103 protein-coding genes (1 of these 103 running past the window's edge) are annotated in these 115,343 nt (G+C 47.3%); 63 read left to right on the top strand and 40 right to left on the bottom strand.

What is annotated here, in order from left to right; translation table 11 throughout:
- Both AC1DYT_RS09280 and AC1DYT_RS09275 read right to left on the bottom strand, forming a co-directional pair.
- Positions 1–998, bottom strand: partial view of an autotransporter outer membrane beta-barrel domain-containing protein gene (locus tag AC1DYT_RS09280; RefSeq protein ID WP_477469342.1) — the 5' portion only. 343 nt of this gene lie to the left of the window's left edge; the window shows 998 of its 1,341 coding nt (coding positions 1–998); the start codon lies at positions 996–998; its stop codon lies beyond the left edge, outside the window.
- A gap of 656 nt (positions 999–1,654) precedes the next feature.
- Positions 1,655–2,005: a hypothetical protein gene (locus AC1DYT_RS09275; RefSeq protein ID WP_477469341.1), complete on the bottom strand. Its 351-nt coding sequence runs from the start codon at positions 2,003–2,005 to the stop codon at positions 1,655–1,657.
- Between the two features lie 746 nt (positions 2,006–2,751).
- On the opposite strand from AC1DYT_RS09275, the gene AC1DYT_RS09270 reads away from it, so the two are divergent.
- The 4 genes from AC1DYT_RS09270 to AC1DYT_RS09255 all read left to right on the top strand — a co-directional run bounded on the left by AC1DYT_RS09270 (position 2,752) and on the right by AC1DYT_RS09255 (position 6,110).
- Positions 2,752–3,654: a helix-turn-helix domain-containing protein gene (locus tag AC1DYT_RS09270; protein WP_477469340.1), complete on the top strand. Its 903-nt coding sequence runs from the start codon at positions 2,752–2,754 to the stop codon at positions 3,652–3,654.
- Between the two features lie 82 nt (positions 3,655–3,736).
- A complete protein-coding gene (locus tag AC1DYT_RS09265; RefSeq protein ID WP_477469339.1) occupies positions 3,737–4,576 on the top strand; it encodes an SDR family NAD(P)-dependent oxidoreductase in 840 nt (279 codons plus the stop codon).
- A gap of 42 nt (positions 4,577–4,618) precedes the next feature.
- Positions 4,619–5,467, top strand: coding sequence for an SDR family oxidoreductase (locus AC1DYT_RS09260; protein WP_477469338.1), 849 nt, complete (start codon positions 4,619–4,621; stop codon positions 5,465–5,467).
- 82 nt (positions 5,468–5,549) lie between these two features.
- A complete protein-coding gene (locus AC1DYT_RS09255; protein ID WP_477469337.1) occupies positions 5,550–6,110 on the top strand; it encodes a hypothetical protein in 561 nt (186 codons plus the stop codon).
- Between the two features lie 137 nt (positions 6,111–6,247).
- Here the strand turns inward: AC1DYT_RS09255 and AC1DYT_RS09250 are convergent, their stop codons facing one another.
- Positions 6,248–7,486, bottom strand: coding sequence for a PepSY-associated TM helix domain-containing protein (locus tag AC1DYT_RS09250; RefSeq protein WP_477469336.1), 1,239 nt, complete (start codon positions 7,484–7,486; stop codon positions 6,248–6,250).
- Positions 7,487–7,548: 62 nt separating this feature from the next.
- Positions 7,549–10,047: a TonB-dependent siderophore receptor gene (locus tag AC1DYT_RS09245; protein WP_477469335.1), complete on the bottom strand. Its 2,499-nt coding sequence runs from the start codon at positions 10,045–10,047 to the stop codon at positions 7,549–7,551.
- 199 nt (positions 10,048–10,246) lie between these two features.
- Between AC1DYT_RS09245 and AC1DYT_RS09240 the strand changes: the two genes are divergently transcribed.
- Complete coding sequence (locus AC1DYT_RS09240; protein ID WP_477469334.1) at positions 10,247–10,411, top strand: hypothetical protein; 165 nt, start codon at positions 10,247–10,249, stop codon at positions 10,409–10,411.
- Here AC1DYT_RS09240 and AC1DYT_RS09235 read toward each other — a convergent pair.
- A complete protein-coding gene (locus AC1DYT_RS09235; RefSeq protein WP_477469333.1) occupies positions 10,408–11,292 on the bottom strand; it encodes an alpha/beta fold hydrolase in 885 nt (294 codons plus the stop codon). The two genes, AC1DYT_RS09240 and AC1DYT_RS09235, sit on opposite strands and share 4 nt — an antisense overlap.
- Before the next feature lie 143 nt (positions 11,293–11,435).
- Here AC1DYT_RS09235 and AC1DYT_RS09230 point away from each other — a divergent pair, with 143 nt between their 5' ends.
- The 8 genes from AC1DYT_RS09230 (at position 11,436) to AC1DYT_RS09195 (ending at position 18,915) form a co-directional block, all read left to right on the top strand.
- A complete protein-coding gene (locus AC1DYT_RS09230; protein ID WP_477469332.1) occupies positions 11,436–12,647 on the top strand; it encodes an acyltransferase family protein in 1,212 nt (403 codons plus the stop codon).
- Between the two features lie 140 nt (positions 12,648–12,787).
- Positions 12,788–13,396: an alpha-ketoglutarate-dependent dioxygenase AlkB family protein gene (locus AC1DYT_RS09225; RefSeq protein ID WP_477469331.1), complete on the top strand. Its 609-nt coding sequence runs from the start codon at positions 12,788–12,790 to the stop codon at positions 13,394–13,396.
- Between the two features lie 200 nt (positions 13,397–13,596).
- Complete coding sequence (locus tag AC1DYT_RS09220) at positions 13,597–14,070, top strand: DUF4920 domain-containing protein (protein ID WP_477469330.1); 474 nt, start codon at positions 13,597–13,599, stop codon at positions 14,068–14,070.
- Between the two features lie 161 nt (positions 14,071–14,231).
- Positions 14,232–15,641, top strand: coding sequence for a glucuronate isomerase (gene uxaC, locus AC1DYT_RS09215; protein WP_477469329.1), 1,410 nt, complete (start codon positions 14,232–14,234; stop codon positions 15,639–15,641).
- Complete coding sequence (locus tag AC1DYT_RS09210) at positions 15,638–16,681, top strand: PfkB family carbohydrate kinase (protein ID WP_477469328.1); 1,044 nt, start codon at positions 15,638–15,640, stop codon at positions 16,679–16,681. The genes uxaC and AC1DYT_RS09210 overlap by 4 nt, the downstream gene beginning before the upstream one ends.
- Positions 16,674–17,333, top strand: a complete 660-nt coding sequence (locus AC1DYT_RS09205; protein WP_477469327.1) for a beta/alpha barrel domain-containing protein — start codon at positions 16,674–16,676, stop codon at positions 17,331–17,333. The genes AC1DYT_RS09210 and AC1DYT_RS09205 overlap by 8 nt, the downstream gene beginning before the upstream one ends.
- Before the next feature lie 14 nt (positions 17,334–17,347).
- Positions 17,348–18,655, top strand: coding sequence for an MFS transporter (locus tag AC1DYT_RS09200; RefSeq protein WP_477469326.1), 1,308 nt, complete (start codon positions 17,348–17,350; stop codon positions 18,653–18,655).
- A gap of 23 nt (positions 18,656–18,678) precedes the next feature.
- Positions 18,679–18,915 carry a VF530 family protein gene (locus AC1DYT_RS09195; protein WP_477469325.1) on the top strand — a complete coding sequence of 79 codons (237 nt, stop codon included), beginning with the start codon at positions 18,679–18,681 and terminating at the stop codon, positions 18,913–18,915.
- 244 nt (positions 18,916–19,159) lie between these two features.
- Here AC1DYT_RS09195 and AC1DYT_RS09190 read toward each other — a convergent pair whose 3' ends face one another.
- Positions 19,160–20,470, bottom strand: coding sequence for a DEAD/DEAH box helicase (locus AC1DYT_RS09190; RefSeq protein ID WP_477469324.1), 1,311 nt, complete (start codon positions 20,468–20,470; stop codon positions 19,160–19,162).
- Between the two features lie 170 nt (positions 20,471–20,640).
- Here AC1DYT_RS09190 and AC1DYT_RS09185 point away from each other — a divergent pair, with 170 nt between their 5' ends.
- The 4 genes from AC1DYT_RS09185 to fucP all read left to right on the top strand — a co-directional run bounded on the left by AC1DYT_RS09185 (position 20,641) and on the right by fucP (position 24,603).
- Entirely contained in the window at positions 20,641–21,105 is a 465-nt protein-coding gene (locus tag AC1DYT_RS09185) for a hypothetical protein (RefSeq protein ID WP_477469323.1), read from the top strand.
- Between the two features lie 319 nt (positions 21,106–21,424).
- On the top strand, positions 21,425–22,588 hold the full coding sequence (locus tag AC1DYT_RS09180) for a glycoside hydrolase family 172 protein (protein WP_477469322.1): 1,164 nt from the start codon (positions 21,425–21,427) through the stop codon (positions 22,586–22,588).
- 491 nt (positions 22,589–23,079) lie between these two features.
- Positions 23,080–23,223, top strand: a complete 144-nt coding sequence (locus AC1DYT_RS09175; RefSeq protein ID WP_477469321.1) for a hypothetical protein — start codon at positions 23,080–23,082, stop codon at positions 23,221–23,223.
- 84 nt (positions 23,224–23,307) lie between these two features.
- Positions 23,308–24,603 carry an L-fucose:H+ symporter permease gene (gene fucP, locus AC1DYT_RS09170; protein WP_477469320.1) on the top strand — a complete coding sequence of 432 codons (1,296 nt, stop codon included), beginning with the start codon at positions 23,308–23,310 and terminating at the stop codon, positions 24,601–24,603.
- Positions 24,604–24,728: 125 nt separating this feature from the next.
- On the opposite strand, the gene AC1DYT_RS09165 is transcribed toward fucP, so the two are convergent.
- Genes AC1DYT_RS09165 through AC1DYT_RS09155 form a run of 3 tightly spaced genes read right to left on the bottom strand, consistent with a single transcriptional unit; the run spans position 24,729 to position 28,668 of the window.
- Entirely contained in the window at positions 24,729–25,409 is a 681-nt protein-coding gene (locus tag AC1DYT_RS09165) for an arylesterase (RefSeq protein WP_477469319.1), read from the bottom strand.
- An 8-nt stretch (positions 25,410–25,417) separates the two neighbouring features.
- Positions 25,418–27,970: an ABC transporter permease gene (locus tag AC1DYT_RS09160; RefSeq protein WP_477469318.1), complete on the bottom strand. Its 2,553-nt coding sequence runs from the start codon at positions 27,968–27,970 to the stop codon at positions 25,418–25,420.
- Positions 27,971–27,978: 8 nt separating this feature from the next.
- Positions 27,979–28,668: an ABC transporter ATP-binding protein gene (locus AC1DYT_RS09155; RefSeq protein ID WP_477460344.1), complete on the bottom strand. Its 690-nt coding sequence runs from the start codon at positions 28,666–28,668 to the stop codon at positions 27,979–27,981.
- A 166-nt stretch (positions 28,669–28,834) separates the two neighbouring features.
- On the opposite strand from AC1DYT_RS09155, the gene AC1DYT_RS09150 reads away from it, so the two are divergent.
- The 4 genes from AC1DYT_RS09150 to AC1DYT_RS09135 all read left to right on the top strand — a co-directional run bounded on the left by AC1DYT_RS09150 (position 28,835) and on the right by AC1DYT_RS09135 (position 34,621).
- Positions 28,835–29,539, top strand: coding sequence for an NUDIX hydrolase (locus AC1DYT_RS09150; RefSeq protein WP_477469317.1), 705 nt, complete (start codon positions 28,835–28,837; stop codon positions 29,537–29,539).
- A gap of 124 nt (positions 29,540–29,663) precedes the next feature.
- Positions 29,664–33,176, top strand: coding sequence for a PKD domain-containing protein (locus AC1DYT_RS09145; RefSeq protein ID WP_477469316.1), 3,513 nt, complete (start codon positions 29,664–29,666; stop codon positions 33,174–33,176).
- Complete coding sequence (locus AC1DYT_RS09140; protein ID WP_477469315.1) at positions 33,173–34,189, top strand: PorP/SprF family type IX secretion system membrane protein; 1,017 nt, start codon at positions 33,173–33,175, stop codon at positions 34,187–34,189. Before AC1DYT_RS09145 ends, AC1DYT_RS09140 begins: the two co-directional genes overlap by 4 nt.
- Before the next feature lie 81 nt (positions 34,190–34,270).
- Positions 34,271–34,621 carry a four helix bundle protein gene (locus tag AC1DYT_RS09135; RefSeq protein ID WP_477469314.1) on the top strand — a complete coding sequence of 117 codons (351 nt, stop codon included), beginning with the start codon at positions 34,271–34,273 and terminating at the stop codon, positions 34,619–34,621.
- Positions 34,622–34,772: 151 nt separating this feature from the next.
- On the opposite strand, the gene rpoN is transcribed toward AC1DYT_RS09135, so the two are convergent.
- Positions 34,773–36,248 carry an RNA polymerase factor sigma-54 gene (gene rpoN / locus AC1DYT_RS09130; protein ID WP_477469313.1) on the bottom strand — a complete coding sequence of 492 codons (1,476 nt, stop codon included), beginning with the start codon at positions 36,246–36,248 and terminating at the stop codon, positions 34,773–34,775.
- A gap of 145 nt (positions 36,249–36,393) precedes the next feature.
- Between rpoN and mscL the strand changes: the two genes are divergently transcribed.
- From mscL to AC1DYT_RS09110, 4 genes are all read left to right on the top strand, one after another.
- Positions 36,394–36,816, top strand: a complete 423-nt coding sequence (mscL, locus tag AC1DYT_RS09125; RefSeq protein WP_477469312.1) for a large-conductance mechanosensitive channel protein MscL — start codon at positions 36,394–36,396, stop codon at positions 36,814–36,816.
- The gene (locus AC1DYT_RS09120) at positions 36,816–37,337 is read left to right on the top strand and encodes a hypothetical protein (RefSeq protein WP_477469311.1); all 522 of its coding nucleotides are present in this window, start codon (positions 36,816–36,818) and stop codon (positions 37,335–37,337) included. Before mscL ends, AC1DYT_RS09120 begins: the two co-directional genes overlap by 1 nt.
- Before the next feature lie 129 nt (positions 37,338–37,466).
- A complete protein-coding gene (locus AC1DYT_RS09115; protein WP_477469310.1) occupies positions 37,467–37,838 on the top strand; it encodes a hypothetical protein in 372 nt (123 codons plus the stop codon).
- Between the two features lie 13 nt (positions 37,839–37,851).
- Positions 37,852–38,196 (top strand): MmcQ/YjbR family DNA-binding protein, encoded by a 345-nt coding sequence (locus AC1DYT_RS09110; RefSeq protein WP_477469309.1) that lies wholly within the window; start codon positions 37,852–37,854, stop codon positions 38,194–38,196.
- A 157-nt stretch (positions 38,197–38,353) separates the two neighbouring features.
- On the opposite strand, the gene AC1DYT_RS09105 is transcribed toward AC1DYT_RS09110, so the two are convergent.
- The gene (locus AC1DYT_RS09105; RefSeq protein WP_477469308.1) at positions 38,354–39,226 is read right to left on the bottom strand and encodes a ChaN family lipoprotein; all 873 of its coding nucleotides are present in this window, start codon (positions 39,224–39,226) and stop codon (positions 38,354–38,356) included.
- 143 nt (positions 39,227–39,369) lie between these two features.
- On the opposite strand from AC1DYT_RS09105, the gene rpmH reads away from it, so the two are divergent.
- The 4 genes from rpmH to tsaB all read left to right on the top strand — a co-directional run bounded on the left by rpmH (position 39,370) and on the right by tsaB (position 41,010).
- Positions 39,370–39,528 (top strand): 50S ribosomal protein L34, encoded by a 159-nt coding sequence (rpmH, locus tag AC1DYT_RS09100; RefSeq protein WP_133234571.1) that lies wholly within the window; start codon positions 39,370–39,372, stop codon positions 39,526–39,528.
- A gap of 81 nt (positions 39,529–39,609) precedes the next feature.
- The gene (gene rnpA, locus AC1DYT_RS09095; protein WP_477469307.1) at positions 39,610–39,993 is read left to right on the top strand and encodes a ribonuclease P protein component; all 384 of its coding nucleotides are present in this window, start codon (positions 39,610–39,612) and stop codon (positions 39,991–39,993) included.
- A complete protein-coding gene (gene yidD / locus AC1DYT_RS09090) occupies positions 39,990–40,232 on the top strand; it encodes a membrane protein insertion efficiency factor YidD (protein ID WP_477469306.1) in 243 nt (80 codons plus the stop codon). The genes rnpA and yidD overlap by 4 nt, the downstream gene beginning before the upstream one ends.
- 100 nt (positions 40,233–40,332) lie before the next feature.
- Positions 40,333–41,010, top strand: coding sequence for a tRNA (adenosine(37)-N6)-threonylcarbamoyltransferase complex dimerization subunit type 1 TsaB (tsaB, locus tag AC1DYT_RS09085; protein ID WP_477469305.1), 678 nt, complete (start codon positions 40,333–40,335; stop codon positions 41,008–41,010).
- Here tsaB and AC1DYT_RS09080 read toward each other — a convergent pair.
- Both AC1DYT_RS09080 and AC1DYT_RS09075 read right to left on the bottom strand, forming a co-directional pair.
- Complete coding sequence (locus tag AC1DYT_RS09080; protein WP_477469304.1) at positions 41,007–42,446, bottom strand: DUF5723 family protein; 1,440 nt, start codon at positions 42,444–42,446, stop codon at positions 41,007–41,009. The genes tsaB and AC1DYT_RS09080 overlap by 4 nt on opposite strands.
- A gap of 120 nt (positions 42,447–42,566) precedes the next feature.
- The gene (locus AC1DYT_RS09075; RefSeq protein WP_477469303.1) at positions 42,567–44,177 is read right to left on the bottom strand and encodes a hypothetical protein; all 1,611 of its coding nucleotides are present in this window, start codon (positions 44,175–44,177) and stop codon (positions 42,567–42,569) included.
- A gap of 85 nt (positions 44,178–44,262) precedes the next feature.
- Between AC1DYT_RS09075 and AC1DYT_RS09070 the strand changes: the two genes are divergently transcribed.
- From AC1DYT_RS09070 to AC1DYT_RS09060, 3 genes are all read left to right on the top strand, one after another.
- Complete coding sequence (locus tag AC1DYT_RS09070) at positions 44,263–44,649, top strand: DUF423 domain-containing protein (protein WP_477460358.1); 387 nt, start codon at positions 44,263–44,265, stop codon at positions 44,647–44,649.
- 4 nt (positions 44,650–44,653) lie between these two features.
- The gene (gene priA, locus AC1DYT_RS09065) at positions 44,654–47,143 is read left to right on the top strand and encodes a replication restart helicase PriA (protein WP_477469302.1); all 2,490 of its coding nucleotides are present in this window, start codon (positions 44,654–44,656) and stop codon (positions 47,141–47,143) included.
- A gap of 98 nt (positions 47,144–47,241) precedes the next feature.
- Positions 47,242–47,898: a protein-L-isoaspartate(D-aspartate) O-methyltransferase gene (locus tag AC1DYT_RS09060; protein WP_477469301.1), complete on the top strand. Its 657-nt coding sequence runs from the start codon at positions 47,242–47,244 to the stop codon at positions 47,896–47,898.
- A 217-nt stretch (positions 47,899–48,115) separates the two neighbouring features.
- On the opposite strand, the gene AC1DYT_RS09055 is transcribed toward AC1DYT_RS09060, so the two are convergent.
- The 3 genes from AC1DYT_RS09055 to AC1DYT_RS09045 form a co-directional block, all read right to left on the bottom strand.
- Positions 48,116–48,760 carry a DUF4412 domain-containing protein gene (locus AC1DYT_RS09055; protein ID WP_477469300.1) on the bottom strand — a complete coding sequence of 215 codons (645 nt, stop codon included), beginning with the start codon at positions 48,758–48,760 and terminating at the stop codon, positions 48,116–48,118.
- A 78-nt stretch (positions 48,761–48,838) separates the two neighbouring features.
- The gene (locus AC1DYT_RS09050; protein WP_477469299.1) at positions 48,839–50,914 is read right to left on the bottom strand and encodes a ComEC/Rec2 family competence protein; all 2,076 of its coding nucleotides are present in this window, start codon (positions 50,912–50,914) and stop codon (positions 48,839–48,841) included.
- Between the two features lie 75 nt (positions 50,915–50,989).
- Complete coding sequence (locus AC1DYT_RS09045) at positions 50,990–51,325, bottom strand: MerR family transcriptional regulator (protein WP_477460366.1); 336 nt, start codon at positions 51,323–51,325, stop codon at positions 50,990–50,992.
- Positions 51,326–51,469: 144 nt separating this feature from the next.
- Here AC1DYT_RS09045 and AC1DYT_RS09040 point away from each other — a divergent pair, with 144 nt between their 5' ends.
- The 4 genes from AC1DYT_RS09040 (at position 51,470) to AC1DYT_RS09025 (ending at position 56,425) form a co-directional block, all read left to right on the top strand.
- Complete coding sequence (locus AC1DYT_RS09040; protein WP_477469298.1) at positions 51,470–53,344, top strand: transglutaminase-like domain-containing protein; 1,875 nt, start codon at positions 51,470–51,472, stop codon at positions 53,342–53,344.
- A gap of 3 nt (positions 53,345–53,347) precedes the next feature.
- Positions 53,348–55,555 (top strand): hypothetical protein, encoded by a 2,208-nt coding sequence (locus tag AC1DYT_RS09035; RefSeq protein WP_477469297.1) that lies wholly within the window; start codon positions 53,348–53,350, stop codon positions 55,553–55,555.
- A gap of 349 nt (positions 55,556–55,904) precedes the next feature.
- Positions 55,905–56,153, top strand: coding sequence for a tetratricopeptide repeat protein (locus AC1DYT_RS09030; protein WP_477469296.1), 249 nt, complete (start codon positions 55,905–55,907; stop codon positions 56,151–56,153).
- Positions 56,154–56,158: 5 nt separating this feature from the next.
- Positions 56,159–56,425, top strand: a complete 267-nt coding sequence (locus AC1DYT_RS09025) for a hypothetical protein (RefSeq protein ID WP_477469295.1) — start codon at positions 56,159–56,161, stop codon at positions 56,423–56,425.
- Between the two features lie 363 nt (positions 56,426–56,788).
- Here AC1DYT_RS09025 and tnpA read toward each other — a convergent pair whose 3' ends face one another.
- Positions 56,789–57,088: an IS200/IS605 family transposase gene (gene tnpA / locus AC1DYT_RS09020; RefSeq protein ID WP_477469294.1), complete on the bottom strand. Its 300-nt coding sequence runs from the start codon at positions 57,086–57,088 to the stop codon at positions 56,789–56,791.
- A gap of 151 nt (positions 57,089–57,239) precedes the next feature.
- Entirely contained in the window at positions 57,240–58,535 is a 1,296-nt protein-coding gene (locus AC1DYT_RS09015) for a PQQ-dependent sugar dehydrogenase (RefSeq protein WP_477469293.1), read from the bottom strand.
- 290 nt (positions 58,536–58,825) lie between these two features.
- Here AC1DYT_RS09015 and AC1DYT_RS09010 point away from each other — a divergent pair, with 290 nt between their 5' ends.
- Entirely contained in the window at positions 58,826–59,662 is an 837-nt protein-coding gene (locus AC1DYT_RS09010) for a hypothetical protein (protein WP_477469292.1), read from the top strand.
- Between the two features lie 73 nt (positions 59,663–59,735).
- Here the strand turns inward: AC1DYT_RS09010 and AC1DYT_RS09005 are convergent, their stop codons facing one another.
- The 6 genes from AC1DYT_RS09005 to AC1DYT_RS08980 all read right to left on the bottom strand — a co-directional run bounded on the left by AC1DYT_RS09005 (position 59,736) and on the right by AC1DYT_RS08980 (position 62,956).
- Positions 59,736–60,686 (bottom strand): aldo/keto reductase, encoded by a 951-nt coding sequence (locus tag AC1DYT_RS09005; protein ID WP_477469291.1) that lies wholly within the window; start codon positions 60,684–60,686, stop codon positions 59,736–59,738.
- A 5-nt stretch (positions 60,687–60,691) separates the two neighbouring features.
- Positions 60,692–60,922, bottom strand: coding sequence for a hypothetical protein (locus AC1DYT_RS09000; RefSeq protein WP_477469290.1), 231 nt, complete (start codon positions 60,920–60,922; stop codon positions 60,692–60,694).
- Between the two features lie 91 nt (positions 60,923–61,013).
- Positions 61,014–61,433 carry a c-type cytochrome gene (locus AC1DYT_RS08995; RefSeq protein ID WP_477469289.1) on the bottom strand — a complete coding sequence of 140 codons (420 nt, stop codon included), beginning with the start codon at positions 61,431–61,433 and terminating at the stop codon, positions 61,014–61,016.
- Positions 61,430–62,080: an SCO family protein gene (locus tag AC1DYT_RS08990; RefSeq protein WP_477469288.1), complete on the bottom strand. Its 651-nt coding sequence runs from the start codon at positions 62,078–62,080 to the stop codon at positions 61,430–61,432. Before AC1DYT_RS08990 ends, AC1DYT_RS08995 begins: the two co-directional genes overlap by 4 nt.
- Positions 62,077–62,487: a hypothetical protein gene (locus AC1DYT_RS08985; protein WP_477469287.1), complete on the bottom strand. Its 411-nt coding sequence runs from the start codon at positions 62,485–62,487 to the stop codon at positions 62,077–62,079. Before AC1DYT_RS08985 ends, AC1DYT_RS08990 begins: the two co-directional genes overlap by 4 nt.
- Before the next feature lies 1 nt (position 62,488).
- On the bottom strand, positions 62,489–62,956 hold the full coding sequence (locus tag AC1DYT_RS08980; protein WP_477469286.1) for a DinB family protein: 468 nt from the start codon (positions 62,954–62,956) through the stop codon (positions 62,489–62,491).
- A gap of 431 nt (positions 62,957–63,387) precedes the next feature.
- Between AC1DYT_RS08980 and AC1DYT_RS08975 the strand changes: the two genes are divergently transcribed.
- Positions 63,388–64,740, top strand: coding sequence for a GH1 family beta-glucosidase (locus AC1DYT_RS08975; protein ID WP_477469285.1), 1,353 nt, complete (start codon positions 63,388–63,390; stop codon positions 64,738–64,740).
- Here AC1DYT_RS08975 and AC1DYT_RS08970 read toward each other — a convergent pair.
- Together AC1DYT_RS08970 and AC1DYT_RS08965 are read right to left on the bottom strand one after the other, a co-directional pair.
- Positions 64,708–66,846: a tetratricopeptide repeat-containing sensor histidine kinase gene (locus AC1DYT_RS08970; protein WP_477469284.1), complete on the bottom strand. Its 2,139-nt coding sequence runs from the start codon at positions 66,844–66,846 to the stop codon at positions 64,708–64,710. The two genes, AC1DYT_RS08975 and AC1DYT_RS08970, sit on opposite strands and share 33 nt — an antisense overlap.
- An 84-nt stretch (positions 66,847–66,930) precedes the next feature.
- Positions 66,931–68,112 (bottom strand): acyl-CoA dehydrogenase family protein, encoded by a 1,182-nt coding sequence (locus tag AC1DYT_RS08965; RefSeq protein WP_477469283.1) that lies wholly within the window; start codon positions 68,110–68,112, stop codon positions 66,931–66,933.
- 399 nt (positions 68,113–68,511) lie between these two features.
- Between AC1DYT_RS08965 and folB the strand changes: the two genes are divergently transcribed.
- Positions 68,512–68,889: a dihydroneopterin aldolase gene (gene folB / locus AC1DYT_RS08960; RefSeq protein WP_477469282.1), complete on the top strand. Its 378-nt coding sequence runs from the start codon at positions 68,512–68,514 to the stop codon at positions 68,887–68,889.
- Entirely contained in the window at positions 68,879–70,276 is a 1,398-nt protein-coding gene (locus AC1DYT_RS08955) for an FAD-binding oxidoreductase (RefSeq protein WP_477469281.1), read from the top strand. The genes folB and AC1DYT_RS08955 overlap by 11 nt, the downstream gene beginning before the upstream one ends.
- Positions 70,277–70,310: 34 nt before the next feature.
- Here AC1DYT_RS08955 and AC1DYT_RS08950 read toward each other — a convergent pair whose 3' ends face one another.
- Positions 70,311–70,844, bottom strand: coding sequence for a hypothetical protein (locus AC1DYT_RS08950; protein WP_477469280.1), 534 nt, complete (start codon positions 70,842–70,844; stop codon positions 70,311–70,313).
- 5 nt (positions 70,845–70,849) lie between these two features.
- On the bottom strand, positions 70,850–71,296 hold the full coding sequence (locus tag AC1DYT_RS08945; protein WP_477460384.1) for an acyl-CoA thioesterase: 447 nt from the start codon (positions 71,294–71,296) through the stop codon (positions 70,850–70,852).
- A gap of 134 nt (positions 71,297–71,430) precedes the next feature.
- On the opposite strand from AC1DYT_RS08945, the gene AC1DYT_RS08940 reads away from it, so the two are divergent.
- Entirely contained in the window at positions 71,431–71,868 is a 438-nt protein-coding gene (locus tag AC1DYT_RS08940; RefSeq protein WP_477469279.1) for an Hsp20/alpha crystallin family protein, read from the top strand.
- Positions 71,869–72,527: 659 nt separating this feature from the next.
- Here AC1DYT_RS08940 and AC1DYT_RS08935 read toward each other — a convergent pair.
- Complete coding sequence (locus tag AC1DYT_RS08935; protein ID WP_477460387.1) at positions 72,528–73,019, bottom strand: YajQ family cyclic di-GMP-binding protein; 492 nt, start codon at positions 73,017–73,019, stop codon at positions 72,528–72,530.
- Between the two features lie 140 nt (positions 73,020–73,159).
- Here AC1DYT_RS08935 and ppk1 point away from each other — a divergent pair, with 140 nt between their 5' ends.
- The 7 genes from ppk1 to AC1DYT_RS08900 all read left to right on the top strand — a co-directional run bounded on the left by ppk1 (position 73,160) and on the right by AC1DYT_RS08900 (position 81,203).
- Positions 73,160–75,214 carry a polyphosphate kinase 1 gene (gene ppk1 / locus AC1DYT_RS08930; RefSeq protein ID WP_477469278.1) on the top strand — a complete coding sequence of 685 codons (2,055 nt, stop codon included), beginning with the start codon at positions 73,160–73,162 and terminating at the stop codon, positions 75,212–75,214.
- The gene (locus tag AC1DYT_RS08925; protein WP_477469277.1) at positions 75,211–76,098 is read left to right on the top strand and encodes a Ppx/GppA phosphatase family protein; all 888 of its coding nucleotides are present in this window, start codon (positions 75,211–75,213) and stop codon (positions 76,096–76,098) included. Before ppk1 ends, AC1DYT_RS08925 begins: the two co-directional genes overlap by 4 nt.
- A gap of 160 nt (positions 76,099–76,258) precedes the next feature.
- On the top strand, positions 76,259–76,825 hold the full coding sequence (locus tag AC1DYT_RS08920) for a UbiX family flavin prenyltransferase (protein ID WP_477469276.1): 567 nt from the start codon (positions 76,259–76,261) through the stop codon (positions 76,823–76,825).
- A 112-nt stretch (positions 76,826–76,937) separates the two neighbouring features.
- On the top strand, positions 76,938–77,699 hold the full coding sequence (locus tag AC1DYT_RS08915) for an SGNH/GDSL hydrolase family protein (protein ID WP_477469275.1): 762 nt from the start codon (positions 76,938–76,940) through the stop codon (positions 77,697–77,699).
- A 179-nt stretch (positions 77,700–77,878) separates the two neighbouring features.
- The gene (mtaB, locus tag AC1DYT_RS08910; protein WP_477469274.1) at positions 77,879–79,198 is read left to right on the top strand and encodes a tRNA (N(6)-L-threonylcarbamoyladenosine(37)-C(2))-methylthiotransferase MtaB; all 1,320 of its coding nucleotides are present in this window, start codon (positions 77,879–77,881) and stop codon (positions 79,196–79,198) included.
- Positions 79,199–79,230: 32 nt separating this feature from the next.
- A complete protein-coding gene (locus AC1DYT_RS08905; RefSeq protein WP_477469273.1) occupies positions 79,231–80,418 on the top strand; it encodes a prolipoprotein diacylglyceryl transferase in 1,188 nt (395 codons plus the stop codon).
- Entirely contained in the window at positions 80,415–81,203 is a 789-nt protein-coding gene (locus tag AC1DYT_RS08900; RefSeq protein ID WP_477469272.1) for an inositol monophosphatase family protein, read from the top strand. The genes AC1DYT_RS08905 and AC1DYT_RS08900 overlap by 4 nt, the downstream gene beginning before the upstream one ends.
- Before the next feature lie 151 nt (positions 81,204–81,354).
- Here AC1DYT_RS08900 and AC1DYT_RS08895 read toward each other — a convergent pair whose 3' ends face one another.
- The 3 genes from AC1DYT_RS08895 to AC1DYT_RS08885 all read right to left on the bottom strand — a co-directional run bounded on the left by AC1DYT_RS08895 (position 81,355) and on the right by AC1DYT_RS08885 (position 83,972).
- Positions 81,355–81,906, bottom strand: a complete 552-nt coding sequence (locus AC1DYT_RS08895; RefSeq protein WP_477469271.1) for a NifU family protein — start codon at positions 81,904–81,906, stop codon at positions 81,355–81,357.
- Positions 81,907–82,421: 515 nt separating this feature from the next.
- Positions 82,422–83,765, bottom strand: a complete 1,344-nt coding sequence (purB, locus tag AC1DYT_RS08890) for an adenylosuccinate lyase (RefSeq protein WP_477469270.1) — start codon at positions 83,763–83,765, stop codon at positions 82,422–82,424.
- A gap of 33 nt (positions 83,766–83,798) precedes the next feature.
- Positions 83,799–83,972 (bottom strand): hypothetical protein, encoded by a 174-nt coding sequence (locus tag AC1DYT_RS08885; RefSeq protein WP_477469269.1) that lies wholly within the window; start codon positions 83,970–83,972, stop codon positions 83,799–83,801.
- Positions 83,973–83,992: 20 nt separating this feature from the next.
- Between AC1DYT_RS08885 and AC1DYT_RS08880 the strand changes: the two genes are divergently transcribed.
- From AC1DYT_RS08880 to AC1DYT_RS08835, 10 genes are all read left to right on the top strand, one after another.
- A complete protein-coding gene (locus AC1DYT_RS08880) occupies positions 83,993–84,607 on the top strand; it encodes a TetR/AcrR family transcriptional regulator (protein ID WP_477469268.1) in 615 nt (204 codons plus the stop codon).
- Between the two features lie 96 nt (positions 84,608–84,703).
- Positions 84,704–86,050 carry a TolC family protein gene (locus tag AC1DYT_RS08875; protein WP_477469267.1) on the top strand — a complete coding sequence of 449 codons (1,347 nt, stop codon included), beginning with the start codon at positions 84,704–84,706 and terminating at the stop codon, positions 86,048–86,050.
- Between the two features lie 34 nt (positions 86,051–86,084).
- Positions 86,085–87,191 (top strand): efflux RND transporter periplasmic adaptor subunit, encoded by a 1,107-nt coding sequence (locus tag AC1DYT_RS08870; RefSeq protein ID WP_477469266.1) that lies wholly within the window; start codon positions 86,085–86,087, stop codon positions 87,189–87,191.
- Positions 87,192–87,215: 24 nt separating this feature from the next.
- Positions 87,216–90,650, top strand: a complete 3,435-nt coding sequence (locus AC1DYT_RS08865; protein WP_477469265.1) for an efflux RND transporter permease subunit — start codon at positions 87,216–87,218, stop codon at positions 90,648–90,650.
- Positions 90,651–90,840: 190 nt separating this feature from the next.
- Positions 90,841–91,455 (top strand): TetR/AcrR family transcriptional regulator, encoded by a 615-nt coding sequence (locus AC1DYT_RS08860; RefSeq protein ID WP_477469264.1) that lies wholly within the window; start codon positions 90,841–90,843, stop codon positions 91,453–91,455.
- A gap of 162 nt (positions 91,456–91,617) precedes the next feature.
- Complete coding sequence (locus AC1DYT_RS08855; protein WP_477469263.1) at positions 91,618–92,088, top strand: RidA family protein; 471 nt, start codon at positions 91,618–91,620, stop codon at positions 92,086–92,088.
- Positions 92,089–92,159: 71 nt separating this feature from the next.
- Positions 92,160–92,528 carry a hypothetical protein gene (locus tag AC1DYT_RS08850; RefSeq protein WP_477469262.1) on the top strand — a complete coding sequence of 123 codons (369 nt, stop codon included), beginning with the start codon at positions 92,160–92,162 and terminating at the stop codon, positions 92,526–92,528.
- Positions 92,525–93,634: a D-TA family PLP-dependent enzyme gene (locus AC1DYT_RS08845; RefSeq protein ID WP_477469261.1), complete on the top strand. Its 1,110-nt coding sequence runs from the start codon at positions 92,525–92,527 to the stop codon at positions 93,632–93,634. Before AC1DYT_RS08850 ends, AC1DYT_RS08845 begins: the two co-directional genes overlap by 4 nt.
- 88 nt (positions 93,635–93,722) lie before the next feature.
- On the top strand, positions 93,723–94,802 hold the full coding sequence (locus AC1DYT_RS08840) for a dipeptidase (RefSeq protein ID WP_477469260.1): 1,080 nt from the start codon (positions 93,723–93,725) through the stop codon (positions 94,800–94,802).
- A 9-nt stretch (positions 94,803–94,811) separates the two neighbouring features.
- The gene (locus AC1DYT_RS08835) at positions 94,812–97,406 is read left to right on the top strand and encodes an MGH1-like glycoside hydrolase domain-containing protein (protein ID WP_477469259.1); all 2,595 of its coding nucleotides are present in this window, start codon (positions 94,812–94,814) and stop codon (positions 97,404–97,406) included.
- A gap of 4 nt (positions 97,407–97,410) precedes the next feature.
- Here the strand turns inward: AC1DYT_RS08835 and AC1DYT_RS08830 are convergent, their stop codons facing one another.
- From AC1DYT_RS08830 to AC1DYT_RS08815, 4 genes are all read right to left on the bottom strand, one after another.
- Positions 97,411–98,034, bottom strand: coding sequence for a hypothetical protein (locus AC1DYT_RS08830; protein ID WP_477469258.1), 624 nt, complete (start codon positions 98,032–98,034; stop codon positions 97,411–97,413).
- A 74-nt stretch (positions 98,035–98,108) separates the two neighbouring features.
- Positions 98,109–98,558 carry an SsrA-binding protein SmpB gene (smpB, locus tag AC1DYT_RS08825; protein ID WP_477469257.1) on the bottom strand — a complete coding sequence of 150 codons (450 nt, stop codon included), beginning with the start codon at positions 98,556–98,558 and terminating at the stop codon, positions 98,109–98,111.
- Positions 98,559–98,577: 19 nt separating this feature from the next.
- The gene (locus AC1DYT_RS08820) at positions 98,578–100,458 is read right to left on the bottom strand and encodes an Nramp family divalent metal transporter (protein ID WP_477469256.1); all 1,881 of its coding nucleotides are present in this window, start codon (positions 100,456–100,458) and stop codon (positions 98,578–98,580) included.
- Positions 100,455–101,105, bottom strand: a complete 651-nt coding sequence (locus tag AC1DYT_RS08815) for a metal-dependent transcriptional regulator (RefSeq protein WP_477469255.1) — start codon at positions 101,103–101,105, stop codon at positions 100,455–100,457. Before AC1DYT_RS08815 ends, AC1DYT_RS08820 begins: the two co-directional genes overlap by 4 nt.
- A gap of 129 nt (positions 101,106–101,234) precedes the next feature.
- Here AC1DYT_RS08815 and AC1DYT_RS08810 point away from each other — a divergent pair, with 129 nt between their 5' ends.
- Positions 101,235–101,705: an Lrp/AsnC family transcriptional regulator gene (locus AC1DYT_RS08810; RefSeq protein ID WP_133232099.1), complete on the top strand. Its 471-nt coding sequence runs from the start codon at positions 101,235–101,237 to the stop codon at positions 101,703–101,705.
- 280 nt (positions 101,706–101,985) lie between these two features.
- Here AC1DYT_RS08810 and AC1DYT_RS08805 read toward each other — a convergent pair whose 3' ends face one another.
- The 3 genes from AC1DYT_RS08805 to AC1DYT_RS08795 all read right to left on the bottom strand — a co-directional run bounded on the left by AC1DYT_RS08805 (position 101,986) and on the right by AC1DYT_RS08795 (position 109,047).
- Positions 101,986–107,616, bottom strand: coding sequence for an alpha-2-macroglobulin family protein (locus AC1DYT_RS08805; protein WP_477469254.1), 5,631 nt, complete (start codon positions 107,614–107,616; stop codon positions 101,986–101,988).
- Positions 107,617–107,832: 216 nt separating this feature from the next.
- A complete protein-coding gene (locus AC1DYT_RS08800; protein WP_477469253.1) occupies positions 107,833–108,216 on the bottom strand; it encodes an SRPBCC domain-containing protein in 384 nt (127 codons plus the stop codon).
- Positions 108,217–108,453: 237 nt separating this feature from the next.
- Positions 108,454–109,047: an acetate uptake transporter gene (locus AC1DYT_RS08795; RefSeq protein WP_477460423.1), complete on the bottom strand. Its 594-nt coding sequence runs from the start codon at positions 109,045–109,047 to the stop codon at positions 108,454–108,456.
- Between the two features lie 107 nt (positions 109,048–109,154).
- On the opposite strand from AC1DYT_RS08795, the gene gpmA reads away from it, so the two are divergent.
- Complete coding sequence (gene gpmA, locus AC1DYT_RS08790) at positions 109,155–109,844, top strand: 2,3-diphosphoglycerate-dependent phosphoglycerate mutase (protein WP_477469252.1); 690 nt, start codon at positions 109,155–109,157, stop codon at positions 109,842–109,844.
- A 100-nt stretch (positions 109,845–109,944) separates the two neighbouring features.
- Here gpmA and AC1DYT_RS08785 read toward each other — a convergent pair whose 3' ends face one another.
- Complete coding sequence (locus tag AC1DYT_RS08785; protein WP_477469251.1) at positions 109,945–112,758, bottom strand: alpha/beta hydrolase family protein; 2,814 nt, start codon at positions 112,756–112,758, stop codon at positions 109,945–109,947.
- 122 nt (positions 112,759–112,880) lie between these two features.
- On the opposite strand from AC1DYT_RS08785, the gene AC1DYT_RS08780 reads away from it, so the two are divergent.
- Genes AC1DYT_RS08780 through AC1DYT_RS08770 form a run of 3 tightly spaced genes read left to right on the top strand, consistent with a single transcriptional unit; the run spans position 112,881 to position 115,191 of the window.
- On the top strand, positions 112,881–113,813 hold the full coding sequence (locus tag AC1DYT_RS08780) for a cation diffusion facilitator family transporter (RefSeq protein WP_477469250.1): 933 nt from the start codon (positions 112,881–112,883) through the stop codon (positions 113,811–113,813).
- Between the two features lie 26 nt (positions 113,814–113,839).
- Complete coding sequence (locus AC1DYT_RS08775; protein WP_477469249.1) at positions 113,840–114,724, top strand: alpha/beta fold hydrolase; 885 nt, start codon at positions 113,840–113,842, stop codon at positions 114,722–114,724.
- 32 nt (positions 114,725–114,756) lie between these two features.
- Positions 114,757–115,191 carry an AraC family transcriptional regulator gene (locus tag AC1DYT_RS08770; RefSeq protein WP_477469248.1) on the top strand — a complete coding sequence of 145 codons (435 nt, stop codon included), beginning with the start codon at positions 114,757–114,759 and terminating at the stop codon, positions 115,189–115,191.
- Positions 115,192–115,343: the final 152 nt, after the last annotated feature.

The raw sequence follows: 115,343 nt of genomic DNA, 5'->3' as shown, positions 1-115,343 counted from the left end.
GTTCCAATACCCACATTCCCTGCACCGTCAATAACTATATCGTTCCCGTAGTACCATTGTGCCCCGGTACCCAATTTATTGAAATTCCTTCTGGTACCTATTATCATTTTGCCGGTGGCATCCCCAGAATTCGTGTTTCCGGCTACTGTTAGTATCCTGCCCTGGCCCCATAAATTACTACCGTCAGTATTTGCGGGTATTACAAATTCGAGCTGCGCACCTGTTGTAGCCGATCTTGAGCCGCTGTTTGCCTGTATCGCTAATCCGTCACCATTATAGGAAAACGAGTTACCACCATCAATCGAAGAACCAATACCAACAACATGAAGTTTAGTGGCAGGTGCCGAAGTCCCAATCCCTAGGTTTCCATTTTTATCTAATACCATTTTTGAAACAATACCGGAGCCGCTTGATACACCGAAAACAAGGTTCGCGGCTGCATTGGTTGAGGCGCTGCCTTGTATTTGTGATGCGATATATGCCATCCCCTGGTTGCCGGTTGAATTCTTGGAAACCCAACTAAGTGTGCCTCCAGAGCTGCCGTCCAGTGTGGAACCTGTGCTTAAAATCACATGCGACTGGCTATTGAGGGTTGTATTGGGATTGAAAATCTCCAGCACTTTGTTTGTGCCGCCGTGAAAATAAGATGAAGGAGTTGGCGTGCTTATGCCCACATTACCGGCAGCATTTATAGTAAAAAAATCTGACGAAGCGCCTGATACAAATTTTGTAATATAAAAATTGTGATCCGTTTGCGACTTTTGTTGCAGAAACCATTCGCTGTTGCCACCTCCGTTATAAATATGAAAGCCCGCCTGCCCGTTGTTTATTGCAGAAACAACGCCCGCAATTTCTAATTTATAAGATGGCGTAGAAGTACCGACCCCCACGTTACCAGTAAGGTTGAAGTAAGCATTTGTACCGGACGTGGTCCACTGAGCATTTGCATTTGAAACGGCGCCGCCAATAAGGCACAATAAAAACAAGATTTTTTTCATGTTGTAATCAAGGTTGAGAGAGGAAAATGTTAATTATAAAACAAACACAGGTTTGACTTGACTATTAAGAATCAAACAGCGTATTGTTCGGACTTTTTGGAAGTTTTAGGGTAATGATATCTTCTGCATAATAGTGATAAAAGGTTGTTAGGACGTGTTGTAAATATAAGGATACGGTTTTGATATTTCAAAAAAAATAAATTAAAATATTTCTCCAAGATTTAAAAATCAAAAAATATATAACTAATCGGAACAAACACAATGCATTATTATATTTAACGCAATATCAGCCAAATTAATTTTCGTTTAACGCCTACCGACTAAAACGTTAAATGATTGACGTAAGGACATTCGCACGCAGGATATCCGCTCTGCATGCTACCACAGGGTTCTATCGAGAGACCCGGCGGTGACGGTGAATTTGTATGAACTTTGATTTTTCGCGGTTTGCTTATTTTATAAAGTGCTCAAGAGGGCTTCGCCGTTTTCCTGATTTAAGGATTATCTGAAATAAACTCAAGGCCATCCTTAAATCCTGTTGCGCCTTTATTGGTCTTGTGACTAACAAACCGTATGCAGCAACATCAACCGTTTAAAACCAAAGAAGGGTAAACCACAAATTAGCGGCTTACCCTTTTTTGATTTTAAGGCTGTTTTTATTTTGCCCTTTTCAGGATAACATTCATCGGCTCGCCGCCATTCATGCCGGGGAATACGAGCGTAATTACATCGTCTTTTACCTTGCCGGTAATTTTCATGTCGGTGTCCATAATGTGAATGCCGAACGAAAGGTCGTCGCCTTTAATCACGCCGTCCTGGATATTGATTACGTTGCCTTCGGGGCCTGTGGTAGAGCCGGTTAGTTTTTCACCATCTACCTTAAAATTATAGGCGATATCATACTGGTCCATAATTTTTCCGGTCCATTTTCCGGTGATGTCGGCAGCGAAACAGGCGGTTATAATAACCATTACAAGCGCGGCGGTGGTTGATAGTTTTTTGATCATTTTGTTTGGGTTTAATAATTATGTTTATGATTGTTTGTTTAATTCATTTGTAGTAACCTGCAATGTTGCGCTTTCCCGTTCTGCTTTTTTATAAGGCTCAGGTTGCCGGTAAGCCCAGGGGCAAGCGTCGTGCGGTTTACCTGTATAAAAAGTAAAAAACCGGCACACCGGATCTATGCTCACGCATGCAATCGATTGCATTTTTAGCGGTGCTTTTGATTTATAAGCAAAGCCTGAAAATCCATTGGTTTTTGGTTGTGCTAAGAAACAATTATGGGTCGATATCCTAAAACGCGATAGATGGAGGGCTATAAAACATAGATGGAATGCCAATTTTATCCGATGGGAATCTGCTTTTAATTAGTCCTGTCCCCGGCAGGGTCTCTTTGAAAAAGGACCCTGCGGAAACAGAACATTCCACGTAGCAGGTTGTTGCCTTGCACGCTGCTACCGATAATGAACAGAGAGGCAATAAAAACGACACTTTTTTGATGCATTTTTTTCGGTTTGTCGGTCTTGTGATCAAGAAACCGAAATTATGGGCCCAATAATGTACGCCCAAGCAATAAAATCGACCCTTTTTTTGATGCATTGTGGTAAAAACACGGAGATTTTGGCAGGTAAAATCCATCGAAATGCACCTTTTTGCGATGAAATAACAGGGAAAAACGCCAAAATCCTTCCGATTTCCTCGGATTTTCTCAGGTAATTTTGGGGGCTATAGTTTGAATTATGTAACTTTGTTTATGGCAACTACAGAAACACTCGAAGATTTTTACAAACAGAAGTTCAATTGGATGCCCGATAACCTGAGCCAGGATATCGGCCACTTCAATGTTTTCCGTACGGAGGATTGCTATATGCCCGGTGCCAAACCCGTGGTGTACAGCCGCCGCGATTTTTATAAGGTGAGCCTTTTCCGCGGTAAAGGGGTTATCCACTACGCCGATAAAAGCATCGAGATGGAGGGCAGCGCGCTGGCGTTCTTCAACCCCTTCGTGCCTTACACCTTCGAGAACCTTAACCAGCAGCATTCGGGCGCGTTCTGTATATATAAAGAATCTTTTTTTACCGAGATGATGCGTAGCAATATCCACGAACTGCCCATGTTTGCGCCGGGTGCCAACCCGGTGTATGCACTTACAGATGAGCAGGATAAGTATGTTTATTCGATGTTCGAAAAGATGCTGGCCGAAATCAATTCCGATTACCGCTATAAGTACGATCTGCTGCGCAACTACATCACCGAGCTGATCCACTACGCTATGAAGATACAGCCCAGCGACAGGATGTATAAGCACCCGGATGCCAACTCGCGCATCACATCCGTATTTACCGAACTGCTGGAACGTCAGTTCCCCATCGAGTCGCCTGCGCAACGTTTCGGGCTACGCTCCGCCAAAGACTTTGCAGACCAGCTCTCGGTACACGTAAACCATTTAAATCGCGCCATTCGCCAAACCACCGGCAAAACCACCACCGATCATATTATGGAACGCCTCGCCAGCGAAGCAAAGGCCCTCCTTCGCCACACCAACTGGAACGTATCTGAAATTAGCTATAGCCTCGGCTTTGAAGAGCCGGCGCATTTCAATAACTTTTTCAAAAAACAAACCCAAATAACGCCATCTGCATTTAGGATTGTTTGAATTTTGCAATAATTGGTTTGATTAACGTAAACGCTCCCCCTTTTTTGGGACCTACCTTTGTTTTATCAAAAAAAACAAGGTTATGGAAGATAAAAAAACATGGTTTATCACAGGTGCATCTAAAGGGTTTGGCCTGAGCCTGGTAAAGCAATTGCTGCGAGCGGGCCAGAACGTTGCTGCAACCTCGCGCAACGTTGCTGAGTTGGTAAAAGCCGTTGGCGTTGATACCCCAAACTTCCTGCCCCTGCAAGTTGAGCTGGGCAACGAGGATAGTGTGGGTTGCGCCATACATCAAACAAAGGCTGCCTTCAAAAGCGTAGATGTAGTCATCAACAACGCAGGCTACGGCATAGGCGGCAGCATAGAAGAACTCACCGACCGTGAAACCCGCGACAGTTTCGAAGTAAACGTATTCGGCACGCTGAACGTTATCCGCATGGCCATGCCGTATATGCGCCAGCAGCAATCGGGCCACATCATTAATATATCATCCATTGCAGGCTTTACCGGTGCAACCGGTTGGTCGGTTTATGCGGCTACTAAATTCTCGGTAGTGGGCCTTTCAGAGGTGCTGGCGCAGGATGTAGCCGAGTTCGGTGTAAAGGTAACCGTAGTGGCCCCCGGCGCGTTCCGCACCAGTTTCCTTACCGATGATTCCCTCAATATTGCAAAACACCCCATTGCAGAATACACGGCCGTGCACGAGACGCAGTCGCGCTATCTGCAAATGAATGGTGCTCAAAGCGGCGATCCCGAAAAAGCTGCCGCCGCCATCATAGAAGTGGCGCAGATGGAAAACCCTCCACTATACTTGTTGCTGGGCGAGGACGCTTACGACAGGGCGATGGCCAAGCTGCAAAAACTCGAACGGGAATTCAGGGTGAATGAGGCCATCACCAAATCAATGGCTTTCAACGGCTGACAAACAAACAAGAATCTACTCAACATAAAACAATAACACAAAATGAACACTCAAAAAACATGGTTCGTAACTGGCGCTTCAAAAGGTTTGGGGCTTAGCCTGGTAAAGCAATTATTAAACAAAGGCTACAACGTAGCCGCAACTTCGCGCAAAGCTGCCGACCTGAGCAAGGCCGTTGGCGAGCACGAGAACTTTTTGCCGCTGGCGGTTGACATCAAGGCAGAAGAAAGCGTAACCGATGCGATAACCGAAACTATCACCCGCTTCGGCAAGATAGATGTGGTGGTAAACAATGCCGGTTATGGCCTCACCGGCAGTTTGGAAGAACTGAGCGACGAGGAAGCCCGCGAAAACTTCAATGTAAACGTATTCGGTTCGCTAAATGTAATACGCGCTGTAATGCCGCACCTGAGGGCGCAGCAGTCGGGCCATATATTCAATGTGTCTTCTATCGGCGGTTTTACCGGTAACTTCCCGGGTTTCGGTATCTACTGTGCTACCAAATTTGCGGTGCAGGGCTTTACCGAATCACTCTCTGCCGAGGCAAAAGAATTTGGCATCAAGGCCACCATTGTATCACCGGGATATTTCCGTACCAACTTTTTGGAACCCGATTCATTGAGCACGCCTAAGAACGAAATACAAGCCTACAAACAGGTGCGTGCGGTGCAGGCTGCCCATCAGAACGATATCAACGGCAACCAGGCCGGCGACCCTGAGAAAGCAGCGTTGGTGATGATTGCCGCAGCCGAATCTGCAGCAGCGCCGATGCATTTGTTCCTTGGTGCCGATGCCTACGGCGTGGCCGAAAAGAAGATTGCCGATGTACAGGCCGATATGGAAGCCTGGCGCGAATTGGCCACTGCTACCGGCTTTGAGGTAGAAGCCTAAGGAATAAACAATTGTTAGCTAAAAAGCGGGCGCGATTATCGCCCGCTTTTTTTATATTTAGGGAGTTTTGCCAAATCCCCTGATGGAAACTACGATACGCCGTTACTTCGACGACCTGTATGCCAATGATGCCGTTTCGCGGTATTCATCGTTCGTGGATATTATTTCTAAAACCAACCAGTCTGTTGACTGGGTGTATGAAGTGTGGGACGAACTGGTTGCCATGCTTAGCGATAAAAACAACCACCGTCGGGCTATTGCCTCGCAAGTGCTTTGCAACCTGGCCAAGAGTGATACCGAAGGCCGCATAATGCAGGATATTGGCAAACTAATGCACCTTACGTACGATGAGAAATTCGTTACCGCCCGGCACACCTTGCAATCCCTCTGGAAAATTGCCGTAGTAAATTCCCGGTACAACCAATTGCTGGTAACGCGCCTAACTGATAGGTTCACCCACGCAATGAGCCACCACAACGGCACACTGGTGCGTTTCGATATCATAGAACTGTTCAAAAAGATATTTGATGTAACCGCCAACCCCGAAATAAAGCAGCAAGCCGCGCAGCTGATCGCCACCGAAACCGACGTTAAGTACCGCAAAAAATATGCTGCAGTTTGGAAGGCCCAAACAGGAGAGTAGTGGTTTGGTTCAAACATACTAAACCGTCATGTTGGATTTGTTTCAACACCCCATCATAAAAGTTGCCACTTTGCTAACCCGCCTTGCAACCCGTTGAGGTAGGGTGCCGAAAAGATTTAGGCATGATGCTTTGTTTTTTAAACACTCTCAGCAACCAACTCTTTTTTTGCGGCAACTGCACTTTTCCTTTTCGTTTTTTTGCCAATACGGTTCAGCCACATCATTACGCCCGTTACCGGGAATATGAGTGCCAGCAGGCAAACCACAAAACTGAGTATTTTGGTAGGGACACCATAAACCGCTCCGGTGTGCACAGGCTTTACGAACGAACGCACCCGCTGCCCCAGGCTTTTACTGCCAAACAACTCGCTGCCGATAATTCGACCGCTGTATTGATCGATAAAGTAGGCATCGGCAGTATTTTCAAATGCCCCCTTGGGTAAAATATTGACGCTGTAAGCTGCGACGGAGTCGGCCGGGAGGCGTAGATTATAGGATTCGGATGTTTTAATCTCCGGGTTTACGCTTTGTAGTGCCGCATCCATGGATATGGGCTTTTGCGCTGCAATTAATTTAGAATGCGGGGCCTCCTGTTTTTCGGCTTGCTTAGAACCGGTTAGGGCAAAAAGAGCGGTATTTGCCCATTTGAACGACATGATAAGGCCCGTTAGTACGATGACGATGAGGAAAACGGAGGTATAAAACCCGGTTACCAGGTGCAGGTCGTGTACCAGCCTCTTGGTGCTGCCATCCCATTTTACTTTAATGCGCTGGCGTAAAATAGCTTTGGTTTTTGGCCACCATAGTACTACGCCGGTAATGAGGATAAATAGAAATAATAGGGTGCATATGCCAACTATCATGTCGCCGACGCTGTCTTTGCCTGCCAGCAAAAAGCGGTGAAGCATTTCTACCGTCGTAAAAAAAGACTCCTTTTTACTGTACTGGCCCAGCACCTGCCCGGTATAAGGGTTTACAAAAACGGTGGTAAGGGGCTTGCGGCCCTCATTTGGTTTTTTATCTTTTTTGCCAGGTTCCGCGCCGGCTTTTATTCTCTCTTTAGTTTTTTCGGGCTGCCCGGTGCCTGTCCCTTTCTTTCCGGGCAAAGTTACGCTTACTTCAACGCTGCGGGCAGGGTCATTATAAACCAGTACCGATGCCGGTTTGCTTTTTGGTATTTGTCTTAACGCTGCCTTTACCAGCAAAGCAATGGGCATGCGCTCGCCTTTGGCTTCAACACGGTAATATTGCGGGTTTAACGCCTGGTTTATTTCCTTCTCGAAAACGAGGATCGTGCCCGTAAGGCAGGAACAAAAAATGACGATGCCGGCTGCGAGGCTCAGGTAAAGGTGTATGTTGCGGAAAAATACCTTCATGGCTTAATGATAAAACCGGGGCAGCTTACGCCGCCCCGGTTAGTTTTGGTTTTTAGTTTTGTTTAAAACTTATAGCTCAGCGTAGTTAGGAACTGCCTCGGCGGGATAGGGTTAACACTGTAATTTTCGTGCACGTTCCAGTTGAGTACGTTGCCAATGTTAGATACTTTAGCAATGATAGAAACCCTCTTGCAGCTGTATCCTACAGAAGCATCAACCGTTGTGAACTTTGGTACATACACCAACCTGGATGCGGTTTGCGTTTGGCCCACCGTGTTGAGGAAGCCTGCGGTGCGGTTGCCAAGGTAAAATACAGATACGCCTGCCTTAAAGCCTTTTAATTTGCCATCTAAAAAATTGTAAAACACGCTGGTGTTGGCCGTGTGTTTTGGTACGTTTAGCAAGGGCTGCCCTGCAATAGTGCTACCTAATACCGTAGAGGTTTTGGTATAGCGCGCGTTGGTATAGCTATAGCCTGCCAAAACATCTAAGCCTTTAAATGGGTGGCCGGCAATATCCACTTCAACACCATCGCTTTTGGTTTGACCGCTTAATACTTTAATGTTGGTATTTGTGTTAGGGGTTACGCCATCGGCCTGAAAAGTTGCTGTTTGGGCCAGGTTGTTGTTTAAGATGCGGTATGCAGTTACGTTTACCGATAGGTTGCCATTTAGGAAATCGTTTTTTATGCCTGCCTCATATTGATCTATCAAGGATGGATCGAGTGGGTTGTCGTTAACATCGGTACCTGGGTTCACTACAAATGAGTTGGAGTAGCTGGCATACAAGGCGGTATTTTCAACAGGCTTGTACACTACGCCAACCCTCGGCGAAAAGGCCTTGTCTTCCTTGCCCTTTGCGGGCTGCCCTAACGGCTGTTGCGTAGATGGCTGTTGGAAAAAGTTTGTTACGGAAGTAGGAGCAATATATTGGTATGACCAGCGGATGCCTGCTAGAACCTTCAGTTTTTCTGATATGCTTATCAGATCGTTGAAGTAGGCGCCAAAACGGTTGGTTTTGGTTACCACATCATAAAACGGATTCATGGTTGGCATATCAGTACGCTGGGTGTACTTGTTCAGGTCATAGATATTGATTTTATCGTATATAGCGTTTTGCACGGCATTGTTCTGATCCAGGTAACTTGATTGCACTTTGCCGTTTACGGTTACATTCGTTACATAGGTATAATTATCATTGCTGTAGCGGTCGGCATCCAGGCCTGCTAAAATATTGTGTTTTATAGGCCCGGTGTTAAATTGCCCTGTAATATTCAATTGGCCGGTAACGTAATCTTCCAGTGTTTTGGTACGGTTAAGCGGGCGCGACCAATCACCGGCTGCATCGGGCTGCACGCGCTCCGTTGTTTGGTAGCGGCGGTCGTAGTACTGGTAAGATATGCCCCCGCTAACCTGCCAGAGGCTGTTTAGCTGGTGGTTGATGGTTGCCGTAGCGGTAGATTGTTTTGTTTTACCGTTTGACCATACGGCGCCCAGGTACCTATTGCGCGGTACATTGGCAATTACGTTATCTACCTGGCCGGTACCAAAATCGGGTACGAAATCGTAATCCAATATATCGCCTTCTACTATCAGCGTGGTTTTGTCATTTACTTTGTATAATAAGGATGGGTTCACGTAAATCCGCTTGTTTTTAAGATAATCGCGATAGCTTTTAGAGTTTTCGTAGGTTGCGTTTAAGCGGTAAGCCAGTTTGGAAGTAATGGGGCCATACACATCAACCGCAGGCTTGTACAAGTCGTAGCTGCCATAAGTCATAGATACCTGGCCGCCCTGTTCAAATTTTGGTTTTTTTGTAATCATGTTTAAAACACCGCCGGGGGCAACATTGCCGTATAGCAAGGCAGCGCTGCCTTTCAGTATTTCTACACGGTCCAATGAACTGATTTCGGGCATTGCGCCGGTATTTACCCGGAAGCCATTTTTGAACATGTTGGTTGCCCCAAAGTTATAACCGCGCGCAGCAAATGTTTCCTGGGTATTGCCGCGGGCGCTGTATAAATAAACCCCGTTTACGTTTTTTATAACATCGCTTAAGCGCAAGGCTTGTTGCTGGTCAAGCACATCGCGGCCAATTATAGAAATGCTTTGCGGCAAATCAATAGGTGCCACGTTCATCTTGCCAATGTTGATGCTTTTACGATTGATTGTTTTGGTAGAAGATATGGTAACCTCGTTCAAATCTGTAGCGCTTTCTGCAAGCGTAAAATCAACTCTGGTAGTGTTGTTTGCGGTAACTGTTACGGTTTTTTCTTCGCTTTTAGCGCCGGTATAGGTAACGCGTAAAGTATAGTTTCCGGGTTTGATGTTGTTGAACAAAAACGAGCCCTCGTCGGTAGTCATTGTGGTTTTGTTGAGGCCTTTTATGGCAACTGTAACAAAGCTGGCCGGTTTGCCATCGCTGGTTTTTACAAAGCCGTTTATTTTGCCATTGTTTCCGTCGTCGTCGGGGCCATTGGCTTTAAGCGAAAAGCTACTGATGATGAGCAAAAAGAAGAGGAAGGATATTTTTCGGGAGATAGGATGTAGAGTTATTCTCATTAGTTATTTATATCAAGTCTAATTAAGCGCAAAAATAACAACACAATCCTTAATCACAAATATTATTTAGAATTAATTTAAATAAGGATTAGCCAAGCCAATAGGCTATGCTTGATATCAGATATCCAGGTTATACGTCCTCTATAGAAAATATATTTCGTATTTATAATGGCGGGCATAGCCGAAAAGACCCGAATGGATGTTCAGGAACGAAGTAACGATCACGTATTGGATAGGATCAATAAAAAAGGCACCGATGTGGGAGAAGGCGGAGGGTACTATCCGCGTAAAATCTCAGGTGGGTAGCGGCACCACCGTCGAGTTCTCGGTACGTAAGCATACGGAAGCAAGCGAAAATATTTAACGCTTTATATCTGCCAGCACCTTATCCAGTCGCTGGTTAAATTCTTCAGGTGCTTCTACCATGGGGAAGTGTCCGGTGCCATGCACTTCCAATAGCATAAAGGGCAGCTTGTTTTTTACCAGCCAGGCTGTATCGGTTGGTTGGTAATCGCTGTTTATCATATACAATTTCTTTTTCCATTTCTGCAGGGCGGGCAGTTCGTCATAAGCCTGTTGCTCCATCGAGGCAACGGCAACCACCGTATCCGCATGCGCAACATCGTTCAATATCCTGTCTTTAATGGGTTTGCTGGTGGTCTTTGAAAACAACCCTTCGTTAAACCATTGGAGCGCCACCTTCTTGAAATCTTTGCGCATGGCGGCGATGGCATCGGCAATTTCTTTTTTCTGTGCTTCGGTTTTTGGCGGCGCGCCCTGGCCCTTGAAATTATCTACGCCCACTAAACCTATCACTTTATCCGGCTCGTTGATGGCCGCCTGCAATACGATATCGCCGGACATGGAGTGCCCTATCAGTACAACATTCTTCAGCTTCAATTGATTTATCACTGCGTTAACGTCGCTCGCAAAGGCATCGGTACTCCAGTTATCGCGGTTATGGCCCGACCGGCCATAGCCTGCCAAATCCATCGTAACTACGCGGTATCGTTTGCCAAAATAAGCCACCTGTTGGGCCCAGTAGCTTTTATTGATGCACCAGCCGTGCACGAATAGCAGCGTAGTATCGCCTGCGCCGGTATCGGTATAGTCGATATGTACGCCATTATTTTTTACGGTTGCTGAGGTGTCTGTCGCAATTTGCACAGTTTTGGGCTGCGGGTTATTGCAGGCAAATAATAATGTGCTAAGGGCAAGCAGGGGCAACAGGCGGATGAGTTTCATGGGTTATTAGTTTATGTGCCGCAAATTAGTTGATAAATTGTTAACGCCCAATTTGCCAAAGATGTTTAAATTATTTAACAAGCGGCTGGTTAAGGCTTTATGCTTATATTGCTGCTTTATATCCCCGATTTAAACCTTGATTGATGACTACGAAAAAATCTGCTGAAATAGCAGCCATTGCGCCTATGCCCGGCAACCGCCTAACTTCTATAGATGCTTACCGAGGCTTCGTGATGTTGTTGATGATGGGCGAGGTGCTCTCGTTCGAGCATGTATCGAAGGCCCTGCCTGGGAACGCTTTCTGGCGCTTCCTTAACTTTAACCAAAGCCATGTGGAATGGGCGGGCTGCTCCCTACACGATCTGATACAACCCTCGTTCTCGTTTTTAGTGGGCGTTGCCCTGCCGTTTTCCATCGCGGCGCGTACTGCCAAGGGCGATAGTTTCGGCAAATTGCTGAAGCATGCCCTTATCCGCTCGGTAGTACTGATTGCCCTGGGTATCTTCCTGCGCTCGATGTGGGCCAACCAAACCTATTTCACCTTTGAGGATACCTTGAGCCAGATTGGCCTGGGATACACTTTTCTGTTCCTGCTGGGCTTTTGCAAACCGCGTACGCAGCTCATTGCCCTCGGTGTTATTTTAGTGGGCTATTGGGCCGCCTTTGCTTTTTACCCATTGCCCGGCCCGGCTTTCGATTATGCCTCCGCAGGTGTTACGGCCGATTGGGCAGGCAACTTCAAAGGCTTGGCCGCGCATTGGAACAAAAATACCAACCTGGCCTGGGCAGCAGACAAATGGTTCCTGAACCTTTTCCCGCGCGAGCATTACTTCAATTTCAACGGCGGCGGCTATTCTACCTTAAGTTTTATACCTACCCTCGGTACCATGATTATCGGTTTACTGGCCGGCAATATGCTGCGCTCGGGCGTGGCGCCTGTTGCGCTGGTGCGGCGTTTCGCCATGATAGGGGCGGGGCTGCTGGTGCTTAGTGCCGCCTTGCATTTCGGCGGAGTTGCTCCTGTGGTAAAAAGGATATGGACACCCGGCTGGGTTTTTTTTAGCGGGGGCTGTTGCTTTTTGCTGCTGGCCCTTTTCTACGGACTTACAGATGCAAGGCAAAAACAAAGGGTGTTGTTTTTGGCGGTGATAGGCACCAACTCTATAGCTGCATATGTACTGGCAGATGGTTTCGGTGCCTTCCTCAGCAAAACGCTCTATATTCATTTAGGCCCGCATTACGACCAACTTTTCGGCGATGCCTATAGCACGCTGGTAAAGGGTGCGCTTATGTTAACGATTTACTGGCTGGTGCTTTACTGGCTTTACCGGAAGAAGATATTCATTAAAGTTTGACAGGATTTAAGGATTGAACAGGGTTTTTTACACGATTTCGAGATGGAGCGATTAACACGATTAATTGTCTGAAACTCGAATTTAAATCTCTCATCAATTATGTTAATTCTAAAAATTCCCCCAAATTCGAGTTCAGACAAATGGAACAACTCAGCTTTTTCGACGGTGGCCTGCAAAGCCTCAAACTCCCCGCCGACCTAATGGATTACCGTTCCGGCTTTTTCAACAAGGCGGAAAGCGACCGGTTTATCCCGTTGCTGAAAACAAGCATACAATGGAACCAGGAAACCATACAGATGTACGGCAAGTTGCTTAACCAGCCGCGGCTTACCGCCTGGTATGGCGACAACAGTAAAACCTACGCCTTCTCGGGCAAGAAGTACGACCCATACCCATGGACGGACGAACTGCTTTTTATCAAGCATTGGGTAGATGCGGTAGCCGGCATAGCCTTCAATAGCGTTTTACTGAACCTGTATCGCAACGGTAATGATTCTGTTGCCTGGCATGCCGACGATGAGCCGGAGCTCGGGATAAACCCCATAATAGCCTCGGTGAGCTTTGGGCAAGCCCGGAGATTCGACGTTAGGCATAAAACCGACAAGCAGAGGAAACACTCGGTAGAATTGGAAAACGGTTCGCTGCTTATTATGAAAGGCGACTTGCAGCACCAATGGGAGCACCAGGTTCCCAAATCGACCAAAGCTTTACAAGAGCGGATAAATTTGACTTTTAGGGTGATTAACTGAGCTTGCGAAATTCGTAAAGGCGACCAGGGTGCAATTTACTTATAGTTAAATAGAATTGTAAATCAAATAGTAATGAATGTTAACTAAAGTAAAGCTTAGTATATTGAATAACTTATCGATAACCATTATAAATAATTATGAACTGCTCAAGTAATGTAGTAACTTTGCTTGCACATGTTCAACCATTACCATTTAACCATATGAAAGCCATAACATTATTCATAGTTTGCCTTTGCTTTTCGGCAATCACATTTGCCCAAACCAATATTACTCCCGCAGCTCCGGGCGTTACCTACGGCAAATTAGTAACCGCCGATAATTACCTCACTACCGATGCCCTTGGCACGGCATTAAGCACCGATACCGCTTACACCGGTAAAATTACCGGCACCGTAGTAGAGGTTTGCAAAAAGAAAGGCTGTTTTATGAAACTGGCCCAGGCAGATGGCAAAACCATTATGGTGCAGTTTACAGATTACGCTTACTTTATGCCGCAGAACATCGTGGGCAAAACCGTAGTGGTGGAGGGCCTTGCCCGGGTGAAAGAAGTGCCTGTTGAACGTTTGGTGCACTACGCTAAAGATGCAGGTAAAACCGATGCCGAGATTGCCGCCATTAAAGAGCCACGTAAAGATATCTCCATTATGGCCGATGGCGTATTGGTGCTGAAGTAATCCTTCCCAAAATATACTGCAAAGCCTCTGACAAGCTCAGGGGCTTTGTGCGTTTTATCAGCGCGCGCCATTTGCGATCTTCCGGCAACGTTTTCGTGAATAATTTTGGGCTTTTTGCAAGAATAACCCTATCATTACAAATTCCCGGATACGATTAACCTATGAAACCCTTTCTCGACGAGGACTTTTTGTTGCAAACCGATACGGCCAGGCGTTTATATCACGACTTCGCCGCCGACATGCCTATTATAGATTACCATTGCCATTTGCCCCCCAACGAAATTGCGGAGGATATCAACTTCGGCAACATTACGCAGGTTTGGCTCAATGGCGACCACTATAAGTGGCGGGCCATGCGCGCCAACGGGGTAGACGAAAGTTACATCACCGGCGGCCAAACCGACAGGGAAAAATTCCGCCAGTGGGCGGCCACCGTGCCCTACACGCTACGCAACCCGCTTTATCACTGGACGCACCTGGAGTTGCAACGATACTTCGGTATTCAATCGCGCCTGATGCCCGGCACCGCCGACTTTATTTTCGACGACTGCACCGCCAAGCTGCAAAGTCCGCAGTATAGCGTGCGTAAGCTCATCACCAAAATGAACGTAGAGGTGATTTGTACTACCGACGACCCCATCGATAATCTCGAATATCACAAGAAACTCAAAGCAGATAACTTCGGCACCAAGGTATTGCCCGCTTTCAGGCCCGATAAGGCCATGAACAGCGATAATATCCCCGCGCTGAACAACTATATCAATCAGCTGGAAAAAGCTGCTGACGTGGCTATAAACGACTACTATGGCTTCCTTGGTGCGCTGAAGAAGCGGCACACCTACTTCGCAGGTAACGGCTGCTGCGTATCCGACCATGGCATCGACCAGGTGTATGCCGAGGATTACACCGAGAAGGAGGTAGCCGACATATTCGCCAAGATAAGGAGCAGCCAGCCGATAAGTGTGCTGGAAAGCGTTAAATTCAAATCGGCCATGCTGTACCAGTTTGCCATTTGGGATTACGAGAAGGGCTGGGTACAGCAATACCACATCGGTGCGCTGCGCAACAACAGCACCCGCGGCCTCAAGCAAAGCGGGCCCGATACCGGACGCGATTCGATAGGCGATTTCCATCAGGGGAGAAGCCTTTCGAAATTCCTCGACAGGCTGGACAGCGAGGACAAACTGGCCAAAACCATACTTTACAACCTTAACCCTGCGGATAACGAACTGATGGCCACCATGGCGGGTAATTTCCAGGACGGTTCGGTGGCCGGCAAGATACAATGGGGTTCGGCCTGGTGGTTTCTGGATCAGAAGGATGGCATGACCAAACAAATCAACGCCCTATCCAACATGGGCCTGTTGAGTCGACTGGTGGGCATGCTTACCGATTCGCGCAGTTTCCTGTCCTTCCCCCGGCACGAATACTTCCGGCGGATACTCTGCAACCTGTTTGCAGAAGATATAGTGAACGGAGAACTACCCAATGATATAGAATGGACCGGCAAGATCATACAGGACATCTGTTATTTCAACGCCAAGAATTATTTTGATTTCGATAAGAAATGAGCGATATATTAACCAACGACTATAAGCAAGGTGCGGTACTATCATTTGGCGAGTTGCTGTTAAGGCTTAGTCCCGATGACGGCGGGCGGTGGCTGGAAGATAACGCTTTATCCGTTTTCGTAGGCGGTGCCGAGTTGAACGTAGCCTCCGCTTTATCCCTTTGGGATGTACCCTCGCAATACGTTACCGCATTGCCCAAAAACGGCCTCTCGGCGCAGGTAATCGAATACGTGGAGCGGCAGGGTATTGATACCAGCAAAGTGCATTACGGCGGCAACCGCATGGGCTTGTACTTCCTCACCAAGGGGAAGGATCTAAAGCACGATGCGCTGATATACGACCGAGCCAACTCCGCTTTTGCCGAATTGGTACCCGGCACGATAGATTGGGATAAAGTGCTCGATGGCGTTACCTGGTTTCACTTCAGCGCCATATGCCCTGCTATCAGCCAGCAAACGGCAGATGTCTGCCTCGAGGTACTACAAGCAGCATCGGCAAGGGGCATCACCATATCGCTCGACCTGAACTATCGCTCTAAGTTATGGCAATACGGCAAACAGCCACAGGAGGTTATGACGCTGCTTGCACCCTATTGCGATGTGATCATGGGCAATGTTTGGGCTGCCGAAACCATGCTGGGCATCCCGGTGCTCGGCAACATACACGAGAGCGGGCAGAAGAGCATCTACCTGAAAGAAGCGCTATCCACTTCCAAAAGGATAACGGAGCTTTTTCCCAAATGCAAGGTGGTGGCCAACACCTTCCGGTTCGATGGAGCCGGCGAGGTAAACTATTACGCTGCCTTGTATGCCGACGGCGATTTCTACAGTTCACAGGAGTACCGCGCCGAAAGCATCGTCAGCAAGGTGGGCTCCGGCGATTGTTTTATGGCGGGGCTGGTATACGGCTTCTACAACGGTCAATCCGCACAGCAGACGCTTGACTTTGCCACAGCCGCAGCCTATAGCAAACTATTCGTGCATAGCGATGCCACAACCAATACCATACAGGATATTACCAATACCATCAACCATGGATAACAGAGAGCAAGTATTAGACGCAATATTGACGCAGGGCATGCTGCCCTTATTTTTTTACGAGGATGCCGAGGTAAGCCTGCAAATCATCCGCACGTTGTACAAAGCGGGCGTGCGGGTGTTGGAATACACCAATCGTGGCAAAGAGGCCCTGGCCAACTTCCGCTACATAAAACAAGCCGTACAAAAGGACATGCCGGGCCTTTACCTGGGCATAGGGACTATCAAAACGGGCATAGAAGCAGAAAGCTTTGTAGATGCCGGGGCGGATTTCCTGGTATCGCCGATAGTGGATAACGAGGTTGCCCTGGTGGCCGCCAATTATAAATTGCTTTGGATACCCGGCTGCATGACACCAACCGAAATACACATCGCGCAGCAGTACAAGGCCATGCTCATCAAGCTGTTCCCGGCCAATATTTTGGGGCCGGCGTTCGTGTCGTCAATTCGCGACTTGTTCCCCGGGCAGCTGTTTATCCCAACCGGCGGCGTAGAGATCGAGGCCGGCAATATATCAGGCTGGTTCCGCTCGGGCGTGTGTGCGGTGGGCCTGGGGAGCAAGCTCATCAGCAAGCAGGTATTGGACGAGCGGTTGTACGCTCAGCTGTACGCTGATACTGTGAACGCACTTCAATTGGTGCAGTTAAGCAAATAACTCTCAGCAAGATAATGGCACAAACCAAAAGCGTTACTTACAGGTGGGGCGTAGTAGCCCTGTTGTTTTTCGTAACCAGCATCAACTACCTCGACCGGCAGGTATTGGGCCTTTTGAAACCGGTACTCGAAAAACAATTCCATTGGACCGAAATCGACTACGGCCACATCGTCATGGCTTTTCAGGCGGCATATGCTTTGGGTTTGCTGGCTTTTGGCGGTATTATTGATAAGTTGGGCACTAAGCTTGGGTACGCGGTATCGCTGGTGGTTTACAGCCTGGCAGCCATATTGCATGCCGTGGTAAAGACGACTACGGGATTTACTTTTATGCGCGCTGCTTTAGGTATCGGCGAAGCTGGAAATTTCCCTGCGGCCATCAAAACGGTTGCGGAGTGGTTCCCTAAGCGCGAAAGGGCCCTGGCTACAGGGATTTTTAACTCCGGTGCCAACATCGGCTCGGTAGGCGCTATGATTATCGTGCCCTGGATAGTGGGCGCATACGACTGGCAAATGGCTTTTATCATTACCGGCGCTATCGGTTTTATTTGGCTGATATTTTGGTGGATTTTTTACGAAGTACCATCGAAACATAAAAAGATAAGCAACGAAGAACTGGCTTTCATCAACAGCGATACCGCAGAAGCAACGGTGGCCAACGCGCCCGAAACGAAAATAGAATGGGTGGAGCTGTTCGGCATACGCCAAACGTGGGCGTTTTTTGCAGGCAAACTGCTGACCGACCCCATTTGGTACTTCTTTCTGTTCTGGCTGCCCTCTTATTTCGCCAGCACCTTCAACCTCGATTTAAAGAAACCTACCTTGCCATTGGTCATAATTTACAGCGCGACAACTATAGGCAGTATAGGTGGCGGGTATTTATCCTCCTGGTTCATCAAACGGGGGATGCCTATATTCAAGGCACGCAAAACGGCTATGTTGTTATTCGCACTATGCGTGTTGCCTATATTCTCGGCACGGTACGCCACTAATATTTGGCAGGCCGTAGCCTTAATAAGCCTCGCTGCTGCGGCGCATCAGGCCTGGAGCGCCAATATCTTCACCACGGCATCAGATATGTTCCCTAAGCAGGCGGTAAGCTCTGTAGTGGGTATAGGTAGCATGGCGGGTTCAGTAGGAGGCATTTTGTTCCCGATGCTGATTGCTTATATTTTAGAGGTAAATAAAGCCGCCGGGCATATCACGGCCGGCTATAACATCATCTTTTCCATATGTGCCTGCGCGTATTTGGCAGCATGGCTTATCATGCACTTGCTAACGCCTACCATGAAACCCGTGCAATTGCACGGCAAGGATGTATAATGGTAATTGATTAAATTTGCCACATGGAGCAAAAACCTAAGGACCCGCTGCACGGCATTACGCTGGAAGCTATCATTAACGCATTGGTGGCGCATTTTGGCTGGGCCGAGCTGGGCTACCGCATCCGCATCAATTGTTTTTTGGAGGACCCAAGTGTTGGCTCGAGCCTAAAGTTCCTGCGCAAAACGCCCTGGGCGCGTAAGAAAGTGGAAGACTTGTATGTGAAACACCACAAGGAGATGGCTACAAATAAAGCTTAGCACGCGGGTGTTCCATATTTAAATGCGGAACACTTGTTTTTTAATTGTTATTGATAGCCAGTACTTTACATTTTTTGCGGAACGATTTGGAACATCCCTTCTCTTTAAGTAACGGCTGTAAATAGTTGTAGGTTAAGCTATTAAATAAAATAGCTTTGTGTGCGATAAAATGCCTGGAACACCCCAGGTGAACCACCTAATGCCGCCGCATGGTGCCAACCCGGCACTGTTTTAAGATGAAATCTTAATGATTTTTCTTCTTATTCATCTTGGCCTTCTTATTTGCGCTGAGGTTGTAAGTTTTGGCGTTCTCGGGTTTCTTCTCGTGGAAAGCTTCGCCGGGTACGTATTTATTGGGATCCACCTTAGCGGGTTTTACCACCTTTTCGCTTTCCTTTTGCTTGCGGGTTTTTTGGATAACCAGTTCCTCAGGCAGCTCAACTGATTGCATTTTCTGACCCGTAACCTGTTCTATCTTCCGTATCTGGTCAAGTTCAATATCGGTAGCAAAGGCAATCGCCAGTGTTTCTTCTTCGGCTTCCGGGCTATTGTTGATGATATGGCCGATGAACTCCTCTTTTTCCAGCGGCAAATCGAAATGCAGGATGAAGGGGATGCCGCTGAGGTCAATATCCGTAACAGATTCGCCCGCTACTATCAGCACCCTCTGCGCATCGTTCGCTTTGAATTCGTTGATGTCTTTCACCTGGTTATGCTCATGAAAGGCCGGGGCCAGTAAGGCTACCGATTTACGCAGGCGATTCTCCAGATTTTTGTAAAGCGTTTCGGCAGTGGTTTTGGTGTTGGCGAAAACAACCGTTTTGGTAAAAAGCTCTTCATCGTACATAAACAGGCTCAGCAAATTAAGCTTGGTGCCAAAGTTGGGTACGTGGTACAGTATCTGTGGGTGGGTGCTTATCTTTTCTTCGGGCAGTTCATCTACCTCAATGGTGGCTGCATTCAACATAAATGGAGCTAGCATTTTCTCCAGTTTATCGTGCATCACTTCGGTAAAAACCAGGTGCTGCCCTTTATCTATGCTGTTAGCCAGCTCTACTACGGGGAGCTGTAAGCCCTGTTTTACGATGAGGTGCGCATCGTCTATCGCCATAAAATTTACCTTATTCAGGTTGAGGCCTAGCTTAAGGTAAATGGCTCGTGCACGGTCGGGCGTGGCTACCACGATGTCGGCACCATCTGCCAGGTCGTCCATTTGCTGGTCAACCGGCGTACCGTTGTGCAGGCTTACTATACGGATAGAGGTATTGCGGTTAAGGCGGTCGAACTGCGCTACTATCTCAAAAACGCGTTCCTGGTCGGGTGCCAGTATCAAAGCACGCGGCACGCCATCGGCTTTATAGCCGAAGCGGTTAAGGGTACCCAACACCAAAGTGGTGGTTTTGCCTGCACCTTCGGGACCGATACCTATCACATCCTGTCCGCCGGCAATGCGCGTCAAAGTTTTCAACTGCATTTCTTTCGGCATATCGAAACCCGCCTCGGTTACCGACTTTATCAGTTGCTTATTTAGTTTGAATTTTTCTGCCCACGCCATAGTACCAAAATTTGAGGGTGCAAAGATACTTCTTTTAGTTCGCAGTTTGCGGTGGTCAGTTTGCAGTTTTTTAAAGAGGTATTTGCCTGTAAAACACGCCCGTAATGCCAATTTTACCTTCGAAAATCTGCGTGAATTTGCTGTTTTTCGTTAAAAAAAGATACTTTTTTATGCAAAAAACGGATGAAAAGGGGCCTAAACAGCCGTTTTTTACCAGTATTTTGCAAAACGTCGCCAAATCTTCCTATTATTATATTCCGTCTGCCTTAAATTATGTCGATATGAAGCATCTAATTATTCCAACAGTATTGTTATTGTTCGCCATAAACACATCCAGGGCACAAACAACATTTACCACTAAAGAGGCGATTAACCATCGCAATAAGTACATAACCGTGTGCGATACCGTGTACGAGTCGCGGCTGCTGAACCCATATACCCGTTTGATGCGTCTGGGTTCTGCAAAAGGCAGCCATGCGCTTCATGTGGTGTTAAAATCCCGCAAAAAAATGAATGCTGCTAGCGTTTATATAGGGATCCCATTTTGCGTAGACGGCATTGTTCGCCTACAAAAAGGACGTTATACGGTATATACATCCAAAAAGATAATGTATATGGGGCCTATTGATATGTAAGTGAAATTACTGGTACGAGAACTTTGCTGTCATGGCTGCGTCGCGAGTGGACTCACCCGGCCTTTGCTTCGCTCGACCACCCTCTCTGCTCCGCAAAGAGGGTTAGCTTCAGTTTGTTTTTCACCCTCTTTGCGAAGCAGAGAGGGTCGACGCCCCGTATATACGGGGCCGTCGGGGTGAGTCAACTCTCGACGCAGACATTTGCGCCAGGTTACTAACCCCGAACTTTCACCTTCATTATTCAAAATTGGATATTCGGTGTTCGATATTTAATCGACACTTATTATTCGCTACTTTTAGTTCCCAATAAACCTGAATTATGAAGAAGCAATTATTCCTTTTCGGGATGCTGTGCATCCTGGGCCTCGGCGTGCGTGCGCAGCAAACCTACGATGGGTTGAATAACAACATGGGCAATATCTTCCGTACCTCGGATGCCGTTAGCCGCTCCATCAGTCCCGAAAATTTCCATGGTGAAAAAGGCAAAGGCGGCATGGCTACCACGGGCACAGGCGCCGGCGCCTCGCGCGATTTGGGGCAAACCTGGAAAGTGAGCCCCAGTGTAGTCATCAAAAAACACACTACCTATACCGTAGCCGAAATAGATGGCCCGGGTGCCGTGCAGCACATCTGGATGACGCCCACCGGCAACTGGCGCTACTCCATCATTCGCTTTTATTGGGACGATGAGACCACACCATCGGTAGAGGCGCCCGTTGGCGACTTCTTTTGCATGGGCTGGGGCAAATACGCACCCATCACCTCGCTGGCGGTGGTGGTAAACCCCGGCAGCGCATTCAACTGCTACTGGCCCATGCCCTTCAAAAAGAAATGCCGCATCACCATGGAAAACATCGACGATGAGGATATGGTGCTGTACTACCAGGTAGATTATACGCTGACCAAAGTGCCCGAGGATGCAGGGTACTTCCACGCGCAGTTCCGCCGTATAAACCCGCTGCCTTATAAAAAAGATTATGTTTTGGTTGATAGCATACAGGGCAAGGGCCAGTACGTGGGTACTTATTTGGCCTATGGCTCTAACAAGAACGGCTGGTGGGGCGAGGGCGAGATAAAATTCTTTATGGATGGCGATACCAAATTCCCTACCATCATAGGCACGGGTACCGAGGATTATTTTTGCGGATCGTATAATTTCGATACCCGCCGCAAAAACCCTGATGGCTCCGAAACGCATGGCTACACCGAGTTCAGCGGGCCATACACCGGCCTGGCGCAGGTGATAAAGGGCGACGGGCTTTATAACGTTGCCCAGCGTTTCGGCCTTTACCGCTGGCATATTGCCGACCCGATACGCTTCGAGAAAAACCTGAAAGTTACCCTGCAGGCACTGGGCTGGCGGGCCGGCGGCAGGTACCTGCCCCTGCAAGACGATATCGCCTCGGTAGTTTTCTGGTACCAAACGGGGGCGCATGGCGCGTTCCCCAAATTGCCCACCAAGGACGAACTGGAGGTAAATTAAAATTAGCCCGGAAACATCTTTGTGCCCTTGTGGTGAAATTTTACCGCAAAGCACACAAAGAAAAAACGCAAAGAGGCGCAAAGGCATAGTTTGGTAATTATATGGCACGCAAAGTCGCGAAGGCGCAAAGGTTTTTAAGCTTAGCTACTCTATCTTGTTTTTTTCTCCGCGACTTAGCGCCTTTGCGAGAAAAAAAATCTTTGTGATCTTTGCGCTCATCAGCATGTAAATCCTCTGCGCACTTTGCCGTAAAAAATAACGTAACGATTAATAACTTGATATAACATTTTACCGCAAAGCACGCAAAGAAAAAACGCAAAGAAGCGCAAAGCCTTGCAAGCGCAGAAAAACTTAATATTATTTTGCATTCTCTTTGCGGCCTTTGCGCTCATCAGCTTCCAAATTCTTTGCTCGCTTTGCGGTAAAATTAACCACACTGAGCTAAATTTATTTTAAAATGAAATTATACAAAACCAAAAAAGGGCAACCTGTTGCAAACCGGCTACGGATTTTTTAAAGTAAAAGGCGATTACGATACCATCGTAAACAACGATTGGCTGGAAAGCTATCTTGATACGGTTCACCATTTCACCGGAGATTATTCAGCGTTAAACGCAATTTCGTTGAAAATATGAGCAATTTCGTTAGATAACATACAAGCTGCATTTAAATAATATATCTTGTGGCCTCCAAAAAACCTGAATACATTTAAACCGACAATGCAACAAAAGAAAACAGATAGCAACCTTGTGGCTGTAGCACTTATTACGTCCTTGTTCTTTTTATGGGGATTTGCGCTCAACCTTAACCCTATACTCATCCCGCACCTCAAGAAAGCCTGCCAGCTGAGCGATTTTCAATCCTCGCTTATCGATTCGGCATCCTACATTGCTTATTTCCTGCTGCCCATACCGGCAGCCTTGTTTATGAACAAGTACGGCTACAAAGGCGGCATCGTGCTGGGCCTGTTGCTGTTTTCATTCGGGGCAGCGTTGTTCTATCCGGCAGCTGCGGCACGAAATTATAATTACTTCCTGGGCGCGTTGTTCATCGTATTCTCGGGCATGGCCTTTTTAGAAACGGCTGCCAACCCGCTCATTACCGTACTGGGCGACCCAGCCAAGGCTACCCAGCGCATCAACTTCTCGCAATCGTTCAACGGCCTTGCGGCTGTTTTAGGGCCATTGATGGGCGGGATTTTTATCCTGTCGGGCACAACGTTGACCGATGCACAGGAGAAGGGCATGTCGCCCGGGGCATTGACGCAATACCTCGATAAGGAAGCCGCATCCGTGCAGATACCTTACGTAGTGATAAGCCTGGTAGTGCTTACCGTAGCTATTTTAGTGTGGCGTACTAAATTCCCGGTTATACACGAAGAAAGCGCGAGCGAGTTGAACGAGGAAAAACGCCCTATCGGTGCCCGTATAGCCGAATTGTTGAAAGATAAACAATTGATGAGCGGCGCGCTGGCCGAATTTTTTTACGTGGGCGGCCAGGCTTGCGTAGGTAGCTTCTTTATCAAGTTCAGCGAAAAGGTTGCGGGTTTTACCGAGAAGGAGGCCTCAACCTACTATCTGCCGGCAGCATTCGCAGGCTTTATGGCAGGCAGGTTTATCGGCACATTCCTGATGCGCTATTTCAACCCCGTAAAATTGTTGGTTATTTATGCTTTTATCAATGTCGTACTTATTATAGGAGCTGTTAACCTTAAAGGGGAAGCGGCAGTGTACACGCTGATGGCAGTTTGGTTCTTCATGTCTATCATGTTCCCAACTATATTTTCGCTCAGCATCCGCGATTTAACAGCCAAAACCAAAAAACTGGGCTCATCGCTGGTCATCATGAGTATCGTGGGCGGCGCCATCATGCCGCCGATAATGGGCCGGATATCAGATAAGTTCCATAATATACAATTGGCGTACCTGGTACCGGGCATCAGTTTCGCGGTTATTTTGGTGTTTGGCCTTTTCAACCTGAAGGCGAAGAAAGTGGAGATAGTGGCAGGACATTAACTCGCATGGTATTTTACCACAAAGAACACAAAGTAAAAAACCGCAAAGGGCACTAAGATTTTTCTTGGTGCCCTTTGTGCTAAATGTGACTTGCAAGTCTTCGTGCCCTTTGTGGTTAAACAAAACTACAATATCGACTTCAACTCCGCCCAAACATTCGCCCCTACGATTTTAGCGCCTTCGGCAGTGGGATGGATGCCATCGCCCTGATTAAGCCTGCGTATGCCCGCAACATCCTGCAGCAGGAAAGGTACCAGCACCATATCATTTTTGGTAGCCAGCGTGGGGAATATGTTCTTGAAATCGTTGGCATAATTGGCACCCATGTTGGGCGGTACCTGCATGCCTGTCATTACCAGTTTTGCTTTCGGGTATTTTGCTTTTACTCTATCGATGATGGCTTGCAGGTTCTTTTCCGTATCTTCAACAGGCAGGCCGCGGAGGCCGTCGTTAGCGCCAAGTTCCAGTACGAAGATATCGAGCGACTGCTGTTTCAGCAACCAATCAATGCGGCTAAGGCCGCCGGCAGATGTTTCGCCGCTCAGGCCGCCGTTTACAACGGTATAGGGCAGTTTGGCCGAATCTATCTTAGCCTGCACCACGCCGGGGAATGCCTGCGAGGCATCTTCGAGCCCATAACCTGCAGTTAAGCTATCGCCAAAAAACAACACGATTTTTTTTCCTGCGCCCGTGCTTGCTGTGGTTGTCGATGTTGTATCGCTCTGAGCCTGTTTCTTATCGCCGCCGCAGGCGGTCAAAAGGGCAGTCAGCAGTAATACGGATGTTATTTTGAATGGATGTTTCATGTTTAAATTTAAGCGTTTGAACGTAACACCTCCAGCGGCGGTTTGTTTAATATGCCCCGGCTGTTGAGTAAGCCTATGACTACCGTTAACCCCGTGATGGCTACGAATATGTAAGCAACAGGTGCAAAATCTACGTGGTAAGGTGTTTTAAAAGTGTATTTAGCCAGTAACCAGCTGCTGCCTATGGCGATAACGATACCGGTTAAAGCCGATAGCGCGCCAAGGAACAGGTATTCTAAGGCGGTGATAGAAAATATCTGGCGGCGGCTGGCACCCAGCGTGCGCAGCAAAACGCTCTCTTGTATGCGTTGGTATTTGCTGATGCGTACAGAAGAGATAAGCACGATGATACCCGTAAGGATACTGAACCCGCTCATGAATTTGATAACATAGCCAATCTTATCCAGCAATTCATCCAGCACGGTAAGCACCAGGCCAAGATCGATGATAGATACGTTGGGGAATTGTTTCACCACCGCCTGCTGGTAAGCAGCCGAAGACTTTTGTGACGGCACATGCGTAAGCAACACATGGAACTGCGGCGCAGCCTCCAACACCCCGCTAGGGAACAGCACCTGAAAGTTGGTTTGCACCCGGTTCCAGTTCACCTTGCGTATGCTGCTGATATAGGTATTCATAATAACGCCCTGCACGTTGAATACCAGCTTATCGCCAACTTTGGCGTTTATCCTTTGCGCAAAACGTTCCTCTGCCGATACCGGGATATCCTTGCCCGGCGTGGCCTTGCCTATGAATTTGCCCGACGTGATGTCCTCCGAACTGGTGAGCGAATCGCGATAGGTAACGCGGTATTCCCAGGCGTAGGCGCGGGGCGATATGCGCAGCGTGCTGTCCTTTTTGGCATCCGCGGCGGTTTTGCCGTTCACTTTCTCCAGCCGCATGGTAATGATGGGTACTTGCGATAGCACCGGCAGGCCCTGTTTTCGGGTGAGCTCGGCAAGGGGTTTTTCCTGCGCGGTTTGGATATCGAACAAGATCATATTGCTTTGGTTGCCGCTTGATGATAGCGACACCTGCGCAATAAGCAATTGCTGTATCAGGAATAAAGTAGCGATAAAGGCCGTGCTTAGGCCGATAGATACCGTAAGGATGATGGTTTGGTTACGTGGCCGGTACAGGTTGGCGAAGCCCTGCCGCCAGATGTAGCTCCAACTGCTCATGATCAACAGGCGCGTAAAACGGATGAGCAACCAGGCAATGGCCGTCAAAATCAGGAAGGCGATGAGGATGCCGACGGTGAACGTTGCTGCGCTCGCCCAATCTTCCAGTTGCAGGTACGAGAAACTCACCACAAAACCTACCACTAACAAATACACCAGCCAGCGGAACGGGTCGCGCTTGGTGGCGGTGTCTTCGAATGATAGGCGCAGGGTGTTCAAGGGCGATATGTTGCGGATATTGATGAGCGGCAGCAGCGCGAACAGTACCGATATAATAATGCCCAGCACAATCCCCTGCCAAATGGCCATCCAGGAGATTTGTACGGATATGGTAATCGGCAAAAAATCCTTCAATACGAACGGTAGCAAATGCTGGATGGAAGTGCCCAATATAGCGCCTGCTACCGAGCCGATAAGGCCGATGCCGGTAATCTGTATCAGGTAAATCAGGAACGCTTCAGAAGCTTTTACGCCCATGCAGCGCATAATGGCGATGGAGGCAATCTTCTCGCGGATGTAGATGTTGATGGCGCTTGCCACGCCCACACAGCCCAGCAGCAGGGCTATAAAACCCACCAGCGACAAGAACCGCGACAAATCGCCAAAGGAGCGACCGGTGTTTTCTTTGCGGCCCTCTACGGTATCATAGCCATAATCAGCTTTATCCAGTGCAGGCTCAAGTTTCTTGGAAAGTTTTTCGGCATCGGTGCCGGGCTTCAGTTTATAATAGTAAGCATAATTGATGCGGCTGCCTAAGCCAATCAGTTTGGTTTCTTCCAGGTATTGGAAGGGGATATAAACGATAGGTGCAATGCCTGCCGCTATTCCGGTTTGCCCCGGTGCTTTATTCAGGATGCCTGCTATGGCGAATGAGGTGCTGCCCACTTTTATCGAATCGCCCACTTTGGCATTGAATTGCAGCATCAGCGTTTTATCAACCAAAGCGTATTTGCCTGTTTTGAAGCTTTTGCCCGCCTGCAATGGCGTGGTCTCTAAATCGCCATAGTAGGGGAACGCGCCCTGCAAAGCCTTTATGTTCACCAGTCGCGTGCCCTGCGTGCGGGTGAAGTATATCATCGAGGCAAAGCTGCGCTCCTCTGACCGATCGCCGGCGATGGAATCGAGCAGGGATTGTAGCTTTTTGTCGGGCTGTTTGTTGCCGGTGATGCTGAGGTCGGCACCGATAAGGGTTGCGGCCTGGGCATTGATGTCGTTCTGTATATTATACCTAAACGAGTAGATAGCCACCAACGCCGCTATGCCGAAGATGATGGAGGAGATAAACAGCAACAGCCGGGCGCGGTTGCGGCGGCTATCGCGCAGGGCCATCTTAAATAGCCAGGCAAAGTTTATTTTGCGATTGTAATTGATGTTGTCCATTTCAGCCGCTATTTGTTGCCTGTGGGTTCGTCGGAAACCAGCTTGCCGCCTTTTATGCGCAATATGCGCTGTGTTTTGGCAGCCAGTTCCAAATCGTGCGTTACCAGCACCAGGGTGGTACCGGCTTCAGTATTCAGGTCGAAGATGAGTTTCACTACTTTCTCGCTGGTTTCGGCATCTAAATTCCCGGTGGGTTCATCCGCAAACAATATCCGGGGCGAGTTGGAGAACGCCCTCGCCAAGGATACCCTCTGTTGCTCGCCACCCGATAGTTGGGCAGGGTAGTGGTGGCCGCGGTCGGCCAGGCCTACTTTATCCAGCAGATCTAAAGAGCGGGCTTTGATATTCTTCTCGCCGCGCAGTTCCAGCGGCACCATCACGTTCTCCAAAGCGGTAAGCGTTGGTAATAGCTGGAAATTCTGGAAAATGAAACCTACGTACTGGTTGCGCACCTGCGCACGTTTATCCTCGCCCAGCGAGCCAAGGTCTACACCGTTGAGCGCTACCAGGCCCGATGTTGCGCTATCCAGCCCGGCGCAGAGGCCAAGCAAGGTAGTTTTGCCGCTGCCCGATGGGCCTACGATGGCATTTGCCGTGCCGGCGCCTATGGCGAAGTTGATATTATCTAAAACCGTTAAGGTGCGCCCCGCGCTTTTGTAGGTTTTGTAGAGGTTGGAGATGTTCAGTATGGTTTCCAAAACGATTATATATTTTGCTGGTGCCTTGTAAATATCAATGTATTCTTAACAAAGCGATTGTATAATATTATTACTTACAAATGCATTACATTTCTATACGGTTTTTAAAATGCCAATATTATTTCTACACTTGTAATTAATACAATTGTAAATAAACTTACCGCTCATGCATGAATATCCCGGGCAGCTGCGTATGCTGGTTGCTGTTGACTGTATTATATTTGGTTTTGATGGCTTAAACGTAAAATTGTTACTGGTGAAGCGTGGTTTAATGCCCGAGAGGGGCAAATGGAGCCTGATGGGTGGCTTTATGAACCCCACGGAGAGCCCCGAAGATGCCGCAACCCGAGTGCTGGAAGAGCGCACCGGGCTAAAGGACGTATATATGGACCAATTCATGGTGTTTGGCAAACCCGGCCGCGACCCTGTGGAGCGCACCCTTTCGGTAGCGTACTTTGCTTTGATAGATATACACCAATATGAAGAGCAGCTAACCGGCGAGTATAGCCCCGAGTGGTTTTTGCTGGATAAGATGCCGCCCATGGTTTTCGACCATGCCGAGATGGTGGCCGGCGCGCTGAAGCAGCTTCGCTATAAGGCGGCGCTGCACCCGATATTGTTTCAATTGCTGCCTGGTAAGTTTACTATACCGCAGTTGCAGGCCCTATACGAGGGGGTTTATCAAACCGAGTTCGATGACCGTAACTTTAGCCGCAAACTGCTATCAACAGGCTTGCTGGTGAAACTGGCCGAAAAGGATAAGCTATCATCAAAAAAAGGCGCGTTCTATTACCGGCTGGACCAATCGCACTACGAAGAGAACTTCGAGAAATTTTTGAACCTGGTACCCAATCCTGATAAGTTTTTTTAGCGATAAAAAGCGATATATTTACGGGGATATTGCGCAAGCCGCCATTACGGGTTTGAATTTTAGTAAATATTTTAAACCTGAGCGCTTTTATGTTGCAGCCAATTAAATATAAACTATTGTTAAGTTGAATAAGGTTAAGGCGATAGGTGCGGCGGTGGCAATTATATTGGCATGTTTTAGCCATTTTTCCTTCGCGCAATCCAGCCAGGGTAAAGAGTTTTGGACGGGATGGATGTCGCACATCAAAGGTTCCGAGAATAGCCAGATGAGCCTTTACATTACCGGCGGCGCAAACACAACAGGCAAGGTAGAGATTGCCGACGGCAGCTTCTCTATCGCCTTCACCGTAACGGCCAACCAGGTTACCACGGTGGTTATCCCCGCAAGTGCATTTATAAAAGGGCAGGGGCAGTCAATGAAAGGTTTGCACATCACTGCGCAAAAGAATATTGCGGTTTATGCGCATATCTACGCCAGCAGCGTATCGGGCGCAACGCTTTTACTGCCTGTAAATGCCCTGGGCAAAAATTACTATTCCATCAACTACACCCAGGCCTCCAACTCCCAACAGGTTGAAAACGTCCCCTCGTACTCTATTTTTATGGTGGTTGCTACCGAAGATAATACTACGGTAGAAATCATCCCGAAGGGCAACCTGTTGAATGGTATTTTGGCCGGCCAAACTTTAACCATCACATTAAAAAAAGGCGAAGTTTACCAGGGGCTGTCGGCCACCGACCTCACCAACACGGTTATCCGCACCAAAAACGTAAACGGCGATTGTAAGCCCATAGCCGTATTCTCGGGCAGCAGCAAAATCGGCATCGGCTGCCCCGAAACGAATTTTACCTCTGATAACCTTTTCCAGCAGGTGTACCCTATTTCATCCTGGGGCAAAAATTACATCACCGTTCCGCTAAAGAACCGTAATTACGATATATTCAGGATAATTACCAGCGAGGATAATACCGCTATCAAAATTAACGGTAGCAGCACGTTCATCCCGGTTGCGGGGTTGATGAACTACGAATTTACCTCGCAGCAAACTAACGTGATAACGGCAGATAAGCCCATACAAGTGGTACAATACGCCATATCGCAGGGGCAAAACCTCAACGGCTGCACGCATGATAACAATGACCTTGGCGACCCCGAAATGATATACCTAACGCCTACCGAGCAAACGCTGGATCAGGTTACGTTATACTCCAGCCCATATTTCAACATCATTGCCAACTATATCAACGTAGTCATCAAAACCGACCAGGCGTCAACCTTTACGCTGGACGGCAAGCCATACACCGATTTTACCCCCGTGCCCGGCAACTCTATATATTCCTACGCGCAGATAAGCGTAAATGCGGGTACGCACAACATTAGGGCAGCAGAGGGGTTCAACGCCATTGCCTATGGTTTTGGCAACCTCGAATCGTATGGGTATGCGGCAGGTGCGAGCCTCAAGAACCTTAACCAGTTTATCGCACTGGAGGATGCCGCCGCGGGCAGCCATAGCACTGTCAAAATAAACGGTTGTAAAGATATTGAGTATAAATTGCTGCTGACGCTGCCTTATCCCACCCCCCGCATACAATGGGATTTTAAAGACGGCACAACACCGCTTATAATAAACAACCCCGCGGTAACCGGCACGGCCATTAAAGAGGGGAAGACCCTATATTACTACGAGTATTATAAACCGGTGAAATTTTCGGCCGGCGACTACAGCGTTACAGCTACGGTGAACAACCCCAACGGCGATATTTGCGGCGCTACCACCGATATTGATTTCGATTTCAACATTAGCGAATACCCCGATGCCAAATTTACGGTTGATGGCGCCTGCCCCGGCGAAGCTGCCAGCTTTACCGATGTTACGGATACCAAGGGCATAGCTATAAAAACCTGGCTATGGGATTTTGGCGACGGGCAAACAAGCGCCCTGCAAAACCCAAAGCACGTGTATGCAGCGCCAGGCAATTATAATGTTGTATTAACTACCGTGAACTTTAATGATTGCGCTGCGGTTTCGCAGCCCATGGTTGTGCATGTTGCTAAGGAGCCGCTGGCTGCTTTTAAGATCAGCGCACCACTTTGTGCGGGTAAAGAGATTACCCTTACCGATGCTTCTACAACCACAGATGGCAGCATTAAAGCCTGGATTTGGGATTTTGGCGACGGCACCAACGCCACGTTTAATGATAATAAGCCGTTTACGCACTTATACGCCAATACCGGGAGCTACAAAATAAAGCTCACTGTAGCCAACCAAAGCGGCTGTGCGGGCCTGCCTGCAGAGAGCACCATCGTAATTAACCCCATCCCCGTAGTTAATTTTACCCTGCCCGATGTTTGTATATCTGATGTTGCCCGCTTTAGCGATAAAAGCACTATTGCCGATAATACCGAAGGCGGCTTTACCTACCTGTGGGATTTTGGCGATGCCAGGGCGAATGCTGCCAACCCTAATACATCCACACTTAAAAACCCCAGCCATAGGTACACCCTTGCAGCGGTGTACACGGTTAAGCTTACGGTAACCAGCGCAAGCGGGTGCGTGTTCGAGAAGACCCAACAGTTTACGGTGAACGGCGCGCAGCCAATGGCCAAGTTTACCGTGCGCGATAAGGATGCGCTGTGCAGCAGCAGTCCCGTAGTGATGGATGAAGCCTCCACGCTGGATTTTGGCAACTTCACCAAAATTATTTGGTATTACGATTATAACGGCAATCGCCAGGATGCGGAAACCTTTTTGCGGCCCAACCTGCCTGCAGATAGGATATACAGCCACAGCTATGCCTTATTCAACACGCCTGCCACCAAAACTTACCGCCTGCGGATGGAGGCCTACTCGGGCGATGCCTGTGTAGATGTTACCGAGCAGGATATCGTTATAAAAGCTAACCCCATTGCCCAGGTTACCGCTTTAGGTAGCATTTGCCTGGAAATACCGCCGGTGCAATTAATAGCTAACAACAATGGCTATGCCGGCACGGGCGTTTTCAGCGGCAGGGGAGTGAATTCTTCGGGTTTATTTAGTCCCGCGACTGCGGGAGTGGGCGTTGCCACCATTACCTATGTTTTTACGGCTACGAACGGCTGCAGCTATACTAACATACAACAGATTACGGTTAATCCTACGCCAACGGTAAATGCCGGAGGCAATACCGGCCTGCTGGAGGGTGGTACGGTGCTTTTGAAAGCGAAGGCCAGCGGCAAGGGTTTAACTTATAAATGGACCCCGGCCACAGGGCTGGATCATGATGATGTTTTGAATCCCGTATGCGCTGCAACAGACGATATTAGTTACCGGTTAACCGTTACCAGCAGCGACGGCTGCCAGCAATCTGACGAAATTTTTGTTAAAGTGCTGAAAAAGTTGGGCGTAATAAATACCTTTACGCCTAACGGAGACGGATTTAACGACACCTGGACCATAAAATATCTCGAAAGTTACCCCGGAAACACTGTTGATGTGTACAACCGATACGGAGAAAAGGTATATTCGTCTGTTGGTTACGGCATTCCGTGGGACGGCACCTACAAAGGCGCAAATTTACCATCAGGAACATATTATTATATTATAAACCCTAAAAACGGCCGCAAAGCTGTTTCGGGAAGTGTCACAATTATCAGATGAGAAAAAACTTACTTCTAATGGTATTGCTTACTTTGTTTGTGCGAACGGCATTTGCACAACAGCGCCCGCAATACACGCAATATGTATTTAATAATTTTTTACTGAACCCGGCCGTGGCTGGTATTGAAAACTATACCGATGCCAAACTGGGCTACCGCAGCCAGTGGACCGGCTTGCAAGGCGCACCGGTAACCAGTTACTTCAGCATAAACGCACCGCTTGGGGAGGATTTTTTGCAGGGCGATGCAACCGCCTTCCCGGCATCGGGAGGGGAGAACCCATCCAGCAGGTTGTTTACGCAGTATTACCGCGCCGCCGAACCGCATCATGGTATAGGTTTTGCCATAGTATCTGATAAAGCAGGCCCCATTACCCAAACCAATATCGATGCCAGCTATGCTTACCACCTGGGCCTTACCGACCAGCTTAACCTGGCCGTAGGCGTACAAGCAGGGGTGAACCACATTAACCTGAATACGGATATGATAACGCTGGAGACGCAAAACGACCCGGCCCTCAACAATATCAACAACAACCAATGGAAACCCGATTTGGGCGTGGGCTTATGGGCCTATTCATCCAGGTTTTACTTCGGCGTATCGGTGCAGCAGATTTTGCCGCAGAACCTGTATATAACTACCGGCAATACTGCTAACCAAAGCAAAACCGTGCCGCACTACTTCGCAACAGGCGGCTACAAAATATTCCTTTCAGATGATGTTACATTGCTGCCATCGGCCCTGTTAAAGTTCATCGATCCGGCACCGGTAACTTTCGATATCAACATGAAGTTATCCTTCCGCGATAGGTTCTGGTTCGGCGGCTCGTTCCGTAAAGGCGATTCGTACTCGGTACTGGCCGGTTTTAACCTCAGCTCGGTAATAAACGTAGGCTATTCGTACGATGTTACCACATCTGCCCTGCGCACCGTAAGCAACGGCTCGCACGAGGTGGTGCTGGGTATATTATTGAATAATCGTTACAACGTAAGAAGCCCACAACACGGGTTTTAATTAGTTCATAGCTGATGGTTCATAGTTCATAGTAGAAGAAAGGGTTCGTTAATTGATAGCTTATTAGCACAAAGTGAAAATATGGCATTCAGGTTCGAAAGTTTGCAGGTTTGGCAGCGGGCACTCGATTTAGATGAGCGTATCAATCAACTAACGAAATCATTTCCGAAAGACGAAGTTTATACGCTAACCTCGCAAATGAAACGGGCCGCGGATTCTGTTGTGCTCAATATAGCAGAGGGTTCTACCGGGCAAACTAAAGCCGTTTTTAAGGTTTTCCTCACTTATTCTTTTCGTTCGGGTATTGAAGTTGTAAGTGCTTTATTTATTGCGCAAAAACGTGGGTACATAAACGACGAGCTGTTCGCCGACTTATATTCGGAATACGAAATCTTAGTTAAAATGATTACCGCACTAAAGAACAGTTTATAAATTTAGTTCATGGTTTATGGTTGATAGTTCATGGCTAATAGTTCATGGATGATAACAGAAGAAGTAGTTGATAGGGGATTAGACCCTTACTATGAACCATGAACCTTTTCCCGCAGCTGCTATGAACCATGAACCATCAGCTATGAACTAACTACAGTTCCTTCCTCAGCCTTGCAACCGGGATGTTCATCTGTTCGCGGTATTTGGCTACGGTGCGGCGGGCTATGTTGTAGCCGGCATCTTTTAATATGTCGGTCAGTTTTTCGTCGGCAAGGGGGTGGCGTTTGTCTTCCTGGCCAATGTGCTCTTCCAGTATCTTCTTAACCTCCTTGTTTGATACCTCTTCGCCGCTTTCGGTTTGGATAGCTTCCGAGAAGAACGATTTCAGCAGGAAAGTGCCATGCTCGGTTTGTACGTATTTGGAGTTGGCCACGCGCGATACGGTGGAGATATCCATGCCAATGCGGTCGGCAATATCTTTCAAAATCATCGGCTTCAGGTTTTTGTCGTCGCCGGTTAAAAAGAAATCGTACTGGTACTGCATTATGGCGTTCATGGTTTTCAGCAGCGTTTGCTGGCGCTGCTTAATAGCATCTATAAACCATTTGGCCGAATCGAGCTTCTGCTTCACAAATTGCACTGCTTCTTTCAGCTTCTTGTCCTTCTGCGAAGCCTTATCGTAATGCTGGAACATCTCCTGGTAAGAGCGGCTCACCTTCAGTTCGGGCGCATTCTTACTGTTTAGTGTTAGTATCAGCATGCCATCGTTGTTACTGATATGGAAATCGGGTATCACCTGCATTTGCTTGGTGCTTACCTCGTTGCTGTCGCCCGGTTTGGGGTTTAGCTTCAGTATCTCGGCAACAACGCCGCGTAACTCTATGGAATTCATATTCAGCACGCGTTCCAGTTTATCGTAATGCTTACGGGTAAACTCGTCCAGGTAATCTTCAACAATTATAATTGCTTTTTTTACAATAGGGTCGTTAGCATCTTTTTTGCGGAGTTGTATCAGCAGGCATTCCTGCAGGCTACGCGCGCCAACGCCGGCCGGATCAAAGCTTTGAATTACTTTCAGCATATCCTCCACTTCCTCATCTTCGGCCATCACGTTCTGCGAAAAGGCCAGGTCGTCGGTAATGTTCATGATGGGGCGGCGCAGGTAGCCATCGTCATCAAGGCTGCCGATGATCTGCTTGCCTATAGCAAAATCTTTGTCTGATACGGGGAGCAGATCCAGTTGCGATTGCAGGCTCTCGAAGAACGAGCTTTGCACGGCAATGGGTATTTCCTTGCGTTCGTCTTCGTCTTCGCCGTTTTGGTCGTAACGAGAGCCATAATCGTTCACGTTATCTTCCTGCAGGTAGTCGTCTATATTAAACTCGTCCATCTCTCCACGCTCTTCGTCGGCGTTGAACTTATCTTCGTCGGGGTCGCGGTCGGGGTATTGTTCCTCGGGTTCGTTTATATTGGCCAGGCTTATATCTTCAAGCGCGGGATTTTCTTCCAGTTCTTCTTTTATACGGGTATCTAACGATACCGTAGGCACCTGCAACAGCTTGATGAATTGTATTTGCTGCGGCGAAAGTTTTTGTAAAAGCTTTTGTTGAAGGTTCTGTTTAAGCATAATTAAGACAAAGGCAAAAGTACATCAATTACCTTAACTTATAAAATAAACAAAAGGCATTGGTGTAATGTTGTAAAGGCGTATCGGCGTATTTTGTTTGAAAGCATGATACAATGTTTAAAATTTAACCTTTAAATATATCGTTATGGCTTTTTTAAAAGAGTTTAAGGAGTTTGCCATGCGTGGCAATGTGGTTGATTTGGCGGTGGGTGTGATTATCGGGGCCGCGTTTGGCAAAATAGTTGATGCCCTGGTGAAGGATATTATTATGCCGCCATTAGGGTATCTGCTAGGCGGAGTAGACCTGTCTAAATGGAAATTGGTGTTAAAGCCGGGCGATGCAGCAGCTAAAGTGGAAGAAGTTGCTATAAGTTACGGAAGCTTTTTAAGCGCTGTTGGTGAATTTTTGATTATTGCTTTATGTATATTTATGGTGGTTAAAATAATGAATAAACTTAAACGAAATGAAGCAGAAGTGGTGGCTGCAACACCTGCCGCGCCGCCTGCACCGTCAACAGAAGAAGTATTGCTTACCGAGATAAGGGATATTTTGGCTGCGAAGAAATAATGACAGCCAAAAGGATATTTACCGGAAGCGTAAAGGCCGTGATCTTTGTAAGTGTTTGCGTATTTATATGTTATTCACATCGTTACAATTCGCCTTATGGAGCATGGTCTTTGGTTGGTATTTGTGGGGGATTTTTAATTTTAACTGCCGTTAGGTTACATGGCCAGACATCAAATGACCTGCGCAATTCGATTATCTTTAATTACACAGGGCTAATAGTTGGTTGCGTTTTAGCAGCGTATGTATTGAGATGGGTTTATCAAAAATACGAACTTGCAGCGCACGGGCTGATTACTAAGGGAATAGTTGTGGGATTTAACCAGGTAATTGTAAAGCACACTGTTGCTAATTACGCTGTTGTTTATTATCGGTTTAACAACCGATTTTACACCCAAGAGTTTAGGGACGCGGATAACATGCTACAAACCTCAGATACAGTTACAATGTCGTGTTCATCAACCGATCCGGAACTTTGTGATATAACAGCTTATCAACGAAATGGCGTTCAAATAAAATGGTGAGTGTAGATTTTTTAAGGCGTGAAGCATTATCGCTATTTGGATTATTGAAGTTTGCCGTTTTGTGTTCCCCCAAAGAGTTCGATATAACTGAGGTAATTGTAGAATAAATACACCTTGTACTGATAAGTTGTGAGCGATTATAGTAAAGAGGACTTGAAAGTGATGTGGTACATGTATCCCGCTATCGCAGTCTTTATATTGGTTGCGTGCTATTTTTGTACGCAATATAACGACAAGCAGGTTGAAAGCAGGCTAGCTAAAGAGGGTGTAACGGTGTATTGTCGCATTGATTCCGTTTATGAATGGAGTAATTCTAAACGGACCGAATACCATGTTATGGTGGATTATACCCGTTCAGGAAAAAATCAGCGGCTTGATTTGGAAGTTGACTACAAGGATTTTATATCGAGCAAATACAGCGACACACTAATTTTAAAGCGCCTGCCTAATAATGATGCCCCAAGCTATATGAAGGTGTCGGGTTTTAGAGGTTATAGGTAGACTATTAAAGCAAATGATAACGACTGAAACGTTGCGCCAAACCGCGCTTTCTTTGCCGGAAGCGACCGAAGAGCCGCACTTCGAGAAAACCGCCTTTAAAATAGCCGGGAAAATATTTGCCACCATGGTACCCGAAAACGCACGGGCTACAGTAAAGCTATCGCCGGCCGACCAGGACATCTTTTGCCTTGCCGAAGGCAACGGCGTTTACCCCGTACCTAATAAGTGGGGTAAACTTGGCTGGACACATATCGACCTGAATGCTGCAAAACCCGAGATGTGTACCGAACTATTAAAGGTAGCCTACTGCGAAGTGGCGCCAAAGAAATATGCGGCGCTGGTTAGTTTTGAGGAGTGAGTGCAACTATCCACTACGTCGTTGCGAGTCGCTGCGCTGGGAAACGCGTGGTTGGGCGACGTGGCAATCCTCGGCAAGCAGAGCGGATTTGCGAAGTTCCTATTCTTGCCGATGGTTGCCACGCTATCGCTCGCAATGACGAGGTGGTAAAACGCTTTTAAAAAGTCTTCGCTAGCTTAGGGTCCGTCAAAATAATATAATCTCCGAATTTGGCATATTTGCTCCAATCGGGCTTGTCGAAGTTATCATCGGCGTAGGCCTGTACGTTGATTACCTTTATTTTAGGCGCGTACTTCTTTAGCTGCGCAACGGTACCCAGTTTTTCTTCACTATGGAAGCCACCGTTTACCTGCATTATTTTAAAGTCTTTATGCGCCTTGTAAAATTTGGCTATGGAGTAGCCCATTGTGGCATCCCACAGATTTTGCGATTGATACACGTGCATGGGGCCACCGTGCCCACCCATCACCTCGCCGAATTTATCGTAATATCGGCCGGTTGCGGTATCTATCGGTAAGGGCGGCAGCCAGGTTTTGGCGGTGGCATCCAGTTTTTGCAGGTCGCCAAGCCCAACGCGGGTGGTCATATTGGTGTAGCGGGTAGGGGCATTGGCAGCAATAACGGGCAGGTTATTGTCTTTGGCGGCATCAACCATTGGGCGGTAATCTTTATAGTTTTTCCAGGCGCGGCCCTCGGTAATCAGGTTCTTCTCGCGGATAAAGCCGGCCAGGTACTCGTTCAATACTGTTTGGCAATCGGTTTGGAACATCTCCATTGATAGCGCTGTTTTAACAGGGTATTTCGCTGCCAGCATCTTAAATAGCACGGCTTCCAGGTAATGGCCCGTGCTATCATTATGCTCCTCGCCGAAGAAAAGTACATCGTTCTTTTCCATATCATTAATTACATCATCCAGCGTAGCCGGGGCATTTTTGGCTGTATTGTATATTTTATAGTGGGCGGCCATAGGGTCCTGGCAAAAGGCGGCGAGAGGAAGCAAAATAAGCAGCAGGCAGGCGGTAAATTTCATGAGATAAGCGGCTATGTTAATATGTTAATAAATACGCGTTATCAAATAACAACATTTCTATTTGAAAAAACTAAAAAATACGCTACATTTGCACTCTTGTTTTTTAGGACGAAGATTAAGCATAATAAGAATAAAATATAGCCATGAAAAGAACGTTTCAGCCCTCACAAAGGAAAAGAAGGAATAAACACGGTTTCCGTGAGCGCATGTCAACTGCTAACGGCAGGAGGATATTAGCAGCAAGAAGAGCCAAAGGCCGCAAAAGATTGTCAGTTTCTGACGAGCGCACCCACAAAGCTTAATATACTGGTTGTTTTTCCTTATTAAAATAAATAAGGGGCCGAACCGGTTACAAGCTTAATTTAGGTTCAGCACTAACAACTATGCATACTTTTAAAAAAGAAGAACGGTTATGTAATAAGAAGCTTATAGACGGGCTTTTTCATAACGGTTCTTCTTTTTTGTGTTACCCCTTCCGGGCCTCCTGGATGCCTGTAGATAACGCGCAGCAATTCCCTGTGCAGGTAGTGTTCTCGGTGGCAAAAAAGCGCTACAAACGCGCTGTGGACCGTAACGTGATCAAGCGCCGCATGCGCGAGGCTTATCGCCTCAACAAACAAGCCTTGTTATATGATGTACTGGCCGATGCCGATAAACGCATCATTTTGTCTATTGGCTTCATTGGCAAAGAACTGGCCGATTACGCCCTTATCGAAAAAAAAATGCTTAAGCTTTTGGCGCAGCTTGGGGGGCAGGTAATCAAATGAAGTTTTTGTGGGATATATTTGCCCGCCTTATTGGCAGTATTTTTTTGCTGCTGATAAAGTTTTACCAGTACTTTATATCACCTATAACCGGGGCATCGTGCCGTTATACGCCCACCTGCTCGCAATACGGGGCAGAGGCTATTAAAAAATATGGGCCATTTAAAGGCGGTTGGTTTACCATAAAACGCATAGCCAGCTGCAACCCCTGGGGCGGCCACGGGCATGATCCGGTACCATAACAGTTGGTTCATAGTTCATGGGAGATGGTTCATAGCAGCATCTGAAGACGCACCTTCTCCCTTCAAACTATCAACCATGAACTATCATCCATGAACTAAAATGACCATACTACAAATAGAAACAGCAACAACCTCCTGCTCGGTAGCATTAGCCCGGGATGGGCAGGTATTGGGCCTTAAAGAGATAGACCAACGTAATATACACGCCGAGGTAATAACGCTGTATATAGATGGTTTGCTAAAGTATGCGGGTATAGGTTACGATGCCTTGGATGCTGTTGCGGTAAGCTGTGGGCCCGGCTCATACACGGGCTTGCGTATTGGTGTTTCTACTGCAAAAGGCTTATGTTTTGCGTTGGATAAACCGCTGATATCGGTTGATACCCTGGCGGCTATGGCTAAAGGTATTGCAGATGCTGAAGGCGATATGCTATTATGCCCTATGATTGATGCCCGCCGCATGGAAGTGTTTACGGCTATATTCGATCAGCAGGGTGATGTGGTTAAGCCTACCGCAGCCGAAATAGTAAATGGAGATAGCTTTGCGGATTTATTGGCCGATAATAAGATATTATTTTTTGGCGATGGTGCAGATAAATGCCGCGTGGCTTTAAGCGGTAACTCTAATGCCAATTTCCGCACCGGCTTTGCCAATTCTGCGGCACACCTCACGGCTATAGCTGCCGAAAAATACCTCGCTCAGGATTTTGTAGATGTGGCTTACTTCGAGCCTTATTACCTTAAAGATTTTATCGCCGGCAAAAAGGCGAACGCCTAATAATCGTCGCCACTACCAAACAGGCGGTTCCATATCCTGCGGAAGAAACCCGGTTTATTATCCGTAGGCACGTAGCTCGCATTAAGCGGGTGCTCTATCAGCGGGCCGAATTTAAAGGTTGCGCCAATGAATATGTCTTCGCCGGTATAAGCCGCGCTCCGGTTTATCTGGCCGGTATTTTTTGTTGATGCCAATGCCAGCCTTGCGGTTGGTATCAACCTTTCGCTCCCGGCAAAAAACTCCACATTGGGCGTTTTTATCATAAACTGGCCGCCCACGCTTAATATTTTGTAGTTATTGTAGCTGGTGGTAAGCGTTACCGTGTAGTTTTTATATTGCACGGGGTTTACAAGCGCCGCCGTTACGCCATCAAAAAACACCTCTTTAGAAATGATGAACGTTGGCGAATATTTATACAGGTTGTTATAATCGAGCCAGTAGGTTTTGTTTGCGCTTATCTCAATCTTGCTGTTAGTGGGTGTTATGAAACCGCCGATTTTGTCGTTGGTTTTGGTGATGTGCCTGGCCGCTTCGTAGATGTTGTGCTCGCGCTGGCTCGACGAAAACTGTGTTATGGTATCAGTAGCGGCAAAATTATACACGCTGGATCGGTTGCTCCAGTGGATAAAGCCCATATCCTTAAGGTTGAATTGCAGGTTGAATGCATCCCTTGTGCGGTACGATACCCCAAAGCCCGCGGATATACCCGGGTTGCGGAAGGTTGGCAAATAATCGCGCCCGGTAAACGGCCCGGGGTTATAATTAAGGTGGTACCTGCCAGTCATAGCAACAATTGCCTGGTCGCCCGGCCGGTCTATATCCAGCGACGAAGTTTTTGTTTCTAATTTTTGGTAACGGATACCCATCAATGCGCTAAGCTTTATGCCCAGGGCCAGCTTGCGGTCTATTTTTTCGCGATAGGTAAAACTAAGCTGGTGGTAGGCCTGGTAAGTACCCTGGTTGTTGAAGATGTTGTCGTAATGGTCGTCGGCAAAGGCATTTGGGCCGTTGTACAAGGCTATAGTTTCGTCGCTGAAAAGGCCGCGGGCCTCTATTTTGCTTTGTGCCGATATACCAATCTCGGCATTACCCTCCAGGTTGGTGAACATCTTGAACATCAGCGAGTAGTAGTTGATGTTGCCATTTACCCGGTTCATGCGCCCCTGGTTAAATGTTAGGTTGGTGGTGGTATAATAACCTAAAAATGCCCTTGATTTTAATGGGATTTGCGAATTGCCCGTTAAGAAAGTATTGGTAGACAAATTGGGTAGCAGGAAGTTGAAAGCAAACTTGCGGCTGGAATCGGGGATGAAGGTGCCGCGCGACGGGTTTTCGAAAGAATCATACAAAGTGCCGGTATTGTATTGCGAAAATTGTTGGCCAAAGGAGTGTACAGTAATTAACAGCAGGGGAAATGCTAATAAAAATTTCTTCATAAATCGCTTCGTATTCTTTGCTCGCGTTAAGGCTCTTAAATATATCATTCCAATTTCACTTAGCGCTAAACTACGCCAATATTATGCTCTTTTAACGGAATACAGCGGCAAGGGTTGTATTTATTGTTGGTTTTGGCCGTTTTTTGCGCTGAGCGTAGTGTCGCGCTGGTTTCGTAGCATGCAAAAGTTGGTGTAGAAATTGCCATCGGTGGCGGTGAGCTGGTACGATGCCGATTGGAAATCCTGCAAGGACAGCTTGTTGTTTTCGTAAGCATCGAAAACATTATCCTTCAGGTCGTTTTTCAATATCATGCGGGCGTTTTTGAAATTGATGTAGAATGTTACGTTGCTGCGCTCGGCCATCAGGTTATCAAAACGCTGGTACGAATCGGTCTTGCTCATGAATTTACGGTTAAGATAGCTATCGGCAAAGCTATCCAACTCCTTAACGCTGTTGGCGAGCACAAGGTAATTATCGAATATCCTGAAATAAGGCCGGCGGAACATGTTGAAGGCATCGCCGAATAGGAAATAAGGCAGCTTGTTGTAATTTAACTCGCCGGTATCATCATTTATCATTGTGCTGATGTTTACCATAAAGGGGCGTAGTTTTGAGCCGTCTTTTACGGTTATCAAGGCAAATTTCTCACGGTAACGAGTAGTAACTACGGCAAACTCTTTGCCTAGCAGTTTGGTAAGTTCTGATTTTAGGTTGATGCCGGTCTCGGCTTTTACCCTTTTCATAAGCGTATCCCGGTCGGTTTTCAGCCCCGCCTTATCCTGGAAGGTGCTCAGATCGTGCATAAATTTCTCAGGGTCGGATGCCGCCATATTTATGGCATACGCCGTAGTGGAAGGGAAAATCTCTTTCAGCTGGTTTTCTACCGGTGCCTGGGCAATAAACAGGTTGAGGTAGCTGGTCGGTTTGTTGGCATCTGCTTTGGTATAGCCGTTAAACATCAGCGCATCTGCTTTGTAATTGAGATTGAGCGCAGCTGAAGCAGGCAGCAACCGGAAGTTTTTGAAGATATCGTTGTTTTTGGTTTTGAACAACTTATCAAAAAGCGGCGATAGCTGGCTGTAATTGATGTAAAGATTGGCCAGCGAATTTGAGTTTTGCTGATCGGGCAAGAGCAGGAAGGCCGAGGTTTCCTTATCGTTCTGAGGGGAGGCCACCTGGGCTATGAGTTCTTTAGAAAAACTTGCCGAGTAAATGTTTTCTTCGGTATTGAGGAGATAGAAGCGTTTTTTGAGCGAAGCTAAGTAGATAACAAAGCCCCTTTTTTCATTCATGGTAAACGAAGTGATGAGCATCCCCGTTTTTTTTTGCTTAGCCAGGGCATCGATGATACTTATTTCGAAATCTTTCCCGGCGGCCGCGGTAAGCAGCAGTTGGGGCTCCGAACCGGTATTGGGGTGCAGTGAAAGGAATACGTTGCTACCCTCGAAGAATTGCCTCAGCGCCGCATTGCCAAAGAGCGTTTGGCGCACGGTATCCAGCTCGCTTATCGCTTGTTCGCCTATCAGGCTGCCCAGCAGGGTGTTGTCGGTAAAGATTTCGTAAAAGCCCTTATCGTTGCTGAATTCGAAAACGGCTACAGCGCTATCGGGTATGGTGCGCATAATGTTGCCCGCGTGTACGCCAGACGAGTTTAAGCTTTTGAAATACTTAATCGTAAGGTACCCGGTGCCCACAACAAGAATTAGCGTAAATAGGATGAATCTTTTCATGTGGCTTTGCGCCCGCAATTTAGAATTTTACCGTACCACAATAAAGTAATACTTTCATTTGGTTAACTTAGCCTTTTATATCTGCATGAACAAACAAATTATAAGTACCGCTGCACTCCTGGGTGCTATTGCCGTTATTTGCGGCGCGTTCGGCGCGCATGCGTTGGGGGCAAAACTACAGCCCCGGCAGCTGGAAGTTTGGCATACTGCGGTTCAGTACCAGTTTTACCATGTTTTCGCTTTGCTGTTCCTCTCTACCTTTGCCAGGTTCAAAAATAATCTTATCGTAGCTTCTTACTGGTGTTTCACGTTAGGGATATTGCTTTTCTCGGGCTCGTTGTATTTACTGGCCTGCCGCGATTTATTGAAAATGCCTGGTTTGGTAGCCATAGGCCCGGTTACGCCCCTGGGTGGTTTATTGTTTATAATTGGCTGGATAACGCTTGCGCTGGCTGCGTTCCGCAATAAATAAGCCCATGTTAGAGTTTGCCGAGGTACAGCAGCCTAACCGTAAAACGCTTTTTGTTGAGGTGATATTGCCTTTGGCCATCAGCCTTAACTATACCTACCGCATACCTTTCGATATGAACAGTGCTGTTGCTGTAGGCAAACGCGTGGTGGTGCAGTTTGGCAAAAGCAAGCTTTACACAGCCGTTATAGCCGCCATTGGCGAGCATGCGCCCGAAAAATACGAGGCGAAGTACATCATTGAGGTATTGGACGATGCTCCCGTGGTTACCCAAAGGCAGCTTGCTTTTTGGCATTGGGTGGCCGAATATTATATGTGTAATGCAGGCGAGGTGATGAACGCCGCCCTGCCATCGGCACTTAAACTGGCCAGCGAAACCAGGATAATGCTGAACCGGGAACATGAGTACGATAAAACCCAGCTAAACGATAAAGAGTACCTGATTACCGAAGCGCTTGACATACAGCCGGAGTTGACGGTGAGCGATATCGTAAAACTCCTTGGCCAAAAAACGGTGATGCCGATACTGCGCTCGCTGTTCGAGAAGAACATCATCATCCTATCTGAAGAAGTAAGCGAGCGATACAAGCCGCGCCGCAAAACCTATATCACTTTAAACCCGGTTTACCTTAACCCCGATAACCGCCGCGAACTATTCGAGATACTGGAAAAACGCGCGCCAAAGCAGGCTGATGCTTTGCTGGCCTATATGAAGCTATCGCGGCAGCAAAAAACCGTCGCCAAAAACGAATTGATAGAGGAAAGCGGCGCGGGCGAAGCCAGCATAAAATCGTTGATAGAAAAGGAAGTGTTTTTTGCCGAGCAGAAGGTGATTAGCCGCCTTGGGTATGAAGAAGATGCCGAAGAAAGCAGCTTGTTTGAACTGAGCCCGGCGCAGCAAAATGCTTTGACAGAAGTCCGCGAACATTTCGCGAAGAAGGACGTGGTATTGCTGCATGGCGTAACAGCCTCAGGCAAAACGCAGTTGTATATCAGGCTGATAGAGGAGATGATTGCCACCGGCAGGCAGGTGCTTTATTTGTTGCCCGAGATTGCTTTAACTACCCACATTATAGAGCGGCTGCGTATTTATTTCGGGGGTACCATTGGTGTTTACCATTCGCGGTTTAATGATAACGAACGGGTAGAGGTATGGCAAAAAGTGCTGCGCGGCGAATACAAAGTGGTGCTGGGCGCACGCTCATCGGTGTTTTTGCCGTTCCACGATTTAGGGCTCATCATCGTAGACGAGGAGCACGAAACCTCTTACAAGCAATACGATCCTGCGCCACGCTACAATGCCCGCGATGCGGCCATTTACCTGGCCAATATGCACAGTGCCAAAGTGCTGCTGGGCTCGGCAACGCCTTCTTTCGAAACGTATTACAACGCCCGCACAAGTAAATACGGCCTGGTAGAGCTTGTCGAACGCTACGGAGGCGTACAGTTACCCGCCATAGAGGTAGTAAGCATATCTAAGGAGCTGAAACAGAAAACCATGCAATCGCATTTCAGCAGCGTGCTGATGGCCGATATGCAACTGGCCCTGGAAAACAAGGAGCAGGTGATACTGTTCCAAAACCGGAGGGGCTATGCGCCGGTGCTAATGTGCCGGGTTTGCGCCCATACGCCAAAATGCATCAATTGCGATGTGAGCCTTACTTACCATAAGCATACCACCAAGCTGCATTGCCATTACTGCGGCTATAAGGAAGATACGCCCGCCGTTTGCCCTGCCTGCGGCTCAACCCATCTCGAATATAAAGGCTTCGGTACCGAAAAGGTGGAGGATGAACTCTCCGTTTTGATGCCGGATGTGCGGCTGGCCAGGATGGATCTGGATACCACCCGCTCGCGCAATTCGCTGCAAACCATCCTCAATAACCTCGAAGAAAAAAAGATTGATATACTCATCGGCACCCAAATGGTTGCCAAAGGACTCGATTTTGCCGATGTTACCGTTATAGGTATCATCAACGCCGACAGCCTTTTGAAATATCCGGATTATCGTGCCAACGAGCGCAGCTACCAGATGCTATCCCAGGTGAGTGGCAGGGCAGGGCGGAGGGGCAAGCAGGGCAAGGTGGTTATCCAAACTTACGACCCAAGCCATCGCGTAATAAAACAGGTGATAGAAAACGATTACCTCGACCTGTACCTCACCGAAATGGAGGAACGCAAAAGCTTCCACTATCCGCCGTTCTACCGTATCATCAGCATTGATGTAAAGCACATGAACCCCGAGATACTCTACAACCAGGCCGAATACCTGGCAACCGAACTCCGCAAGCATTTCGGCGACCGTGTGATTGGCCCCGAGCCGCCCCTCGTCAACCGCATCCGTAATTTCTACATCAAAACCATTATGCTGAAGTTTGAGCGGGATGGCATTTCCATCGTAAAAGCCAAAGCGCTGTTAAGGGAGGTAATCACACAATTCCACACGACGAAGTTGAGTAAGGGGAGCGTGGTGCAGCCTGACGTGGATCCATACTAAAATAATTAGCCTCTAAATCAATCCAATAAAAGAGGTGTTAGCTAAATCAATCTGGTTAATGGCTAAATCCATAATTCCTGTACTATATTCGTGATGAAATGGCCTACAAGTTTATTGATAATTATCGCGAGCAAGGTGCCCGCAAAAGGTTGGTTGAACTTTTAAGAAAAAAAGGGATAGAAGACGAGCGCGTTTTAACAGCCATTGGCAAAGTACCCCGCCATTACTTTTTCGACGAAACCTTCTGGAACCAGGCTTACAAGGATATTGCCTTCCCGATAGGGGCCGGGCAAACCATTTCGCAGCCTTATACCGTTGCTTACCAAACGGAACTGCTCCACATTAAAAAAGGCGATAAGGTGCTGGAGATAGGTACCGGCTGCGGTTACCAAACCTGTGTATTGATGGAGGTTGGCGCTAAAGTATTCACCATCGAACGACAGGAAAAGCTCTACCAACGCACCATACAAGTGCTGCCTTATATGGGCTACCAGCCCAAATTCTTTTTAGGGGATGGCTCAATAGGCGTAGCCAGCGATGCCCCCTACGATAAGATAATCGTAACCGCCGGCGCACCCACCGTGCCCGACTTGTTGCTGAAGCAACTAAACATAGGCGGCATATTAGTTATCCCGGTAGGGGACGAAAAATCGCAAAAAATGGTTACCGTATTAAAAACCGGCGAAAATAATTACGAAAAAATTGTGCTGGATACCTTTAGGTTCGTGCCGCTGGTGGGGGATAGAGCGTGGTAGAGGATTTCGGAATTGGAATTAACCCCGTCGAGGGCTTCGCCGTTTTCAATTTAGAATTTTGAATGGTAGGACGGTCGATATAAGCATTCAACTAATTTTCCCGGTTCTTTATCGCAAATTGTTTCTTTTTCAACTTAATCGTAAATCAAGCCCTTAAAAACAATAAACCCCGGTAACGTTATCCATTACCGGGGTTTGATGTTATATAGCGAGGGTATTACATACCGCCGCCGAGAGATTTTAGGTCATCCATAGTAATCCTTTCGAAATCGCCGGGGATGCCGAATGTGCCTGGAGCAGATTTAGCTTCGGTAACGCTTTTTACGGTAACTTCAGAAGTTTGCCCATCCTGAAAACTAGCGAACTGTACCGGGAAACCACCTGCACCTGCATAATATTTAGAGAATGCTGTAGCAGGTACCGATATATCGTTGGTTACCCAAACGTCGTAGGTTTTGCTGGTCTTGGTATCGGTTGCCACCACTTTTTTGCAGTTGAAGCCGTTGATAACCTTAGTTTCGGTACCTGGTGCAAATGTTAATGTAGGCATTTTCGAAAGAGCTTCTTCAATCTCAGCAGGCGACATAACAGCTGCCTTTTTCATGGAAGCAATAGAAACATCTACTAAAATGGCCATAAAAGTCTGCTTAGCGTCAGACAGTACTTTGATATTTGCCGGGCCTGCAGAAAAAGCGAGAGCGCTGGAATCTGCCCTGAAATAATGTTTGGCTTCTACGGCCTGGCCGCGCATATCCATATTGTAGGTAACATAACCTTCGGTGTATGCTTTTTGGGCACTTGCTTTAAAAGCTGTTGCGGTAAGCACAATGCCCATGGCAACCGTAAATAATTTAATTTTCATGTTTTTAGTTTGATAATTCAATTTGGTGTTTTGTTAAGTAAGTGTGTGCTGTTTCAATAAAGTTATTAAACTTATTTGCTATTTAGATGCGATTATGATGGATTTGTTACGCTTTATTATTTTACAAGTTACAGTAATATTTTTTAGTTTGTCAATATAAATATCCGAATTGCTCCCATCGGCGATAACCACCAGCCCATCAATCGCTTTCTTATTAATTAAAACATTGCTGCTCAGGTACAAATATTGAACATTTAATTGCCGGGGGATAGACTGCAATTGCCACCGTTGGTTTAAAAGCAATATGCGGGTATCATTAGACTGCACCAGGTTTTGCTGTTTGATGAAATAGGGCAGCCACAGGTTGCTGTCGGGCTTAAGTAGCGTATAGTTGCTGATCTGCATGCTATCCAGCCCGGGTTGTACGGCATAAAGGAATGTTTTGTCTGTATCGGCCAAATCGGTAAGCACCACGCCGCTACTACCGTTCTTGAAAACGATGCCCACATGCTTGCGCAGGTTAAGGAAGCTGATGGAATGGGTTTGGTCGGCATCGTGTTTTTTCAGGCTGATGCTGATGCAGAACAACAGCATCGTTGCTAAGCCAAGTTTTAGATAGATTTTGTTGCCCTTATAAAAGAAGCAAAAGGCGGCAACGATGAGTAGGTAAAGCAGTAAATGCTCCGGCCCGGTCAACCATATTTTGCCAATACTGGCGTATGGCACTTGTTCTATCCAGATAAGTGCTTTATTCATCAGCAGGATGCTATGCTCTAATACATAACCCAATATACCCGACACCCAGGGAAGTTGCGGCAACAACAGTAAGAGCAGGCCGCTATACATAATCAGCATTACAGGGATGATAATCAGCAAATTGCTGAGTAAAAAGTAAACCGGCACCTGGTGGAAATAAAACGCGCTGAGCGGGAAAGTAATAACCTGCGCGGCGATGGATACCGAGCACGCGCCCCAAAGATAATTGGTAACCTTATTTTTAAAAACCAGCCATCCGTAGACTACCGGCTGTATTATTACTAATCCGGCTACTGCAAGGTACGATAGCTGGAAGCCCACATCGGTAAGTAAAAAGGGATCGTACAACAATAATACAAACGCCGAAGCAGCCAGGATATTCAGGCTATTGATGTACCGTGCAAAGGTTCGGCCGCAGATTACAAGACTGATCATCAAGGCGGCACGGTTCACAGCCGGGGAGAAGCCTGTAAGCAAAGCATAGGCCCATATCAACACGATGATGCAAAGCACCTTGATCAACTTACCTTGCCCGTACCCATCTAAAAAGCCCAGCACAAGGGCCAGCAAGGCATAAATAATAGCTACGTGCCCGCCCGAAACGGATAAGATATGGATGGTGCCGGTTTTGGAGTAAGCCTGTATAACATCATTACTTAAATCGGCTTTGTAACCCAATATCAGGGTAGATGCTACGGCTATGGCCGTGGTATCGCGCATATTCGCCTTTAGCTTTTCTACTAAATGGCGGCGGGTTTGCAGGGCGAAAGATATGACGGGGTTACCCCGGCCGGCCCGTAGCACTCGATATTGCCGCGGGTACAAATATGCCTGATGGTAAACGTTTTTATTGGCCAGGTAACGCTTATAATTAAACTCGCCGGGGTTATAAGGCGGCGCTACCTCATCAAATTTTGCCGGGATAAGCAACTCCTCGCCATAGGATAAATGGAGAGCCCGCTCATCTTTAATGGCAACCAGCAAGGTGCCGCTGCAAGGGCTGCTGCCGCCGCTGTTGATGGCCTGCACTACATCCGCAGTAAAGCGCACTACATCGCCCTTAACAACGGGTTCTGTATTGATGCGTACTGCCAGATAACGGGCAGGTATTTTAGAGAAATGGTCGGCATTATTCGGCTCCCGGTGCTGTAGCGTAAGCAGCCATCCTGACAAAAACAGGATAGGATAAAGCAATAGCCCGCCGAGCCAGCGCATTTTATAGACGCTCAGTTTGCTGTAGGTGAGGTTGAGTGCAATGAATACGATGATAAGAACAGCAGCCGCTATATAAAGCAGCAGGAGGTTGGCCTGCAGCCAATAAAGCCCGGCAACAATACCGGCAATAAAGGGGAGTAATAAAATTACGACTGGGATTTCGCCTTTGTGCTTTGCTATCATACCAAAATCAGGCACCCGCAAAAGGCAGGGCAATAAGGTTTATGGGGAATAAAAATAGCGTATCTGCGGCAGATATTATAGTTCGTCGCGCACTTCCAGCAGGAATTTTTTCAGGTTCTCCAAAGAATCTATCACGCGTTGGTTATCGCGGCTGTCGCCCATATTGGTTTTCAGGTAATCTTTGGCACCTTGCAGGGTGTAGCCTTTCTCGCGTATGAGGTGGAAGATAATCTTGAAATTCTCGATATCCTCCAGGGTGAAGTAGCGGTTGCCCTTTTTATTCTTCTTGGGCTGCAGCACATCGAATTCCTTTTCATAGAAACGTATCAGCGACTGGTTCACATCAAACATGGCCGATACCTCGCCCATGGTATAGTACACTTTGCTAATCTCTCGTTCTTTGTAAGGCATACGCAAAGGTAGTTTTTTAGATATTAGCGCGAAAGTAGGGGCAGCAAAAAAACTGCATTAAATTAAACGGAGGTAACATAATATTAATAGCCTATTATTTCCGCAGGCAAAATAAAAACCTTATGTTAGGATTCTAATTAATTTATGATTAAATATATTGTTTCGGGCTTTTTATGCCTGTTTTGCACCCACATAGTTTATGGCCAGTCGGCCGATTCTACCATTTCCATCAAGTCTGCTGTAGAAAATTACCAGTTTGTTTACAATGCAAAAACGGCAGCGGTAGAAATCAAAGAAAAGCAAACCGTTAGCTATACGTCAACCCGTTTCCAGGCAACCGTACCGGTGGCCCTCAATTACAACAACCAGGTTACGTTAACTTCGGTAAACTGCGAGGTAGACGGCCGCAAGCCGCGCGATTTTAAACCCGTTTATACCTATTACGGCAGCGACGATATCTTTTATTCCGACGAAAAGATTTGCTATTTCCCCATGGCAATCCCCCGGAAAGGCGCGCTGGGGGTAGTCACCTTCGAGCAAACCGTAAACGATCCGCGCTATTTCACCAGCATTTATTTTACCGAACCCTATGCCCTTGAGCAAAAAACGGTTGCTATAAAAATACCCCGCTGGATGAAGGTTGAGCTGAAGGAACTCAACTTCGGCACTTTTAACATCAAAAAGAACAGCCAGTACATCAGCAGCGAAGATGCCGACCTGATAACCTATAGCATACAAAACCTGCCTGCCACTAAAAAAGAGGGCAACAGCCCCGGCCCAAGCTACCTTTATCCGCATTTGTTGGTCATGTGCAAATCGGCGACTCCGCCGGGCGGCAGCTTTACCTATTTCAACACGTTGGACGATCAGTATAAATGGTACCACAGCCTAACCAAAAACAACCCGGCTGCAGATCAGGCCGCGGTTGTTGCCAAGGCAAAAGAACTTACCGCCGGGCTTACAAGCGATATACAAAAGATAAAGGCCATTTATTATTATGTGCAGGATAATATCCGCTACATTGCCTTTGAAGATGGCATGGCCGGCTTTAAGCCCGAAAGCCCCGACGAGGTGCTGCGCAAAAAATACGGCGATTGCAAGGGCATGGCCAACCTAACCAAGGCGCTGCTTACCGCAAGCGGCTACGATGCGCGCCTGTGTTGGCTGGGCACCAACCACATTGCTTACGATTACCAAACCCCTTCGCTATCGGTAGATAACCACATGATATGCGCCCTGGATATCAAGGGGAAAACTTATTTTTTGGATGCCACCGAAAGCTATATCGGCTTTGATGAATATGCCGAGCGCATACAGGGCAGGCAGGTGTTGATGGAGGATGGCGAAAAATACAGGCTTACCCGTGTACCCGTTGCCGCTATGGGCCAAAACGCCAACACCGCTATCGCCAGGTACGAAATTGTAGACGGAGCCCTAAAAGGGACGGTAAATTACATTTGGAAAGGGGAGGACAAGGAAGAGGTGCTTACCGGCCTCAATAGCATCCGCAGGGAAAAAGCTGCTGATGCCATGATCAATTACCTGTCTGGTGCTAATAACGATTACACCATCACAAACCTTAACATGTCGCAAATGGAAAAGCCTGATGGTAATTTGACTGTAAGCTACCAGGTGAGTACCAAAAACGGGATTTCATCGTTCGGCAAGGCCTATTATGTGGACCTCGATCATACGCGCGAGTTTACTGAGGGTGCCATCAAGACCGACGAACGTAAGCACGATTACTGGTTCGGCCATAAAATGGATATCAAACGCGATGCCGAACTGTTGATACCTGCGGGGCTTAAGGTAGATTTCCTGCCGGCCGCGCTGAACATCATCACTTCCGATTATGAGTTCCACATCCAATACACCGCCACGCCAACTAAAGTTATTTATAAAAAGAATATCCTTATCAAAAACACGCACCTGGCCAAAGCCAAATTTGTGCAATGGAACCAGGATATAGAGCAATTGGTTAAGGCCTATAACGACACCGTAACACTTAAACCTTTATAACGAATGAAAAAACAAGTACTATTTATTTTGTTTTTGTGCGCCACGCTTAGCCTCTCGGCACAAACATACAACGAGAAGGCTGCCGAGATACAGAAACTGGTATGGGGCGCGCCTCCGCCCGAATTCTTAGTTAAAGAAGTACCCGCCAAATATGCAGGCGAGGGTGCGGTCATCCTGGCTCAATCATACTCTATGCAGCGCACATCAAACGTAAAGGTGCATTTCATGATTATTACTGCCGCCGTTACCAATAAGGTAAGCCGCATATCCACTTTCCACGAGCGGGTTAAGATAAACGATAAATCGGCCCTGGAAAGGTACTCTACACTCGAGTATCAAAAGCTATTGGATAAAAGCATATCGCTGCTGATAAGCAAGATAAAAGATTTGCACGAAACCTATATAGGTGCCAAAATCCTCAAACCCAACGGACAAGAGGTGGTAATCAATACCGGCGAAGAGGTGCTGCTGAAGAACACCGGCAAAGATCAGCAAGGCAAGCTGGCTATCCCCGGCCTGCAGGTAGGCGACATATTGGACTATTACATCAGCAACAATGATTTGTCGGAAAAGGTAGGCGATGATAACTACTCCAATAACGACCAGGTATTCGTGCTGGCCGATGAGTACCCCATCCTCAATTATTCGCTCAATTTCCAGGTGAACAAAAAATCGGCGGTGCTGTACATCAACGCCAACGGCGCCCCGGCGTTCCAGGAAAGCACGCTGGACAACGGCGATAAGGTTTATAACTTAAAACTGAAGGACCTCCCTAAGCTTGAGGGCCAGAAATGGACATCCACTTTCCGCCAGTTGCCTTATATAGAAATAAGCAACCGGAGTTCGCTCAAGATGCTCAACAACTACTACCTCAACAGCAAAACCGGCGGCATGGATGCCAACAAGGCCTTGTTCGAGAGCGCGTTTAACGAGCAGACTAACCCGATAGATGAAGAGCCGGCCAAGATGCTGAAAGACTACTTCGGTGGCAAAAAGAAGATGCAGGCAGTATCGCTTGATAGCTCCATGAAAGTGTTTTACGATACCTGGAAATTGCATGTCTTCGGCAATTTCGTGAAAAGCGACCTGGACGATATGAGCCAAATCAACTACCGCACCGCCCGCAGCAAAACCGCCGTGATTGATATGAGCCGCCTGCTTACCGATATGGATATACCGCATGATATTTTACTGGTAGCATCGCGTGAGGGGAGTTCGCTCGATAACGTATTCACCATGAGTGATTTTGATGCCATTATCAGGATAGCCAACGGCAACAGTCCGCTTTATATGAGTTTTTACGATGCCGTTACCCACTTTAACGAAATCCCCGCCAAATTTCAGGGCGAAAAGGCCATTGCACTTACGCCCGAGCGTAAAAATGCACGCAAGTACGAGTTTAACGAATATCAGGCTACCTTGCCGGTAACTCCTGCCGATAAAAACAAGCTAGAGGAGAAACTCAATGTTTGGCTGATGGCAGATTATCAGCATATTAAAATACAACGCACGGTAAAACAAACCGGCTTCCTGCGCCATAGTGGCCAAAAAGAGCTATTGAGCGCCATGGACATAGATGCCGGCCTTACCGAACTGGTTAACGGCGACCCGCTGGAGAAACGCCTTTCTAAAAACCCAGAGACCAAAAAATCGGCTGATGCTTTTTTAGCGGGCATGGGTAAAACATCTGCACAGATACGCCAGGATTTTATGGAAGAAGCAAAGAGCCAGTTCGACCAGGAACCTTCGCAACTACTCGATTTTAAGGTGATAAACAAAGGCCTCGAGATAAACCAGGCGCCCTTTGAATACACCTCTACCATGATACTGAATAACTTCGTGAAAAAAGCGGGCAACAACTACATCGTAAACGTGGGCAAGCTTGCAGGTTCGTTTGTACAGTTAGACGATAAAGACCGCAAACGTACCATTGATGTTTATATGCCGGGCGCGCGCACCTTTAAATATATCATCGCCCTTAATATTCCACCGGGCTATAAAGCTACCGGGGTAGAGGATTTGAACAAGCAAAAAAGCAATAAAACCGGGTCGTTCTCCTGCACTGCAGCCGTGGTGGGCAATATGCTCAACATCACCGTAACGCGCACATATGCCAACAACTTCGAGAAAGCTGCCGACTGGCCACTGGTTGCTGAGCTGGTTGATGCTGCCTTTGCTTTTAACAACCAAAAAATATTGCTGGAAAAATAACAACGATTCGACACTGCGACGATATTAGAAGCGATGGGCCCGTGCCTGTCGCTTCTTTTTTTCACAGGCCTGCCCGGTAAGGTGTCCTGCTGACCCAAATCCCGACAATCTTAAAATCCTGTTTGCATTTCTCGCCTGCGCCAATTACCTTTGCAGCAAATAATTATACGATGCTATTAAATAACTTATCCTTCAAAACCAATATGCGGCCCCTGGGCAAGCAGTGGGGGAGTTATGCATCAAGGATTCATTTCTCTTCATAGTACACCGGATAACCACCGGAAAACAATTTTAATTTTTTATCAACACAGCCCTTTTGGCTTTGCCCTTTGGGATATTTTTAATTTTTATGGACACTTATTATACTATCGAAGAGAAGTATTTGCAGGCTGTTGATGAGCTATCATTCGGCGAAACGCCAAAAGCACTCAACTTGCTCAATGCCATTATTGCCGATGATGCCACTTACGCGCGTGCGCACCACCAGTTGGGCAAGCTATATTATTATGATTTACAAGACTACCAAACCGCAGGCTTTCACTTTAAAACCTGCATGGAATTGGAACCCTTGTTCCCGGATAATTATTCCATTACCTAAGCCTGGTGGTATTCCTGAAAATGGACAGGCAGGTGACGGCTGTTTCGGCCAAAGCCTTGGCAACGCCGGGGGTAGATGTAGCTTCTACATACGCGCTGCTTGGCCTTTACGCCGAACAGAACAGGCAATGGGCCCCGGCACTCCAGGCTTACCAAAACGCCTACATGGAAGCAACCGACAAAACCGAGCGTGATGAAAGCGAGGAGGCTATTGACCGCGTTAAGGAGAAAATGCAGCAAAGCCTAAACTACCGTTACACGCTCAGCGGCTAACAAAAAACGGGGTGAGCCAAAATGGTTCACCCCGTTTTTATGATGGATGATTTTTACAGGAGCAATATGTGGGTAGCCACTTGGTAGGCTAACCTTTGGACGTAGCTTGCCCCATGGGGGCAATATGTCGGTAGCCACGCAAAAGACCCAACCCTTTGCCCCATAGGGGCAATACTTCATAAAGCGATTCATCTTCAATTATTCTAATGGGTGAAAAATGTATCGCTCGTCATATTCAACTTCAAACTTCTCGAGCAGTATTTTATATTCTTCTAAAAACGTTCGTTTCTTATGATGCTCCTCTTGGTTTTCAATGTATTCAGCAACGATTTTTATCTGCGAACGGCCATATGAAAAAGCCCCTTAACCTTCTTGCCATCTAAACTTTCCCGCACATAGCCCCTCATTATTTATCCATTCCGACGAGTCTCCTTTTACCATCCGCATTAAATCGGATAACGCCTGATTTGGCCTAAAACCGAAAAACAAATGTAGATGATCCGGCATGCTGTTGATAGCGATAATTTTGTGTCCGTTGTTTTGAACGATGCCGGTTATGTATTTGTGGAGATGTTCTTTCCATACCGGTGCGATGACCGCTTGCCTGTATTTTACAGCACACACGCATTGGATGTGTATTTGGGTGAATGTATTCGGATGCATGATTTAGGTATCGCCCCTATGGGGCAAAAAAGGTGTGGGAATTCGTTCTACCGACATTTTGCCCCCATGGGGCAGGGAAGATGGTATGATGGCAAAATATGCAATATCCGTCGGTTTGCAGGTGAGGCAAACCGACGGATATTGCGTATCCTTACTTCTTATAACTTATCTTATAAATATCGCCTTTCACATCGTCGGTTACGTAGAGGGAACCATCCGGCCCTTGTGCAAGGCCGCAGGGGCGACGCAGGGCATTGCCTTTAGCGGTATTTTCTGCAGAACCTGAGAAGCCATCTGCAAATACTTCCATCGGGCCATCGGCTTTGCCATTCTTTAAGGGTTGGAACACCACAAAATAACCCGCCTGTGGCTCAGGCGCACGGTTCCACGATCCATGGAAGGCTATGAATGCACCATTTTTATAACGCTCGGGAAATTGGTTGCCGGTGTAAAACAATAAACCATTAGGCGCAAGGTGACCGGGGAAAGCAGCGGCAGGGTCAAGGTATTTGCTGTCACCCTCTTTTTTGCCATCTCCGCCGTACTCAGGCATCACTATTTTCTTTTTCTGCACCTGGTCGTAATAAACGTAGGGCCAGCCGGCGTTGTCGCCTTTGTTCATGGCAAACATGCACTCGGCAGGTAAAATGGCCGATTGCTGTTGCGTGTACAGTGCGGGCCAGTTATCGTGCAGTTGGTCGCGGCCGTGCTGCATTACATAAAGCTGGTTAGCGGTTTTATTCCAGTCCATACCCACTACGTTGCGCAGGCCGGTTGCATAACGCACGCCGTCTTTATAAGTTTGGTTAAGCTTATCGGCCTTAAATTGCCAAATGCCCGCTGCCGAATCCAGGACAGGGCAGCCCGGCTGTCCCGGAGATTCTTTGGTGCGGTCTTTCACCTGGCAGGAGTTGGAGTAAGCTCCTATGTTTACGTAGAGGTTGCCGTCATCGTCCAGTAGAATAGCTTTCGCTTCGTGCTGATGGCGGGCTATAAGGCCGGTAACTACCTTTTCGGGTTTATCAGGGCTTTCTACTTCGTTATTGGCATTCAGTTTAAATCGAAACACCTCCTCGTCAGACGAGGCGTATAAGTAGCCATTCTTTACATAAATACCCGTGCCATCAAAGGTACCGAAAGAGGTTTTTACAGTAGCCGCGCCATTAGCTTCGGTTAGATACAAAATGCCTGCATTGCCGCCTGCGCTTTTATGTTTTACATATATGCCCCCTTGTGGTGTAATAGAGATATGCCGCACGCTGCCGAGGTTTTTGGCGATGGTGGCAGCACTAAAGCCCGCAGGCAAGGTTAGGGTTACTGCCGATGTATCGGTAGCAGAGGTATCTGTTTTGGCTGTTTTGCCTTTATCGCCGTTGCATGCCGTAAGCAACAGGGCGAAACAAGCAGCAGCAACCGGCAAAATTCGAAGGTGTTTGATAGTCTTCATAGTAAGTTCGTGTTTATGCTCAAATTAACCTATAAAACGTTGTAAACCGAAATCTGTTTAGGAGGGCGCATCAATAATTTTGTTATCAGGCAGGGCATATTTTTGATGGCATGCTGCGATATTTACAATTGCTAAACCGTTACTATGTTTTATGTTTCATAATTTAATTTCAATAAAGTATATAAATAAAGAATTATATTTTGTTATGTTAATGCGTCATGATATTATTGCCACGTGTTATTAAACTTTCGTTTACAGAAGCCGTCATAGATGTATAAAATTTAAACGAAATGAAAAAGATATATTTATTATCGGCCATGGTTTTAGCCGGTTTGTTCGCAAACAAGGCACAAGCGCAGATATCCGTTCACATTGGTTTCAACGTACCCGTTAGGCCGGTATATGCAGCACAACCTCAGGTTATTTATAATGATGACTTTGACGATAGCGACGATTACTATTACTTACCCGAAGTAGAGGCCTATTACAGCGTACCGCTACAATGCTATTTTTATAACGATGGCAACCGTTGGGTGAGGGCACAATATTTACCAGGCGCTTACCGTAATTACGATTGGCGCAGCGCACGCAGGTTCGAGATACGTGGCCGCAGGCCATACATGAACCACGATGCTTACCGTGGCCGCTGGGGCGGTAACCCTAACCGTGGCGACTGGAACCGCAGGGATAATAATTATGCCAGCCGTGGCAACAATGGCTGGGGCGGCAGGGACGACAACCGCGGCAACAATGGCGGGGGCAGGAGAAATGATAACCGCGGTGGCTATGGCCAACCCGGCAGGGGCAACCAGGGCGGCGGACAACCACAGCGACCTTCAAACGGCGGCCAGCATGGTAGCTGGGGCGGACAACAAGGTGGCGGACAACCACAACAGCCTTCGAACGGTGGCCAACAAGGTGGCGGCTGGGGCGGCCAACAGGGCGGTGGCCAGCAAGGCAATGGTGGCCAACACAACGGTGGCCAACAGGGTGGCGGTAACCAAAATGGTGGCGGTCAACACAATGGTGGTCAACAAGGCGGCGGACAAGGTAATGGCGGCGGCCAACAAGGCGGTGGCGGCCATAATGCAAGGCAGAGTGGCTTTATGCGCCCTGCAAGGTTCTAAGCTGTTTTATCCCAATATAGATAATGATGAGAGGCCTGCCGATATCCGACAGGCCTCTCTTTTTTAATCGAAATTAATAGCCACTGGCTAAGGTGAGCAGCTCTATAGCTTCGGGACTGAGCTTGAGTTCTGCAGCTTTGCCAAGCTCTTCTAATTGCTGCACGCTGGTGGCGCTGGCAATTGGCCCGGTAATGCCCGGCCTTGCCATTAGCCAGGCGAGAGCTACGGCGGCGGGTGTACTGTTGTACTCTGTCGACACTTTATCAAGCGCGGCTAATATTTTATAGCCCCGTCCGTTTAAATATTTTTTAATTCCACCGCCGCGTTTGCTTTTGTTCAGGTCGGCTTCTGAGCGGTATTTGCCGGTAAGGAAACCGCTTGCCAGCGAAAAGTAGGGGATAACGCCCAGGCTATTCTCCCGGCAGAGCGATTCGTAATGGTGTTCGTAATCTTCGCGGGCGTATAGGTTGTATTCGGGTTGCAAACTTTCGTAACGGGCGAAACCGTTTGCTTTGCTTACCTCTAAAGCTTCGCGCAGGCGGGGGGCGCTGTAGTTGGATGCGCCGATGGCCCGCACTTTCCCTTGTTTTATCAAATCGGTAAAGGTGGCCAGGGTTTCTTCCAGCGGGGTGTTGGCATCATCCTCGTGCGATTGATAAAGATCGATATAATCTGTTTGCAGGCGTTTCAACGAATCTTCTAACGCCTTGGTGATGTAAGCTTTGGATAAGCCTGTCATTCCTTCGCCCATCGGTTTGCCTACCTTGGTGGCCAGGATAATTTTATCGCGCTTGCCGCCTTGTTTAAGCCAGTTGCCGATGATGGTTTCAGATTCGCCGCCGGTATGGCCAGGTGCCCATTTGGAGTACACATCGGCAGTATCTACAAAGTTAAAGCCGGCATCCACAAAGGCATCCAGCAAGCCGAAGGAGGTTTTTTCGTCAGCCGTCCAGCCGAAAACATTCCCGCCAAAAACAAAGGGGTGTACTATAAGTCCCGATTTTCCTAACTCTCTTTTTTCCATCGATATTAAATATTTACCGCGTTGGGTATTTGCTCCGCAAGTTCGTCAATCCATCCCGAAAAATAGGGCTCCGAGCCTGCAATCCGTTCCCATTTGCCATCAGCATTGCGGGCTATTATCAAATTCAGGCTGCCATCCAGCGAGTTGAATTCATAAGCACCGTTATCAAGCCCCGTTGCAATACCGTTTACTTCGCTATCCGAGCCGGTAAGCACTGCATCAAATTGTTGTTCCATAATCTCCGTTTTATATTGCAACAACGGGTAGGGGTTTGTGTTTGGATAATACGGAATGATGGCCTTAAGGTGTTGTTAAAGAGCATAGTATTTACTTACACCCCTGCAAATCGCGCGATACATCGTCTGAAGTTACCGTGCCCGTTTTATTGCCGAAGGAATTGGTAACGTAGGTGAGCACCTTTGCTATATCTACCGGGGCCATATCGTTGGCCGGCATATCGCCCACGAAACTTTTACCGCCAACACGCAGCAACTGGCCTTTGGTGCCATTGTTTACAATGCAGGCCAGCAACTTCTTGTTCGCCTTCAGAAAAACGCTATCGGTAAGCGGGGGGATAAGGTTAGACAGGCCCTCGCCGTTTTTGCCATGGCAGTTTTGGCAGCGTTCGCGGTAAAGCTGCTCTCCGCCAATGTAGTAGCGCTTAAACTCCATATCCGTTTCGCTGCCGCAGGATGCTGCTATGATGCCCAACAGCAGCACGATGCCGGCAATTACCTTGAATTTCATTGAGCGATTTGGGTGTTCGATTCTGCCCGCAGGGTTTTGATATCGGCTATCAGGCGGTCCACTTCTTTTTCCAGGGTGCCATCGTAAGTGCCGCGTACGCGCTTCTGCTTATCTACCAAAATAAAATAGCCATCGTGTATGAACCTCTCTTTGGCACTTTCATGCGGCGGGCTTACCAGGTAACTGGCCGATAGGACATAGGTGTCGTCCTTTGTGCCTTGCAGCAGCCACCAGCTGTTGCCACTGATGCCAAGGTTATCGGCATATTTTTTTAGCACGGGCACGCTATCATGCCTTGGGTCGATGGTGTGCGAGAGTATCTTGAAATCGCTTACGTTCTTGAACTCGTTGTAAACCTTCAGCATATTGCGGTGCATAATGGGGCATATGGAAGGGCAGGTGGTGAAAAAGAAATCAGCTACGTAAATGTCGCCTTTCAGGCTTTTTTCGGTAATACTGTCGCCATATTGGTTAACAAATTTGAACGCAGGGATGGTGTGATAAATGGTATCTACCACCGCTTTGCCGTTAACCGTGTCGGTTTTAGTATCGCGATTGCCATAAATAGGCAGGGTAGCTTTATTGCCGTCGCTTTTGCAGGCTGCGTAAAGCAGCACAATGCCGATGATAATTGCCAGTTTCCTCATTTTTTTATCAGCGATTTTTTATAGGTGTTTGTTGCTGCGATAGCCGCATCGAATTGTTTGTCGATATCCTTTATCTGCTTTTTCTGGTCGGCCAGGTAGGTCATAATTTGCTCGTGCGATTTGCCTTTGTTCTCGGCATCAAACTTATTCATCCAGTCATCCATCGTGGTACTGGCATTATCCAATACTTTTACCAGGCTTTTGGCACCGGTATCCGCATTCAATGCCGAATCTTTTTTGGCCAGGGCCTCCAGCTGTATTTTGGTTTTGTACACCAATTCGTTTTTCACCATCACGCTGTCGTGCATGGCTATTACTTCATCTAATAAGGTTTTCTCTTGTTGTTTTGGGTCGGTACAGCCTAAAAACAGCAGGCTTACTAACGCTGCGGCAAATATTTTTTTCATGTCAGATGTTATTTTCAAGGGTTCGGATGTAAAAGATATAATCAAAAATAGGCAGCTCAGCGCCGGCTTGCTTAAGGTGCTGGCCAATCTGCGCACGGTGATGCGTTCCATGGTTTATCACATGGGCCAGTATATCGCTTAAGGTATTTTCAAACGCCTCTCCTTTGGTATTCTTATAGGTAATTATCGTGTCAAAATCGGCAGGTTGCAAGGTTTCCAGATAGGCTATCCAATCTGCGTGGTTAGCATCTATAGTCTCTTCGAAGCTTTCTACCCGGCCTTCGGGCCACAGCGGGCCACCCGGTGCCGGAAGGTGTTTGCACCGTTTTAACCAGGTTTGCTGCGCCGCCAGCATGTGCGCCATCAGCCCCGCCGGTTGTGGTACGTTGGGGTACTGTAACATTAGCCCGGTAGCTTGCTTGTTGGCGTGGGTATCGTAATTAAACAGGCGGATAAAATAGTTTTTCATGGCCCACAAAAGTAAAAATTATAAACGCCAATTCCACGGATTGAGTGAACACGAATAGCACTAATTGAGACGAATTTCACGAATTGAATGTCTGAATCAGAATTTGCAGAATTTTAAGATGAACAGAATATTTGAATGTCGGTAAGGCATTCTGAAAATTCTTTAATTCTGAAAATTCTGATTCAGACACCCTTAACCTAATCATAACATAAACAACACTTTAAGCACACATGGTTGCCTTACATTAGTGATATACAAATTAAAGCAAAGCACCATGAAACTCTTCAGCAAACTAACCGGCTTTATTAACGATATACGCGAATACCTGTTCCTGAAAAGCATGCGCTCATCGTTCAAGCACTAATTTTTACGGAATCGTTTCGTATATACAATTATAATGTACATTTTGGGCCTCGCACCAGCTCAAATTAATGGCATCTGAACGTCCTGTAATTCAACTCGATAAAAAACAATTCGGCCCGGATTTCGCCTGGGGGGTGTCTACTGCGGCACTTCAAACGGAAGGCTCATGCGATGCCGAGGGCAAAGGTAAATCTATCTGGGATACCTTTACCGCAAAAAAAGGCAAGATACTTAACGGCGATACCCATACCCAGGCCTGCGATTTTTACCTCAACTACCGCCAGGATATCGACCTGGTAAAAAAGCTTAATATACCCAACTTCAGGTTCTCCATTGCCTGGTCGCGCATATTGCCGCAGGGTATCGGCGAAGTAAACAAGGCCGGGATTGATCACTACAACAACGTTATCGATTATTGCCTGCAGCAAGGCATTGAGCCATGGCTAACCGTTTACCATTGGGATTTGCCGCAAGCGCTGGAAGACAAGGGCGGCTGGACCAACCGCGACATCATCGGTTGGTTTACCAACTTCGCGCAGATTTGCGCGAATGCTTTTGGCGACCGGGTAAAAAACTGGATGATTATGAACGAGCCAGCCGTATTTACCGGCGCGGGCTACTTTTTGGGCATACATGCACCCGGGCGGATGGGGCTGCGTAACTTTTTGCCGGCCGTACATCACGCGGTGCTTAGCCTGGTGGCGGGGGCTAAAACGCTGCGCAAGGCATTGCCGCATGCGCATATGGGTACTACCTTCTCTTGCTCATATATCGAACCTTATTCTGATAAGCCGCGCGATGTTGCTGCTGCAAAACGTGCCGACGCGCTAATCAACCGCTTGTTTTTAGAACCAATACTGGGCCTTGGCTACCCAACGGAAGTTTCGGCTTTGAAAGGTATCCAAAAATATTTTAAGCCGGGCGATGAGGATAACCTGCATTACGATTTCGACTTTATTGGCTTGCAGAATTATACTCGCGAAATCGTAAAATATTCTTTTTTTACGCCATACATCGGTGCCCGGCTGGTTAAGGCCGAGGGCCGGAAAGTGGAGCTTACCTCCATGAAATGGGAGGTACACCCGCCTGCTATTTACCACATGATCCATAAATTCAACAGCTATCCGCAGGTAAAGAAGATAATAGTTACGGAAAACGGTGCGGCTTTCCCGGATACCGTAGAGGGCGACGCGGTTGACGACCCAAAGCGTGTGAATTACCTGCAAACGCATTTACAGCAGGTACTTAAGGCAAAACAGGAAGGCTGCAGGTTGGAAGGATATTTTGTGTGGACGCTAACTGATAATTTTGAATGGGCCGAAGGCTACCACCCCAGGTTTGGGCTGATACATATTGATTTTGACACCCAAAAACGCATCATTAAAGCCTCAGGACACTGGTACGCTAGCTTTTTGAGGTGAGTTGTTTGCGATATCCAATGGCTGCACCGGCAGGCTTACGAAGAACGTAGTGCCCTGGCCGTCGCTGCTTTCGAGCCATATCTTACCATTATGCTTCTCTACAATCTGCCTGCATATAGATAAGCCCAGGCCAAAGGATTTTTCCCCATCGGTACCGGGCCGCTGCGCACTGGTAAACATATTGAATACTTCGGTCTGCAACTTTTCGGGGATGCCGATACCATTATCTTTTACGGATATTACCACAGCATTGTCGTTATTCGTCACCTTCACAGTAATGGTTTCACCCGTAGGGCTAAATTTAATGGCATTGCTAATGAGGTTGCTGATAACCCGCCATATTTTTTCGCGGCTTACTACTAGTTCTTGTTGTTTTTCCGACGTTTCTAAAAATATTTTCTGTCCTTTTTCGGCGGCTTTGAACCGGAGCAACTCCACGCTGTTGTTTACCAGCGAATTTATCTCTACCGGTGCCAGGTTCAAATGCACCGAAGCGATGTTGGTTGCCTCCAGTATCTCGTTTATCAGTTCCAGTGAGTTTACCGATGTTTCTCTAACCAGGTTTATAAGTTCCTTTTGCTCGTCGGTATAATCGTCCTCGGCCATCATGCCAGTTAACGAAGCTATGCCGCCGATGGGGTTGCGCAAATCGTGCGCTACGGTGCGCAGTATGCGGTCTTTTTCCTGGCTGCTGTTGTTCAGTTCGGTAAGTGTGTTTTCCAGCACATGGTTCTGTTCGTTAATCTGCTGGTTCAGGATGTTTACTGTAAGCACATCGCGTTTAGACCGCCGCCAGTTGCGGAACACCAAAAACATGATGATGACCGTAAGTATGGCCACCAGCGTAATGGCGTAAATGTATATTACCTGCAGTTTGTTATCGTTGCTCAACAGGTCAATCTCGTGCTGCTTTTCGTAATTGGCCACCTGCTGGTTTACATCGCTTTCCATTAGCAGGCTGGCGTTTTTTGCCAGCGAATCTTTAAGATAGTTATAACGTTGTATGTGGCTTATGGCCTTGCTTAAGTCGTTCTTTTTTAGATAGTAATTGCCTATCAGGCGGTTGTAATCGGCCTCGGCATCGGGGTTTTTGGTGGTGTCGAGTTGCGCACGCAGGTTTCCTAACAGCAATGCAAGAGAATCGGTCTTATTTGCTTTAAGGTATAAATTGCCCAGCTTTACCTCGGTTAACTGCGCATCCCTGTTATCGTACCCCGATTTTAAGTTTATATCGATGCTCCTTTTTAGCAGGGCGATAGCCATCTGATCCTGATTTTTTTGGATATAAACCTCGGCTTTGTTGCCATAGACCACCCCGGAAGCCATATCGATATGCAGTTTCCTGTCGGGGAAATTAGCGGCGTTATCGCTAATGAGCTGCAGAGCTTTATCGAAATAAACCACGGCGCTATCGTTCTCGTTATTGTGCCTGTAGCTGAGGCCTATATTATCTAACAGTTCCTGGCGGCGGTAAAAGCTCACGAAGTCTTTATTCAGCGTGTAACTGTCGCTGCCGCTATGCCGGTAGCTATCCTTAAAGTAGTTTGCAGCCAGTTTGTATTGCGCCTTTTTGTACATAATCATGCCCATGCGGTAGGTATAATCGGCAAGCGCAGCGGAATTGAGGTAGTTTTTGCCTGCAAGGTAACCCTCATAGTATGCCTGATAAGCATCGTTGAATTGCTTCAGTTCGAAATAGGCATCTCCAAGTGCAAAATTGGCCTCCGGATAATTTTCGGAGTATTGCTTGGGCGTAACGCTCTTTTTGGCCATAGCAATCATGCTATCGGCATATAACAGGCTGGTTTTATAATCGTGCAGCAACTTTTGGTAGTGCACGTAGTGAAAAGCGTAAAAACGGAACTTATCGTTGATGGTGGCATTTGGCAGTTTGCGGAACGCCGAATCCATATAATGCACGGCCCTGGCGCTGTTGTTAAGCCCCCAAATCTTATCGGCCTGTTTCTGTATAGTTAAATATTCTTCAGAATACTCGCCGGTATCGGTAGGTTTTTCCTGCCCACAAGCCGCAATAAGGGGCAATAGCCAATAAAGCCACCAGTTACGTTTGGATAATTTGCTGCCTGAAGAATAAATTTCGTGCATCAATGTTTATAGGGTAGGTAAAGAAACTCCGACAACAAATATAATATTCGGAGACATATTTCGGCTATACAGAACCTTAATTTATTAACTAAAAGCGTTTTCGCCGGTAATGTCCATACCCGTTATCAACAAATGTATATCGTGCGTGCCTTCATACGTAATTACCGATTCCAGATTCATCATATGGCGCATTATCGGGTATTCGCCTGTAATGCCCATGCCGCCGAGCATTTGTCTGGCCTCGCGGGCTATATTGATGGCCGTTTCAACGCTATTGCGCTTGGCCATTGATATCTGCGCAGGTGTAGCGCGGCCCTCATTTTTTAAAGTTGCCAGGCGCCAAACCAATAATTGCCCTTTAGTTATTTCGGTTATCATTTCGGCAAGTTTTTTCTGCTGGAGCTGAAAACCGGCTATCGGCCTGCCGAATTGCACGCGTTCTTTTGAATAGCGCAAGGCTGTATCGTAGCAATCCATGGCTGCACCTAGCGCACCCCAGGCAATGCCGTAACGTGCCTGGTTGAGGCAGCCCAGCGGGCCTTTTAAGCCGCTTACGTTAGGCAGCAAGTTTTCTTTAGGCACCTTTACGTTATCGAACACCAATTCGCCGGTGGCAGATGCGCGCAGGCTCCATTTGTTATGCGTTTCTGGCGTACTGAAGCCTTCCATGCCGCGCTCTACAATAAGCCCGCGTATTTTGCCTTCCTCATCCTTTGCCCATACAATGGCAATATCAGCAAAAGGGGAGTTGGATATCCACATTTTTGCACCATTGAGCAGGTAATGATCGCCTTTGTCTTTTATATTGGTGGTCATGCCGCTTGGGTTGCTGCCATGGTCGGGTTCGGTAAGGCCGAAGCAACCCATTAGTTCGCCGGATGCCAGTTTGGGCAGGTATTTGTGTTTTTGTTCTTCGGAACCATAAGCATTGATAGGGTACATTACCAATGAACCCTGTACCGATGCGGTAGACCGTATGCCCGAGTCGCCGCGCTCAATCTCCTGCATAATAATGCCATAGGCCATGTAATCAAGCCCCATGCCGCCATATTCCACAGGAATAGTAGGGCCAAATGCGCCTACTTCTGCCAGTCCCTTTAACAGCTGTTTGGGGAACTCGGCCTTCTGGGCATAATCTTCTATAATGGGACTTACTTCTTTCTTCACCCAATCGCGCACGCTTTGGCGGATGAGTTTATGCTCTTCTGATAAAAATTCGTCAATCTGGTAGTAATCCGGTGCTTCGTACAAGTCGGTTTTGGCCATGGCAGTATCGTATTGGTTGCCTCAAATATATACACGATTTAACGATTAAAGGAGCTCGAAATCGTTGTTTTTGATAGGTTGGAGGCGCTTTTTGGCAAAAAGCAGGTTTAAACGGTTTAAACATAGATTTTACACGAATTTATTTTTGAAGTTTTTTTACAGGATTAAGGGAAAGATGGATTTTGCAGGATTAGTGATGATTTTTATCACGCAAAGGCGCGAAGGCGCAAAGAAAGAAAAAGCACGAATTTAAGCTTAACCATTGGCGGAAATCTTAACGAATATGATAACACCTGTCCTTAAAAACCTTTGCGTCCTGGCGCCTTTGCGAGAAATAATCTTCCCCTTGCACTTTTGTATTAAACTGATTTTTGTCAAATAATCCACTACTTTTGGCTTATGGTAAAAGTGGCTTTACAGGGCGCGGAGTTTTTTGCTTATCACGGGTTTTACCCGCAGGAGCAGCTTTTGGGTACCCGTTTTGTGGTAGATATTGAGGTGGTTTTTGAAAACTCCTACGATTTTAACGATGATAAGATTGCCAACACCGTAAACTACGAGGAGCTTTACCTCATAGCCAAAACCGAGATGCTACACACGCGTAAATTGATCGAAACCGTTGCGCAGGGCATTATTGACGGTATTGCGGCTAAGTATAGTTATGTTAAGATAGCCTCGGTCACTATCAAAAAAGCGCACCCCGCTTTGGGCGGTCCGGTGCAGAATTCGGTAGTGAGCATTAGTTATAACAAAGATAAAGCAAAGCATGGCATTTAATAAGATAAGCGCGGAAATGCTTGCCGCCATAACCGATATTTTGGGTGCCGAAGCCGTATTGAGCAGCCCGGCAGCGATAGCAGATTACAGCCACGACGAAACCGAGGACCTGGTTTATTACCCCGAAGTAGTGGCCAAGCCAAAGGATACGCAGGAGGTGGCAGCGTTGATGAAGTTTTGCAACGAGAACCTGATACCCGTTACCCCACGCGGGGCAGGTACCGGCCTCGCAGGTGGCGCACTGGCTATCAACGGCGGCCTGATGATATCCATGGAACGCTTTAATCAGATCCTGGATATAGACGAGCAAAACCTGCAGGCTACCGTAGAGCCCGGCGTTATCACGGAAATATTTATGAACGCCGTTGCCGAAAAAGGGCTGCTTTACCCGGTAGATCCGGCCAGCAAAGGCAGCTGTTTTATTGGCGGCAATGTGGCCAACTGCAGCGGCGGGCCAAGGGTGGTTAAATATGGCACCATCCGCGAGTATGTGCTGAACATGGAAGCGGTGCTGCCCAACGGCGAAATCATCTGGACGGGCGCCAATACGCTTAAATATGCCTCAGGCTACAACCTAACCCAATTGCTTATAGGCAGCGAGGGTACGCTGGCCATTGTTACTAAAATTGTAGTGAAGCTGATACCCAGGCCAACGCTGGATGCTTTGATGCTGGCTTCTTTCAACACCAACGAAGATGCATGCGCGGCGGTGTCGGCCATATTCAGGGCAGGGGTGGTACCATCCGCGCTGGAGTTTATGGAACGCAAGGGGATTGAATGGGTGATAGAGCATGATGGGCTAACTTTCGACCTGCAGGATGGGGCAGAAGCATTCCTGCTGATTGAAGCCGATGGCACAAACCAGGATGTGATTTTTGCCGACTGCGAAAAGATAAACGAAGTTTTAGAGGCTCACAACTGCCGCGACGTGCTCTTCGCGGATACCTCGGCGCAGAAAGAGGAGTTATGGCGCATACGCCGCACCATGGCGGTGTCGGTAAAATCGAACTCTGTTTATAAGGAGGAAGATACGGTGGTACCCCGTGCCGAATTGCCCAAGCTTATTAACGGCATCAAGGAAATCGGCAGCCGCTATGGCTTTTCATCGGTTTGCTATGGCCACTGCGGCGACGGCAACCTGCACGTAAACATTATCAAAGCCGGTATGAGCGATGAAGACTGGAACAATAAACTGAAGGCCGGCATTACCGAAATCTTCGAACTAACTGTGAGCCTCGGCGGCACTATCTCTGGCGAGCATGGGATAGGGGTAGTGCAAAAAGAGTTTATGCCTTTGAAGTACACGCCGATGCATTTTGCATTATGGAAGGGTATTAAAGCTGTGTTTGACCCGAATGGGATTTTGAACCCCGGGAAAATTTTTTAGATGCGAAAATGTGCTGTTTTTAGGTAAACAAGCATCAGTTGGCTTGTTCAACAATGCCGAAAAGTCCGGCAAAAATTAAAATTAACCCTACCCAAAACAAGATTTTCATAGCTTTTTTGTCTTCTTTGTAACCGCCCCTGCCTTCTATTTTGCTTACATATCTGTCGTAACCTCCTCTTGTCACTTGATAAGGAATAAATTCTTTGCCGTATTGTCTCCAGAAAAAAGCGCGTACAATATGATAAAGTAAGAAGGTTACCAATGGAACCACACAAAGACTTGAACCATTGATTAAAAGCAGGCAGCAGTTTAAAAACCAAATTATTGAGAAATAAACACTCCTAAAGCGCAAACCAATAGGCGTTGATACTGTCAAAATTCCAACTGCAAGAGCAGTAAAAAGCAAGTAAGGGAAGGCCCGTTGAGGATCGATTACCCTTATAATCACTTGAGTTAAAACAGCGACTGAATAGGCACCAAGTATTAGAACATCTGAATTAGTTAGATTTCTAAATTCTAATCTGCCAACGGTGAATCTCCTTTCTAAATCTTGATAATAGTTTTTCACTTCTCTCAGTTCGTATTCAAAATCAGTCTCGGCTCATCATGATCAATCATCTTTTGCCTGCCTTCCCTGGGGATAGAGACAGATTTGCCGGCGGTATAATCGTAACTGATGCACACGGTTTTGCATGTGGTGCAGATCTCTTCGCCTTTATCGGTAAGTTTTACCAGTACGTGCATTACATCAAAGCTACTGTTGCCTATGCGGATAACGCGCACGTAGCAAACCAGGCGGTCATCAATAGTAACGGGTTTTAGGTAGTTGATCTCCGACCGGCCCACAATAATGCCCGTTTCCTTTAAATTCCAGTGGGCTACATCGCGCCAGTAGTTGAAACGGGCAACTTCAAAATAGGTAAGGTACACCGCGTTGTTCACGTGCCCCACGCTGTCGATATCCGAAAAGCGGATAGCAATATCGGTTTTATACTTGTAATCGGTCAGTTTTTCAGCCATGTTATGACAAATTGTCTGATAGAATTTTATTTTACAGACATCCTGTCTTGTAAACGCGCGATTTTACCTGTTGGTATAACAGTTGATAAATCTTCAACGAAGTTAACAAAACAAAAACTCAGGAGGATATAAAAATGACATTAGTAAAATTCAACAACGGACTGAAAGCTAACGCTAACCCATTCTTTAGCGATGTATTCGATTCTATCGTAAACGATTCGTTTTTAAGCGACAAATTGGTTGCCCGTGTACCGGCAGTAAACATTGCCGAAAACGACAACGAATTCCAGATAGAATTGGCAGTACCTGGCTTAAAGAAAGAAGATTTTAAAATAAACCTGGATAAAAACGTGCTGAGCATATCGGCTGAAAAGAAAACCGAAAACAACCAGGAGACAAAAAAATACAGCAAACGCGAATACAGCTACAACTCTTTCGTACGCTCATTCACTTTGCCAGATAGCGCCGATTACGCAAAAATCGAAGCTGATTACGCTGACGGTATCTTGAAATTAACCGTTGCTAAAAGAGAAGAAGCTAAATTCCAATCAAGGGAAATAGCTGTAAAATAATTGAAGAGTTAGGAGCCTCACCCCGGCCCTCTCCAAAGGAGAGGGAGTGGAAATTCTTTAAAGTCCTCTCCTTTGGAGAGGATTTAGGTGAGGCTAATTGAAGAGTGTTTTCATAAGTTTGGTTTAGTTGAAAGGCCGGTCCGCAAGGGCTGGTCTTTTTTATTTGCGATCTTAGATATTAAACTCAATCCAGTTAGCCGCAACGACTTGAGTGAACACGAATTTTTACGAATTTAATCGGATTGCACGGATTTTTAGCTTCGTCCTCATGGCAATAAAATTCGGGTAGCCACAACGATTTGAGTGAACACTAATTTTTACGAATTTAATCGGATTGGACGAATTTTAGATTCGTCCAGGCGGTAAATTAAAAAGATAATTAGCCACAACGATTCGTGAAATTCGCCTTAATTTTTTTAATTCGTGTTAACTTAATCTTAAGCAGGACAAGCTCAGTATACCTGTTAAAAGATAATTAGCCACAACGATTCGTGAAATTCGCCTTAATTTTTTTAATTCGTGTTAACTCATCTTAAGCAGGATAAGCTCAGTATGCCTCTTAAAAGATGATCGGCCATAAACTAATCGTATATCTCAACTCTAACCTACGTCCCCTGAAGGTAATTCTAAAATCGTAAATCTAAAATCGTAAATCCAACCTACGCCCTCATATTGATATACTGCAAGGGCTGGCCGAAATCTTCGGTACGGCACAGCGCGATAACGGCTTGCAGGTCGTCGATTTTTTTGGCCGTAACGCGCACCTGGTCGTTTTGGATGCTGGCTTCTACCTTTAGCTTGCTGTCTTTTATCTTCTTTACTATTTTCTTCGCAGCTTCTTTATCGATGCCTTCTTTGATTTTTATCTCCTTGCGAATCATATTGCCCGATGCGTAAACCTCCTTGCCAAAATCGAGGGCTTTTGGGTCGAGCCCTTGTTTAGACATGCGGCTGATAATCGCGTCCTCTATCGCCTTTACGCGCATATCATCCTCAGTAACAATAGTTACTTCGTTTGTTTTCTTATCCAGATCTATGGTACTCTTGCTACCGTTAAAATCGTAACGGTTCAAAATTTCTTTCTTGGCGGTATTGATGGCGTTATCCAGCGTTTGTCCGTCTATCTTGCTTACTATATCAAATGAAGGCATAATGGTTATTTTAAAATGCAAAGCTAAGGTAACATTTGCATATGCTATAAACTATAATGCAGATATTTGGTTTACCTGCTTTGCATCTATTACAATTATTTAATATTATCTTAACAAATAAAAAGGCAGATTTGTGCTTTATGGATACTAAAAACATTCCGTTAGTTAACAGGGAAATAAGCTGGCTATATTTTAACGACAGGGTTTTGCAGGAAGCTGCCGACCCAACCGTGCCGCTTATAGAACGCGTGAAGTTTTTAGCCATCTTCTCCAGCAATCTGGATGAGTTTTACCGCGTGCGCGTGGCAACCTTGAGCCGCCTGGCCAACCTCAACGAAAAAGCCAAAGAAATTTTAGGTTACAACCCCAAAAAACTGCTCAACCAGATCAAAAACATCGTGGTGAAGCAGGAGAAGAAATTCAACAACCTGTACGAGAACATCATTGTAAAGGAACTGGCCGAGGAAAAAATATTCCTGCTGAACGATAAGCAGCTGAACGTAACCCGCGGCGAATTCGTAAAGGATTTCTTTCGCGAGAGGCTGCTATCTACCCTGGTGCCTATCATGCTGGATGATGAACTGCCCTTGCCCGAACTGCGCGACCGCGCGATATACTTCTTCGTAAAACTCACCAAGGGCAAAAAGTTCCGCTACGCACTTATAGAGATACCCGATAACCTGTCGCGTTTTTTGGTACTGCCCGAGACAAATAAGCTCAAATTCATTATCCTGCTGGATGATATCATTCGCTACAGCCTCGAGGATATCTTCTTCATCTTCGAACATGATAGCATAGAGGCGTACTCCATACAGCTGACCCGCGATGCAGAACTGGACCTGGATAAGGAGGTGAGCGGGAAATTTATCGATTCGCTGGCCAAAAGCCTTTTAAAGCGCCGCAAAGGCAAGCCCATGCGCCTGGTGTTCGATACCGAAATGCCCCCCGACATGCTGGGCTACCTGGTGAAGAAAATGCGCCTGCAGGGCGAGAACCTGATACCCGGAAGCCGTTACCAAAATTTCAAGAATTTTATCAGCTTCCCCAACGTGGGCCGGCCTGAGCTGGAATACGTCAAAAACCGTGCATTGCCGCTTAAGGGGCTATCGTTCGGCAAAAGCCTGATGGAACTGATTGCTAAGCGCGATTACCTCATTAGCACGCCCTATGAGTCGTTCGATTACGTGATACACTTTTTGCGCGAGGCGGCTATAGATCCAAAAGTAAAGGAGATAAGCATAACCGTTTACCGCCTGGCCGAAAACTCCAAGATTATCTACGCCCTCATCAATGCTGCCAAAAACGGCAAAAAGGTGAACTGCCTGGTAGAGCTGCGCGCCCGCTTCGACGAGCAGAACAACATCTACTGGAGCAACAGGCTGGAAGAGGAGGGTGTAAACGTGCTTTATGGCATCGATGGCTATAAGGTACACTCCAAGATATGCCTGGTTACCCGTATAGAAAAGGCCAAGCCGGCTTATTATGCCTGCCTTTCTACCGGCAACTTCAACGAAAAAACCGCCAAAATATACGCCGACCACACCCTGCTCACCGCCGACAAACGATTGACGGGCGACCTGGTGAACGTTTTTAAGGCACTGATAAAACTGACGCTGCCTAAGGATCTGAAGCATCTCATCGTATCGCCTATAGATTCGCGGCCGGCCATTTATAAGCTGATAGATAATGAGATAAAACTGGCCAAAGCCGGCAAAAAGGCGTATATGATATTCAAGATGAACAGCCTGGCCGATGAGCAGCTGATAGCTAAACTATACCAGGCCAGCAACGCAGGGGTTAAGATAAAGATGATCATACGCGGCATGTGCTGCCTTATACCCGGACAGAAGGGTTTCAGCGAGAACATCGAGGTGATCAGCATCGTTGATAAATACCTGGAGCATGCCCGTGTGCATATCTACGGCAACGGCGGCAACGAAGTGATGTACCTTACCTCGGCCGATTTCATGACCCGCAACATAGAGAACAGGGTAGAGGTAGGCTTCCCAATTTACGACGATAACCTGCGCAAAGAAGTACGCGACATTATTGATATCCAGCTGCGCGATAATACCAAGGCCCGCGAAATTACCGGGAGTGCCGCCAACAAATACCACAAAACCAAGGCCGATACGCTTACCCGCGCCCAGATAGATATTTACACATACCTTAAAAACAAAAACACCACAAATTGAGATACGCTGCCATTGATGTAGGTTCTAACGCCGTTAGGTTGCTGATAGCCAATATTATAGAGAATAACGGTTCTATTTCGTTCAAGAAGAATACGCTGGTGCGCGTGCCTGTAAGGCTTGGCGACGATGCCTTTCTAAACAAGCGCATCTCCGATAAAAAGGCCGATGATCTGGTAAAATCTATGCAGGCCTTTAAAAACCTGATGGATGTTTTTAAAGTAACCGATTACATGGCCTGCGCCACCTCCGCCATGCGCGAGGCGGAGAACGGGCAGGAGGTTGTTGCACGGATAAAAGCAGAAGCGGGGATTGATCTGCAGATCGTACACGGCCAAAATGAAGCCGAAATTATCTACGCCAGCCACGCGGAGATAGATATTGATAAAGACAAGAATTATCTCTACATAGATGTAGGCGGTGGCAGTACCGAACTTTCGCTGTTTTCTAAAGGCGAACTGCTGGCTTCGCAATCGTTCAACCTGGGTACTATACGCATACTGGATAATCAGGATAAGGAAGAAACCTGGAACGAGATGAAAGATTTCATCCGCGAGCATACGCGCCAGCTCAAAAGTATTTTCGGTATAGGTACGGGCGGCAACATCAATAAGCTTTACAAGCTATCCAACGAGAAGGATAACGCCCCGCTTACCTATGTTAAACTGAAATCCCTGTACAATTACCTCGATTCGTTTTCGATGAAAGAGCGTATAAACGTTTTGGGCTTAAACCAGGATAGGGCCGACGTAATTATCCCCGCCTGCGAGATATATCTTACGGTTTTAAAGTGCGCCAATATCAAAAGCATGTATGTGCCAACGGTGGGTATGGTGGATGGTATCATCCAAACACTTATAGAAAAAAACCTCGACCCGCAGCGTTAAAATTATTTTAACAAATTGTTTACAAATCAAAAAACTGTTGTTATATTTGTAGTGCCCGCTCAAAGGGCATGTTTTTCATAGGTAGATGTAGGGTCGGAAACTTGTTTTCGACCCTTTTTTGTGCCCCTTGCTTTTCTGTTCCGTATCTTTGCTGCCGAAGATGATGAAGAGAAAAATCGTAGTAGCCGTAACCGGCGCAAGCGGAGCCATATATGCCAGGCTTTTACTGGATAAATTGCAAACGCTGCAGGCACAGCTTGCCGAAGTGGCGGTGGTGATGTCTGATAACGCCAAACAGGTGTGGGCGTTCGAATTGGATAACACCGCTTATACGAGCTATCCTTTTAAATTTTACGCAAAAAAAGATTTCATGGCGCCTTTTGCATCGGGTTCGGCAAAGTTCGATACCATGGTTATTGTGCCCTGTTCAATGGGTGCCCTGGGCCGGATAGCCTCCGGAATATCTGACGACCTGATAACCCGCGCGGCCGACGTGGTGCTTAAAGAACGCCGCAAACTGATACTGGTAGCGCGCGATACGCCGCTGAACCTTATTCACATCCGCAACATGCAAACGGTAACCGAGGCAGGTGGCATCATTTGCCCGGCTATACCATCGTATTACAGCAAGCCCCAAACCATAGAAGAACTGGCCATGACGGTGGTAAACCGCGTTATAGACCTGATAGGGCTGGAGGATGAAAGTTACAGATGGGAGGGGATTTGATAATTATTGAATTACTTATTTTTGAATTATCGAATTAATGAATTATTGAATTTGTGTCTCTGGCATTGCTAAAGTTGCAACAATTGCCGATTTTAGCGGGGCGCAAATTGGCATGAAAAAACTTCTGAGCATCTTATTGATTATACTAGTAGCGGGCTGCAAAAAAAGCTATTACGTAGTGCCGGATGAAGACTCGCCAAACGCCAAGGCCGCAAAAGCATTGCTAGCCACCATCCAGCCCCCTTTGCATATTCCCGGTAAAGCTTATTTTTTTGGCGACAGTATTACCGAAGGCTATGACGGTAAAATTGTGAACCCGCGCAATTGGGTCGGCCTCGTCTCGGCGTTTACAGGTTGGGATGGCTATAACTTCGCCATCGGTGGCACAACACTCGAAAAATATGTGAACGGCGTAAGCGCGGCCCAAAGCATGGTAAACCGCGTTGGCGAGATACCGGTGAAAACCGATAATGATAAATACCTGTTTTTTGCATACGGCGTAAACGATGTGTACCTCAACACTGCCGACCTTAATCCAACACAATTCTCTGCCGATTATCAATTGGTTTTGGACAGTGCTTACAGCAAAGGCTGGCTACCGAAAGATATTGTTTTGGTAAATATTTACTACCTCGACGAAGCACGCTTGCTGCAATTTACCGATCCATCGGGCAACTCCACCGGCAGGCTCGCTGCTTTCAATACGGCGCTGAAAGCCGTTGCCGATAAAAACACCGTGCATTTTATAGATATACGCACGTTTATGCTGAACCATGGAGCCGATTACTTACTGGGCGATGGTATACACCCCAACGAAACGGGTTATGCGGTGATAGCCAGGGGGATAGAAGAGGAGCTGCGCTTATACCAATAAGCGTTTTCGAATAAATCTATTGCGGGAATTGCATAGATTTGATACTGCAGGCTGTGCTGAAAGAAATGAAAAAGAAGGTGAAATAGAAGATTAGCGATATTGTTTTACATTCCAATTAACTACAGTCGATAATTCACTAACTCAATAATTCATTAATTGCTTACCTTTGTCGGCTGAAAATGAATAAGAAAGTCGCATTTTATACGCTTGGCTGTAAGCTTAATTACTCGGAAACCTCGTCGATAGGTCGCCTGTTTACGCAGGCCGGTTTCGAAACGGTGGAGTTTAGCAATACACCGGATGTGTTTGTGATAAACACCTGCTCGGTTACCGATAATGCGGATAAAAAATGCAAAAAGATCGTAAAGGAAGCGCTTAAGATTTCGCCAAATGCCTACGTTACCATTGTGGGCTGCTATGCTCAGTTGAAACCAAAGGAGATTGCCGAGATACCGGGCGTGGACATGGTTTTGGGCGCAGCCGAGAAATTCAGGATAGTAGAGTACCTTACCGATCTGACCAAGAACCCCAAGACATTAGTATATAATCAGCCGGTTAGCGAGGCCAACGAATTCGTACCCTCATTTTCGTATGGCGACCGTACCCGTACCTTCCTTAAAGTACAGGATGGCTGCGATTACTCCTGCACGTTTTGTACCATACCACTGGCCCGCGGCGCAAGCCGTAGCGATACCATCGGGAATGCCGTAGCGCAGGCCCGTGAGATTGCTGCGTCGGGCGTAAAAGAAATCGTATTGACCGGAGTGAACCTGGGCGATTTCGGCATCCGCAACGGCCAGCGCGAAGATAAATTCTTCGATCTGGTAAAGGCGCTGGATGAGGTAGAAGGCATCGAACGTATCCGCATATCCTCTATAGAGCCAAACCTGCTGAGCGACGAGATCATCGAATTCGTAGCTACATCAAAAAGGTTCGTGCCGCATTTCCATATCCCGCTGCAATCGGGTTCCAACAAAATATTGGGGCTGATGCGCCGCCGCTACAAGCGCGAACTGTATGTTAGTCGCGTTGAGAAGATAAAACAAGTAATGCCGCATTGCTGCATCGGCGTGGATGTTATCGTTGGTTTCCCCGGAGAAACGCGCGAAGATTTTATAGACACCTACAACTTTTTAAACGGACTGGATATTTCTTATCTCCACGTGTTTACCTATTCGGAACGGGAGAACACCCCGGCTGCCGAAATGGGAGGCGTAGTGCCCGGTTCTGCCCGTGCCGACAGGAGCAAGATGCTGCATATCCTTAGCGACAAGAAACGCCGCGCTTTTTATGAGGACCAATTGGGCAAAACCGATAAGGTTTTGTTTGAAGGCGATATAAAAGACGGTTTTATGCACGGCTTTACCCGCAACTACGTCAAGGTAAAAACCAAGTACGATCCAATACTGGTTAACGAACTAAGGGCCGTGCGCTTAACCCAAATTTCACCCGATGGTGATGTTGAAATAACAGAAAGCGAAGAAATATTAGTGCATTAAAGCCTATATTCGCCCCCAGAAAATACCGATAAATGTTTCCAACTATATCCTACCTCATAGAGTACTTCACCGGGCTAAACATCCCATTGCCTATACAAACTTTTGGTTTTTTTGTGGCACTGGCCTTTATGGCCGCCTATTGGGCATTTACCAAAGAGTTTAAGCGCAAGGAAGCCGCGGGCTACATAAAAGGTACCGGAAAGGACATTATGGTGGGTAAGCCCGTTTCAATGGGCGAGCTGGCTGGAAACGCGGTTTTCGGCTTTGTATTCGGTTTTAAGGTGGTAGATTCTGGCATGCATTACGCTGCCCTTATAGATAACCCTCAGGATTTCCTGTTGTCTTTAAAAGGTAATTGGGTTGGCGGTATCATATTTGCAGCGCTATTTGCTTACTGGGCCTATTATGAGGCCAAAAAACAAGAACTGCCAAAGCCTGAGTTGCGCCGCGTTACTGTACATCCCCACGAATTGATGGGTAGCATACTGTTATGGGCCGCTATTTTTGGTTTTGCTGGTGCCAAGCTATTCAACGCCCTGGAGAACTGGGGCGAGTTTATGCGCGATCCGATAGCGATGCTTATCGGCTTTAGTGGCTTAACTTTTTATGGCGGATTGATTTGCGGCGGAGCTGCTGTACTATACATCGCCAATAAAAACGGCGTAAAACCGCTGGATATGCTGGATATCGGCGCAGCAGGTATGATGCTGGCTTATGCTGTAGGTCGTATAGGTTGCCAGATGTCGGGCGATGGGGATTGGGGCATACCAAACCTTGCGCCAAAACCGGGCTGGCTTAGCTGGGCGCCTGATTGGATGTGGGCGTTTAAGTTCCCGCATAACGTTAACGGTAACCCAACCGACCCCCTGATGGTGCACATGCCCGATTGCGTTGGCAAATTTTGCTACGAACTTAGGGAAGCAGTTTACCCAACTTCGTTTTACGAGTCGGTTATTTGCCTGTTGCTTTTCTTCTTTATCTGGAAGATACGCCATCGCGTAAAAGCACCGGGCGTATTGTTCGGTATTTATATGATATTGGCCGGCATCGAGCGTTTCCTGATAGAACTGATACGTGTAAACACTAAATATGTAGTTGCGGGCATACCCTTTACCCAGGCAGAGATGATATCGTTGATTATGGTTTTGGGTGGTGCGGCGCTGATCTATTTTGGCAACACACGTTATCAAAAATCGCCCCTATCCACAACAACATTATGACGCTCAACCCCATCATCAGCCAGGTAACTGAGGTTGCCAAAACAGCAGGCCAGTTCATCCGCCAGGAAAGATTGACTTTCGATGCCGATAAGATAGAATACAAAGGCCTTAACGACCTGGTATCCTACGTGGATAAAACCGCTGAACAAAAAATAGTTGCCGGGTTGGAGAAGATAATGCCCGAGGCCGGTTTCATTACCGAAGAAAAAACCACCACCAAAATAGGCGATACTTACAACTGGGTTATCGACCCATTGGATGGCACCACCAACTTTATCCACGGGCTGCCTTCGTACTCGGTAAGCATCGGCTTGAAAAAGAATGAAGAACTCGTTTTGGGCGTAGTGTACGAAGTATGTCAGGACGAGTGCTTTTACGCGCACAGCGATTCTCCGGCGTACCTTAACGGGAAAGAAATAAAAGTAAGCAACAAACCTGCAGTTGCCGATAGCCTTATCGCAACGGGTTTCCCGTATTACGATTTCAGCAAACAGGCTGCCTATATCGAATTATTCACCGAACTGATGCGCAATTGCCATGGCCTGCGCCGCCTGGGTTCTGCTGCGGTAGACCTATGCTACACCGCAAGCGGTCGCTTCGATGCTTATTACGAATACAATCTTAACGAGTGGGATGTAGCCGGCGGCATCGTTATCCTGAAACAGGCCGGCGGACAAGTGCTTAACTTTAAAGGTGGCGACGAAGTATTGAATACACGTGAGGTTTTAGCAACCAACGGTAAGATAACAGGGGAGATGTTGGATTATATTCAGAGATATTTTTGATTTTCTGCGATTCCACCGATTTTACCGATTTTTTTTATTTCACCGATAGGATTGAATACAGAACGCCGATTTGAATCATCTTCAAATCGGCGTTTTTTATAGAGATCACAAAATCAAATCTGTGAAATCGTAAAAATCTGTTTAATCCCGGTTAAAGCGCTTCAGAAACCACTTCGGTAACTTCTGGCACCATGCGTTTCAATAGGTTCTCGATACCTGCTTTAAGCGTTACCGTTGATGATGGGCAACCACTGCACGAGCCGCGAAGCTCTACGGTAACCACGCCTGCATCAAAAGAACGGTAGCTGATAGCACCGCCATCCTGCTCAACAGCCGGGCGCACGTAATCGTTCAATATCTGCTGTATTTTTATCTCGGTTTCGGTACCTTCAAATTCAACATCGGTAGCTTGCTCAACCAGTTGCACTTTCAATTCAGATTCAACTGCGCCTTTTACAAATTCTTTCAGTATCGGCTCAATATCGTTCCATTCGCTGCCCTCTGTTTTGGTAACGGTTACGAAGTTGCTGGCGAAAAACACACCGTTTACGAACGAAAATTTATATAATTCCTTGGCGAAAGGCGATTTTTCGGCACTTTCGCGGGTGGCGTAATCCACGCTGCCGTTTATCAGCAACTTGTTTACAATAAACTTCATTGTTGCCGGGTTCGGGGTAGATTCGGTATATACGTTGATATTCATGGATGTACAATTTTAAATAGTAAACAAATGTAGTTAGGTTTTTGATTGTTTGGGCAGGCGATGTTTAGTTTTACCTGATACTGACAGACGGGTTTTAGGCCCTTCTTAGATATACTTCCTCAAATCAAAAATGAGTTTGTTTTTTATAAAGCTGAATGTGAAATGATAGTAGCTACCTTCAACTGCGAAGCTAAGTTTATAAACCCCCAATATCATATTAAACGCCCGCATCTCCTTCTTAACCTCCTTCAAATCTTTTAAAAATAGAATATACGGTATTCTCGAATAAAGATCATATACGTATAGTGTTGAATCCTCAACATACACCCTCTTTAAGTCTGTTAGAAACACATAAAATACTGATAAAAAAATCAGGTTAACTAATGCCACAAGAAATAAAAGACCAAAGGAAAAATCAAAACTGCTTACAAGCGAATAGGTGATAAAACCATCAAACAGCAGAATACACAATACAAAGGGATATGTTAAATGCGAATGCAGCCTCGTCATCGCTCTTAAACTCCCGTATAATTCTGCGGCGTAATCGCCTTCAACTCTTCTTTAACGCTCGCGCTCACTTCTAAAGTATCCACAAACTCTGCAATGGTTTGTGCGTTTACCTGCGTATTGGTGCGGGTTAGTTCTTTCAACGCTTCGTATGGGTTTGGATATCCCTCACGGCGTAATATAGTTTGTATTGCTTCGGCCACGACCGCCCAGTTAGCTTCGAGGTGTGCGTTGATGGCGGCCTCATTAAGCAATAATTTATTCAAGCCTTTGATGGTTGATTTAAAGGCGATGAGCGTATGCGCTACCGGTACGCCGATGTTGCGGAGCACGGTAGAGTCTGTTAAATCACGCTGCAGGCGCGAGATGGGCAGCTTGGCGGCCAGGTGCTCGAACATGGCGTTGGCTATACCCAGGTTACCCTCACTATTCTCAAAATCTATCGGGTTTACTTTATGCGGCATGGCCGATGAACCAACTTCGCCTGCTTTTATTTTCTGCTTGAAGTAGTTCATGGATATATAGGTCCAAACATCGCGGTCAAGATCTATCAGTATGTTGTTGATGCGTTTTAGGGCATCGCATTGGGCAGCAAAATTGTCGTAATGCTCTATCTGCGTGGTAAACTGCGAGCGGTATAAGCCCAGCACATCGTTAACGAAATGGTTGCCGAATGCTTTCCAATCGGTATTTGGGTATGCTACTTTATGCGCGTTAAAGTTCCCCGTAGCGCCGCCGAATTTAGCGGAGTATGGCACATCGCGCAGCAAATGCAGCTGGTTTATTAAACGCTCTACAAAAACCTCTATCTCTTTACCCAAACGTGTTGGCGATGCCGGTTGGCCATGCGTATGGGCCAGCATAGGGATGTGTGCCCACTGGGCGGCATAGTGCCTTAATATATCTATCAGGCTGTGCAGCGCCGGGATGTACACATCATTAATGGCCAGTTTGAACGAATAAGGGATAGCCGTATTGTTGATATCCTGGGAGGTAAGGCCGAAATGGATAAACTCCTTGAATTCCTGCAAGCCCAGTTCATCGAATTTTTTCTTGATGAAATATTCCACGGCTTTTACATCGTGGTTAGTGGTTTTTTCGATATCCTTTATCTCAGCGGCATCAGCTTCGCTGAAATTTCGGTAGATATCGCGTAACTTTTCGCTCCTGGTGCCGTCAAAAAGTTCTAACTGCGGTACTGGCAATGCGTGCAGGGCCAGGAAATATTCAATTTCTACAAGTACCCGGTATTTTATTAAGGCGAACTCCGAAAAATAAGCGGCTAGTTCTGCTGTGGCATTGCGGTAACGCCCGTCGATAGGGGATATGGCGGTGAGGGAATTCAATTCCATGTGTTAGTTTTTTGCAAAGATAACAATTTGAAATTAGGCGGGTGAAGGGCGGTAATTATTACGGTGCAGGCAATCAAAAAATAAGCTTACCGCAGCGATGATTTTCAAACCCATCGCTACAAATGAGATAGTTAACGAATAAATAAACGTGTTTGTCAGCCAAAGGTAATTTACGATGGAAACTTTGAAATCTAAAAATGTTTCCATAGTTTTGACTCGTAAAGTCAATGAGTCAGGAAGAAAGAATAATAAACGGCGCGCTCGACCTGTTTTTGCAAGCAGGTATTAAAAGCGTAACCATGGACGATATAGCCCGGCATTTGGGCATGTCGAAGAAAACGATATACCATTTTTTTGGAGATAAGAACGAGTTGGTGGTTGAGTTGGTAAAAAGCCGGCTAAAGGAAGACGAGCGGCAGATAAACGAAATCATCGAGAAATCGGCAAACGTTATCGAGGAGATGATTGGCATGATGAAGTGCTCGGAGGATATATTCTCGCGGATAAACCCCATCGTGTTCCACGATTTGCAGAAGTACCACCCCCAGGCCTGGCAGGAGTTCCAGAATTTTAAAGCCGGGGTTATTATCAGCAAACTGGTGGAGCTTTTAAATAAAGGTATGGAGCAAGGTTTCATTCGCGATGATATTGACGTAAAGATACTGGCAACTATGCGCGTAAACCAGGTAGAGATGGGCTTTAATACAGCCATTTTCCCGGTTAACCAGTTCAATAGCTGGAAGGTACAGCTGCAATTGCTGGAACATTTCAACTACGGCATTTGTACCATAAAGGGGCACGAATTACTGGATAAGTACAAACAACAAAACGCAAACAAATAATAGAAACCTGCTGACATACGGTTGTCAATAAAAACGATCTTTTTGCAGTAAAGAAAAACGGACAAACCAAAATCCATCATATATATGCATACCAACATGAAACGATTACTACTCATAATGCTTTGCGCTGCAGCCAGCCTCAAAGGCTACGCGCAAACGCAGCCGGCCCCTCAAACTTACAGCTTCACCATACAGGATGCTATCAACTACGCGTACGAGCACCGCGACTCGGTGGTTAATGCAGCGCTGGATGTGAAAAGTGCCGACTATAAGGTAAAAGAAACCATTGGGCAAGGCTTCCCGCAGATTGACGGAACCGCATCTATACAGGATTATCTGAAGATACCTACCACCTTATTGCCCGGCGAGGTTTTTGGTGCACCGGCAGGTACTTTTATACCGGTAAAATTCGGCGTAAAATATTCGTCTAACTTAGGGGTAAACGCTACGCAATTGCTGTTCGATCCAAGCTACATCATAGGCTTACAAGGACGGACTACTTATAAGGAGCTGTATAACAGGGCCTATAACCGAACCAAGATTGATATGAACGTAGCGGTTACCAAAGCTTATTACCAACTTTTGGTAAGCCAGGAGCAAATAAAATTACTGGATGCCAACATAGCCCAATTAAAGCTAAGGCAAGACCAAACCATAGCCCAAAACAAACAGGGCGTAGTGGAGAAAATAGATGTAGACCGTATTGCTGTGCAATATAACAACCTGGTTACCACACGTGAAAATACACTGCGTTTGCTGGCACTGAATTACCAGGTGTTGAAATTTCAGATAGGCATGCCAATAGATTACACCCTCACTTTAAAAAACAGCTTAGCCGATGTAAAACTGGATGATGCCGAGGCCGAAATAGTTGCAGATACAACGGCCTATAAAAACCGGGCTGAGTATGGTTTTCTGGAAACAAGCCTTGCTTTGAGCAGGTTCGATCTTAGACGTACCAAAGCCCAGTTTTTGCCAACCTTATCTGCAAATGCAGCTTACACGTTTTCGTACCAAAACAACAGCTTTGGCGATTTGTACAGCTCAAGTTTCCCCTCCAGCTATATTGGCCTTACCTTGAAGGTGCCCATATTCAGCGGCTTCCAGCGCGTGAACCGTGTTAAGCAATCGCAAATAACCGTATTAAAGGCAGAGAATAGCCTGGCACAAGCCAAAAATGGCCTTAACCTGCAAGCACAAACAGCTAAAATTAAATATATCAATGGTTTGCAATTGCTTAATAACCAAAAGCGCAGCCAGGAGCTTGCACGCGAAGTATTGCGCGTAGCAAATATAAAGTATCAGCAGGGCGTAGGCAGTAGCATTGAAGTTACGCAGGCGCAAACCGACCTGCAAAACGCAGATAACGATTATATAAAAGGGCTTTACGATGCTTTGGTAAGCAAGGTAGATCTGGATAGGGCATACGGACGCATACAATAAACAAACTAAACTCACATACACACTCCATATAAACATGAAAAAATTACTATACATACCGGCCATACTGTTATTAGCAGCATGCTCAAAACCAAAAGATAAAAAGGCCCAACTGGCCGACCTGCAAAAGCAGCAGCAAGAGATAAACGCCAAGATCACTAAACTGCAAAGCGAAATTGGCACGGTAGATTCAACAAAAGCCGTTGAGGTGGGAGCGCTTGAAATTAAGACCTCAACGTTTACCAACTACGTGCAAATACAGGGTAAAATAGATGCCCAGGATAATGTTACGGCTTTTTCTCAGTCGCCGGGTACTGTTACGGGCCTGTATGTAAAACCGGGCCAGCATGTGAGCAAAGGGCAGGTGCTTGCGCAACTTGATGCCAGCGTACTGCAGCAAAATATTGCGCAAAGCGAGGCGCAGGTAAGCCTTAACCAAACCCTTTATGAGCGTCAGAAAAACCTTTGGGATCAGAAAATAGGCACCGAAGTACAGTTTTTACAGGCACAAACAACTTTACAGGCAAGCAAAAAAGCTTTGGCCTCCTTACGCCAGCAGGCAAACCTTTACCGCATTGTATCGCCAATAAGCGGCACAGTAGACCAGATGGATCTTAAGCTTGGCCAGGCCGTGCAGCCCGGGCAGGCAGGCAACGGCATACGCATTGTAAATGCCGATATATTAAAAGTAAAAGCCGACGTGCCTGAATCATATTCCGGTAGTGTAAACACAGGCAATAGAGTGCAGATTTTGGTACCCGATGCGCACGACTCATTAACTACGAGTGTAAGCTTTGCTTCAAAAGCTATCGACCCTACCTCACGTAGTTTTGCGGTAGAAATAAAGTTGCCGCAGCGTGCCACCTTGCGCCCTAACATGACGGCCATCATCAAAATTGCCAATTATACCAATAATGCAGCCATTACCCTGCCTGTAAAGGCTATACAACGATCGGAAGATGGCGATTACGTTTACCTTAATGTTAACGGCAAAGCTAAACGCGCGCCCGTAAAAGTAGGCGTTACCTATGGCGGCCAGTCAGAAATCCTTTCGGGGATTAAGGTTGGCGACAAGGTAATTACCGATGGCGTTACCGATGTGGAAGAAGGCGACAAGGTAAAAGTTACCGTAGCTGCTAATTAATCATAACCTGATCTAGTACATATCATGAAAGATCTGAAGAAAGAATTTGGGCCCTCAAGCTGGGCCATCGATAATAAAACCGCCATTTACGTGCTTATCCTGCTGATTACGGTAATGGGGGTGATAAGCTACAACAGGCTGCCGAAGGAGAATTTCCCGGACATCGACGTGCCGAAGATTTTCATCACCACGCAGTTTATAGGCCAATCGCCGCAAAACGTAGAGAATTTGGTTACCCGCCAGATAGAAAAGCAACTAAAATCGCTTAAAGGTTTAAAAAAGGTAACTTCCAATTCGGTGCAAAACGTATCCATCATTACTGCGGAGTTCAATACCAACGTAGAGATTAAGGATGCCAAGGTAGAAGTAAAAGACGCGGTTGATAAAGCAAAAAGGGATTTGCCGCAAACCAGCGACCAGAATTACCACGAGCCTACGGTATCTGACGTAAATATATCCGATTTGCCAATTTTATATGTAAACGTATCCGGCGATTTCGACCTCAAGCAACTGAAAGAATATGCTGATATACTTAAGGACGAGATAGAGAGCTACAAACAAATATCGCAGGTTGTTGAAATCGGTGCGTTAACGCCCGAAATACAGATAAATGTGGACATGAATAAAATGGCTGCCGCGCAGGTAAGTTTTAGCGATATCATCCAGGCTATTGGTTCTGAAAATATCCTATCCTCTGCGGGTAACATCCCCATGGATGGCTACAGGCGCACAGTAGACATCAAAAAGGATTTCAAGAATGCCGACGAGGTAGCTGCCATGGCTATCCGTAACCCCAAAGGTCAGGCCGTTTACTTAAGGGATATAGCCGAAATAAAAGATTCGTTTTTAGAGCAAGAGAGCTTTGCCCGCTTAAAAACACCCGATGGCAGCAAATTCAAGAATGTTATCACGCTGGCTATAAGCAAAAGGGCAGGCGAAAACCTGATCGAATCATCAGACAAGATAAACGCGCTGATCAAAGAAAAGCAAAAAACTACATTCCCTAAGGGCCTCAACATTACCGTAACCGGAGACCAGAGCAATAAAACGCGTACCACGCTAAACGATTTGATCAACACCATCATCATCGGTTTCATACTGGTAACCGTTATCCTGATGTTTTTCATGGGTACCACCAATGCCATATTCGTGGCGCTCTCGGTACCGCTATCGTGTTTCGTGGCCTTCCTGATAATGCCCTGGATCGGGTTTACGTTCAACATGATCGTACTCTTCTCCTTCCTGCTGGCATTGGGTATAGTGGTAGACGATGCCATTGTGGTTATAGAGAACACGCACCGTATTTTTGCCAATGGCAAAGTACCTATAAAAGAGGCTGCTAAAACTGCCGCCGGCGAAGTGTTCCTACCGGTATTCTCCGGTACCATGACTACCCTTGCGCCATTTGTGCCTTTGGCGTTCTGGAACAGTATCATCGGCCATTTTATGTTCTTCCTGCCTATAACGCTCATCATTACCTTGCTGGCATCATTGGTGGTAGCTTACATTATGAACCCGGTGTTTGCGGTAGATTTCATGAAACCGCACCACGATGGCGAACACGACCACCCAAAATTCGATAAGCCTACCAAACGGGCGATGATTTACCTGGGTATTGCAACCATTGTGGGGTACCTTATCAATTTCGGTTTCGGCAACTTTATGGTGGTGATCATCATATTCTACCTGGCCAACCACTTCCTGTTTCTTCGCTGGATTGACAGGTTCCAGAAGAACGGCTGGCCGAGGTTCCAGGCTTGGTATGCGCGTTGGCTCGAAAAGGCCGTACAACGCCCGGTTACCATGCTGGTGGGTACGTTTGTATTATTCATCGTGGCCATAGTTGCTACAGCTAAGTTTGGCAAAACACCGGAGTTCTTCCCCGCAGGCGACCCTAACTTTGCTTACGTTTACATTACCCTGCCGGTAGGTAGCGACCAGGCAACTACAGATTCTATCACCAAAAAGATAGAGCAGCGTGTTGCCAAAGTAGTCGAGCCCGATAAAGAAATCGTTACATCTATCATATCAAACGTAACCAAAAGCGTAACCGACCCGCAGGATGAAGACCAGGGCGATTACCCGAATAAGGGTAAAGTTACCGTAGCCTTCGAAGAATTCGGCAAGCGTAACGGAAAGGATACCAAGCAGATATTGATTAACATTCGCAAGGCGGTACAGGGCGTTCCTGGTGTTAAAATATCTGTTGCACAGGAGGCCAGCGGCCCGCCGGTACAAAAGGACATCAGTTTGGAAATTGCAGGAGACAACCTGGATACACTGGTACATACCGCAGCAAGGCTTAAAGCCTACCTTGCCAAGCAAAACATACAAGGTATTGAGAACCTGGTAGCCGATATCGAAAGCGATAAGCCTGAGATTGTATTCGACATAGATCGCGAAAGGGCAAACCGCGAAGGTATTTCTACTAAAACCATTACAGATAATCTCCAGGCGGCGATATTCGGTGCCCCGGCGGCCGACTTCCGCAACACTAAGGAAGATAACTATAAAATACAGATAAGGGCGATGCAAAGTCAGCGCCGCGATATCGACCAGATACGCAACTTAAAGATAACCTATCGCGATTTAGCTACCGGCGGCGCAATACGCCAGGTGCCTATTTCGGCCTTTACAGACGTGCGCTTTACTAACACATATAGCAACATTAAACGCAAGCTGTCCAGGCGCGTATTGACTTTGTCATCAAGCGTAGTAAAACCTTACAACGCAAATGATGTAAACGCAAATATCCTGAAAGCGCTGAACAACTTTAAGCATGCTGAAGATGTTACCATTCGCCAGGGTGGAGGCCAGGAAGACCAGATGGAAGCAGTAACCTTTTTAGGCACCGCGTTGCTCACCTCCTTCGGCCTGATACTGATTATCCTGATGATACAGTTCAACTCTGTGGGTAAAACGCTTATCATCATCAGCGAGATATTCTTCAGTATAATAGGCGTTTTGTTAGGCGTAACCATCTTCCACATGACTATGGCCATCGTAATGACAGGCGTAGGTATCATAGCCCTTGCCGGTGTGGTGGTGCGTAACGGTATTTTGCTGGTAGAATTTACCGATATGCTGATAGAGCAGGGCACCAGCCTGCACGATGCCGTGGTTGAAGCCGGCCACACCCGTATGACGCCCGTATTGTTGACGGCAACCGCCGCCATATTAGGCTTGATACCGCTGGCGGTAGGTTTCAATATCGACTTCGTGGGATTGTTTACCCACTTTGAACCGCATATTCACTTTGGTGGCGATAACGTTGCATTCTGGGGCCCATTAGCTTGGACGATGATCTTCGGCCTCGGTTTCGCAACCATCATCACTTTGATACTGGTGCCATGTATGTATATCATCCGGGTAAACATGAAGACTTATTTCTTTGGCGATCAAAGCGCAAAGAAAGAAGCTGAAAGAGAAAAACTGTTGGCTGCCGAAGCCGGCGCATAAGCTGATATCCTAAAAATTATACTCAAGGCCGCGTAGTTTATTACTGTGCGGCCTTTTTTGTGCGAATTAGTGTCGTTTTAACATTTGAATATCATCTTTTAAGTGGCCGTTTAATTAGTGGACTGAAAATTTGATATTTTTGTTAAATAAGTCAGGAATACGGATTGACTAAGAGCAAGATAAGCAATAGATGAGCGCAGGCATAGAAAACCAGGATATCAAACGCGAGAAGATTTTAGAGGCATCGTACCAGCGGTTCCTGCATTATGGTTATTCAAAAACCACGATGAATGAGATAGCGGGCGATCTTTCTATGTCTAAAGCCTTGCTGTATTACTACTTTCCGGATAAGAGCGAACTGTACATGGCCGTAATGCGCAAGCTGGCCAACGATTACCTAAAGCTGCTGCAGGATAATGTAGACAGCTTTACCGGCCTTCGTGACGCTTTCCTTTTCCAGGTGAATACCCATCACCATTTTATGGTGGCCAATTATAACTTCTTCGATTTTGTAAGGCTTAACGAGCAGAACCTGCCCGACACCATATGGGCCATAGTGGACCAGATACGCGCTGCCGAAACCACGCTGCTTGCAAACGCCATACAGGCAGAAATAGCCAAGGGCAACATACAACAGGTAGCCAATCCGGATGAGATCGTGGATGTTTTCCTTGATGCGCTGCACGGCATCAAAGTGGGCGCTATGCAGCACAAAAAAGCCGCCTTCCCCCGCAAAGAACACCTGGACGAGATACACGCCAAACGCCTGCTGTTGATAGATATCTTCGTAAAAGGCCTTCGGTAGGCGTGCATCCTCTTCAAGCGGCTTTACCCGCATCCCTCCTAAAACGTTATGAATATTGCAGCATAAAACCTGATGTTTGTTAGGTTAAAATGCTTAGTCATTTACAAATCCTTTATGATCTTTGTCATAAAAAAAGCCATATTTATATAATAGTTTTACGCCATGATCAACGCAGAACAAAACTTCACAGCCTTAAGGCTTATTTTACCTCCCGCGCCAAAACCGCTGGGAGTGTACAAACCTTGTTTAATTGATGGAAAATACCTCTACGTATCGGGCCACGGCACGGTTAAGAGCGATGGCAGCCTCATCATAGGCCGCATTGGGCAAGATATGACGGCTGAAGAAGGCAAGCTTGCCGCCAGGCAGGTGGGCCTGGCTATTTTAGCTACCATTAAAGCCAATGTAGGCAGCCTGGATAAAATAAAACGTGTTATAAAAGTGCTGGGTATGGTGAACTGCACGCCCGACTTTGAGAAGCACCCTTTCATCATAAACGGCGCAAGCGAACTGTTTGCGAGTGTTTGGGGCGAAGATAACGGCATCGGCGTGCGTAGTGCCGTAGGCATGGGTTCTTTACCCGATAATATCCCGGTAGAGATTGAGGCTTTATTCGAGCTGGAAGATTTATAACAATGAAACGGTTGTGCTATGTAGTTTTATTGATAACTGTGTTGTGCAGCTGCAAAAGTATTGCCGATAAAATGATAAGCAACTTTGATGGAAAAAGCGCAGGCACGGTTTGCGTTATTAAGCTAAAAAATGCCACTAATTTTAAATGGGATAAGGTTTACCTTTTTAGTTCACTTATCGAAGCAGATTCTATCAGTAAAATTATTGGCTTTACCTATAGTGGTAGCGATTTGACAGGCGGTAATACAAGAATGATTTTCACGGTCGGTAAAAAAGTGGTGTATCAAGAAGATAACGACGGTTCGATAATAAGTTTTGGTTATCAAGGAAAAAAATTGACTCCGGAAACCGCCATATTTGAGGTAGATAAAACTAAAGATAAATTGGAGAGCGACTCCGCTGATTGTTTTTATTATTCTTTCGGTTTGATAAAAAAATGAATAGCAACTGGTACACAATCAGCGACGTAGATAAACTGGATACCCCGGCTTTGGTGGTTTATCCCGATAGGGTAAAATACAATATCGACCTGGTTAAAACCATGGTAGACGATGTTAACCGCCTGCGACCGCATGTAAAAACCCATAAAAGCCCGCTTGTTACCATGCTAATGCTGCATGCAGGCATAGGCAAGTTTAAGTGCGCTACCATTGCCGAAGCCGAAATGCTGGGCCTGTGCAAGGCTATGGACGTTTTGCTGGCCTATCAGCCCAACGGACCTAAACTGACAAGGTTTATCGATCTGATAAAAACGTATCCAGATACCGCGTTTTCATGCCTGGTAGACAATGTTGGCACCGCCAGTGCCATAGCAGAAGCGGCGGTAAAAGAGGATATCACAATCACAGTTTACATCGACCTGAACATCGGTATGAACCGCACCGGCATTACGCCTGCCGATGCTTTGGAGTTGTACCAGGCATGTGCCGATATGCAGGGCATTGCCCTTAAGGGTTTGCATGCCTATGATGGGCATATACACGATGCAGATTACGCAGTAAGGCAGCAACGGTCAGACGAATCCATCGAACCTGTGCTGGAGCTTGCCCGGATGATATACGATGAGGGTTACCCCATGCCGGTAATCATTGCAGGCGGTTCGCCAACGTTTCCTATCATCGCCCAAAGGGAAAATTTAGAATGCAGCCCCGGCACCTTTGCTTATTGGGACAGAGGCTATGAGTTGGCTTTTAAGGAGCAGGCTTTCCAAACGGCGGCCCTGGTTGTGGCGAGGGTAGTATCATTGCCGAATGAAACTAAACTGTGTATAGATGTGGGGCATAAATCAGTATCGGCAGAAAATGAATTAAGTAAACGCATCTACTTCCTGAATGCGCCCGAATTAGTATTTACAGGCCACAGCGAGGAGCATTTAGTTGCCGATGCAGGCCCTAACCACCATTATAAGGTGGGCGATATTTTGTATGGTTTGCCTTACCATATTTGCCCAACGGTTGCTTTGTACGAGCGGGCGATAACCATCGAGAACCAACAAATAACCGGAGAGTGGCTCAATGTGGCAAGGGATAGGAAAATTACGATATAATAAAATTAAGTTCATTCGGCGTAACCATCCTACGTCGGTGAAATCGGTGAACGAAAAATCGGTGAAATCAAATAAATCTGTGTAATCGGTGAAATCAAAATTCATAGTAGATGCCCACCTCGACCTCAGCATGAACGCCCTGGAATGGAACCGCGATTTAACGCAACCCATTGCAGCTATCAACGCCCGCGAGGCAGGCTTAACCGATAAACCCGATAGAGGGATAGGCGTAGTATCCCTCCCCGAACTACGTAAAGGCAACATCGGCCTGGTGGTAGCTACGCAGATAGGCCGTTACGTGGCGCCCGACAACCATCTGCCGGGATGGCATTCGCCGCAGCAGGCCTGGGCGCAAACGCAGGGGCAACTGGCCTGGTATAAAGCCATGGAAGATGCCGGCGAAATGGCGCAGATAAATAACCTTGCCTCGCTGGAACAGCATTTAGCATTGTGGAGCGATAAGGGGGATAACCTTAAAAAACCGATTGGCTATATTTTAAGTTTAGAAGGTGCCGATTCCATTGTGGACGTAAGCTATCTGGAACGTGCCTATCAGAATGGGCTACGTGCGGTCGGCCCGGCGCATTACGGCCCCGGCAGGTATGCCAATGGTACCGATGCAACCGGCAAAATGGGCGCAAATGGATTGGAACTATTGAAAGAGATGGAACGGCTGAATGTGATATTGGATGCCACCCACCTGTGTGATGATGCCTTTTGGCAGGCCCTGGATAACTTTAACGGCCATGTTTGGGCCAGCCATAACAATTGCCGCGCATTGGTGAGCCATAACCGCCAGTATAGCGATGAAATGATAAAGGCCCTGATAGACCGTGGTGCCGTAATAGGCGCAGCGTTAGATGCCTGGATGATGGTGCCGGGATGGGTGAGGGGCCAATCCACCCCGAAGGGCATGAACTGCAACATGGAGGTGATGGTTGACCATATCGACCATATTTGCCAGATTGCCGGTAACGCCCTGCATGTAGGCATGGGCACCGACCTTGACGGGGCCTTCGGTAAAGAACAATGCCCATATGATTTGGAGATTATTGCCGATCTGCAGAAGGTGCCGGATTTGTTGAAGAAACGCGGCTATACGTATAGCAATATCAATAATATAATGCATGGCAACTGGCTGCGGTTTTTGAGGAACGCGTGGAAATAGATTTGTAATATGAACGAAGAGCAGGCGAGGTTAAAGGAAACGGGTTGGAAAAAATGGGGGCCTTATGTAAGCGACCGCCAGTGGGGTACCGTGCGCGAGGATTACAGTCCCGGCGGCGATGCCTGGCACTACATTACACACGATATGGCCCGCAGCAAGGCCTACCGCTGGGGCGAGGAAGGTATAGCCGGCATTAGCGACCGCGACCAGTACCTCTGTTTCGCCATCGCCCTGTGGAATAAAAAAGACCCGATTATCAAAGAACGCTACTTCGGCCTGAACAATAGCGAAGGCAACCATGGCGAAGACGTAAAAGAGCTTTACTATTACCTGGATAGCACCCCAACGCATTCGTATATGAAAATGCTGTATAAGTATCCGCAGCAGCAATTTCCATATACTACCTTAGTTGAAGAAAATCGCAAACGCGGCCGCAACGACCCCGAATTCGAACTGGCCGATACCGGCATCTTCAACAACAACGAATATTTCGACGTGTATGTGGAATACGCCAAGGCCTCGCGGGAGGATATCGGCATCAGGATAACCATCCATAACCGCAGCGACGCAGAGGCAAGCCTGCATGTGCTGCCCACGCTTTGGTTTCGCAATACCTGGACGCTGGGCTACGATAGCGCGATGCCCGTGATGTCGGCTATCTCCGGGAATCAAATCAAGCTCAATCACCCGGAACTAGGCGAAATGCATTTGATTGCAGATGGTTCGCCCGAACTGCTTTTCTGCAACAACGAAACCAATACTATACGCTTTAATCATTTCGATGATGGCAAGCGTTTCTATAAAGACGGCATAAACGATTATATCGTACACCGTGCGGAGAGCATCAACCCGGATAAAACCGGCACCAAGGCGGCTGCTAACTACGAAATTACTATCCCCGCGAAAGGAAGTTACACGATTAAGTTGCGGCTTTCTGAAGACGCTGCAAACAATCTGGATGGTATCGACGCGCTATTTGCCACCCGCAAAGCCGATGCAGATGAATTTTACACCAACCTGCAGCCAACGGCCAACGAAGATAAGGCCCGTGTGCAGCGCCAGGCCTTTGCCGGTATGCTGTGGAACAAGCAGTTTTACTACTACGATATACACCAATGGCTGCATGGCGACCCGGCCCAGCCGATGCCCGCTGTGCAGCGTTTAACAGGGCGTAACCATAAATGGCCGCAATTTAATAATCGCGGCGATATTATCTCCATGCCCGATAAATGGGAGTTCCCCTGGTTTGCCGCCTGGGACCTGGCCTTCCATTGCATTCCGCTGGCCAGCGTGGATATGGCATTTGCCAAAAACCAGCTTACGCTGCTCACCAAAGATTGGTATATGCACCCTAACGGGCAGCTACCCGCCTACGAGTGGGATTTTAGCGATACCAACCCGCCCGTTTTGGCCATGGCCACCTGGAAGATATACCTGCTGGATAAAGCCGCCAACGGCGAAGGCGACACGTTTTTCCTGGAACGCATTTTCCACAAGCTGATGCTCAACTTTACCTGGTGGGTAAACCGTAAGGATGATGCCGGCAATAATATCTTCGAGGGCGGTTTTTTGGGACTGGATAACATCGGCGTGTTCGACCGCAATACTCGCTTTGGCAATGGTACGCACCTCGAGCAGGTAGATGGCACCAGCTGGATGGCCATGTACTCGCTCAACCTGCTCCGCATCGCCACCGAACTTGCCGCCACTAACAAGGCTTACGAGGATATCGCCTCTAAATACTTCGAGCATTTTATTTATATCGCGGGCGCCATGTCTACCCTCGGTACGGATAACACCGGCCTATGGGACGAAGCCGACGGCTTTTTTTACGACCAGCTGCGCCTGCCCGATGGCAGTGCCGAAAAGATGCGCGTGCGCAGCATAGTTGGCCTGATACCATTATTTGCCGCCGAGGTGCTGGATGAGGCGGCCATTGCCGATAATCCTATTTTTAAGGGCCGTATGGATTGGTTTATCGCCAACCGGCCCGACCTGGCTTCGCTGGTATCGCGTTGGACTGAGGTTAGGGCAGGGGGCACGCATCTCATCAGCTTGCTACGTGGTTACCGCATGAAGAGCCTGTTGCGTTATATGCTGGATGAGAAAGAATTCCTGAGCGATTACGGTATCCGCTCGCTCTCTAAATATCATTTAGATAAACCTTACAGCGTAAATATCTACGGCAACCACTTCAGCATAAAATACCTGCCTGCGGAAAGCGATAGCGGCATGTTTGGTGGCAACAGTAATTGGCGCGGGCCGATTTGGATGCCCATGAATTACCTCATCATAGAAAGCCTGAATACTTTTTACGAATACTATGGCGACGATTTTAAGGTAGAATGCCCCACCGGCAGCGGCAACATGATGAACCTGAAAGAAGTGGCCAACGAAATTTACCGCCGCGTCTCTTCAATTTTCCTTAGGGATGACAAGGGCCGCCGCGCGGTATTCGGCAGTAACGAAAAACTCCAAACCGACGAGCACTTCAAAGACCATATCCTATACCACGAATACTTTGACGGCGACAACGGGATGGGCAAAGGCGCATCCCACCAAACCGGATGGACAGGGCTAATAGCGAATTGTTTGTATCATTGAGGGTTTACCAGATATAAAATACTGTTATTACCTTTTGTTGTTTTTTGGAAAAAGCAATGCTTTCTACGGTTTTGTAATCGAATCGATATCTGAAGCTGATAGCCTTGTTGTCTGTTTTAATTTCATTCCAATCGGCCCGAACGGCTTCACTGTGATTTGCCAGGTCGTCGTCCATTTTCTCGTTTTCACGTAACGCTGGCTGATGGAAGTTATCATCGTCGAAAAAATGCTTCATTATTGAAGCAACAGTATCGGTCTGTTGTTTGGGTTTTAACTGCTCATAGCTCAATATAAAGTCAGAAACCTCGCAAATATTTTCATATATCAGCTTATTTGCCGGATTGAATATCTTCAACGCAAATGTGCCGTTCTGTGCGTTTGTACCGTACAAAGAAATGATGAACTTATCTTTCGCAACCGTATCCGAAAAGAACCTTTGCGCCGAATAAGTTGATAGCTTATGGCTTGTGTCTATTGGCGGCGGCACCTCAACTTCATGTAAAGGTGGAGGAGGCATTAGGGTAACCTTAACAACTTTCGCAGTGTCTATTGCTTTAGTAAGTGTTTTTTTATGTCCACAGGAAGCGATAATTAAGGTGGCGATAAGGATAAGGTAAAGTGGTTTCATGGTTTTTAGCTTTCTTTTGAAATGAGCTTTAAAAGGTCTATCAGTTCGGTTTCGCTGAAAGAACGGGCTTGAACCTACCGCTTCAGTGCCCTATCCATCTCAATCTTGGTATCGCGCTCTTTCATGGTTTCGCGCTTGTCGAAAGTCTTTTTACCTTGGGCCAGGGCTATCTCAACTTTGGCGAAGCCGCGTTCACTGATGAACATGGCCAGGGGTACTATAGTGAGTCCTTTTTCTTCGCTGCGGGTAAGTAGTTTTTTGAGTTCCTTTTTGTTGAGCAGCAATACGCGGTCGCGCTTGGCCTCATGGTTGTAAAACGAGCCGAACGTATATTCGGAGATATGCAGGTTGCGTATATAAAGCTGGTTGCCAATAAAGGTGCAAAAGGCATCGTTCACGTTGGCTTTGCCCTCGCGGATAGATTTTATCTCGGTGCCCAGCAATTGTATGCCCGCCACATATTTATCCAGTATGTGGTACTCAAAGTATGCCTTTTTATTCTTGATATAGATGTCCTGCTTCATTACGGTGCAAATATGCAAATTATTTTGCGGCTGGTTTAACAACCAGCACAGGCACGTTTACCTTGTGCCGCACGCTGTTAACAGTGGTGCCAAAAATAAGGTCCTTAAGCGCTTTATGCCCGTGCGAACCCATCACGATGAAATCGATGCCCTCGCTGTTCACAATTTCGGCAATAGCGGTTGCCGGGCCACCGTAACCAATTTTTGCTTCGGCGTTGTAATTTAGTTTGGTTAATGCTTCTACATATTTATCCAGGTTGCTTACGTCGCTTTGGGTTTCGTTATCCATTACCTGTTTGCCATAGTAGCGCGCACCTGCTGTTTCTACCACATGTATTAAACTGTATTTTGCTTTTTTGCCGCCTTGCATTAAAGCATGGCGTATGCAGTCCTGGTCGTTTTTCGAAAAATCGATGGTAACGGCGATATGATTGTAATGCACTGCTTCCAAATTATCCAGCGAAGCCGCAATGCCATGTGGGATGTAAGTGCGATGATCGGTATGTTTATACAAAAGCGGGCGCAGGAAAACGTATAGCAACAGCGCTGCAACACCAACAGTAATCGGCGTTATTACAAAGTGTACCAAATTGGCCGATCCCTGGTTTGCTTCGGCCCAGGCACCTATCACTTGCACCACCAGCTTTGCATTCAAACCAACTATCAACACGGCAAATACCCAGGCCAAAACCTTTAAAGGCAGGCTGGTAGCAAATTTACCCATCCGCTTTTTATCCGATGTAAAATGTATCAGCGGGATAATGGCAAAACCCAATTGCAGGCTCAGCACCACCTGGCTTAATATCAGTAGTTTACCCAATCCTTCTTCTCCGGCATATAGTATGGTAAAAAACGCGGGTACTATGGCAAATATCCTGGTGAGCAAACGCCTTAGCCAGGGTGCAATACGCAGGTTAAGGTGCCCTTCCATAATAATTTGTCCGGCAAGGGTGCCTGTTACTGTTGAACTTTGGCCAGCGGCAATCAAAGCTATGGCAAAAAGGGCGGGTGCCAGCTTACCGAATATATTGGTAAGCAGCTTGTGCGCATCCTGTATCTCGGCCACCTCGTGGTAACCCCGGCCAAAAAAGGCGGTTGCTGCCAGTATCAATATGGCTGCGTTTACAAAAAATGCCAGGTTTAATGCTATGGTGGTATCCCAAAAGTTGTAACGGATGGCGTTTTTTATTCCCTCTTCAGTCCGGTCTATTTTTCGCGTTTGCACCAGTGAGGAGTGAAGGTAAAGGTTATGTGGCATTACTGTAGCACCGATAATGCCAATAGCCAAATATAACGACCGCTCGTTCAATGCCGTGGGGATAAAGCCCTTGGCAACATCAATTACATGTGGCTGCACAATAAACATCTCCAATAAAAAGGCTAATCCTACTATAAATATCAGCGAGATAATAAAGCCTTCTAATTTGCGCATGCCCTTATTCAGCAAAAACAAAAGCAGCAAGGTATCCAGCATCGTGATAGATACGCCCCATATCAAAGGCAGGCCGAATAGCAGGTTTAAACCAATGGCCATACCAATAACTTCGGCAAGGTCGCAGGCTATGATAGATATCTGCGCCAATATGTACAGGCAAAAATTCACGAAACGTGGGTAGGAGTGCTTGGATGCCTGCGCCAGATCGAGCCCGCGCACTATACCCAGCCGTACACATAGGTTTTGCAGCAGCAGGGCTATCATGTTCGATAAAAGCAATACCCATATCAACTTGTAACCAAACTGGCTGCCTGCGGCTAAATCGGTGGCCCAGTTGCCCGGGTCCATATAACCAACGCTTACCAAATAGGCGGGGCCTAAAAATGAGAACAATTTGCGCCAGCCGGTTTTATTTTCGGTACCTACCGAGTTGTGCACATTGCCCAACGATTCGTTTGTTATCATATAGCTATCAAAAGGTTATTGGCCACTTCGCGGCTTATCTGTAAAACTTTGTTATCCATTTGCAGTACTACGGTGTTATCGTAACTGATTATTTCTTTCACCGTTATTTGTTTGCCAATTACCAGGCCCTGCTTATCCAGGTATTGAAGGAAAGCCACCGAGTGGTCCAGAACGCCCGATATGATACTCCCGGCACCAACAGGTAGGGCGGAAATTGGTTTAAGGTCGTTCGTTTTAAAATGGCCGTTGCAGTCGGGTATCGGGTCGCCGTGCGGGTCGCGCTTGGGGAATCCCATGAATTCATCCAGCCGGTCTATCAGTTCGTTCGATGATATATGCTCCATCTCTTCGGCCATGGCGTGTACCTCGTCCCATTTAAAATTCAGCTTCTCTACCAAAAAGTATTCCCAAAGGCGGTGCTTGCGTATGATGTTGATGGCCACCTTTTCACCCGCCTCTGTAAGACTCACGCCCTGGTAGCGGGTGTAGTTAATAAGGGTTTTGTCTGATAATTTGCGTAGCATATCGGTAACCGATGATGCTTTTGTTTCCAGCGAAGCCGCTATCTGGTTGGTGCTTACGTTTGGGCTAAGCACAGCCAGTTTGTATATGGCTTTCAAATAATTTTCCTCGGCTAATGTATTCATTTAGGCAAATATAATAATATTTTTAGACTTGTCTAAAAATAGCCTTAATTTTTTTATTTGTTTGGTTAGGCGATATTTATGTGGAATTATATTTTGCGTGCTATAGATTATTTTATATTTGCATGTACCATGGCAGCTGAATTAGATAAGATAGACCTCCAAATACTCAAGATATTACAGGAAAATGGCCGCATAACCAACCTGCAGCTATCCACCGAAATAGGGCTTTCACCGGCGCCCACCCTGGAGCGCGTGCGCAAACTGGAGAACGCCGAATACATCAAAAGCTATCATGCCCTGGTAGATGAGGAGAAGCTGGGCCTTGGCATCAAGACGTTTATACAGATATCCTTAGATTTCCACCAGAAGAACACCATCCAGACTTTTTTGGATGAGATACAAACCATTAAGGAAGTTACCGAGTGCCACCACGTAACCGGCCAATGCGATTTTCTGCTGAAGGTTTACGTTCGCGACATTAAATCGTACGAGCGCCTCATTATGGATAAAATCAGCCGCATCACGGTGGTAAAAACATTCCAAACCATGATGATTATGAGCACTAGCAAAAAAGAGCCAATAGTGCCGCTGGAATACTAGGTAGATGTGCAGATTTCGGATGTGCAGATTTCAGATGAAGAAAAATGYGCAGTTGAAAAGTTAAATACGCAGATTGCAGCTATATAAAACGCCCTTCAAGCTTTGCTTGAAGGGCGTTTGCACTATAACCACAGCGTCATTGAGTATTCAGGAAGGTGCCCCGGGCGCGTCGTTATAAGGAGCGGATTGCGGCATAAAAAATAGCGATGGGTTCAACCCATCGCTATGATAACAGTTTTTTCAAAAATCTCTAAATTCGGATAATCGGTTTAATCCCGGTTTATTTCACCACCTCAACCCATTGCCCTTTCAGTAGCGCGTTGATATCGTGGTTGTACATGGCTTCGCAATAGGCCGCCGGCAGGTAATATTTACCGGCGTAGGCTGCGTTCAGCATCACGTAGTAAGTTACCTCCGTCCCTTCGTATAAACTGAAATAGGTGTTCACCCGGTCATCGCGGATGTCGCGGTAATCGGATGGGGACGATTTAAAGGCCTCATCGTTATTCAGCATCCGGGTGTTCAGTATCTCCCATCCCGAAGGGAATATCTGCGTAAGCGCCATATTATCGTAACGGCCGCGTTTGCCCGGGTTTTTGATATTTACCTGGGCAACGAAATCAGTCCCTTGTTTTAGTTTGGTTGGGTCGATAGGGGTGCCGCCCAGGGTGGTGTAAGCCACGCGCATCTGCAGTACATCCGGGTCCTCATGCGACTCAACATCCTGGCTAGGCGATGGCTGGCCTTGCTGTATCAGCCTTACGTATAGCTGATTTTTGCCGTTGTTTGTCATAGTCACATTACCGCCATTGGCCGCCAATTGAGCCTGCCACATGTACGAATCGGAATTGACGTTTGCCTTATCCTTATTCGCCTGGTAGTTGAATAACAGCTTGGCCCCCGATTTATTCTGTCCGCAATATTCCGCAATCGCCACAAGCGAATAAGCCGTAGTTTGCGTGCTGTACCAATCATCTACCGAAAGCTTGGCCGCTACTGAACGCAGCAGTTCAGCAGCCTTTTGGCGTTGCCCAAACAAGGTGAGCGTTTCCAAAATCATGGCCTCATCGCGGAGGTCTGACCCATAGGTTCCGTACATCGAATTGTACGGGGCGATATCGGTATTCAAACCTTTTATCATTCGCAAGCCAACTTCCGGCTGCCCGGCAAGTTTATAGGCTGCTGCTAAACGCCAGCGCGCTTCTACGCTTAGGTACTGGTATTCTTTCAAGCGGTTCATGGCACCTAACTCAGCCGAGCCGGAGAGTGCCAGCAGATAAAGGCGGTAGGCCTGCACCAAATCGGTATAGTAATAATAATCGTGTATGTTGGTACGCGGATCTGGTGACCAGTTAACGGCTTTTTGTTTTTGGTAACGTTTCCAGTCGTTAATCATGCCTGCGGGCAGGTTATAACCCTTTGCCTGTGCAGCCAGTAAGAAATGGCCTGCGTAATTGGTTCCCCACTCGTCGGCATCGCCATAACCCGGCCAATAGCTTAGGCCGCCGCTATTCACCCTAAAGCCGTTAAGGCGGTTAATGGTAAGTTTGATATTCCGGTCGCTTTCGGCCTTTTGGCGTGGCGAGAGATCCAGCAGCTGGCTCAGGTACAACTGCGGGAAGCCCGATGAGGTTGTTTGCTCTACGCAGCCATGCGGATAGGTGATCAAATAACTCAAGCGTTTGCCCAGGTTTAACGGCGGTATGCTGGCAACCTCCAGCGTGGCTTTATTGGTGCCGTTGATGCCGATGGCCGTGTAGGGTACCGACCAGGTTTCGCCCGGTTTCAATTCTTTCTCCAGTACGCGCGTTACCGGCGGGTTGGGGTTCCGTACGTTAAGCTCTACATCGTAAGCCGTGCTTTCGCTGCCCGATTTGGCCGTAATCCGCACCTTGCCGATGCCCACGAAATCCCGCACGTCTAAATCGAAAGTAACCAGCTGGTCGCCCGGTTTGGTAAAGGTAACGACACGGGTGTTGTTGCCGCCCAGATTGCTGAACGCGTTTGATTGCACCTGCACCGTTACCTGTTTGATGTTGTTCTCCATGGCAAAAACCGTTACCGGCAACTGCACTTTTTCTGATGGGCCCAGCACCCTCGGCAGGGTGGCCAGTATCATCAATGGCTTTTTGACCGCCACTACCTTTTCGGCGGTGCCGTAGGCACCATCGTGCCCGGCAATAACTACCGCTTTTATAGAGCCGACGTATTGCGGCAGCGTGAATTTAGTGGTTTGGCTCCCGCCGCTCTCCAAACGGAACGGCCCCAGGAATTTCACCACAGGTTTAAAGCGGTTTACCGTTACGTTTTTCTTAGGGCCGCCGGTACCGTCGCCACCTATGCTGAGGATGCGCTCTAAGCCACCGCCAAATGCGCCGATGACGAAATCGTACAAGTCCCAGGTTTTTACACCAAGGGCCTCGCGGGCGTAGAAAGCATCGTGCGGGTTAGGCGTTTGGTAATTGGTAATATCCAGCAGACCTTCATCTACCAAAGCGATGGTATAGGTCATGGCTTTGCCGTTGGCTTCGGAAACCGTGATAGCCGATTGCGTTTCGGGCCGTAACTTATCCGGCATGGTTATCACCGGCTTCAGCGTAGTTGCCGGGTTATCTACCGAGAGCGGTATAGCACCGTACATGCGTATAGGCAAATCGTTTTTGGTTTGCGAGTGGCGCTGCAGCAGCGTTACGTTCACGAAAACGTTTGGCGCCATGGCTTCATCTACCTTAAAGGTGTAGCGCGTTTCGCCTTTTTTGGTATCTATCCATGTGGTTTTTATCACCTTGGTGCCGTTTTCGAAACTGATGAGCGCGCGCCCATCGGCACCGGTTGGTATAGTAAGCGTGGCATCGTCGCCCACTTTGTAGCTCGTTTTGTCGGACGTAAAGGAGAGCATCGCGGCATCGGTAGGGGAGCTTTGCTGCAACCTTTCCGACCAGTTTGGCCAGTCGGCATAAATAATTTTCCCCGTAGAGTGCCCTGTTTCCGGGTCTTTTATGCGGATAAGGTAACGGCCCCAATCTGCCTGCGGTATGTTGAGCGTGTACCTGCCGCGGCCATTATTCAAAGTAACTGTACCCACGCGCACCAGTTTATTGTATTTATCCTGGGTAAAGTTGCTCATCTCGTCGCCGCTGTTATCCCACCACCAGCGCCATTGTATTTTGTAAAGTTCCAGTTCAACTTTGCGCGTGCCGGCAAATAGCTTGCCTTTGGTGTCAACGTCTACAATGTCGATAACATGGTCTTTATCGGTAACCAGCATGCCCGACATTTCGCTTCCTTTTGGCGCTTTTAGCCCTACATAGCCGGGGTAAACGTTATAATCCATAGCGGTTTGCTGCAGGCTGAAGTTGCCACCGGCTTCGAAAACTTTTACCACGAAGTTGGCGCGTAACTGGCCGGGGGCCTGACCTTCCACGTTGATATCCGTATTGATGTTGGCCGTGCCGTTTTCATCCAGCTTGCTATCAAAAACGGTTTGTGTCTGAGTGTTGAAGGCCAGGGTTGGGTCGTCGAACTCATAACCATCGAAACCCGGGAAAGCGGTTTGCTGCGACGACAAGAAAGCATCCACCTTAGCTTTTAAATTCTGCGCAGCCCCGCCGAACAGCCATTGGGCGCTTAGCTTGCCGCTGGCACCATTACCCTTGGTAAGCTCGGTAGCCCCGCCGAAATCGAGTTTCAGCTTAAGGCGGTTAGGCATAATGGTTTCTACCTTTATCTTCTTCTCGAATATGGCACCGCCAACGGTTACCTTGGCCGACCAGTTGCCCGTTGGCGAAGTTGTCTCAGTAGCCGTATGGAAACTGTAAAAGCCATCTACCGAACTGGTGCGGGTGATTTTTTTGTACAGCTGCCCTGCGGGGTTGAATAGCTCGAATTGCACGGGGTGATCGGCAGGGAGGGTTTTCTGTTTATCCTCCAATATAAAGGTGGTGAATATCGAATCGCCGGGGCGCCAAACGCCGCGCTCGCCGTAGATAAAGCCTTTAAGGCCGTTCTGCACTTCCTCGCCGCCAACATTGAAACGAGAGAGCGGCAGCGAGCTGCCATCGTCTAATTTTAAGTAGCCGCGTTCTTTGCCGTGTTTGGCAACCAGCAGGTAAGGCTTGCGTTTAGTTGTAAGGATAGCCATACCGTCGCCATCGGAGGTGCCTTTTACGATAACCTGTTTCTGGTAATCCAGCAACTCCAGGCTCACGCCTTTCATTGGTTCGGCGGTGAGGATATTGGTAACGGCTATGGTGATGTTGTTGTCGCTGCCGCGTTTTACGATGAGGCCGATGTTGGAGGCGATGATGTTGCGCATTGCCCAGCGATCTTTGGTGTAATACGAGTTATCGCAGGCATCTTCGCGTTTTTCCCAATCGTAGCCCTCCGGGTAATAATTATCATACCTCGACCAGAAATCATCGTCCTCATCGCTTACTGTGCCGCTATTGTTGCCGTAGCTATCGCCGCCATAGTATTCACCTTCTCCTTCGTCGCCATCGCCCTCGTTGCCAGTGCTTTTTAATACAGCCGTGCCGTTTTTGCAATTGTATAAAGAATACTCCTGCCTGAAACCGATCACCACGCGGTATATGGCCCCCGGTTCGGCACGGAAAAGTTTATCTACATCAAGCATGAACCTATTCTTTTTATGCAGGTTTAGCCCTTTGTCCTCGGTAAGCGAAATGGTTTTTTGCAAGATAGGCTTGCCCACCTGCCGCAACTGGTTGCCGCCATCGAAACCGTTGCCCTGGAAATATTGCGGCACGTTGTTTTCGTATATTTTGATGATGGTTACATCTACCGCCTTTAGGTTCACGGCTTCGAAAGGCATCATCAGCCTCCCCGAATCGGGCAGGATAACGCCCTTGCCGGGGATGGTAACTGCCGGCAGCCTGTTCTCGAAGAACACATTGCCCGAATAGCTTTTTGTGATTTTTTTGCGGAAATAACTCTCCACACCCTCGTTTACGGTTACGGCGAAGCTGCCTTCAAGCCGCTCGGGTGCGTAAACTTTTACCACGCTGCCATCAATGGTGTAGGCAGCGTTGGTGATATCGGCCAGGGTAATGAGGCCGCTAAGTTCCTGGCCCACCATAATGGGGTCTGAGAATTGTACTGCTACGTATTGGTCGTTATCTTGTATGGCTTTTATATCCAAAACCTTAAAATCGCCGATTGCAGGCACCTCGAAGCTTTGGGTACCCGTTTTTTCGATGTCAAGGCCGCTGCCATCCCAGTTTACTTTAAGAGACGATGCACTAGTTGAGCGTTTGATGCCGCTGATGGTGAATTTATGCGTTTTGGTTACGCCGTTGTGCTGCCAGCTTATTTTTACCGGAGTAGCATAAGCTGCGCTGAGCAGCTTTTCTATTTTTTCGGGGCTCTCGTTATCGGCGGTTTCCAATGTGCCCGTAAGCTTCATCATATCTGCCGAGGTGTTGGTGGCACTGGTGAGGCCGAAGAAATCGATGCTGAAATCGGGCTTGATGGTTTGGAAATCGAACTTGAATTCTTCGTACTCGCTGGCTACTTTAACAATTTTGCCCAGGTTGAAAGTTGCATCGTATTTTTTATCCGGGTCGAGCTTGCCTTCGGGGCGGAACTCGATGGTGCGCTCGTCTATCCAATAGGCCTTTCCTTTGATAGATGGAGAAAATTCGAATACATCATCGCTCAGTTCTTCGCCGCGCGCATGGGTTACCTGCACCTCGCCTGCAAGTTTGATGCGGATGGAACTTTGCTTTGAAATTACCCCCGTGGTGTACGATTCGATGTACCGGCTGAACTCGGCACCGCCCTTTTTACGGTTGTTGGCGCGGATGAGGGAAATACTTATAGCTATCAGGATCAGTGTTGCAGCCACAATGGCCGGCCCTCTTCGCGAACGGAAAAGGTTGTAAATGTAGTTCATGGAATAGGCGTGTTATTTTCCCTGAATTTAAATAAGTTTTATTGAATAAATATTGAGTTATTCAATAAATATTTTCGCAAAGAGGAATTAGGCGAAAATGGCCCTTATTGTGGCGTAAAGCCATAAAATTGAGCTGTCGCGGACAGGCAAAGGGGCAGGGTTTCGTTACTCATTAAAGGTAATTTGACGGTAGGGGATTAAGCGCGATTTTCCTGCTTATCCTTCCGAGAAAAAATCTACCAAACTACCGAAGTAGGCCTCGTTCCAGCCTTCTGAAATGTCGTAGAAATCGCTGTCGGGGATGTTGGTGTGGCGTAGCTCTACCGAGGTGCCGTGTTTATCAGCGTGGAGTTTGATAGTGACAATGGATTCATCCGACTGTCCGTCGAAATACCACTGCTGTACGATTTTTTTGTTTTCCTCAAACTCCAGATTCTTGCCTACGATACTACCTTCCCACATCGAGAATTCCGAGCCGGGCTCGGTAGACATTTCGGCTTCCTCGCCCGTCCACAATTGGATGGTGATGGGGTTGGTAAGCGCCATATATAGCTCCTCGGGCGTAGCCGGGATGATGTAGTATTTTTTGAGGTCTTTCACGGGTGCAAGTTAGCGGAAAAAAATGGGAGTAGGATGGATGGGGCCGAGATGAATTATAGCGATGGGTGTCAAGCCCATCGCTATAAAATATTATACTATCACGTCATGCCGAACTTGTTTCGGTACCCCACACGGCAGGTATAAAACATGCAAAGCGGCTTTGCACAGTGGCCATTTTTATGATGGGGTCTTGAAACAAGTTCAAGATGACGTCGTTTTTTATCTAACGCCCAACTACTATTTACTCTCCACCGGCCCGATGGGCAACACCACCCGTCCGTAAACTTCATTCAACACGCCTGCGATGCCGGTGTATATGGCCGATAATCCGCAGATGATGCCTTCATAACCGGCAAGCGTGGTGATGCTCTTATTCCCCGTTGCATCGCCTATAGCCAGCAGCGCGAATAGCACAGTTAACGATGCGAATACGAATTGCAATGCTCTGTTCAGTTTCAGCGTGCCGAAGAACAGGCAGAAGGTAAAGAAACCCCAGATGCTTAAATAAGCCACCATAGCACCTTCGGTAGGTTTGGTGCCCCAACCCAATTTTGGCATCACGATGAGGCCCACCAACGATAGCCAGAAAAAGCCGTAGGAGGTAAAGGCCGTTAAGCCGAAAGTATTGTTCTTTTTGGCTTCGATTACGCCGGCGATAACCTGCGCAAGCCCGCCGTAAAAAATGCCCATGCCTAATATCATGGTGTTGAGCTCGTAAAAGCCGGCATTGTGTATGTTCAATAAAACGGTAGTCATACCGAAGGCGCAAAGGCCAAGTGGTGCAGGATTGGCTATGCCATCCTTCACAACAACAGGAGTAGTTGGGATCATGTGCTAAAAGGTTTTAAATTTGGTTTATGCATGCAAGCTAATTTATTTACACCTAAATAGCAATTATTATTAAACTCAATTGCCGGTTGGCCGTTAACCATACAATTATGCAGAAACTCGTTTTGATTCGCCATGGCGAAAGTGTTTGGAACAAAGAGAACCGTTTTACCGGGTGGACGGATGTAGACTTGTCTGAAGACGGCGCAGAGCAGGCCAAACGTGCCGGGCAACTGCTGGCCAAACATGGCTACACGTTCGATATCGGCTTTACATCCGTACTGAAACGCTCCATTAAAACGATGCATTTTGTGCTGGAACAGCTAGATCACCTGTGGATACCGGTGCATAAGTCCTGGCGGCTTAACGAACGCTTTTACGGCGCCCTGCAGGGCCTTAATAAAGACGAAACCGTTGCCAAATATGGCGAGGAACAGGTACACAAATGGCGGCGCGACCCCAAAGAGCACCCGCCTGCTATAACCGAGCAGGACGAGCGTTTCCCCGGCCACTACCTGCGCTATAACGACCTTACCTACCGCGAACTCCCCCTCACCGAAAACCTGAGCGAAACCATGACGCGGGCATTGCCCTTTTGGCATGAATCCATCGTGCCGGCCATCCGCGATGGAAAAAAGGTGGTGATTTGCGCGCACGGCAACAGCCTGCGGGCGCTTATACAATATATAGATAACTTAAGCGATGAAGATGTTGCTAAACTGGATATACCAACTGCCACCCCGTGGGTTTACGAGCTGGACGATAGGCTGAACCAGATAAGGCATTACTATCTCAGTTAGCAGTTTTCAGTTCGCAGTGGGCAGTCCTCAGTTTGCAGAAGGCAGCTTTTGCTAACCGCCATCTGAAAACTGCTATTTTTACTGCAAACTGCCCACTGACTTACTGCCCGTTAATTTCCAATCCCCAATCCTTACCCTTATTCACGGCCGGTACGCCTTTATCCAGCCAAACGGGCAGTGGTTCGCCTTTGAGGAAATGACCGAAGAATTGCGCTTCGCGGATGCTGATATCTTTGCGGTTCTGGCGTTTTACCAGGTTATGGGCCTCGTCATTATACTGCAGCAACCACACGGGTTTATTAAGCCGGCGCAGGGCGGTAAACATCTCTATGCCCTGGTACCATGGCACGGCGCCGTCGGCATCGTTGCTCATGATAACCACCGGAGTTTGTACTTTGGGGAATTGGAACAGGGGCGAGTTTTCGATATATAACTCGGGCTTATCCCAAAGCGTCGCGCCTATGCGGCTCTGCGTTTTTTCGTATTGGAACTGGCGGTTCACGCCGCTTTCCCACCGGATGCCGCCGTAAGCAGAAGTCATGTTGGCAACGGGCGCGCCGGCCCAGGCAGCGGCGTACATATTGGTTTGGGTAATGAGATAGGCAACCTGGTAGCCACCCCAGCTTTGGCCCTGTATGCCGATGTGCGCAGCATCAACCCAGGCGTTCTTCTTCAAAGCCTCTACGCCCGAGTTTACGAATTCTACCGCCGATGCACCGGGATGACCAGTGATATAGCTGATATCCGGCGCAAAAACCAAATACCCGTTGCTCACGAACCACGATATGGGCAAGCGCGACGGTGTAGGTGCAGGGGCCTGGTAAGCGTACAGCCCATCGCTCAGTTTTTCGTAGAAGTAGGCAATCATAGGGTATTTTTTATTGGGGTCGAAGTCCTCGGGCTTGTACAGGATGCCCTTTGATTTATAGCCCTTCGGTGTAGTCCACCGCACCAGTTCTGCCGTGCCCCAATTGTAATTGGCCTGCTGTGGGTTGATGGCGCTTAGTTTGGTTTCCTTCAGCAAATCGCCGGAAACGTATAGGTCGGGAGATTGCTCGTAGCTGGCCTTAGTATAAATAAATACATCGGCGTTTTTGGCTTTTTGCAGGCTGCTGTAGCTCATAGGCGCTACCACCATTTTTTTAGGGTCGCCGGGCGTGCCCAGGGTTTTGGTGTAATAACCCCATTGTTTATCCTCCTCGTTTTGGGCGATGAGCCAAAGTGGTTTCTTCGGGTCGACGAATTTCTCTTCGCTATCTGTTGGTGTGTAACGGAAAGTTATCTTATTATGGCGACCGAAATTGTTGGTGAGGTTAACCATATGGCCCGTTGCCGGGTCTATACTCCAGATATCGTAGCGGTCGTATATCAGCACGTTCTTGTCGTCTTTTTCCCAACCGGCTATGCCGTATGCGCCGGGGTCATCGGGCACGTCGTTTTCTTCGTCGCCCATTTTTACGCCCGTGGCAGCTGTTAAATTCAGTTTTTTGCCGGTGGCGATGGCATAAGAATACCAGTTTTGCGTTTTGGAATCGAACCAAACCACGTAGTTACCTGCGGGAGATATGCGGTAGCTGGCCTTTGTACGCGCGTTGATGCGGATGCGTTGGCCGGTTTTGGTGTTGATGAGGAAAGCTTCCTGCTGCGAGCCGCCTTCCCATTGCGATTGCACGCGAGCGCCGGTATCTGCCAGGCCCAATACATAATCGCCATTATTATTATCGGGCAAGGCTATTTCGCGTATGTTCTCATCGCCCAGTTGGATGAGTTTCTGTTCCCCCACGCCGGGACGGATTACATCGAGGTAGCTGCGCTTCAGTTCGCGCTGCAGGTTTTTGAGCTGGTAGGGCTGCAGGTAATCGTCTTTATAATTCCAGATGTCCAGTCGCGCAACTTCAAAATCAACTATAGTGGTATCGGCGGGTTTCGGTATAGGGGCGGTGCCAAAGAATAAATTCGCGCCATCCTTGCTGAAAAACACCCGGCCATCGCCGCTGGCGGCCCAGTTGGCGGGCATCCCTTTGCTGCCCTGTGCGGCAACAACAGCTGCACTATCTTTTGTGGTATTGTAATAGTAGAGTTTGAAGGGTTTCACCAGGGCTTTCTCGGGGTTCTTTTCGGCAGTGAAGGCCAGTTGCTTGCCGGCATCGTCGAACGCCAGGTTACGGTAATTGCCCCGGCCGGTGCTAATGGTTTTAAGGCTGTCTTTTTCTATATCGTAAACAAATAGGCCCGAAATAACGGTTTTGGATTTCTTGGGCGCGGTTACCGAAAAGGCCAGCAGCTTGCCGTTTTTGCTCAGTATATAATCGTTTACGTATTTAAAGGCGCGGGTTTTGCCGTTAAGCAATTGCCTCAGGGTGAGCTCTGCGCCATCTTTTACAGGCGGCGCAATTGTAGTGGCTACGGCTTTTTTGGAAGTATCTCCCGCTTCGGGTTTCTTCACCGTATCAGCGGGGGAGAGGTAGGCGATAACCGAAGCTTTTTCCGCAATCTTGAACGAGCGTATAGCCGGGATTTTATCTACAGTGCGACTCCCTACGATGGTAATGCCCAGCGTATCTTTAGGGAATTCGTTAGGTTTCTTCTTCTTTATTTTTGCCCGGCGGATATCCTTGAAAAACGGGCGAATCATAAACACCGCGTATTTGGAGTCGGCCGTAAAGCGGGCGGTATCTGCGCGCGGCACGGTGAAAGGGCTTTTGTTTTTGGCATCGGTGAGTACCAGGTTGGCATCGCCCTCCTGCGGTTTTACCACGTAGAGCACCCATTTGCCATCGTTGCTAACCAAAGAATTGCTGATGCTCTGCCAGCCATCGTAAACCGACTGGTCGAGCGGTTTTTTGGAAGTTTTTTGAGCAAACGCGTTTACGCATGCCAGTAACAGCAAGGCGGAGAGTAGTATATTTTTCATAGCAGATGGTAAACCTTAAAGATGCTAAAAATTAAAGCCCGACGGACTTTTGAAATGAAAAAGTTACAGTTTGGCAAGCCTGGGCAAACAATCAGCCGTTTGGCTTATTATACAGCTAGATTATGGCTTCATCCAAAACATCCATTTATGCTGCCCTTGTGGCCAACCTGCTCATTGCCATAACCAAGTTTATTGCGGGCGGCATCAGCAACAGCGCGGCCATGGTTGCAGAGGGGGTGCATTCATTGGTAGATACCGTTAACGAACTCTTCCTGCTGCTGGGGCTGGCGCGAAGCAAAAAACTGCCCGATGCCACCCATCCCTTCGGGTACGGAAAAGAACTTTATTTCTGGTCGTTCATTGTTTCTATCATGATATTCGGGCTGGGCGGCGGCGTGTCAATCTACCAGGGCATCGCCCATATCGTCAAGCCCGAAGCATTGGGCGACCCAACCATCAATTACTGGGTACTGTCGCTCTCTATCGTGTTCGAGGGGGCATCGCTCATCATCGCCGTAAGACAATTCAACCGGCTGCGCGGCGATAGGCCTTTCTGGCAAGCCGTGGTAAGGAGTAAAGACCCGTCCAGCTTTTTGGTTTTGTTTGAAGATGCGGCGGCTGTAACTGGCTTATTCATTGTGATGATATGCGTTTACCTGAGCCACCGTTTCAACCAACCTTATATAGATGGTGTGGCATCGCTGCTGGTGGGGCTGATATTGATCGTGGTATCGGCTATTTTGGCCCGGGAGAGCCGCAGCCTGCTGATGGGCGAGGGGGTATCTACCCAAACGCGCGATAAGATTTGCCATATCGTAGAAAACGACGAACAAGTTGTTAAGGTGATGCATATCCTATCTACCTACCAATCGCCATCGGAGGTGTTGCTGATGCTTATCGTGGCCTTTAAAGAGAAGATGGATACGTCGGATATCAACGTGGCTATCGACCGCATCCGCGACGGGGTAAAGGCCGAATTCAAATTCGTGCGTTTTGTGGTGATACAGCCCGAAAGCCTGGAACATCACGTTTTATGGAACGACGAAAGCTACTAAGCTGCGCGTAATTTTATAGCTTTGGGATGCCATACGGCATCTCTATCCGCATGAAAAAACTGAAACAAATTATAGCCAAGGTAAAGGCAACCGACGATACCGCTTCCGGATATAACGACCTGCTTTGGCAGCTCATCTGCTACTCGCCAAAAATGCCCTTGCGTTTGCAGCAGCAACAAATGCTGGACGAAGCAGAGCGCTTCAGTCTCAGCACGTACGACGAGCATTTTACCCATACCAGTTTAAATTTCAACGGATTCAAATGGGGAGAGGGTGCGCACAAAATCATGATTACGCACGGCTGGGGTTCTAAAGCGGCCGATTTTATGGAACTGATTACGGCCCTTCGCCAGATACCTGATACCACGGTAATCGCTTTCGACGTGCCCGGCAACGGCAGTTCGGCGGCGGAATTATCCAATGGGGCACTGTTTGCAGGGGCCGCAGAAGCGGTAATTGCGGAATTTGGCATGCCCGATGTGCTGATAGGCCACTCGATGGGCGGCATGGCCAATACTGTGGCTTTAAACACGTTTGCTGCAAGGCCCAAACTGTTTATCAGCATTACGCCGCTTATCCGCCTGAAAGAAAATTTCGAGTACAGCATGACCGCCGCTGGCGTTGAGCCGGCCATGCAACTAGCTTATTTGGATAGCTTTACACAACTGGTGGGCCGCCCCGCTTCTGATTACGATTTGGATAAATTTTACCAATTCGATGCGGATTTAGAGCACTTGCTGCTGTATGATGATGCTGATTTGATTTCGCCATACGCATTTATGCAAGATTTTCTGGAGAAACGCCCATCCATCCAAAGCCAGAACTTCGCAGGTGCCGGGCACGAGCGTATCATCAAATCATCGGAGGTAATTACCCTGATCGTTGATAAAATAAAACGAATTCTGAAATAGCCCCAATCAATCCCTTTAGATAAATTTGATTGATGAACACCCTCGCCGATGCCTTTTATCCCAAAATGTACCTCTACCGGCGCGTGGTGCAGGCCAAGCTGTTTATAGATACCCATTATCATCAACCCTTGAATTTAGACGATATAGCCGACGAGGCCTATTTTTCCAAGTTCCACTTCATCCGTCTGTTTAAGGCTACCTATGGCAAAACGCCTCACCAGTATTTGATTGCCGTGCGGATTGATAACGCACAACGGCTGCTAAAGACTGGCATGCCGGTAACCGATGCCTGCTACGCTATTGGTTTTGATAGCCTGAGTTCGTTCTCGGCATTATTTAAACGTATGGTAAAGCAATCACCGTCGGCATGGCAACAAGCTGAACTGAAGCGTGACGCTGATATGAAAAAGACCCCGCAAAACTTTATACCCAATTGCTTTGCGGAGATGAATGGGTGGATTGTTTGAGTTTTTGTCTGAACTGTCTTGTCCTGATATAGGTTGACACAAAAATAGTGTGAACATGGAATATTCAGAGAAAAAAGCGTCAGCAATAAAGGAATACTTTGCAGGCGGGACGACTTCAGTTAAATTAGGACTCAAATACGGTTTCGGTAATG

Source organism: Mucilaginibacter sp. P1_D10 (assembly GCF_056406215.1).
This window is presented reverse-complemented; position numbering and strand designations above follow the sequence as displayed.

Bases quoted from the DNA above. Each gene is read 5' to 3' on its own strand.
- AC1DYT_RS09275 (WP_477469341.1), bottom strand. From the start codon at position 2,005: ATGATCAAAAAACTATCAACCACCGCCGCGCTTGTAATGGTTATTATA.
- AC1DYT_RS09270 (WP_477469340.1), top strand. From the start codon at position 2,752: ATGGCAACTACAGAAACACTCGAAGATTTTTACAAACAGAAGTTCAAT.
- AC1DYT_RS09265 (WP_477469339.1), top strand. From the start codon at position 3,737: ATGGAAGATAAAAAAACATGGTTTATCACAGGTGCATCTAAAGGGTTT.
- AC1DYT_RS09260 (WP_477469338.1), top strand. From the start codon at position 4,619: ATGAACACTCAAAAAACATGGTTCGTAACTGGCGCTTCAAAAGGTTTG.
- AC1DYT_RS09255 (WP_477469337.1), top strand. From the start codon at position 5,550: ATGGAAACTACGATACGCCGTTACTTCGACGACCTGTATGCCAATGAT.
- AC1DYT_RS09250 (WP_477469336.1), bottom strand. From the start codon at position 7,486: ATGAAGGTATTTTTCCGCAACATACACCTTTACCTGAGCCTCGCAGCC.
- AC1DYT_RS09245 (WP_477469335.1), bottom strand. From the start codon at position 10,047: ATGAGAATAACTCTACATCCTATCTCCCGAAAAATATCCTTCCTCTTC.
- AC1DYT_RS09240 (WP_477469334.1), top strand. From the start codon at position 10,247: ATGTTCAGGAACGAAGTAACGATCACGTATTGGATAGGATCAATAAAA.
- AC1DYT_RS09235 (WP_477469333.1), bottom strand. From the start codon at position 11,292: ATGAAACTCATCCGCCTGTTGCCCCTGCTTGCCCTTAGCACATTATTA.
- AC1DYT_RS09230 (WP_477469332.1), top strand. From the start codon at position 11,436: ATGACTACGAAAAAATCTGCTGAAATAGCAGCCATTGCGCCTATGCCC.
- AC1DYT_RS09225 (WP_477469331.1), top strand. From the start codon at position 12,788: ATGGAACAACTCAGCTTTTTCGACGGTGGCCTGCAAAGCCTCAAACTC.
- AC1DYT_RS09220 (WP_477469330.1), top strand. From the start codon at position 13,597: ATGAAAGCCATAACATTATTCATAGTTTGCCTTTGCTTTTCGGCAATC.
- uxaC (WP_477469329.1), top strand. From the start codon at position 14,232: ATGAAACCCTTTCTCGACGAGGACTTTTTGTTGCAAACCGATACGGCC.
- AC1DYT_RS09210 (WP_477469328.1), top strand. From the start codon at position 15,638: ATGAGCGATATATTAACCAACGACTATAAGCAAGGTGCGGTACTATCA.
- AC1DYT_RS09205 (WP_477469327.1), top strand. From the start codon at position 16,674: ATGGATAACAGAGAGCAAGTATTAGACGCAATATTGACGCAGGGCATG.
- AC1DYT_RS09200 (WP_477469326.1), top strand. From the start codon at position 17,348: ATGGCACAAACCAAAAGCGTTACTTACAGGTGGGGCGTAGTAGCCCTG.
- AC1DYT_RS09195 (WP_477469325.1), top strand. From the start codon at position 18,679: ATGGAGCAAAAACCTAAGGACCCGCTGCACGGCATTACGCTGGAAGCT.
- AC1DYT_RS09190 (WP_477469324.1), bottom strand. From the start codon at position 20,470: ATGGCGTGGGCAGAAAAATTCAAACTAAATAAGCAACTGATAAAGTCG.
- AC1DYT_RS09185 (WP_477469323.1), top strand. From the start codon at position 20,641: ATGCAAAAAACGGATGAAAAGGGGCCTAAACAGCCGTTTTTTACCAGT.
- AC1DYT_RS09180 (WP_477469322.1), top strand. From the start codon at position 21,425: ATGAAGAAGCAATTATTCCTTTTCGGGATGCTGTGCATCCTGGGCCTC.
- fucP (WP_477469320.1), top strand. From the start codon at position 23,308: ATGCAACAAAAGAAAACAGATAGCAACCTTGTGGCTGTAGCACTTATT.
- AC1DYT_RS09165 (WP_477469319.1), bottom strand. From the start codon at position 25,409: ATGAAACATCCATTCAAAATAACATCCGTATTACTGCTGACTGCCCTT.
- AC1DYT_RS09160 (WP_477469318.1), bottom strand. From the start codon at position 27,970: ATGGACAACATCAATTACAATCGCAAAATAAACTTTGCCTGGCTATTT.
- AC1DYT_RS09150 (WP_477469317.1), top strand. From the start codon at position 28,835: ATGCATGAATATCCCGGGCAGCTGCGTATGCTGGTTGCTGTTGACTGT.
- AC1DYT_RS09140 (WP_477469315.1), top strand. From the start codon at position 33,173: ATGAGAAAAAACTTACTTCTAATGGTATTGCTTACTTTGTTTGTGCGA.
- AC1DYT_RS09135 (WP_477469314.1), top strand. From the start codon at position 34,271: ATGGCATTCAGGTTCGAAAGTTTGCAGGTTTGGCAGCGGGCACTCGAT.
- rpoN (WP_477469313.1), bottom strand. From the start codon at position 36,248: ATGCTTAAACAGAACCTTCAACAAAAGCTTTTACAAAAACTTTCGCCG.
- mscL (WP_477469312.1), top strand. From the start codon at position 36,394: ATGGCTTTTTTAAAAGAGTTTAAGGAGTTTGCCATGCGTGGCAATGTG.
- AC1DYT_RS09120 (WP_477469311.1), top strand. From the start codon at position 36,816: ATGACAGCCAAAAGGATATTTACCGGAAGCGTAAAGGCCGTGATCTTT.
- AC1DYT_RS09110 (WP_477469309.1), top strand. From the start codon at position 37,852: ATGATAACGACTGAAACGTTGCGCCAAACCGCGCTTTCTTTGCCGGAA.
- AC1DYT_RS09105 (WP_477469308.1), bottom strand. From the start codon at position 39,226: ATGAAATTTACCGCCTGCCTGCTGCTTATTTTGCTTCCTCTCGCCGCC.
- rpmH (WP_133234571.1), top strand. From the start codon at position 39,370: ATGAAAAGAACGTTTCAGCCCTCACAAAGGAAAAGAAGGAATAAACAC.
- rnpA (WP_477469307.1), top strand. From the start codon at position 39,610: ATGCATACTTTTAAAAAAGAAGAACGGTTATGTAATAAGAAGCTTATA.
- yidD (WP_477469306.1), top strand. From the start codon at position 39,990: ATGAAGTTTTTGTGGGATATATTTGCCCGCCTTATTGGCAGTATTTTT.
- tsaB (WP_477469305.1), top strand. From the start codon at position 40,333: ATGACCATACTACAAATAGAAACAGCAACAACCTCCTGCTCGGTAGCA.
- AC1DYT_RS09080 (WP_477469304.1), bottom strand. From the start codon at position 42,446: ATGAAGAAATTTTTATTAGCATTTCCCCTGCTGTTAATTACTGTACAC.
- AC1DYT_RS09075 (WP_477469303.1), bottom strand. From the start codon at position 44,177: ATGAAAAGATTCATCCTATTTACGCTAATTCTTGTTGTGGGCACCGGG.
- AC1DYT_RS09070 (WP_477460358.1), top strand. From the start codon at position 44,263: ATGAACAAACAAATTATAAGTACCGCTGCACTCCTGGGTGCTATTGCC.
- priA (WP_477469302.1), top strand. From the start codon at position 44,654: ATGTTAGAGTTTGCCGAGGTACAGCAGCCTAACCGTAAAACGCTTTTT.
- AC1DYT_RS09060 (WP_477469301.1), top strand. From the start codon at position 47,242: ATGGCCTACAAGTTTATTGATAATTATCGCGAGCAAGGTGCCCGCAAA.
- AC1DYT_RS09055 (WP_477469300.1), bottom strand. From the start codon at position 48,760: ATGAAAATTAAATTATTTACGGTTGCCATGGGCATTGTGCTTACCGCA.
- AC1DYT_RS09050 (WP_477469299.1), bottom strand. From the start codon at position 50,914: ATGATAGCAAAGCACAAAGGCGAAATCCCAGTCGTAATTTTATTACTC.
- AC1DYT_RS09045 (WP_477460366.1), bottom strand. From the start codon at position 51,325: ATGCCTTACAAAGAACGAGAGATTAGCAAAGTGTACTATACCATGGGC.
- AC1DYT_RS09040 (WP_477469298.1), top strand. From the start codon at position 51,470: ATGATTAAATATATTGTTTCGGGCTTTTTATGCCTGTTTTGCACCCAC.
- AC1DYT_RS09035 (WP_477469297.1), top strand. From the start codon at position 53,348: ATGAAAAAACAAGTACTATTTATTTTGTTTTTGTGCGCCACGCTTAGC.
- AC1DYT_RS09030 (WP_477469296.1), top strand. From the start codon at position 55,905: ATGGACACTTATTATACTATCGAAGAGAAGTATTTGCAGGCTGTTGAT.
- tnpA (WP_477469294.1), bottom strand. From the start codon at position 57,088: ATGCATCCGAATACATTCACCCAAATACACATCCAATGCGTGTGTGCT.
- AC1DYT_RS09015 (WP_477469293.1), bottom strand. From the start codon at position 58,535: ATGAAGACTATCAAACACCTTCGAATTTTGCCGGTTGCTGCTGCTTGT.
- AC1DYT_RS09010 (WP_477469292.1), top strand. From the start codon at position 58,826: ATGAAAAAGATATATTTATTATCGGCCATGGTTTTAGCCGGTTTGTTC.
- AC1DYT_RS09005 (WP_477469291.1), bottom strand. From the start codon at position 60,686: ATGGAAAAAAGAGAGTTAGGAAAATCGGGACTTATAGTACACCCCTTT.
- AC1DYT_RS09000 (WP_477469290.1), bottom strand. From the start codon at position 60,922: ATGGAACAACAATTTGATGCAGTGCTTACCGGCTCGGATAGCGAAGTA.
- AC1DYT_RS08995 (WP_477469289.1), bottom strand. From the start codon at position 61,433: ATGAAATTCAAGGTAATTGCCGGCATCGTGCTGCTGTTGGGCATCATA.
- AC1DYT_RS08990 (WP_477469288.1), bottom strand. From the start codon at position 62,080: ATGAGGAAACTGGCAATTATCATCGGCATTGTGCTGCTTTACGCAGCC.
- AC1DYT_RS08985 (WP_477469287.1), bottom strand. From the start codon at position 62,487: ATGAAAAAAATATTTGCCGCAGCGTTAGTAAGCCTGCTGTTTTTAGGC.
- AC1DYT_RS08980 (WP_477469286.1), bottom strand. From the start codon at position 62,956: ATGAAAAACTATTTTATCCGCCTGTTTAATTACGATACCCACGCCAAC.
- AC1DYT_RS08975 (WP_477469285.1), top strand. From the start codon at position 63,388: ATGGCATCTGAACGTCCTGTAATTCAACTCGATAAAAAACAATTCGGC.
- AC1DYT_RS08970 (WP_477469284.1), bottom strand. From the start codon at position 66,846: ATGCACGAAATTTATTCTTCAGGCAGCAAATTATCCAAACGTAACTGG.
- AC1DYT_RS08965 (WP_477469283.1), bottom strand. From the start codon at position 68,112: ATGGCCAAAACCGACTTGTACGAAGCACCGGATTACTACCAGATTGAC.
- folB (WP_477469282.1), top strand. From the start codon at position 68,512: ATGGTAAAAGTGGCTTTACAGGGCGCGGAGTTTTTTGCTTATCACGGG.
- AC1DYT_RS08955 (WP_477469281.1), top strand. From the start codon at position 68,879: ATGGCATTTAATAAGATAAGCGCGGAAATGCTTGCCGCCATAACCGAT.
- AC1DYT_RS08945 (WP_477460384.1), bottom strand. From the start codon at position 71,296: ATGGCTGAAAAACTGACCGATTACAAGTATAAAACCGATATTGCTATC.
- AC1DYT_RS08940 (WP_477469279.1), top strand. From the start codon at position 71,431: ATGACATTAGTAAAATTCAACAACGGACTGAAAGCTAACGCTAACCCA.
- AC1DYT_RS08935 (WP_477460387.1), bottom strand. From the start codon at position 73,019: ATGCCTTCATTTGATATAGTAAGCAAGATAGACGGACAAACGCTGGAT.
- ppk1 (WP_477469278.1), top strand. From the start codon at position 73,160: ATGGATACTAAAAACATTCCGTTAGTTAACAGGGAAATAAGCTGGCTA.
- AC1DYT_RS08920 (WP_477469276.1), top strand. From the start codon at position 76,259: ATGATGAAGAGAAAAATCGTAGTAGCCGTAACCGGCGCAAGCGGAGCC.
- AC1DYT_RS08915 (WP_477469275.1), top strand. From the start codon at position 76,938: ATGAAAAAACTTCTGAGCATCTTATTGATTATACTAGTAGCGGGCTGC.
- mtaB (WP_477469274.1), top strand. From the start codon at position 77,879: ATGAATAAGAAAGTCGCATTTTATACGCTTGGCTGTAAGCTTAATTAC.
- AC1DYT_RS08905 (WP_477469273.1), top strand. From the start codon at position 79,231: ATGTTTCCAACTATATCCTACCTCATAGAGTACTTCACCGGGCTAAAC.
- AC1DYT_RS08900 (WP_477469272.1), top strand. From the start codon at position 80,415: ATGACGCTCAACCCCATCATCAGCCAGGTAACTGAGGTTGCCAAAACA.
- AC1DYT_RS08895 (WP_477469271.1), bottom strand. From the start codon at position 81,906: ATGAATATCAACGTATATACCGAATCTACCCCGAACCCGGCAACAATG.
- purB (WP_477469270.1), bottom strand. From the start codon at position 83,765: ATGGAATTGAATTCCCTCACCGCCATATCCCCTATCGACGGGCGTTAC.
- AC1DYT_RS08885 (WP_477469269.1), bottom strand. From the start codon at position 83,972: ATGGAAACATTTTTAGATTTCAAAGTTTCCATCGTAAATTACCTTTGG.
- AC1DYT_RS08880 (WP_477469268.1), top strand. From the start codon at position 83,993: ATGAGTCAGGAAGAAAGAATAATAAACGGCGCGCTCGACCTGTTTTTG.
- AC1DYT_RS08875 (WP_477469267.1), top strand. From the start codon at position 84,704: ATGAAACGATTACTACTCATAATGCTTTGCGCTGCAGCCAGCCTCAAA.
- AC1DYT_RS08870 (WP_477469266.1), top strand. From the start codon at position 86,085: ATGAAAAAATTACTATACATACCGGCCATACTGTTATTAGCAGCATGC.
- AC1DYT_RS08865 (WP_477469265.1), top strand. From the start codon at position 87,216: ATGAAAGATCTGAAGAAAGAATTTGGGCCCTCAAGCTGGGCCATCGAT.
- AC1DYT_RS08860 (WP_477469264.1), top strand. From the start codon at position 90,841: ATGAGCGCAGGCATAGAAAACCAGGATATCAAACGCGAGAAGATTTTA.
- AC1DYT_RS08855 (WP_477469263.1), top strand. From the start codon at position 91,618: ATGATCAACGCAGAACAAAACTTCACAGCCTTAAGGCTTATTTTACCT.
- AC1DYT_RS08850 (WP_477469262.1), top strand. From the start codon at position 92,160: ATGATAAGCAACTTTGATGGAAAAAGCGCAGGCACGGTTTGCGTTATT.
- AC1DYT_RS08845 (WP_477469261.1), top strand. From the start codon at position 92,525: ATGAATAGCAACTGGTACACAATCAGCGACGTAGATAAACTGGATACC.
- AC1DYT_RS08835 (WP_477469259.1), top strand. From the start codon at position 94,812: ATGAACGAAGAGCAGGCGAGGTTAAAGGAAACGGGTTGGAAAAAATGG.
- AC1DYT_RS08830 (WP_477469258.1), bottom strand. From the start codon at position 98,034: ATGAAACCACTTTACCTTATCCTTATCGCCACCTTAATTATCGCTTCC.
- smpB (WP_477469257.1), bottom strand. From the start codon at position 98,558: ATGAAGCAGGACATCTATATCAAGAATAAAAAGGCATACTTTGAGTAC.
- AC1DYT_RS08820 (WP_477469256.1), bottom strand. From the start codon at position 100,458: ATGATAACAAACGAATCGTTGGGCAATGTGCACAACTCGGTAGGTACC.
- AC1DYT_RS08815 (WP_477469255.1), bottom strand. From the start codon at position 101,105: ATGAATACATTAGCCGAGGAAAATTATTTGAAAGCCATATACAAACTG.
- AC1DYT_RS08810 (WP_133232099.1), top strand. From the start codon at position 101,235: ATGGCAGCTGAATTAGATAAGATAGACCTCCAAATACTCAAGATATTA.
- AC1DYT_RS08805 (WP_477469254.1), bottom strand. From the start codon at position 107,616: ATGAACTACATTTACAACCTTTTCCGTTCGCGAAGAGGGCCGGCCATT.
- AC1DYT_RS08795 (WP_477460423.1), bottom strand. From the start codon at position 109,047: ATGATCCCAACTACTCCTGTTGTTGTGAAGGATGGCATAGCCAATCCT.
- gpmA (WP_477469252.1), top strand. From the start codon at position 109,155: ATGCAGAAACTCGTTTTGATTCGCCATGGCGAAAGTGTTTGGAACAAA.
- AC1DYT_RS08785 (WP_477469251.1), bottom strand. From the start codon at position 112,758: ATGAAAAATATACTACTCTCCGCCTTGCTGTTACTGGCATGCGTAAAC.
- AC1DYT_RS08780 (WP_477469250.1), top strand. From the start codon at position 112,881: ATGGCTTCATCCAAAACATCCATTTATGCTGCCCTTGTGGCCAACCTG.
- AC1DYT_RS08775 (WP_477469249.1), top strand. From the start codon at position 113,840: ATGCCATACGGCATCTCTATCCGCATGAAAAAACTGAAACAAATTATA.
- AC1DYT_RS08770 (WP_477469248.1), top strand. From the start codon at position 114,757: ATGAACACCCTCGCCGATGCCTTTTATCCCAAAATGTACCTCTACCGG.